90 protein-coding genes and 3 pseudogenes (2 of these 93 only partly in view) are annotated in these 115,343 nt (G+C 61.3%); 43 read left to right on the top strand and 50 right to left on the bottom strand.

Annotated features, from left to right (window positions below; translation table 11 throughout):
* The 11 genes from BFQ01_RS27040 to BFQ01_RS26990 all read right to left on the bottom strand — a co-directional run.
* Positions 1–215, bottom strand: partial view of an LLM class flavin-dependent oxidoreductase gene (locus tag BFQ01_RS27040; RefSeq protein WP_065927665.1) — the 5' portion only. 1,159 nt of this gene lie to the left of the window's left edge; 215 of the gene's 1,374 nt are visible here — the first part of the coding sequence; it begins with the start codon at positions 213–215; its stop codon lies beyond the left edge, outside the window.
* A 115-nt stretch (positions 216–330) separates the two neighbouring features.
* The gene (gene pnuC, locus BFQ01_RS27035; protein ID WP_065927664.1) at positions 331–924 is read right to left on the bottom strand and encodes a nicotinamide riboside transporter PnuC; all 594 of its coding nucleotides are present in this window, start codon (positions 922–924) and stop codon (positions 331–333) included.
* Between the two features lie 87 nt (positions 925–1,011).
* Positions 1,012–3,159, bottom strand: coding sequence for a TonB-dependent siderophore receptor (locus tag BFQ01_RS27030; RefSeq protein WP_065927663.1), 2,148 nt, complete (start codon positions 3,157–3,159; stop codon positions 1,012–1,014).
* A 127-nt stretch (positions 3,160–3,286) separates the two neighbouring features.
* Positions 3,287–4,159, bottom strand: coding sequence for a sulfurtransferase (locus BFQ01_RS27025; protein ID WP_065927662.1), 873 nt, complete (start codon positions 4,157–4,159; stop codon positions 3,287–3,289).
* Positions 4,156–5,268, bottom strand: coding sequence for a phosphotransferase (locus BFQ01_RS27020; protein WP_065927661.1), 1,113 nt, complete (start codon positions 5,266–5,268; stop codon positions 4,156–4,158). Before BFQ01_RS27020 ends, BFQ01_RS27025 begins: the two co-directional genes overlap by 4 nt.
* Positions 5,265–6,185 (bottom strand): ABC transporter substrate-binding protein, encoded by a 921-nt coding sequence (locus BFQ01_RS27015; protein ID WP_065927660.1) that lies wholly within the window; start codon positions 6,183–6,185, stop codon positions 5,265–5,267. Before BFQ01_RS27015 ends, BFQ01_RS27020 begins: the two co-directional genes overlap by 4 nt.
* A 128-nt stretch (positions 6,186–6,313) precedes the next feature.
* Positions 6,314–7,636 (bottom strand): amidohydrolase, encoded by a 1,323-nt coding sequence (locus BFQ01_RS27010; protein WP_065927659.1) that lies wholly within the window; start codon positions 7,634–7,636, stop codon positions 6,314–6,316.
* Between the two features lie 9 nt (positions 7,637–7,645).
* On the bottom strand, positions 7,646–8,830 hold the full coding sequence (locus tag BFQ01_RS27005) for an acyl-CoA dehydrogenase family protein (protein ID WP_065927658.1): 1,185 nt from the start codon (positions 8,828–8,830) through the stop codon (positions 7,646–7,648).
* Positions 8,831–8,850: 20 nt separating this feature from the next.
* Positions 8,851–10,164: an MFS transporter gene (locus BFQ01_RS27000; RefSeq protein ID WP_065927657.1), complete on the bottom strand. Its 1,314-nt coding sequence runs from the start codon at positions 10,162–10,164 to the stop codon at positions 8,851–8,853.
* The gene (locus BFQ01_RS26995; protein ID WP_065927656.1) at positions 10,164–12,689 is read right to left on the bottom strand and encodes a TonB-dependent receptor plug domain-containing protein; all 2,526 of its coding nucleotides are present in this window, start codon (positions 12,687–12,689) and stop codon (positions 10,164–10,166) included. The genes BFQ01_RS27000 and BFQ01_RS26995 overlap by 1 nt, the downstream gene beginning before the upstream one ends.
* 105 nt (positions 12,690–12,794) lie before the next feature.
* Positions 12,795–13,496 (bottom strand): enoyl-CoA hydratase/isomerase family protein, encoded by a 702-nt coding sequence (locus BFQ01_RS26990; RefSeq protein WP_065927655.1) that lies wholly within the window; start codon positions 13,494–13,496, stop codon positions 12,795–12,797.
* Between the two features lie 148 nt (positions 13,497–13,644).
* Here BFQ01_RS26990 and BFQ01_RS26985 point away from each other — a divergent pair, with 148 nt between their 5' ends.
* Positions 13,645–14,667, top strand: a complete 1,023-nt coding sequence (locus tag BFQ01_RS26985; protein WP_065927654.1) for an alcohol dehydrogenase catalytic domain-containing protein — start codon at positions 13,645–13,647, stop codon at positions 14,665–14,667.
* A 2-nt stretch (positions 14,668–14,669) separates the two neighbouring features.
* Positions 14,670–16,148, top strand: a complete 1,479-nt coding sequence (locus tag BFQ01_RS26980) for a class I adenylate-forming enzyme family protein (protein WP_065927653.1) — start codon at positions 14,670–14,672, stop codon at positions 16,146–16,148.
* On the opposite strand, the gene BFQ01_RS26975 is transcribed toward BFQ01_RS26980, so the two are convergent.
* The 14 genes from BFQ01_RS26975 to BFQ01_RS26910 all read right to left on the bottom strand — a co-directional run bounded on the left by BFQ01_RS26975 (position 16,145) and on the right by BFQ01_RS26910 (position 34,829).
* Positions 16,145–16,927, bottom strand: a complete 783-nt coding sequence (locus BFQ01_RS26975; protein WP_065927795.1) for an IclR family transcriptional regulator — start codon at positions 16,925–16,927, stop codon at positions 16,145–16,147. The genes BFQ01_RS26980 and BFQ01_RS26975 overlap by 4 nt on opposite strands.
* Positions 16,928–17,029: 102 nt before the next feature.
* The gene (locus BFQ01_RS26970; RefSeq protein ID WP_065927652.1) at positions 17,030–17,863 is read right to left on the bottom strand and encodes a CmcJ/NvfI family oxidoreductase; all 834 of its coding nucleotides are present in this window, start codon (positions 17,861–17,863) and stop codon (positions 17,030–17,032) included.
* Between the two features lie 14 nt (positions 17,864–17,877).
* Entirely contained in the window at positions 17,878–18,606 is a 729-nt protein-coding gene (locus BFQ01_RS26965) for an SDR family NAD(P)-dependent oxidoreductase (RefSeq protein ID WP_065927651.1), read from the bottom strand.
* Positions 18,607–18,743: 137 nt separating this feature from the next.
* Positions 18,744–19,523: an ABC transporter ATP-binding protein gene (locus BFQ01_RS26960; RefSeq protein WP_065927650.1), complete on the bottom strand. Its 780-nt coding sequence runs from the start codon at positions 19,521–19,523 to the stop codon at positions 18,744–18,746.
* A gap of 11 nt (positions 19,524–19,534) precedes the next feature.
* A complete protein-coding gene (locus tag BFQ01_RS26955; RefSeq protein WP_065927649.1) occupies positions 19,535–20,296 on the bottom strand; it encodes an ABC transporter permease in 762 nt (253 codons plus the stop codon).
* A gap of 9 nt (positions 20,297–20,305) precedes the next feature.
* Positions 20,306–21,067 carry an ABC transporter permease gene (locus BFQ01_RS26950; RefSeq protein ID WP_065927648.1) on the bottom strand — a complete coding sequence of 254 codons (762 nt, stop codon included), beginning with the start codon at positions 21,065–21,067 and terminating at the stop codon, positions 20,306–20,308.
* 170 nt (positions 21,068–21,237) lie between these two features.
* Positions 21,238–23,703: a TonB-dependent receptor plug domain-containing protein gene (locus BFQ01_RS26945; protein WP_065927647.1), complete on the bottom strand. Its 2,466-nt coding sequence runs from the start codon at positions 23,701–23,703 to the stop codon at positions 21,238–21,240.
* 68 nt (positions 23,704–23,771) lie between these two features.
* Positions 23,772–26,012, bottom strand: coding sequence for a TonB-dependent receptor (locus BFQ01_RS26940; RefSeq protein WP_065927646.1), 2,241 nt, complete (start codon positions 26,010–26,012; stop codon positions 23,772–23,774).
* A gap of 336 nt (positions 26,013–26,348) precedes the next feature.
* Positions 26,349–27,407: an ABC transporter substrate-binding protein gene (locus BFQ01_RS26935; RefSeq protein WP_065927645.1), complete on the bottom strand. Its 1,059-nt coding sequence runs from the start codon at positions 27,405–27,407 to the stop codon at positions 26,349–26,351.
* Between the two features lie 88 nt (positions 27,408–27,495).
* The gene (locus BFQ01_RS26930; RefSeq protein WP_065927644.1) at positions 27,496–28,569 is read right to left on the bottom strand and encodes an ABC transporter substrate-binding protein; all 1,074 of its coding nucleotides are present in this window, start codon (positions 28,567–28,569) and stop codon (positions 27,496–27,498) included.
* Positions 28,570–28,589: 20 nt separating this feature from the next.
* Complete coding sequence (locus BFQ01_RS26925; RefSeq protein WP_065927643.1) at positions 28,590–29,741, bottom strand: LLM class flavin-dependent oxidoreductase; 1,152 nt, start codon at positions 29,739–29,741, stop codon at positions 28,590–28,592.
* Positions 29,742–29,942: 201 nt separating this feature from the next.
* The gene (locus BFQ01_RS26920) at positions 29,943–31,781 is read right to left on the bottom strand and encodes an ABC transporter ATP-binding protein (protein ID WP_065927642.1); all 1,839 of its coding nucleotides are present in this window, start codon (positions 31,779–31,781) and stop codon (positions 29,943–29,945) included.
* Entirely contained in the window at positions 31,774–33,540 is a 1,767-nt protein-coding gene (locus tag BFQ01_RS26915) for an ABC transporter ATP-binding protein (RefSeq protein WP_065927641.1), read from the bottom strand. Before BFQ01_RS26915 ends, BFQ01_RS26920 begins: the two co-directional genes overlap by 8 nt.
* A gap of 56 nt (positions 33,541–33,596) precedes the next feature.
* Positions 33,597–34,829: an acyl-CoA dehydrogenase family protein gene (locus BFQ01_RS26910; protein ID WP_065927640.1), complete on the bottom strand. Its 1,233-nt coding sequence runs from the start codon at positions 34,827–34,829 to the stop codon at positions 33,597–33,599.
* 342 nt (positions 34,830–35,171) lie between these two features.
* Here BFQ01_RS26910 and BFQ01_RS26905 point away from each other — a divergent pair, with 342 nt between their 5' ends.
* Genes BFQ01_RS26905 through BFQ01_RS26875 form a run of 7 tightly spaced genes read left to right on the top strand, consistent with a single transcriptional unit; the run spans position 35,172 to position 43,400 of the window.
* The gene (locus BFQ01_RS26905) at positions 35,172–36,215 is read left to right on the top strand and encodes an ABC transporter substrate-binding protein (protein WP_065927639.1); all 1,044 of its coding nucleotides are present in this window, start codon (positions 35,172–35,174) and stop codon (positions 36,213–36,215) included.
* Positions 36,216–36,230: 15 nt separating this feature from the next.
* A complete protein-coding gene (locus tag BFQ01_RS26900; protein WP_065927638.1) occupies positions 36,231–36,959 on the top strand; it encodes a class II aldolase/adducin family protein in 729 nt (242 codons plus the stop codon).
* 46 nt (positions 36,960–37,005) lie between these two features.
* Entirely contained in the window at positions 37,006–38,193 is a 1,188-nt protein-coding gene (locus BFQ01_RS26895; RefSeq protein ID WP_065927637.1) for an LLM class flavin-dependent oxidoreductase, read from the top strand.
* A 3-nt stretch (positions 38,194–38,196) separates the two neighbouring features.
* The gene (locus BFQ01_RS26890; protein WP_065927636.1) at positions 38,197–39,753 is read left to right on the top strand and encodes an ABC transporter substrate-binding protein; all 1,557 of its coding nucleotides are present in this window, start codon (positions 38,197–38,199) and stop codon (positions 39,751–39,753) included.
* Positions 39,746–40,801, top strand: a complete 1,056-nt coding sequence (locus BFQ01_RS26885) for an ABC transporter permease (RefSeq protein WP_065927635.1) — start codon at positions 39,746–39,748, stop codon at positions 40,799–40,801. Before BFQ01_RS26890 ends, BFQ01_RS26885 begins: the two co-directional genes overlap by 8 nt.
* Positions 40,798–41,625 carry an ABC transporter permease gene (locus BFQ01_RS26880; protein ID WP_065927634.1) on the top strand — a complete coding sequence of 276 codons (828 nt, stop codon included), beginning with the start codon at positions 40,798–40,800 and terminating at the stop codon, positions 41,623–41,625. Before BFQ01_RS26885 ends, BFQ01_RS26880 begins: the two co-directional genes overlap by 4 nt.
* Positions 41,622–43,400, top strand: coding sequence for a dipeptide ABC transporter ATP-binding protein (locus BFQ01_RS26875; protein WP_065927633.1), 1,779 nt, complete (start codon positions 41,622–41,624; stop codon positions 43,398–43,400). The genes BFQ01_RS26880 and BFQ01_RS26875 overlap by 4 nt, the downstream gene beginning before the upstream one ends.
* A gap of 96 nt (positions 43,401–43,496) precedes the next feature.
* On the opposite strand, the gene BFQ01_RS26870 is transcribed toward BFQ01_RS26875, so the two are convergent.
* The 6 genes from BFQ01_RS26870 to BFQ01_RS26845 all read right to left on the bottom strand — a co-directional run bounded on the left by BFQ01_RS26870 (position 43,497) and on the right by BFQ01_RS26845 (position 52,381).
* Complete coding sequence (locus BFQ01_RS26870) at positions 43,497–44,582, bottom strand: LLM class flavin-dependent oxidoreductase (protein WP_065927632.1); 1,086 nt, start codon at positions 44,580–44,582, stop codon at positions 43,497–43,499.
* Positions 44,583–44,601: 19 nt separating this feature from the next.
* The gene (locus tag BFQ01_RS26865; RefSeq protein WP_065927631.1) at positions 44,602–47,163 is read right to left on the bottom strand and encodes a TonB-dependent receptor plug domain-containing protein; all 2,562 of its coding nucleotides are present in this window, start codon (positions 47,161–47,163) and stop codon (positions 44,602–44,604) included.
* Positions 47,164–47,283: 120 nt separating this feature from the next.
* A complete protein-coding gene (locus BFQ01_RS26860; RefSeq protein WP_065927630.1) occupies positions 47,284–48,840 on the bottom strand; it encodes an ABC transporter substrate-binding protein in 1,557 nt (518 codons plus the stop codon).
* A gap of 4 nt (positions 48,841–48,844) precedes the next feature.
* On the bottom strand, positions 48,845–50,050 hold the full coding sequence (locus BFQ01_RS26855; RefSeq protein WP_065927629.1) for an LLM class flavin-dependent oxidoreductase: 1,206 nt from the start codon (positions 50,048–50,050) through the stop codon (positions 48,845–48,847).
* A gap of 13 nt (positions 50,051–50,063) precedes the next feature.
* The gene (locus BFQ01_RS26850) at positions 50,064–51,290 is read right to left on the bottom strand and encodes an alpha/beta hydrolase family protein (RefSeq protein WP_065927628.1); all 1,227 of its coding nucleotides are present in this window, start codon (positions 51,288–51,290) and stop codon (positions 50,064–50,066) included.
* 14 nt (positions 51,291–51,304) lie between these two features.
* On the bottom strand, positions 51,305–52,381 hold the full coding sequence (locus BFQ01_RS26845; RefSeq protein ID WP_065927627.1) for an ABC transporter substrate-binding protein: 1,077 nt from the start codon (positions 52,379–52,381) through the stop codon (positions 51,305–51,307).
* Between the two features lie 348 nt (positions 52,382–52,729).
* Here BFQ01_RS26845 and BFQ01_RS26840 point away from each other — a divergent pair, with 348 nt between their 5' ends.
* Positions 52,730–53,797 (top strand): sigma-54 interaction domain-containing protein, encoded by a 1,068-nt coding sequence (locus BFQ01_RS26840; protein WP_065927626.1) that lies wholly within the window; start codon positions 52,730–52,732, stop codon positions 53,795–53,797.
* A 187-nt stretch (positions 53,798–53,984) separates the two neighbouring features.
* Positions 53,985–55,064, top strand: a complete 1,080-nt coding sequence (locus tag BFQ01_RS26835; protein ID WP_065927625.1) for a sigma-54 interaction domain-containing protein — start codon at positions 53,985–53,987, stop codon at positions 55,062–55,064.
* 7 nt (positions 55,065–55,071) lie between these two features.
* Here BFQ01_RS26835 and BFQ01_RS26830 read toward each other — a convergent pair whose 3' ends face one another.
* From BFQ01_RS26830 to BFQ01_RS26800, 7 genes are read right to left on the bottom strand one after another with little or no spacing between them, the layout of a single operon-like run.
* A complete protein-coding gene (locus tag BFQ01_RS26830) occupies positions 55,072–56,208 on the bottom strand; it encodes an LLM class flavin-dependent oxidoreductase (protein ID WP_065927624.1) in 1,137 nt (378 codons plus the stop codon).
* Entirely contained in the window at positions 56,201–57,178 is a 978-nt protein-coding gene (locus BFQ01_RS26825; RefSeq protein ID WP_065927623.1) for an LLM class flavin-dependent oxidoreductase, read from the bottom strand. Before BFQ01_RS26825 ends, BFQ01_RS26830 begins: the two co-directional genes overlap by 8 nt.
* A 16-nt stretch (positions 57,179–57,194) precedes the next feature.
* On the bottom strand, positions 57,195–58,172 hold the full coding sequence (locus BFQ01_RS26820) for an LLM class flavin-dependent oxidoreductase (RefSeq protein ID WP_065927622.1): 978 nt from the start codon (positions 58,170–58,172) through the stop codon (positions 57,195–57,197).
* Positions 58,169–59,149 (bottom strand): LLM class flavin-dependent oxidoreductase, encoded by a 981-nt coding sequence (locus BFQ01_RS26815; protein WP_065927621.1) that lies wholly within the window; start codon positions 59,147–59,149, stop codon positions 58,169–58,171. Before BFQ01_RS26815 ends, BFQ01_RS26820 begins: the two co-directional genes overlap by 4 nt.
* Positions 59,146–60,060, bottom strand: coding sequence for a 5'/3'-nucleotidase SurE (locus BFQ01_RS26810; protein WP_065927620.1), 915 nt, complete (start codon positions 60,058–60,060; stop codon positions 59,146–59,148). The genes BFQ01_RS26815 and BFQ01_RS26810 overlap by 4 nt, the downstream gene beginning before the upstream one ends.
* On the bottom strand, positions 60,057–61,391 hold the full coding sequence (locus tag BFQ01_RS26805) for an LLM class flavin-dependent oxidoreductase (protein WP_065927619.1): 1,335 nt from the start codon (positions 61,389–61,391) through the stop codon (positions 60,057–60,059). Before BFQ01_RS26805 ends, BFQ01_RS26810 begins: the two co-directional genes overlap by 4 nt.
* Positions 61,392–61,448: 57 nt before the next feature.
* On the bottom strand, positions 61,449–63,884 hold the full coding sequence (locus BFQ01_RS26800; RefSeq protein WP_065927618.1) for a TonB-dependent receptor plug domain-containing protein: 2,436 nt from the start codon (positions 63,882–63,884) through the stop codon (positions 61,449–61,451).
* A gap of 310 nt (positions 63,885–64,194) precedes the next feature.
* Between BFQ01_RS26800 and BFQ01_RS26795 the strand changes: the two genes are divergently transcribed.
* Positions 64,195–65,187 carry a P1 family peptidase gene (locus BFQ01_RS26795; RefSeq protein WP_065927617.1) on the top strand — a complete coding sequence of 331 codons (993 nt, stop codon included), beginning with the start codon at positions 64,195–64,197 and terminating at the stop codon, positions 65,185–65,187.
* 103 nt (positions 65,188–65,290) lie between these two features.
* Here the strand turns inward: BFQ01_RS26795 and BFQ01_RS26790 are convergent, their stop codons facing one another.
* Entirely contained in the window at positions 65,291–66,631 is a 1,341-nt protein-coding gene (locus tag BFQ01_RS26790; RefSeq protein ID WP_065927616.1) for a tetratricopeptide repeat protein, read from the bottom strand.
* A 316-nt stretch (positions 66,632–66,947) separates the two neighbouring features.
* Here BFQ01_RS26790 and BFQ01_RS26785 point away from each other — a divergent pair, with 316 nt between their 5' ends.
* From BFQ01_RS26785 to BFQ01_RS26765, 5 genes are read left to right on the top strand one after another with little or no spacing between them, the layout of a single operon-like run.
* The gene (locus tag BFQ01_RS26785; protein WP_065927615.1) at positions 66,948–68,531 is read left to right on the top strand and encodes an ABC transporter substrate-binding protein; all 1,584 of its coding nucleotides are present in this window, start codon (positions 66,948–66,950) and stop codon (positions 68,529–68,531) included.
* Complete coding sequence (locus BFQ01_RS26780) at positions 68,528–69,505, top strand: ABC transporter permease (protein ID WP_065927614.1); 978 nt, start codon at positions 68,528–68,530, stop codon at positions 69,503–69,505. The genes BFQ01_RS26785 and BFQ01_RS26780 overlap by 4 nt, the downstream gene beginning before the upstream one ends.
* The gene (locus BFQ01_RS26775) at positions 69,505–70,332 is read left to right on the top strand and encodes an ABC transporter permease (protein ID WP_065927613.1); all 828 of its coding nucleotides are present in this window, start codon (positions 69,505–69,507) and stop codon (positions 70,330–70,332) included. Before BFQ01_RS26780 ends, BFQ01_RS26775 begins: the two co-directional genes overlap by 1 nt.
* On the top strand, positions 70,329–71,975 hold the full coding sequence (locus BFQ01_RS26770) for a dipeptide ABC transporter ATP-binding protein (RefSeq protein WP_065927612.1): 1,647 nt from the start codon (positions 70,329–70,331) through the stop codon (positions 71,973–71,975). The genes BFQ01_RS26775 and BFQ01_RS26770 overlap by 4 nt, the downstream gene beginning before the upstream one ends.
* Entirely contained in the window at positions 71,968–72,843 is an 876-nt protein-coding gene (locus BFQ01_RS26765; RefSeq protein WP_065927611.1) for an alpha/beta fold hydrolase, read from the top strand. Before BFQ01_RS26770 ends, BFQ01_RS26765 begins: the two co-directional genes overlap by 8 nt.
* On the opposite strand, the pseudogene BFQ01_RS31955 reads toward BFQ01_RS26765, so the two are convergent.
* Positions 72,831–72,980, bottom strand: a pseudogene (locus BFQ01_RS31955) (XRE family transcriptional regulator); the annotation flags it as partial. The gene BFQ01_RS26765 and the pseudogene BFQ01_RS31955 sit on opposite strands and share 13 nt — an antisense overlap.
* 325 nt (positions 72,981–73,305) lie before the next feature.
* On the opposite strand from BFQ01_RS31955, the gene BFQ01_RS26760 reads away from it, so the two are divergent.
* The 7 genes and pseudogenes from BFQ01_RS26760 (at position 73,306) to BFQ01_RS32660 (ending at position 79,096) form a co-directional block, all read left to right on the top strand.
* Complete coding sequence (locus tag BFQ01_RS26760; RefSeq protein ID WP_065927794.1) at positions 73,306–75,372, top strand: ATP-binding cassette domain-containing protein; 2,067 nt, start codon at positions 73,306–73,308, stop codon at positions 75,370–75,372.
* A gap of 10 nt (positions 75,373–75,382) precedes the next feature.
* Entirely contained in the window at positions 75,383–76,432 is a 1,050-nt protein-coding gene (locus tag BFQ01_RS26755; protein ID WP_065927610.1) for an ABC transporter substrate-binding protein, read from the top strand.
* Positions 76,429–77,349 (top strand): homocysteine S-methyltransferase family protein, encoded by a 921-nt coding sequence (locus tag BFQ01_RS26750; protein WP_065927609.1) that lies wholly within the window; start codon positions 76,429–76,431, stop codon positions 77,347–77,349. The genes BFQ01_RS26755 and BFQ01_RS26750 overlap by 4 nt, the downstream gene beginning before the upstream one ends.
* A pseudogene (locus tag BFQ01_RS31950) lies at positions 77,346–77,528 on the top strand (peptide-methionine (S)-S-oxide reductase); the annotation flags it as partial. The gene BFQ01_RS26750 and the pseudogene BFQ01_RS31950, both read left to right, overlap by 4 nt.
* Before the next feature lie 504 nt (positions 77,529–78,032).
* Positions 78,033–78,203, top strand: a pseudogene (locus tag BFQ01_RS26745) (Arm DNA-binding domain-containing protein); the annotation flags it as partial.
* 110 nt (positions 78,204–78,313) lie between these two features.
* Positions 78,314–78,868 (top strand): hypothetical protein, encoded by a 555-nt coding sequence (locus tag BFQ01_RS26740; RefSeq protein WP_065927607.1) that lies wholly within the window; start codon positions 78,314–78,316, stop codon positions 78,866–78,868.
* Positions 78,869–78,931: 63 nt separating this feature from the next.
* Entirely contained in the window at positions 78,932–79,096 is a 165-nt protein-coding gene (locus tag BFQ01_RS32660) for a hypothetical protein (protein WP_176718766.1), read from the top strand.
* Positions 79,097–79,183: 87 nt separating this feature from the next.
* On the opposite strand, the gene BFQ01_RS26735 is transcribed toward BFQ01_RS32660, so the two are convergent.
* From BFQ01_RS26735 to BFQ01_RS26710, 6 genes are all read right to left on the bottom strand, one after another.
* Positions 79,184–79,687 (bottom strand): dihydrofolate reductase, encoded by a 504-nt coding sequence (locus BFQ01_RS26735; protein ID WP_083244946.1) that lies wholly within the window; start codon positions 79,685–79,687, stop codon positions 79,184–79,186.
* A 143-nt stretch (positions 79,688–79,830) separates the two neighbouring features.
* Entirely contained in the window at positions 79,831–81,357 is a 1,527-nt protein-coding gene (locus BFQ01_RS26730) for an IS66 family transposase (protein ID WP_065927606.1), read from the bottom strand.
* Positions 81,358–81,407: 50 nt separating this feature from the next.
* Positions 81,408–81,743, bottom strand: a complete 336-nt coding sequence (gene tnpB, locus BFQ01_RS33085; protein ID WP_065927605.1) for an IS66 family insertion sequence element accessory protein TnpB — start codon at positions 81,741–81,743, stop codon at positions 81,408–81,410.
* On the bottom strand, positions 81,740–82,057 hold the full coding sequence (locus BFQ01_RS26720; RefSeq protein ID WP_065927604.1) for an IS66-like element accessory protein TnpA: 318 nt from the start codon (positions 82,055–82,057) through the stop codon (positions 81,740–81,742). The genes tnpB and BFQ01_RS26720 overlap by 4 nt, the downstream gene beginning before the upstream one ends.
* Positions 82,058–82,464: 407 nt before the next feature.
* The gene (locus tag BFQ01_RS26715) at positions 82,465–83,733 is read right to left on the bottom strand and encodes a tyrosine-type recombinase/integrase (protein ID WP_065927603.1); all 1,269 of its coding nucleotides are present in this window, start codon (positions 83,731–83,733) and stop codon (positions 82,465–82,467) included.
* A gap of 153 nt (positions 83,734–83,886) precedes the next feature.
* Positions 83,887–84,801, bottom strand: a complete 915-nt coding sequence (locus tag BFQ01_RS26710) for a LysR substrate-binding domain-containing protein (RefSeq protein WP_065927602.1) — start codon at positions 84,799–84,801, stop codon at positions 83,887–83,889.
* Between the two features lie 268 nt (positions 84,802–85,069).
* Between BFQ01_RS26710 and BFQ01_RS26705 the strand changes: the two genes are divergently transcribed.
* The 4 genes from BFQ01_RS26705 to pgm all read left to right on the top strand — a co-directional run bounded on the left by BFQ01_RS26705 (position 85,070) and on the right by pgm (position 91,360).
* Complete coding sequence (locus BFQ01_RS26705; protein WP_065927601.1) at positions 85,070–86,092, top strand: zinc-dependent alcohol dehydrogenase family protein; 1,023 nt, start codon at positions 85,070–85,072, stop codon at positions 86,090–86,092.
* 705 nt (positions 86,093–86,797) lie between these two features.
* Positions 86,798–88,216, top strand: coding sequence for a hypothetical protein (locus BFQ01_RS26700; protein WP_065927600.1), 1,419 nt, complete (start codon positions 86,798–86,800; stop codon positions 88,214–88,216).
* Positions 88,213–89,619, top strand: coding sequence for an aminotransferase-like domain-containing protein (locus BFQ01_RS26695; RefSeq protein WP_065927599.1), 1,407 nt, complete (start codon positions 88,213–88,215; stop codon positions 89,617–89,619). The genes BFQ01_RS26700 and BFQ01_RS26695 overlap by 4 nt, the downstream gene beginning before the upstream one ends.
* 97 nt (positions 89,620–89,716) lie before the next feature.
* Positions 89,717–91,360 carry a phosphoglucomutase (alpha-D-glucose-1,6-bisphosphate-dependent) gene (pgm, locus tag BFQ01_RS26690; protein ID WP_065927598.1) on the top strand — a complete coding sequence of 548 codons (1,644 nt, stop codon included), beginning with the start codon at positions 89,717–89,719 and terminating at the stop codon, positions 91,358–91,360.
* A 230-nt stretch (positions 91,361–91,590) separates the two neighbouring features.
* On the opposite strand, the gene BFQ01_RS26685 is transcribed toward pgm, so the two are convergent.
* Positions 91,591–92,286 carry a pirin family protein gene (locus BFQ01_RS26685; RefSeq protein ID WP_065927597.1) on the bottom strand — a complete coding sequence of 232 codons (696 nt, stop codon included), beginning with the start codon at positions 92,284–92,286 and terminating at the stop codon, positions 91,591–91,593.
* Positions 92,287–92,505: 219 nt separating this feature from the next.
* Between BFQ01_RS26685 and BFQ01_RS26680 the strand changes: the two genes are divergently transcribed.
* On the top strand, positions 92,506–94,953 hold the full coding sequence (locus BFQ01_RS26680) for a UvrD-helicase domain-containing protein (protein WP_065927596.1): 2,448 nt from the start codon (positions 92,506–92,508) through the stop codon (positions 94,951–94,953).
* Between the two features lie 81 nt (positions 94,954–95,034).
* On the opposite strand, the gene BFQ01_RS26675 is transcribed toward BFQ01_RS26680, so the two are convergent.
* Positions 95,035–95,307, bottom strand: coding sequence for a DUF1652 domain-containing protein (locus BFQ01_RS26675; protein WP_027605770.1), 273 nt, complete (start codon positions 95,305–95,307; stop codon positions 95,035–95,037).
* A 257-nt stretch (positions 95,308–95,564) separates the two neighbouring features.
* Between BFQ01_RS26675 and BFQ01_RS26670 the strand changes: the two genes are divergently transcribed.
* The 4 genes from BFQ01_RS26670 to BFQ01_RS26655 are packed head-to-tail and all read left to right on the top strand — an operon-like array spanning position 95,565 to position 99,338.
* The gene (locus BFQ01_RS26670; RefSeq protein WP_065927595.1) at positions 95,565–96,374 is read left to right on the top strand and encodes a helix-turn-helix transcriptional regulator; all 810 of its coding nucleotides are present in this window, start codon (positions 95,565–95,567) and stop codon (positions 96,372–96,374) included.
* A 48-nt stretch (positions 96,375–96,422) separates the two neighbouring features.
* Complete coding sequence (locus BFQ01_RS26665) at positions 96,423–97,829, top strand: NAD(P)/FAD-dependent oxidoreductase (RefSeq protein ID WP_065927594.1); 1,407 nt, start codon at positions 96,423–96,425, stop codon at positions 97,827–97,829.
* A 27-nt stretch (positions 97,830–97,856) separates the two neighbouring features.
* Complete coding sequence (locus tag BFQ01_RS26660; protein WP_065927593.1) at positions 97,857–98,198, top strand: cupin domain-containing protein; 342 nt, start codon at positions 97,857–97,859, stop codon at positions 98,196–98,198.
* A 60-nt stretch (positions 98,199–98,258) separates the two neighbouring features.
* On the top strand, positions 98,259–99,338 hold the full coding sequence (locus tag BFQ01_RS26655; protein WP_065927592.1) for a polyamine ABC transporter substrate-binding protein: 1,080 nt from the start codon (positions 98,259–98,261) through the stop codon (positions 99,336–99,338).
* 294 nt (positions 99,339–99,632) lie between these two features.
* On the opposite strand, the gene BFQ01_RS26650 is transcribed toward BFQ01_RS26655, so the two are convergent.
* Entirely contained in the window at positions 99,633–100,418 is a 786-nt protein-coding gene (locus BFQ01_RS26650) for a helix-turn-helix transcriptional regulator (protein ID WP_065927591.1), read from the bottom strand.
* A gap of 200 nt (positions 100,419–100,618) precedes the next feature.
* Here BFQ01_RS26650 and BFQ01_RS26645 point away from each other — a divergent pair, with 200 nt between their 5' ends.
* The 8 genes from BFQ01_RS26645 to BFQ01_RS26610 all read left to right on the top strand — a co-directional run bounded on the left by BFQ01_RS26645 (position 100,619) and on the right by BFQ01_RS26610 (position 111,341).
* On the top strand, positions 100,619–101,983 hold the full coding sequence (locus BFQ01_RS26645) for an APC family permease (RefSeq protein WP_065927590.1): 1,365 nt from the start codon (positions 100,619–100,621) through the stop codon (positions 101,981–101,983).
* A gap of 9 nt (positions 101,984–101,992) precedes the next feature.
* On the top strand, positions 101,993–103,096 hold the full coding sequence (locus BFQ01_RS26640; protein WP_065927589.1) for a DmpA family aminopeptidase: 1,104 nt from the start codon (positions 101,993–101,995) through the stop codon (positions 103,094–103,096).
* A gap of 367 nt (positions 103,097–103,463) precedes the next feature.
* Positions 103,464–104,897 carry a serralysin family metalloprotease gene (locus BFQ01_RS26635; RefSeq protein ID WP_065927588.1) on the top strand — a complete coding sequence of 478 codons (1,434 nt, stop codon included), beginning with the start codon at positions 103,464–103,466 and terminating at the stop codon, positions 104,895–104,897.
* Between the two features lie 49 nt (positions 104,898–104,946).
* On the top strand, positions 104,947–105,315 hold the full coding sequence (locus BFQ01_RS26630) for an AprI/Inh family metalloprotease inhibitor (protein ID WP_027605779.1): 369 nt from the start codon (positions 104,947–104,949) through the stop codon (positions 105,313–105,315).
* A 103-nt stretch (positions 105,316–105,418) separates the two neighbouring features.
* Positions 105,419–107,146: a type I secretion system permease/ATPase gene (locus BFQ01_RS26625; protein ID WP_065927587.1), complete on the top strand. Its 1,728-nt coding sequence runs from the start codon at positions 105,419–105,421 to the stop codon at positions 107,144–107,146.
* Between the two features lie 97 nt (positions 107,147–107,243).
* Positions 107,244–108,536: an HlyD family type I secretion periplasmic adaptor subunit gene (locus BFQ01_RS26620; RefSeq protein WP_065927586.1), complete on the top strand. Its 1,293-nt coding sequence runs from the start codon at positions 107,244–107,246 to the stop codon at positions 108,534–108,536.
* 2 nt (positions 108,537–108,538) lie between these two features.
* Positions 108,539–109,876, top strand: a complete 1,338-nt coding sequence (locus BFQ01_RS26615) for a TolC family outer membrane protein (protein ID WP_065927585.1) — start codon at positions 108,539–108,541, stop codon at positions 109,874–109,876.
* A gap of 40 nt (positions 109,877–109,916) precedes the next feature.
* Positions 109,917–111,341, top strand: a complete 1,425-nt coding sequence (locus BFQ01_RS26610; RefSeq protein ID WP_065927584.1) for a polyurethane esterase — start codon at positions 109,917–109,919, stop codon at positions 111,339–111,341.
* 55 nt (positions 111,342–111,396) lie between these two features.
* Here the strand turns inward: BFQ01_RS26610 and BFQ01_RS26605 are convergent, their stop codons facing one another.
* Positions 111,397–111,621 (bottom strand): YgdI/YgdR family lipoprotein, encoded by a 225-nt coding sequence (locus BFQ01_RS26605; protein WP_027605784.1) that lies wholly within the window; start codon positions 111,619–111,621, stop codon positions 111,397–111,399.
* A 185-nt stretch (positions 111,622–111,806) separates the two neighbouring features.
* Between BFQ01_RS26605 and BFQ01_RS26600 the strand changes: the two genes are divergently transcribed.
* Positions 111,807–113,456 carry a VRR-NUC domain-containing protein gene (locus BFQ01_RS26600; RefSeq protein WP_065927583.1) on the top strand — a complete coding sequence of 550 codons (1,650 nt, stop codon included), beginning with the start codon at positions 111,807–111,809 and terminating at the stop codon, positions 113,454–113,456.
* Positions 113,453–115,343 carry the 5' portion of an ATP-dependent DNA helicase gene (locus tag BFQ01_RS26595; RefSeq protein ID WP_065927582.1) on the top strand. 362 nt of this gene lie beyond the right edge of the window, so only the first 1,891 of its 2,253 coding nucleotides appear in the window; it begins with the start codon at positions 113,453–113,455; its stop codon lies off the right edge, out of view. Before BFQ01_RS26600 ends, BFQ01_RS26595 begins: the two co-directional genes overlap by 4 nt.

Genomic DNA, 115,343 nt, shown 5'->3' with positions numbered 1-115,343 from the left:
GAGCCGCCAAATACGTCGTAAAAGCCCAGCACATCGCCGAAGAACATCAGGTCCAGGTTAGCTTCATCCGCCGTGCGGGCCAGGTTCGACCAGTATTTGAGGGTGTTGATATTCAGCCGTTCATCCGCCGGGTGGGTCCACAGGCTGGGCGCGCCGCCGCAGCCGACACTGGCTTGTTCATAAAGGCCGAATAACAGCGGGGTGGGATCGGACATGGTGCTTCCTGCGGGCAAAAAGGTTGGGGGACACGCGGGGGGCGGGTCTGCTGCCTAAGAACAGCCGGGCGTTTGTTTATATTTAAACGTGATAAACGCTTTGTGTTTAATGATATTAAACGCTGTGAACCGACACTTTGGTTATATGCTCCTGCTGCTGCAGGTCACGTTGCCAGGCACGCAAACCGTAGGCGGCCAGCAGCACAAAACCGGCATACAGCGCAGCGGTCAGTTGCAGGTCCTTGTACAGGAACAAGCCCACATAGGCCGCGTCCAGCACGATCCACAGCCACCAACTGACCACGTACTTGCGCGCCGCCCATAGGCTGGCGACCAGGCTGAAGGCAGTGAGCAGCGAATCAAGCCAGGGCAGGGCGGCGTCGGTGAAGTGGTGCATCACCGTACCCAGAGCCACGGCTCCGATCATGCCCGCGAGCACGTGCCGCCACGCTTCCTGAAGCGGCAGGCGTTCCACCCGCACCTTGCCGGCGTTAACGCGGCCGGTGCTCCAGCGCCACCATCCATAGCCTTGCAGCACGGCAAAGACCAGTTGCAGGAGCATGTCCGAATACAGCTTCACATCGAAGAAGATCCAGGCATACAACAACACCGCGACCACGCTGACGGGCCAGCACCAGCGCACCCGTTGTGCGGTGAGCCAGACCCCGGCGATGTTGAAGAGTACGGCGACGATTTCGAGTGGCGACATAGGGTTCTCTCAAAAACCAATTTTCCAGGTGCAACGCCTGTTGCTTGAGCTGGCGCTTGCGTTGGTCGGCTAGGGTAACGCCCTGCCTCAAAAATTGACGGTGGCCGACAACCGCGCCGTGCGCGGCGCACCCAGGAACAGGTAGCCGTCGCCTGCGGATTCACCCACATCGCGCCAGTAGCGTTTGTCGAACAGGTTGTCGACAGTCAGGCGCAGCACAGTGGCGTAATCGCCCACCTTGGTGCTGTAGCGACCGCCGACATCGAACACCGCGTAGTCGTCGACCTTCACCGTGGCTTCGCGGTTGGCGTATTTGCTCGCGCTGTATTGCACCCCGCCGAGCAAGGCCAGGCCAGGGACGCCGGGAATGCTGTAGTCGCCGTGCAGGCTGGCGCGCAGCTTGGGCACGTTGATTGCCTGGTGGCCGTCGTAATCGTCGGTGCCGCTGCCACTGACCCGGGCGCGGATCGCTGCAACGCTGGCTGACACTTGCAGGTCGGACGTCACGTGGCCGTTGGCGGACAATTCGAGGCCCACATTTTTCTGCTTGCCTTGCTGCACGAAGGTGGTGGTGCCGTCGTCGTTCGGTCGGTTGTATTGCAAATCCTGGGTGATCTGGAACAGCGCCGCAGTCAGGCTCAGGCGCTGGAAGTCACGCTTGACCCCCACCTCCAGCTGGCGCGAGGTGGTCGGCGGCAGCACCTCGTCGGCGTTGCTGCTGAACCACGCGGCCTCGCCACCCAGGGACAGGCCCTTGCTGTAGCTGGCGTACAGCGAGGTGTCGGGGCGCGGTTTATAGATCAGCGCCACCTGGGGCAGGAACAGGCTGCGCTGGGTGTGCCGAGTGGTGGCGCCGGCCTGGTTGTAAGTCTCTTCATCGAGGCGTACCTGGCGCCCGCCGAGGATGGTTTGCCACTGCTCGTTGAAGCTGATGCGGTCGCTGGCGAACAGACCGTACTGGCGGCTGTCGAGGCGCCGGTAGGTGTGGCCAAGCGGGCCGTCGTAGGGTTCCAGTACCGGTGACGGCTGGTAGATATTGCCCTCGCCGATATACGCGTTGACCGACGTGCGCCGATCCACCAGGCGACGGAACGCGGTGGTGCCGAAGGTCAGGTCATGCTTGAGGAAACCGGTGTCGAATTGACCATTGAGCGCAGCCTGGGCCTCTTCGTTGCGGCGGGTGTCGTCCGGGCTGCGGTAGTCGGAGATGTCATAGTCGCCCTCGGCGCTGAAGTGGTTGGGCACAGCGGTATTGGCGCAACTGGCGGCACCGTAGCAACCCCAGGCGAAGGTGCTGTAGTCGTCGATCACCACGCGGCTGCGGGAGGCGCTGAAGCTGGCTTTCCAGGCGTCGTTGAAGCGGTATTCGAACAACCCGTCGAGGTTCAGGGAACGGATGCCCACCGGGTTCGACCAGCTCTGGTACGCCAGCAGGTCCTTGGGCGAAACGTGATGCGGCACGTCGGTGCCGCCGAGCAATTGATAGCCCGGCACCGAGCGCTGCTCGCGGTCCTGGTACTCGGCGTTGAGTTGCAGCAGGGCGTTGGGGCTGATGTTCCAGTCCAGCGCCAAGGAGGCGAAGTCGCGCTTGCCGTCGGCGTGGTCGACGTAGGAGCGAATGTCTTCGTGGGCCAGGTTGATGCGTACGCCCACCTGCTGCTCGGTGCCGAGCCAGCCACCGATGTCGGTGGCCAGGTAACGCTCGCCCTGTTCGTTGGTCGACACCGTCACCGAGCGCACATTTTCCGGGCGCTTGCTCACGTAGTTGACCAGTCCGCCGGGCTCGGAGACGCCACTTTGCAAACCGGCCAGGCCCTTGAGCACTTCCACTTGCTGCTTGTTCTCCAGCGCCACGTTCTGCTCGCCGGTGATGGTGCGACCGTTGATCTTGTAGCTGCTGGCCGGGTTGAGGGCGAAGCCACGGATCACGAAATTCTCGTAGTAGCCGACCGGCGCATAGCTGTCGCCCACCGAGGCGTCATTCTTCAACACCTCACTGAGCAGGCGTGCCTGCTGGTCTTTCAGGCGCGCTTCGGTGATCACGGCGACGGACGCCGGGGTGTCCAGCAACGGCGCGTTATCGAAGCCGGCCACGGCGGCTTTTTTTGCCTGATAGTCGGTGGTTTCCTGGCCGACGACGGTAACGGTGTCCAGCGTCGCATCCTGGGCATGGGCCGCCGCAGCGGCGAGGGTGATGCTCAGGGCGAGCAGCGTGTGAAGGTAAGGTGTAGCCATATAAAGAGCGCTCCAAAGGTCTGCCGGCCATTGCCGTACGCCTTTATCGGGCGCAAAGGGGCCCAGCGCTGCGCAACGGACGGGTTGCCAGTTCGTGATGAAAAAGCCGAATTCGCCGAAAGTGGCGTCAGGCCGGAGCTGCTCCGGTAGTCATTGGTAAACGTGCGTCGGCGGCCCATTCCTGCAAGGAGCCGTCGTAGATCGCGATGTCCTGGCGACCCAGCAGGGTCAGGGCCAGCGCGTTGGCAGCCGCGGAGATACCGCCGCCGCAATACAGGATCAAAGGGCCTTCGCTGTGCAGCAGCGTGGGGCCAATCGCCAGGGCCAGGGCATCCTTGGGCAGGTAGCGGCCGTGGGCGTCGAACAGCAGGCGGGCCGGCAGGTTAAGGCTGCCGGGGATATGCCCGCGTCGGGCGTAGCGGGTGGCAGCGGTACCTTCAAAAAGGGCCGCGCCGAGGGCGCAGATCAGTTGTCCCGGTGCGTTGCCAGCGACGATTGCTTCTACGCCGTCGCGGTCAATCCACAGCTCTGGGCGTGGGTTGATTGACCAGGGGTGCACAGGCGTTATCGGCTTGGCAGGGCCGCTGTGTTCTGGCAGACCGGCTTCACGCCAGGCGTTGAAACCGCCATCCAGCACCCTGGCGTCGATACCTGCTCCACGCAGCATCCACCACAACCGTGCGGCCCAGAAGCCGTCGGCACTGTCATAGATGACCACGGCTTTTTCCTCGCCTGCGCCAAGGTTTGCCAGGGCGTTCACCAGTGCCTCGGGGCGCGGCAGGGCAAAGCTGAAACTGGCCTGGGTGTCCGCCAGTTCAGTCAAGAGGTCGGCATGCCGCGAGCCTGGGATATGTGCCTGCAACCAGCCGTCGTAACCGCTATCGACGCGGTAATCGCCATCGAACTCGGGTGAGGGCAGCACGACGGTGGCATCCAGCACCACTACTCCAGGGTCGTCCAGATGCGCCTGCAGCCATTGGCGATCAACCAGAATACTCATACGGTTTTCCGTCGGATATGGCCGAGCAGACGTTGCCCTTGCAGCCCGGCAAACCAGCGCAAATGGCCCAGCAGATAGGTGTAGTACGCCACATCTGCACTGGCCGTGGAGCCCACCACATCCTGGTAATACGTCACTTCGGACAGCGCGAAATCTACATGCACCAACGGCAGCAAGGCGCTGAGGGTATGTAAATCCTTCGCGCCCAGTGGGCGCACCTGGTGATAACCGGTAAGCAGGGCATCGACGCTGTCGAGATCGGCGCGAGCCGCACCGCCAGTGTCCAGTTCCAGCCACGGTACGGCGTTGCGTTCGATGGCCGTGGCCAGGTCGAAGAGGGCGAAGGTGCGGTCGGCCAGGCCGAAATCCAGCACGCTCGAAACGCTACCGTCAGCATTCCATAACAGGTTGGAGGCGTGCCAGTCGTTGTGAGTCCACAACGGTGGTTGTTCACGTAGCAACGGGTGCAACGCGTTGTGCCACGGCAACAACAGTTCGCTGAGTTGGGCTCGCCAATCCTTGCCTGCCAGGTAAGGGCTGGCGATGTTGGCGATGGCTTCCAGGGGCGCAGACTGTTCGATCAGCCGTGCGTTGGCCAGAAGCACATGGGTCTGGCGTCGGGGCGCGTCGTGGTGTTCGGCGGCCTGATGCAAACGGGCCAACGCCTGGCCGGCGGCGAAGGCATGCTGAAGATTCTGGAACGGCGACCACGACAGCGCATCGCGGTACAGGTCCAGGCCCTCGGCAACGTGGTGCACTTCATAGGTCCACTCACCTTGCACCGTGGCCGTCGCGCCATGTCGATTCGGCACTACCGCCGCCACCGGGGCGCCCCGACGATGCAGGTGGGCGATCAGTTGATGTTCTTCTTGCAGCCACGCGGCTTGGCGCACCCGTTGGTGATGTCGTTTGACGAACAGCGTCGCGTTACCGGTGGTGATCAATCCGGCGGCGGAAAACGGCCGTGGGCTATGCCAATGCAGTCTATGCAGCGGACCCAGTTGCGGGTACTCCCGCAGCAGGTGTGCGATGTCGGTTTCGTGCAGGGCCGGCCAGTCGGCGGCAACCGGCTCCAGCCCCAGGCCGTGAGCGGTGCGTTGGGGGTTCATGCGCTCAACTCGGGCAGATAAGCGTTGCTGGTTGCGCCTTGCCACACCTGCGGATCGTCGAGCACCGCATGCTCGTGCAGCCATTCGGCGTAGGGTGCCAGCAGCGCCTGGCGTTGCTCACCCCAGCGGCCTTCATGCAGCCAGGTCGGGGCGATTTTATGCAGCGAGGCACTTAGCAATTCGGCCGGGAAATACGGCGTGGTGTGTTCGTAGGCGGCGAGGGCAATCGCCGGATCCTGCGCCACGGCCAGGTAACCGCGGGCGGTGGCCGCGAGGAAGTCACGCACCACTTCAGGTTTGTCGGCGAGGGTGCGTTCGTGGGTGCCGAGCAGGTAGCTGTGATAGGCCGGTGCGCCGATGTCGTCCACCGGCAACACCACGCGCCGCGCCGCTTCGATGGGACTGTGCATCAACGCTTCCCAGGCCCAGTAACCGCCAAAACTGGCGTCGGCGATACCTTCGGCGAGCTGCTCGGGGCGCAGTTCGCGCACACCGCTGTCCACCAGGATCACCGCGTCGAAGTCACCTCCGTCGCGGCTCACCAAGTGGCGCACCATGGCCAGGCCACGTGGTGTCGGGTTGAGGGCCAGGCGCTTGCCGACCAGGTCTCGCGGGCGACGGATGCCCGAATCGGTGAGGGTCTGGATCGACTCCAGGCCCGCATGGTTGATCGCCGCGATGCCTTGCAACGGTTGGCCCAAGGCACGGCGCACCAGCAGGCGGTTGCTGGGAAATACGCCAAAATCCGCCGCACCCGCCAGCAGGTGCTGCAGGGTGTCGCCACGGTAGGGGTCGTGCACCACCAATTCCACATCCAGGCCCAGCTCTTCATACCAGCCGCGCTCCCGCGCCAGGTACAAACCCGCCGAATTCGGCCAGGGATGGAAGTACTCGAGCATTACCTTTACCGACACCATCGCTTGCCACTCCAGTCCAACGTCTTTTGATGGAAGCGATTTATAAGGGAGTGATCTGGTATATACCAATATCCTTTGTTGCTATGGATATAACCGCAGCGCGCGGTCTGAATACGACGTTCTGGACCCTAGGGCGACAACCGAGGAGCGTCAATCATGTAGCTCAACGTCATCCGACTCAGTGCCCGGATCCCCACCGCCAGGCTCGGATCATCCACCTGGAAGCCCGGCGAATGGGTAGGCCATACGTTTTTGCCCTCCAGCGCAGGCGGTGTCACGCCCATACGCATGAAAATCCCTGGAACCTGGCGGGCGTATTCGGCGAAGTCATCGGCACCGTAAGTGCCATTGTCGATCCGCACCGGTGTGGTCGACACCTGTTGCAGCACCGGCATCAACTGGTCAACCAACGCAGTGTTGTTGTAGCCGGCGCGGTAACTCCCCGGCAGGTAGTCCACCTTGGCGGTGGCTCCCGAGGCTTCGGCGATGTGCTCGGCGGTGCGAGTCATGCGCTGCAACACGTCCTCACGCTGTTCATCGCTGACGGTGCGAATCGAACCTTCCAGGCGCACTTCGGCGGGGATGATGTTGTGGCGGTCACCGGCTTCGATACGGCCCACGGAAATCACCGGCGCCGGAAACAGGCTGAGGTTGGATTGGCGACTGGGAATGGTCTGCCAGGCCAGGATCACCTGGGCGGCGACGGGCACAGGGTCGATGCCGGTCCACGGGAAGGCCGCATGGGTCTGGCGGCCGATGATGCGCGCGACAAAGGTGTCGGCTGCCGCCGTGGTGCGTTGCCGGCTGAGCGTGAAAGTCCCCGCCGTACCCGCAGTTACGTGGATGCCGAAGATCACCGCCGGCGCGGGATTTTGCAGCGCGCCGTCCTTGATCATCAATTGCGCGCCGCCTTGTTCACCGAGCGGCGGCCCTTCTTCGGCCGGTTGGAAGATCAGCTTGAGGGTGCCCGGCAACTGCTCGCGATGGGCCGCCAACACCTCGGCAACCCCTAGCGCCATCGCCATATGCGCATCGTGACCGCAAGCGTGCATCACCCCGACGTCCTTGCCACGGCTGCGAAAGTCAGCGCCTTCATCTTTGCTGCGCACTGTCGACGCGAACGGCAGACCGGTTTCCTCGGTGAGCGGTAGCGCGTCCAGTTCGGCGCGAATCGCGACCACCGGGCCAGGTTTGCCACCACGCAAAATGTCAATGACACCGGTATGCGCGATGCCGGTCTGCACCTCCAGCCCCAGTTCCCGTAGGCGTTGGGCGATGCGCTCGGCGGTGTGGAACTCGCGATTGCCCAGCTCGGGTTGTTGGTGAATCGCGTGGCGCAGCTCTATCACGCCGGGCAATGCCTGGCTGATCTGCGCGTCCAGGTCGTCCCAAGGCTCGGCGGCCGACACGGAGCCGGACAGCAGCAGCAGGGAAATCGGTAGCTTCAACATATCCAGGGCTCAATAAGTAAACGCAATCGGCGGTGCTTTCGCGTTCAGCAAATAATCGCCAATTGCCTTGTACTTGTACGCCAGGGCGTCATGGGTGGTGTGGGTGCGTGCGTTACGCCAGTGGCGGTCGAAGTTGTAGCGCGACTGGGTGGTGGCTGCGCCGCCGACTTCATACAGGCGCTCGCACACGAAGAGGGCGGCGCGGGTTGAGGCGATCTTGGCTTCGGCCACGGCAATCGAGGACTTCACCAAAATGGCTTCCAGTTCCTCACCCTGCGCCAGCCCCTGCAACTGCGTGCGCGCGGCCAGGTCGACCGCCCCGGCGGCTTTCTCCACCAGCGCTTCGGCGCCATGGATGCGCGCGGCCAGATCGCCGAGGGTGTGCAGGATGTACGGGTCGTGGCGCGCCTGGTCCACGCCACTTTCGCGCACCGGTCGCGAGCCAGTGCGCGCCCACGCTACCGCGTCATCCAAGGCCGCCAGGCCGATGCCGACATCCAGGGCACAGTGGATCAGTTGCGCACTGGCGCCGACATAGTTGCGGCGTTGATACCACTGCGCCAACGGGATCACTTGCTCGGGGCGCACCGGCACATTGTCCAGCAGGGTACTGCCGCTGGCGGTGACGCGCTGGCCCATGCCGTCCCAGTCATCCAGCAGGGTGATCCCGGCGGTATCGGCGGGCAGCATCACGTAGACCGCGTTGCCGGCCTCGTCCACGGCCTGGATCTTCAGCAGGTCGGCAAACAGGCAACCGGTGCTGTAGAACTTGCTGCCATTGAGCACCAGTTGATCGCCGCGACGCTCCAGGCGCGTGTGGATTTCACCGCGAAAGGTGCCGCTGCGTTCGGCAATCGCGCCCGATGACAACTGGCGCTCGGCAAAGGCACCGAGGTACACGCGCTGCTGGTCGGGGTTGGCGATCAGGCGCAGGTGCTCGACCGTGGCGAAATGCGGAAACAGCGCCTGGGCCACGCTCGGATCGGCCTTGGCCAGGGTGATGAAAATCTGTGCCACCTGCAGTTGGCTGACGTCGCCGCCGCCCAGCTCAGTGGGGACCCGGGCGGCGCCCAGGCCGGATTCGCGGATCAGGTCGAGCTGCGCATAAGGCAGGATTCTGCCGGCGTCGCGGTCGGCGGCACCGGGTTGGATCTGCGCGGCGAGTTGGTGGGCGAGGGCAAGGTAATCGGTCATGGAAAGGTCCATCAAAGAGGTCAGGAAGCGTCGCGCAGAGCACTGCGCGGGACGCCGAGCAACAGGATCAAGGTGCCGCAGGCCACCAGCGCCGCCACGATATAAAGCGCCAGGCTGATGCTGCCGGTGGAGGTCTTGATCGCACCGATCATGATGGGCGTCAGCAGGCTGCTGATCTGCCCGCAGCAATTGACCAGCGCTAAACCTGCGGCCTTGGCGTGGTCCGACAGGTAATACGTGGGGATGGTCCAGAAGATCGCGGTGGCCACCAGGTACCCGCTGGTCATCAGCGTGAGTACGGCAATCGCCGAATACGGGCTGAATAGAAAGTTGGGCAGCACCAGCATTGCCAGCGCCGCCGTGAGGCCGCCCAGCGCGAAGTGCCAGCGCCGCTCCTGATTCACATCCGAATGGCGGCACGCCCACAGCATCACGCACACGCCGACTACATAGGGCAAAGCCGAGAGCAAGCCCAGTTGCCCAAGGTTGCTCACGCCCGAATCGCGAATGATCGACGGTGCCCAGATATTGGTGACGTTGCCGGTGCACATGATGGTCAGGCAGTACGCCAGGGTGATAAACCACACCTTGCGATCTTTCAGCGCTTCAATAAAACGCGTATGCCCACCAGGCTTGCGCTGCTGGCGTTCGTGGGCCAGGGCCTGTTCGATGGCGCGTTTTTCATCCGCGCTCAGCCACTTGGCTGATGCCGGTTTGTCGTCCAGCCAATACCAGGCGAACAACCCGGCGAGCACCGGCGGAATGCCGGTAATCACAAACAGCCATTGCCAGCCGGTAAATCCGCCGACACCGGCGAAGTGCCCCATGATGCTGGTCGACAGCGGCCCGCCGATAATCCCGCACACCGCAATCGCCATGATGAAGCGCGAGGTGATGCGCGCCCGATGGCTGGCCGGAAACCAGTAGGTGAGGTACAGGATCACCCCCGGAAAGAACCCGGCCTCGGCGGCGCCCAGCAATACCCGCAGCACATAAAACTGCGCCGGGGTCTGGGCAAACGCCGTGGCGATGGTCACCAGTCCCCACAGCACCATGATGCGCATCATGGTTTTTTTCGCGCCGATTTTTTCCAGCAGCAGGTTGCTCGGGATCTCGAACAGCAGGTATCCGATGGAGAACACCCCGACGATGATGCCGAACGTGGCGTCGCTGATGTTCAGGTCGGTCTTGAACTGCAAATGCGCAAAGCTGATGTTGACCCGGTCCAGCCAGTTGAGCACGAAGCACAGGAACAGGAACGGCATGATCCGCCACGCCAGTTTGCGATACAGGCGTTGGTCGAAGGTCGCCTGCGGGCGTTCGAAGTTCGTCATCACCAGCTCACGTCGACTTTAGCGAAGTAGTAGGCGCCTTCCAGGCCATAGGGCGAGTACCAGCTGTAGGTGGGGTTGTCGGTGGGGAAGAAGTAGAAGCGCTTGGCCTCGTCATTCAGTTGCTGGGGGCGCCGGTCGAAGATGTTTTCGCCGCCGACGGTGACTTTCACCGCGTCGCTCAACCAGTAACCCACGCTCAGGTCGGTGATGAATGCCGGGCGAATTTTTTCATCGCGACTGGCCGAAATCTGATTACGCCCGGTGACCTTGGAATAGCGGGTTTCCTTGAGATTCACCTCAAAATCCCCCAGTTGCCAGGCGGCATTCAGCGACGTGGTGTTTTTCGGGTAGGCCGAGGTCAGGTTGCCCTGGCGGTCACGGCCCATCACGCTGACGCCGGTGCCGGCCAGTGCTGCGGGCTCCTTGATCTTCTCGATGGTTTGCAGGCTCTGATTGCTGAGCAAGGTCCATTTGGTCTTGCCGTAGCGGCCCAGGTCATAGCGGTAGTCGGCCACCAGGTCGATGCCACGGGTGCGGGTATCGGCCAGGTTGCCGAAGTACGAGACGATCTGGTTCGGGTTCAGGCCCTGGGCGGCCAGCACGTTGGAGACCGCCGTGCCTTGCAGATTACTGGTCTGCAGGATGCGATCCTTGATGTCGATCTGGTACAGGTCGACCGTAATGTCCAGGTTCTCGGTCGGTGTGGCAACAAAGCCGAGGCTGTAGTTCATCGAGCGTTCAGGCTTGAGCTCCTTGGCGCCCAGGGCCTGGCCGGCGGCGTCGTTGACGGTGACGTAGCGCGTGGTGGCCTGCTCCAGTTGCCCGGTGAGCGGGCTGGTGCGCCAGGCGGTCAGCGACGACGAATAGAACTGCTGTTGCAGGGACGGCGCGCGGAAACCGTTGCTCACGGTGCCGCGCACGGCGAATTGCGGAGTGAAGGCATAACGGGTGGAGAACTTGCCGCTGCCGGTGTCGCCGAAATCACTGTAGTGCTCGAAACGCCCGGCCAGGCTCACGTCCCATTGGTCGGTCAGGCTTTGGCTGAAGTCGACGTAGCCTGCGGTGTTGGTGCGTGAGTAGTTGTGCGCGTCGGCCGGGGTGAAGCCCACCAGCCCAGGCGCGCCGGGGTTGGGGCGTTGGCCGGCGAGTGGGCTGCCGGCAGGGAACACGTAGCCGCCATCGGCATAAGAGGCGTATTCGCCGGCCTGGATCTCGAATCCATCGCGGCGGAACTCAAGGCCGGTCGACACGTTCAGCGGCTTGGCAAACAGCCCGGTATCGAACGCACGGGTCAGGTCGAGGTTATTGGTCCATTGGCTGGCGATCAGGTTGCCGCCGTCCATATCCTGAGGGCTGTTTGGTCCCAGGGACGGGTTCAGCGAACGTTCGTTGCGGGTGTTGGCGTTGTTGTAGCCGTAGCTGGTGCTCAGGTCCCAAGCCCAGCCCAGCAGGTCGTCGTTGCGCACGCCGAACACGCTTTGGAAGTCGTCTTCTTCGACCACGAAACGCGGCGAGAAACCGTCCGGGTACACCGAGACAATGTTCTGCGGCGAGTTGGCGGTGCGGTAGGTGCCCCAACTGGTGGAGTTGCGGTGGCTGAGGGTGGAGAACGAGTACAGCGTGTAGTCCTCGTTCAGCGGCAGTTCGGCGTTGTAGCCGAAGTTATAGGTTTGCGAACGGGGCTGTCCCAGTTGCTGGCGGTAGCGGCTTTCGCTGGTTTCGCGCGGATCGGGCTGGCCGTTCTGGCGGAAATAGATGCTGGTGCGGTCCGGCACGGCGCCGGCCACGTTGGAGCTTTCCTGGAGGCCGATATCGGCGCTGAGGCTGAAAAAGCCGTCATTGGGCAGCTCGAAGCCCTGGTTGATCTGGCCCTGGCCCCGCGCACCGAAATTACCCTTGCCGCCCACACGGTTGGCGTACTGCCCATAGAGGGCACTGCCGCTGCCGCCGGAGCTGTTGGTCTTGAGGATGATGTTGATCACCCCGGCAATCGCGTCCGAACCGTATTGCGCCGCCGCGCCGTCGCGCAGCACTTCCACGTGGTCCACCGCGGCGATGGGGATCAGGTCGAGGTCGGCGGGCGACTGGCCGCTTGAGGTGGCGGCGGTCTGCACAAAGATCAGCGACGTATTGTGGCGGCGCTTGCCGTTGACCAGCACCAGCACGTGGTTACCGCCCAGGCCGCGCAAAGTCGCGGACTTGACCGACAACCCGGTGCCGCCGGTAAACCCTGCAGCATTGGTATAGGACGGTACGCTGGCGGCCAGGGCGTCGCGCAGGTTCTGTTTACCGGAGCGGGCGAGGTCGTCGGCGCTGATCACATCGATCGGCGCCAGGCTCTTGGCCACGGTGCGACCGCTGTCCCGGGCACCGGTGACCACCACGGTTTGCAGGGCGGTGTCACTGGCCGCCGACGGTCGTGACGGGTTCTCTTCAGCGTGGGCTGTCGGTTGGGCGCACAGCCCGAGGATGCCGACAGTCAGCAGGCTGAGCCTGGGACGAAAGCGGGTGTAAGGGCGAGACATGGTGAGGCTCCAATGGTTAGGTGCCGCTTTCCATTCCTGATGGTGGGAGTTCCTGACAGTACTGGGGAGGCTTATGTGTTGGCTGTTTCTAGTTATGGGTTGAGGTCAACGCCCCAGCATCACGTCGTGGCGGGCCTGGTCGACCAGTGCCATCTGTCGTAGGAGACGGGCCTTGCGTTCGGCCAGCAGCAACGTCTTGGTCCACGCCACCGCCTTGCCGGCATGGCTGGCCAGGCGTGCGGCCAGTTCCAGCGCGCTGGCGTAGGCGTCGTCCACCACCTGGTTGACCAGGCCGATAGCCAGAGCCTCTTGGGCGTCGAATTTGCGCGCGCTGAGCATGATGTCCAGGGCCGCTGCTTCGCCTATCAGGCTGGGCAGGGTGATCGCACTGAAGCCGGACAACATGCCGTGCTGCACTTCGGGGAAGTGAAAGCGCGTGTCGTGCCGCGCAATACGGAAATCGCAATGAATCGCCAGGCTGATGCCCAGGCCCAGCGTGTGGCCGTGCAACGCGGCAATCACCGGCTTGATCAAATCGTTGCCGACGCCGGGCAGGGCACGGGCCAGGACTTCGCTGCTGACGGTCTCGCCGGTGGCCTCGATCTCCTTGAGGTCGGAACCGGCGCAAAACGCCCGCTCACCGGCGCCGCGCAGCACGATGGCGCGCACGGCGGTGTCGGCTTCGGCGCGTTGCCAGACCTCGGCCAACTCGTGCTTGGCCTGGCTGTCCAGCGCGTTGAGGCGCTCCTGGCGGTTGAGGGTGACCACCAGGATTCCTTCGCCAATGTTTTGATACTCGACTGTCATAGGGTGCTTTTTATCCGGTGTGAAAGAAAGACGCGATTGCCTCTTGAGGTCAGCGCCAAAGTGAGGAAAACTTAAAGGATGTGCACAATGCAAACAAGATGTTTGTTATATGAACATAATCTTATCGGGTCAAAAACGGTTATATAAAATGAAAGCCATAGTTCTAAAAGCCTTCGGCGGGCCGGAGCAATTGCAGGTCGAGGAAGTGCCGACCCCACAGGCAGGCGCGGGTGAAGTGTTGGTTAAAGTCGCCGCTGCCGGGGTTTGCCATCACGATCTGCTGCATCGTGCCGGGCACTTGCCGGGGGCTCATACGGGCGTGGTGCTGGGCCATGAAGTGGCGGGGGAAGTGGTTGAGGTCGGCGCCGGCGTGCATCACCTGGCGGTCGGTGCCAGGGTTGTGGTTTATCAACGTCGTTTTTGTGGCCAGTGCCGTGACTGCCTGCGCGGCCGCCAGGATTTGTGCCGCGCCCTCGGCTTGCCATCAGTGGATACCGAAGGCGCCTACGCCGAATACCTGCGAGTGCCGGCAATTTCCGCCATCGAACTGCCCGACGGGCTCGATTACATCCAGGCCGCCTTGGCCTCATGCCCCATCGGCACCAGCGTTCGCGCCCTGCACGGCGAGGCGGCGCTGAGGCCCGGCGAAAGTGTGTTGATCAACGGCGCCAGCGGCGGCCTGGGCGCGCACCAGATTCAATTGGCCAAAGCCTTCGGCGCACGGGTCATCGCCGTGACCGGCAGTGCAGATAAGCGTGATTTTCTCCATCGCCTGGGTGCCGACGACGTCATCGTCAGCAGCGGCAGCTACAGCGCCGAGGTGTGGAAACTCACGGGCAAACGCGGTGTGGACGTGGCCATGGAAAACCTTGGCAGCATCCTCGAAGACACCCTGCGTAGCATGGCCCTCGGTGGTCGCGTGGTGGTATTGGGTAACGTCGCGCCTGCCAGCGTGCCGGTCAACCCCGGCCTGTTGATTGGCCGTCGCCTACGGGTGCAGGGCTCGGGCAGTGCCACATTGGAAGAGGTGCGCCTGGCGCTGGCACTGATCAAGGGCGGGCAGGTCAAGCCGTTGATTGACCGTGTGCTGCCGTTTCACCAGGTGGCCGAGGCCCACGCACTGCTGGAATCGCGCCAGGTCAGCGGGCGCATTGTGTTGAGCGGGTGGTAAGCATGGACATCAGCACGCTGCTCAGCCAGGCGGCCTTTAAATGGCCGGACCACATCGCACTGCACGAACCGGCGAGTGCACGCACCCTGACGTTTGCCGAATTGGACCGCGCCCTCAGCGGCGTCGGCCAAGCCTTGGATCAATTGCAAATCCCGCTCGGTGCGCGGGTGGCGTTACTGGCCGACGCCAGTATCGACTACCTGCTGGCCGACTACGGCTGCATGGCCACCGGGCGAGTGCGCGTGCCGTTGGACCCGGCCCTGGCGCTTGAAGAATTGCTTGCTCAGCTACAGGACGCGGGCGCTGTCTTGCTGCTGTTTTCCGAGCAATACGCCGGTGTGGCGCAAGGTTTGGGCATCCGTTGCCTGCCGCTGCAAGCCGTGACCGACTCCAAGCCCGTCGACATCCTTCCACGCCCGGCGCAATCACCCCAGGCGCTGGCCTCGCTCAACTACACCGGCGGCACCACCGGCACGCCCAAGGCCGTGATGCACCAGCATGCCAGCCTGTGTGCGGTGTTGCAGAACATCGTCATGGGGCGGGGCGCCGTGGTTGGAGATGTACTGCTCAACGTCCGCCCGTTATGGCCGATTGCAGCGGTGGCGGTGTTTGCCCATTTGCTCAGCGGCGGCCAAGTGGTGTTGGGCGGGCGCCTCGACGGCAAGGCCTTCATCGCTCAGCTCACGGAGTACCGGGTGGCGTTCAGCTCCCTGGTGCCGACGCAATTACTGCGCCTGTTGCGCGAAACCGGCACTGCAGCGGCCGATCTGCCGGCATTCAAGAGCCTCGATGTCGGCGCTGCCGCGTTGACCGGCGAAGTGCTGGAAGGCTCGTGCAGCCTGTTCAGTGAACGCATCGGCGTGCTCTATGGCATGACCGAGGCGCCCTGGAGTTGCTACCTCTCGCCCGCGCAAATGGCGGCGGTGCGGGCGGCCGGCGACAGCGGCGAAGGCGTGGTCGGCCGACCGTTGTTCAGCGCCGCGATCCGCATCGATCAACCGGACGCAAATGGCGTCGGCGAAATCCTGCTCGGCGGCCCGCAATTGATGAGCGGCTACTGGCAGCTGGAAGCACTCAGCAGTACGACTCTGGACAACGGCTGGCTGCGCAGCGGTGACCTCGGACGCGTTGGCGCCGATGGGCTGCTGCGTGTGCTGGGGCGTTGCAAGGACATCATCCGCAGCGGCGGCAAGTCCGTGCAGCCCGGTGAAGTCGAACAGAACCTGCTGAGCCACCCCGGTGTGCAGGACGCCCACGTGTTTGGCTTGGCGGATCTGGAATGGGGTGAGCAAGTCTGCGCAGCCGTGGTAGTGGACGGCTCGCAAGACCTGTCGGCGCAGCAATTGATGGACCACTGCCGCGCCGGCTTGTCGCGCTACAAGGTGCCGCGCCATGTCTACTTCATCAACGAACTGCCGCGCTCGCACTACGGCAAGGTGCAGAAAAATCGCCTGCTCGCCGCACTGGGCCTCAAGCCCTAAAGGTTGCCCAACTGCGCCGCGATACCTTCACAGGCGCGGCGCACATGGCTGGCCAGGGACGAGGCAGGGTGGGTTTCGTCTTCCATCTCCAGCCCGGCAACCACGACCGCGCCGATGGCTTGGCCGGCTTCCACGCGAATCGGAAACGCCACCGACGACAACCCTGGCTTGAACTCGCCATGGCCAAACGCAAAGTCCTGCTGGCTGCGGATCAACTCCAACGCCGGCCGTACCTTGGCATGCCGCGCTTCGCCGAGGATCGCCTGTGCTGCCGCTTCGGTGTAAGTGGCGAGCACCGCGCGTCCGCTGGGGCTGCCGTCGATGGGGAATTGGTCGGCGAGGTCGACAATCACGTTGAGCGGCGTGGTCGGCGTCCACATGCGCTCGATCAACACCACCTGGTCACCCACCGGCACCGACAGCGACACAATCGCCTGGCGTTCGCCGATCACCCGTTGCAGTTCAATCGCGTAGGGCAGGGCGATCTTGCGCAGGTTCAGCCGGTTCAGGTACGCCGCCGAATAGATCAGGCACTCCGGGCCAATGCGGTAGGTGCCGGCCTGGGACTCGATCAGGCTCCAGTGGGTGAGGGTCTTGAGCAAGCGGTGAATGGTGGTGCGGTCGATACCGGTCAGTCGCGCCAGGTCCAGCGCGCTGGCGCCATGCTTGAGGCCCGACAAGGTGCGCAACAGTACGATCGAACGGTCGATAACCTGAACGCGCCCACCGGCGTTTTCCTTACTGCTGGTGGGCGGGGGAGGAGTTGAAGAAATATCCATGGTGGCAGCGGCTTCCGAAATCATTTTGTTCGGCAAGCGCGGATCGCAGGCTTGGCCGGTGACCAAGGTTAGCCGCGATCCGTTGCTGGGTGAAGCCTTGATTTACGCGTCGAAGAACACCAGTGCGCGCAATTCGATACTGCGCCGTGGCGGCGCGTCCTTTGGCGTGGTGGGGTCATCAAACGCGGTGTGTGCACTCAGCCTGGCTACATCCCGCCGCGAATCGTGGATCTTCAACAGCAAGGCCTCGTCTGGTCGCAACTGCGGGTAGTAATACCAGCGGTGCGCCGGGTTGGCCTTGACCGAAAACGTTTCGCCAACCTTGTCGCGATACACCAGGTCGCTGGGCAATAAATCGCTATCGACCATGCTGCGCGCATCGCACAAGGCAAGGGGCGTGCTCAGGACTGTCGCGCCGATAGGGCGCCACACATTGATGATCGCAAAGCGCTTGAGCAGGCGCTGTTCGGCTTCGTCCGGGCCGAGGTGGTCGCTCACACGGCGAATCGCCGAGCGTTCGGTCTGGTCGTTGTGCACGTAGCGTACCGGCTCGCGCAGGCCACGCGCCTCACGGCCAGGGTCATCGACGCGAATGGTATGGTCGAAAATCACCACCTTCACCGCGCCGGTCTGCTGTTTGAGCAAGGCTTCGGTTTCCGGGTAGTAGTGCAGGCGCACTTGTTCGTCATCCTCCAGGTTCGCAACGGCACTGGTGTGATCGACCTTTTCGAAGCCTTGGCGGTTGATATTCGCCGGTTCGTCGAGCAACCGGGCGTTATGAATGGTCACCTGGGTCGGGTCCAGCACGCCGCTGCGCAGGGCCTCGCCGTCTGGTGGCGGGTAGGTGTAGTTCACCGGGCGCTGGCCGGTGTCCTGCAGGTAATTGAGCACGCCGAGCACGGATGTGGGGGCGAGTTGAGTCTGATGGGTTCCCATAAAAAACCTCCAGGTCAGAACGGTTCCTTGAACGGCCGCAGGTCCAACTCCTGGGTCCAGGCGCTGCGCGGTTGGGTGTGCAGGTACCAATAGGCGTCGGCGATATCGTCGAGCTTCAACGCGCCGTCTTCACCCAGCTTGTCCAGGTAGTCCGGTGCGCGGCTTTTCACGCGTTCGCCGTCGATGGAACCGTCGATGACCACATGGGCGACATGTACATTTTTCGGCCCGAATTCCCGGGCAAACGACTGCGCCACCGAGCGCAACCCGGCTTTGCCTGCCGCAAACGCGGTGTATGGCGGCTTGCCGCGCAATGACGCGGTGGCGCCGGTAAACAACAGGCTGCCGCCGCCATTGGCAAGCAGCGCGCGGGTGGCCTCGCGGGCGAACAGAAAGCCGCCCAGTGTGGAAGCGCGCCAGGTTTGCTCGAACAGTTGCGCACTCAGTTCCAGGGCCGGTGCGGACACCGAGTTGCCCACATTGAAAATCGCCGCCTTGAGCGTGCCGAGCTGATTCACCTGGGCGATGGCCGCAAGCACTTCGGCCTCGATGCCTGAGTCGGCGACAAGCGCATTCGCCTTGCCCCCAGTGGCTTCTATATCAGCGACCACGGCCTGCAATTTGTCCAGGCTCCGGCCGCTGACCGCCACGCGGTAACCCTCACGGGCAAAGCGTCGCGCCAATGCAGCGCCAAGCCCCGCGACCGCGCCCACTCCGGCAATCCACACCACTGACTCAGCCATTCGCCACATCCTCCAGGAGATACGTGGGTAACAATCTACCCATCGCCGGGCGCTAGGAATAAGAACATCGACAGCTAAGGTTATGCTCGCATTCTCAGACGTACGGGATCGGAAGGTGCGGCCTGTGAGCGATAGGTTCAATGCCCTACCAATTCTTCCAGCAACTGCTCCTTGTACCCCTGTAGCACTGATGATGTCCGGTCCCTCGGATGGGGCAGGTCTACCCGGATTTCATGTTTGATCCGGCCCGGATGCGCGTCCATCACGATCACTCGATCCCCCAGGTATAACGCCTCTTCAATGTCATGGGTGACCATAATCACCGTGCAACGCTGCTGTACCCAGATGCGTTGCAGCTCGCGCTGCAGGTGCACGCGGGTCAAGGCATCGAGGGCGCCCAGCGGTTCATCCAGTAGCAACACCTTGGGTTTGTTGATCAGCGCCCTGGCGATCGCGGCGCGCTGCGCCATGCCGCCGGAGAGCTGATGGGGGTAGGCATTTTCAAATCCTTCAAGGTTTACCAGCGTGATGTGTTCAGCTACCTGACGGTCTTTCTCCACCTGGGGCAGCTTGTGGTTTTTCAGGGCCAGGGCGATGTTCTGGCTGACGGTCATCCAGGGGAACAGGCGATGGTCCTGGAACACGATGCCGCGTTCCAGGCTGGTGGCGGCGATACGCTTGCCGTCCAGCAAAATATCGCCTCCGTATTCGGCTTCCAGGCCGACAATGAGTCGCAGCAAAGTGGATTTTCCGCAGCCGCTGGCGCCGACAATGCTGACAAACTCGCCAGGATGCACGTCGAGCTGGATGTCGTGCAACACCGACAGTGAACGGCCTTCGATCTGGTATGTCTTGTTCAGGCCGCGAATCTGCAGTGCACCGGTTTGCAGGTATAGCGGGGAAGCGATTGCGTTCATATCAGGGCCTTTCAACGGAGGTTGCGCCAGCGCAACAGGTGGCGGCTCAGCAGGGTGAATAACAGGGTCATCAGGTAGCCGAGCAAGCCGATGCACAGCACGCTGAGCACGATCACTTCCATGCGCGAGCCGGCCTCTGCGTTCATCATCAGATTGCCCAGGCCCGCTCCGGAGGACAGGAACAATTCACTGCCTATCGCGGTGACCCAGGCGAATGCCAGCGCGTGCAGCACGCCGGTGGCGATACTCGGCAACGTCGCCGGCAGCAGCACCTGGGTGAATTGCTGAACAGGGGTGAGCACCAGCACCTGGCCAACTTCCCGGTAACGGCGCTCCACGTGGCTGAAACCCTGGTAGGTGTTCAGTACCATCGGGTAGAACGCGGCAAGGGTGACGATCAGCACTTTGGAGAACTCGCCGTTGCCGAACCACATCGCAATCAGCGGGATCCAGCCAAGCATCGGCACCTGACGAATCGAGTGGAACAGCGGGCCGATCAAACGGTTGGATACGCTGGACAGTGCCATCAGCACCCCCAGCATCACGCCGAACACAATGCCCAGTAGCAAGCCACTGCTGGTGCGCGCCAGGCTTGCCAGCAGGTTGACCAGTAGTTCGCCGTTGCCGAGCATTTCCAACAACGCCGAGCCGATTGCCGATAACGGCACGAAGGCATAGGCCCCGGCAGCGTCCTGGCGTGAGGCGTATTCCCAGGCGAGCACCAGCAGCAGTGGCAGCAGCAGTCCTCGGGATTTTTTCAGTAAGGGCAGCATGTGAGGCTCCTAGCGGGTCTGCCAGCGAAACAGGCGCTGTTCGATACGGCGAAAGGCATAGTCGAGGGCAAACCCAATCACCCCGGTCACCACTACACCGACCATCACCACATCGATGCGCAGCATCTGCCGGGCCATCTCGATCATCTGCCCCAGCCCACTGTCGGCCGCCAGCAACTCAGTGGCCACCAGCACCACCCATGCACGGGTCAAGCTGATGCGAAAGCCGGTGATGATCGGCGGCGCGGCGGCGGGCAGAGCCACCAGGCGCACAAAGGTCGGCCAGCGCAAGCGGTACACGTCGGCCACTTCGAAGTAACTGCGCGGAATGCCGCGTACCCCTTCTCCTGCGGCGAGTGCCACCGGGAAGAACGCGGTTTTGGCGACGATAATGATCTTGAAGGTTTCATCAATGCCGAACAGCAGCACGAACATCGGTATCAACGCGATGCTGGGGATCTGGCGCAGGGTGTGGAACAGCGGCCCGCAGTACACCTCGACGTTCTTGGACAAGGCCATCAGCACGCCGAAGGCCAAGCCACACAGTGAACCAATGCCAAAGCCCAGGCCGAGCCGCGACAAGCTATTACCCAGGTGTTCGAGCAATTCGCCGCTGGCCAGCAGTTCTTCGAAGGTGTGCAGCACCTGGGCCGGTGGTACTAGCAGGTTGCGCGGGAAAATCCCGAGATGGGCCACCCACGTCCAGACGGCGAGCAAAGCCAGGGGCGAGATCAGCCAGGTGAGAGCGGTGAACAATCGATGGGTGCGCATGGCAAGTCTTTTTCAGCGAAGTACAACGTGTCCATCGCAAAACATGTGCCAAAACCCAACCCATCTGTAGGAGCCCGGCTTGCCGGCGATGAGGCCCGTAAGATCAGCTCATGGCAAACGGGCAATTGGTGATGGGGTGCTGCTGGGGCAGCACCCATTCAGCAGCCGCCTCAGAAGTCGTAGCTCACGCTGGTGTAATAAAACGCCCCCTGTGCGCCTTCCGGGCTGGTGATGGAGTATTTCGGTACCCCATACAACTGCGCACCATCGGATTTGTCAGGGTGGGTATCGAACAGATTGATCGCACCCACCGAGACTTTTACGCCCTTGTGGAAGGTATACGACAGGTCGAGATCGGTCACCCATTGCGGGCTGTAGGTTTGATCCAGGCTGGGATTGGTGGCATTGAGGCTTTTCCATTCGCCATAGCGGCGCTGGGCCACGGTCAGGCCCCAGTTTTCATACAGCCAGTTGGCGCTCAGGGTCAGCTTGGTGTCCGGCGTGCCTTCCTCGATCAGGCCCTGTGTGTTGCGCCCGACAATCTGCGAACCCTTGATATTGCCCACATCGCGCAAGCCAGTGATGGTGGTGTCGGTCTTGGCAAAGCCGCCGCTCAGGTTCAGGCGACCCCACTGCTGCAGGTCCCACTGGTAATTGCCGGTCAACTCGATACCGTCGGTGCGGGTGTCGGCGACGTTGGTGTAGAACGCCGCGCTCTGGATATTGGCGTAGGGTGTACCGGCGAAGATCGGCGTGACCACGCTGGCGGGCAACTGGTCGGAAAGGGTGATGCGGTTGTCGATGTTGATGCGGTACGCGTCCACCGTGACCGAGGCATTTTCCAGTGGGCGCCAGACCAGGCCCAGGGAATAGTTGGTCGACTCCTCCGGCTTGAGCGCCTTGCCGCCAAGCGCCTGGGCTTCCGGGCTGTTGGCGCGCAACGTACGTTGTTGCACCTCGACGAAGTTGCCGCTGCCCGGTGGTTGCTCTACCACCTGCACACTGAACGAGGACATGCCGCTCTGCACCAACGAAGGCGCGCGATACCCGGTGCTCGCAGTGGCCCGTGCGGCGATCTGTGGAGTGAAGTCGTAGCGCAGGGACAGTTTGCCGTTGGTGGTGTCGCCAAAGTCCGAATAGTGCTCAGTACGCACCGCCACGCCGGCCTGGAATTTCTCGGTAACCTGGCCCTCGACGTCAATGTAGGCGCCCAGTACCTTGCGATCCAGCGAGGCAGCATCTACCTGGGTGATGCCTGAGTAATAACCTGGAATTCGGCGCCCGGTGATCGGGTCGGCCGTGTTGAACAGCGGGCCGTTCTGCCAGCCCGCCGCTTCACCCGCGCTCAGTTGATAGTTTTCCTTGCGCCAGGCCAGCCCGGCGGAGAGTGTCAGCGGCTTGAACAACAGGTCGGTGGGAAAGTCGCGCACCCAGTCCAGGGTCAAGTTGGTCTGGTCGTTTTCGCGCTCTCCGGTGTAGATCTTCGATGGGCTATTGGTGCCGTAGCTGGGGTTGATCGCATTGCGGTCGGTGGATTTAAGGGTGTTATTACCATGGTTGAGCGCCAGGTCGAATTTGCCCAGACGCTCGTTCTCCCAGCGCAGCCCGCCGGTCACCGCATAATCCTCCAGGCCGTAGCGGGTGATCGGCAAGCGGCCGTCCGGGTAGCGCGCCAACGCGTTACTGCCGTAGTTGTTACGCAAGGTGGTAGGCGGGTCGAAGAAACCTTCGGCGTCGGTGTTCTTGTGGGAGTAGGTGGCGAAGCCGTAGGCGGTCAGGCTCTCGCCGATGCCGACCTCGCTGTTGGCCACGAAGTTGTACTGGTCCGAGACATTGCCTGCACCCCAACGCCAGGTGCGGTAGCGGTTATTCTGCTCGCGGGGCGTGTTAACACTGGTATCTCCGGGGTAAAAGATCCGGTTGTCGGGGTTCGTGTCGCTGGCCGGGTCCTGGCTGCCGGCGTCGAAGCTCAAGGTCAGGAAGCCGTCGTTGGGCAGCGTGAAACCCTTCCAGCCGTTGAGCTTACGCTGCAGGCCATCGCCTTTGTCATAGCCGCCAAAGCGATAGCCCAGATTGCCGCCGTCGTCGTTTTCCTTGAGCACAATGTTGATTACCCCCGCGATGGCGTCGGAGCCATATTGGGCTGCGGCGCCGTCGCGCAGGATCTCTACGCGCTGGATCGCACTCAACGGAATCAGGCTCAAGTCCACCGCCGCCGCGCCACGCCCATTCACCAGGCTCTGACGGGTGATATTCGCGCTGCTGTGACGGCGCTTGCCGTTGACCAGCACCAGCACTTGGTCCGACGCCAAGCCACGCAGCGAAGCGCCCTGGGCGATGGAGCCGCCGAAGGCTCCTTGAGGTGATTGTGGGAAGTTGAACGACGGCGACAAGGCGGTGAGGGCGCCGGACAGATCGGTGGCGCCGGTTTGCTGCAATTGCTCGCCAGACAGTACGTCGACGGGTGCTGCGCTTTGCAGGGCGGTCAAGTCGCTGCGGCGGGTGCCTAGTACCACTACGGTGTCCAGGCGATCGTTTTTTGCAGTTGGCTGCGTATCGTCTGCCGCAAATACAGGCACGGCAAGGCTGCCCATGACCAGCGCAATGGCGCCGGCCAACGGAGTGCGTTGGAACATAAAAAGGTCCTTTCAGAATGTAGGAGCCCGGCTTGCCGGCTCCTACAGGGAGTGGAGGTGTGGTTGGGTTAGAAGCGGCTGGTCACGCTAAGGCCTACGGTGCGAGGGTCGCCGTAGGTGATCACGTACTGGCCCAAGCCACCGTTCGGCCGGCCATGGACTTGGTAGCGGCGGTCGGTGAGGTTGTTGACGAAGCCGGTGACGCTGAGTTTTTCGTCGGTGCTGTACCAGGTCAGGCGACTGTTGGCCAAGGTGTAGTGAGGCTGGCTCAGGTCCTTGTCGGCGCTACTCTGGCGGTCGGCGAGGAAGTATTCCTTGTCGCGGAAACTCACATCCGCCCCCGCCACCAGCTTGCCGCCGATTTCCAGTGGGATGGTGTAGTCGCCGCCCAAGGACACCACATTACGCGGCGAGCGCACGAAGCTGTTGCCGCTATAGTCGCCGGTGACTGCGCCGGTGGTGGGGTTGGTGTTTTTGAAATCGGTGTATTCGCTGTCCAGGAACGAGATCGCTGCGCGCAGGTGCAAGTAGTCGGTGGGTTGGCCTTCCAGTTCCAGCTCGGCACCTTTGACCTTACCCTTGGCGCCGTTGGTCAAGGCGGTTGTCAGTACTCCGTTGTTAACCGTCAGCAGGTTCACCTGAATGTCCGAATAGTCGTAGTAGAAGATATTCGCGTTGGCGGTCAGGCGATGGTTGAACCACTCGGACTTCACGCCGAACTCATAGGCGTCGAGTTGTTCCGGGTCTACCGTGGTCAGTTGCGACAGGCTGGTGGACAACCCGGTGTTGAAACCGCCGGAACGGAAGCCATGGGCGTAGCGGAAAAACACGCGCACGTTGTCGTTGATGCGGTATTCCGGGGTCAGGTCGTAGGTCCAGGCTTCCCAGGTTTTATCCTCCTGGCGATTGCCGTTGCTGCCGGCGGCGGCTAGCGGGATCAATGGGCCGTTGGCGGTGGCGCGGGTCAACTGGGTCAGGCTGAGGTCGATGTCTTTCTTTTCCTGGGTCCAGCGCAGGCCACCGGTCACGCTGAAGTTGTCGGTGAAGTCGTAGGTCAGGTTGCCGAATAGCGCGTAGCTGTCAGTCTTATGGTCGTAGCTCAGGTCACGAAAATCCGTGGCGCCCCCAATCTGGTTCGAACCTGTGCCGTTGGGGGTCGGGCCGGGCTGGATAAAACGCCCGGCGGTGCTATCCAGATCTTCGTGGAAATAGTGCGCACCGGCCAGCCAGCGCAGGGTTTCCTGCTGGGGCGAGGCCAGGCGGATTTCCTGGGAATACTGAGCGTATTTGTTGTCTGCGGTGGAGGTCCCGTTGACCTCGTACGGCGTGTAGTCGCCGTCACTGCTGGACTGGCCGCGAATATAGTCATAGGCGCTGATGGACGTGAGGGTGTAGTCGCCCAGGTGCCAGTTGAGGGTCAGCGAAGTACCGTCGTGATTGAGCTTGGAATCGTCTTTCACATTGAGCTCGATATCGCGCCCGGCCGGCCGCTGGTAGCCCACGTTGTAATAGCGGCCCAGGGTCAGCGCACCGTTGGCGCCATCGCCCTTGAACTGGCGGCTGTGGATCTTCCACAGCGCGTCCAGGTCGTCGTTGAGCTGGGCGAAGAACTGCAGGCGCACGGCCTTTTTGTTCACGTCACCGTAGGTGTGATCGTCCACCAGGTTCTTCTGGAAACCGTCGCGCTCTTCGGAGTACAGCGAGATCCGCGCGGCGAGTTTCTCATCCACCAGGGCACCGCCGAGGGCGCCGCTGAGGATGCGTTCGTTCTTGCTGCCAAAGCCGATGGTGCCGAAACCGTCGGTGTCGAACGTCGGTTTCTTCGAGATGATATTTACCGCGCCGGCCGTGGTGTTCTTGCCGTAGAGCGTGCCCTGTGGCCCGCGCAGGATCTCGATGCGCTCCAGGTCCCACAGCGGGCCGCCACCGGCAATCGGTGCATTCAGGTACACGTCATCGGCATAAATGCCTACGGGGTAAACCGTGGCCGCACCAGTGTCGCCAGTGCCCAGCCCGCGGATGTACCAGCGCGGGCGACCGTCGCCGTCGGGGTTCTTGGCCGAGGCGTTGGGAATGAAGGTGGTGATGTCGCCCATGTTACGTAGGCCATCGGCGACGATGCTGGTGCCCTGGACCGCCGATACCGCCACCGGAACCTCTTGAAGGGTTTGCTCGCGGTGTTGCGCGGTGACGGTCACGGTCTTGAGTGACGGCTCGGTCTTGCTGGCGTCGTCTTCAGCGGCGTGCGTGCTGCCGGCGACGAGCAAAGCGAGCCAAAGGCCCTTGGTGATCGGATTGATTTTATGCATTGCAGTCTCCCCCGGAAAATATGTCCTTAAGGGGGGTAGAGCAGAGATCGTGCCAAGAGGATTTCAGTGTTGATACATGATCGTAAACTACTGATTTTAATTATAAAAAATATATATAAAGCTGAGTTTTATAACGCTTTCAAGAGGCGTGAAAACGACCTGCGGAGGATTCAGCAGAAAGTGCGCGCAGGGTGCTGCTGGAGCAGCAGGGAAAGTGTTGCCAGGCCAACACAGCTGGCACTGATCACACATTAATTGTAGGAGCCCGGCTTGCCGGCGATGGCGTTTTCACGGCTGCCATCGCCAGCAAGCCGGGCTCCTACAGGTAGGGTAGGGCTAAACAGCGACGCGCGAAGTGGAACCAATGACTTTTTCCAGCACGCTGAAGTCGATCCAGTCGCGCACATCGAAGCGGCGCGGGATGAAGTTCCAGCGGAACAGGAAGTCGGTGAAATCCTGCAACGCATCGATCGAGCGCGAGTCCAGCGTGGTCCGCAGTCGACGGTGCGCATCTTCACCATAGGCGGCCGTGACCCAGTATTCGCTGGTATTGAGTTCTTTGGCGAGAAAGCGCCGGGTTTCATCCGGGTTGGCCCAGGCCCATTGTTCGGTGCGCAGCACGGTATCGACGATTTTCACGCTGGCATCGAAATGCTCTTGCAGCAGGTTGATATCCACGGTGAGGGTGCGCGGCGTGCCGTTGTTGCTGCGGATCAACGGGTCCGGGTGCGAGCCGGTGTCTACCACGACATGCAAACCGAACTCATTGGCTAAGTGCACAGCGTGGGCGCCCTTGAGAAAGATCGCGTCGATATCGCCGCGCAGCAGGCCGATCAGTTCATTGTTGCGCCGGCTGAAGCGGCTGACCCCCAGTCCGATTTCGGGGCCATACACATAGGAGGTCTGGTGATCGCTGTAGGTCCCGCCATAGGGGTAGTCCACCAGCTCCACGTCCGACACGTTCAAACCTTCGAGTTTGAGCGCGTTTTCCAGGCCACGCAGGGCCTGGGCACGCGTGAAGTCGATCTGTACGTTGGCCCACTTGGGCAGACCGAAACGGCGGTTTTTCAGGTCGCGTACGTTCTTAACACCGCTCTCTGCGGTGGTCAGGATCAACTGCACCTCGTCGCTCCATGACAAGCCCAGTACGCGGGTTTCGACACCACTGGCGTAGGCCCAGATCGCCGGGATATTGCCACCGTGACGCACCGAATTCTGCAGGTGATGGTCATAGTGGGCTTCGCGCACTTCCCGCTCGGTGGATTCGCGCAACGATTGGATATTGGTGCCAAAGGGTAGGAAGGCTTCGGCCAGTCGCCCGGACTGCACCGCGATGCCAAGCCCGGTGGGGACCGGGCTGTGGGTATACCAGAGAGTATCGAGTGGTTTGCTCATAAAATTCTTCGTTCAAATCCATGAAATGTTCGCACATTGCAGGAGCCCGGCTTGCTGGCGATGGCGCCCGTGAATGATGCAGTAATCATTAGGAGGCCATCGCTGGCAACCCAGCTCCTGCAGGGTTGGCGTTGTCGTTGAGCACAGTGTTCAACGGCCGTGCATCGATCCATTCACGCACATCGAAGCGCTGTGGAATAAAGCGCCAACGGTGCAAAAAGTTGGTGAAGTCCTGCAGGGCATCAATCGCCTGTTCATCCAGCTCGGTACGCAGGCGCAGGTGCGCGTCGTGGCCATAGGCGGCTGTCACCCAATACTCGCTGCTGTTGGTTTCCCGCGCCAGGTAACGGCGGGTGTCTTCCGGGTGGGTATGGGCCCACTGTTCGGCGCGCAGCACCGCGTCGAGGATGCCAGTGGCCACGTCAAAATGGTTCTCCAGCAGGTTCAGGTCTACCGCCAGCGTGCGTGGGGTGCCGTTGTTGCTGCGGATCAGTGGGTCGGGGTGGGCGCCTGTATCGATCACGATATGCAGGCCGAAATCATGGGCGTGCTGGGCGGCGCTGGCGCCCTTGAGGAAAATTGCATCCACCTCGCCGCGCAGCAGGCCGATCAGTTCCAGGTTGCGCGCGCTGACCTGGGTGTTAACCGGCGTGCCGGCTACATTGCGCACGGCGCTGTCACTGAAGGTACCGCCGTAGCGGAAGTTGACAAGCTTCACATCGCCGACTTTTAAGCCTTCCAGCGACAGCGCGTTTTCCAGGCCGCGCAGGGCCTGGGCGCGGGTGAAGTCGATTTGAACGCCGGCCCAGTCCGGCAAGCCGAAGGTGCGGCCGTTGAGGTCCTTGACGGTCTTGATGCCGCTGTCCGGGCGGGTCAGGATCAGTTGCACTTCATCCGCCCAGGACAAGCCGATCACCCGGGTTTCGCGGCCTTGGGCGCGGGCCCAGATCGCCGGGATATTGCCGCCATGGCGCACCGAGTTCTGCAAGGTGTGGTCGAAGTGCGACTCGCGCACGGCCTTGTCATTCGATTCGCGCAGGGACTGCACCTCGGTGCCCAAGGCGCCGACGGTGTCTTGCAACCAGCCCTTTTGTACGGCGATGCCCAGCCCGGTTGGCACAGGACAACGGGTATACCAGAGAGTGTCGAGGGGTTGTGTCATCAGAGGTTCTCCCCCAGCGCTTAGGCGCTGGCTTTCAAAGGTTGGATCGCCGGGCGTTGGTGCACCAGCGGCAATACTTCCTGGCCAATGCGCAAGGCTTCCTCAAGGTGCGGGTTGCCGGCAAGGATAAAGGTCGAGAAGCCAGCGTCGCGGTATTCCACCAGGCGCTCGGCGATGTTTTCGTGGCTGCCCACCAGGCCGACGGTGGGTCCCGGCTTGGCCTTGGCGAAACCAGCCCAGAGGTTGGGGCCGATGGTCAGGTCGTCGAAGCGGTCGACGTTCTGGTGATAGGCGGTCTGCCGCGCGCCGCCGACTGAATCCGAACCGCTGGTAAAACCTTTGGCAACCATACTGGTCTTGCCTTCGAGTTTGTCGAATTGGCGTCGCAGGTCTTTCCAGGCCAGCTCTTCGGTCTCACGGGCGAACAGGTCGACCCGCAGGCCGAAACGTACCGTGCGCCCTTGTTTGTCAGCCAACTCGCGTACGCGCTCGATATGCGGCTTGAGCTTGTCGATGGGCTCGGCCCAATTCAGGTACACGTCGGCGTGTTTGGCGGCAACGCCCAACGCAGCATCGGAGAATCCGGAGAAATAAACTCCTGGCTTGCGCTCATGACGCAGGCCGGTGGGCAGGGCACCGTTTTCCAGTTGGTAGATCTCACCGTCGTAGGAGAATTTTTCGTTCTTCCACAGGCCCTGGATGATGTCCAGGAATTCGCCGGTGCGCTTGTAGCGCAGGTCATGTTCGAGGAAATCACCATTGGCGCGCTGGCTCGCGGGGTTACCTCCGGTGATGATGTTCCACTCCAGGCGGCCACGGCTGAGGTTCTGCAGAATCGCGGCTTGCTGCGCGGCGTAGGCGGGCAGGGTCCAGGTGGCTTGGAAGGCGATCAGGAACTTGATGCGCCGGGTTTCGCGGGCCAGCGCTGCAGCGGCGATCCAGGGCTCGGGGCCAGTGGGCAGCAGGGCGCCTTCAAAACCTGCAAGTTCGGCGGCCTTGGCCACTTGGGCGATGTAGTCGATGTAGGTGAAGTCATCTGGCTCGCCGTTGGGTAATCGCCCCGGGGCGATATTGCCAGGCCGGTAGTCGGGGTTGCCACGGTTGTGTTTGTCGGTGGTCAGTTGCGGACCGTCGGTGCCCAACGGCAGGCGCCAGAAAAATTCAGTGCTCATGGGTGCTCCTGATTTGAGTCGTGCAAGGGGCGCAGACCTGATGCGCAAGGTCTGTGCAACGTGCATGCCATGGGCGCTTCGGCCAGTGGCTACGGGGGCAACCGCACTTCAGAAGGAGAGGGCTGCTGCTGTAGCAGCAGCCTCCCAGCAACCAATGCTGGACGCGCAACATATGCTTTCAGGGGGCCGGCAAGCCGGCTTCTACAGGGCGATGGCGTCAGGTTGATGGGCGCTGCGCAGGTAGGTGTGGTACAGCGCTGCGTAGGGCCCGACCTGTCCGATCAATTGCTGGTGTGGCCCCAGTTCCACCACTTGGCCGTGGCGTACCACGGCAATCCGGTCGGCATCCCGAATTGTTGCCAGGCGGTGGGCGATGATGATTGCCGTGCGCCCCTCACACAGGCGTCGCAAGGCCCGTTGGATACGCCGTTCGGTATGAATATCGACCGCCGACGTCGCCTCATCCAGAACCAGCACCGCCGGGTCCGCCAGGTACGCGCGCACCAGGCACACCAGTTGCCGCTGGCCATGGCTCAGATGAGCCCCCAGCGGCCCTACTTCAGTGTGGTATTGATGGGGCAGGCGTTCCAGAACTTCATCGGCGCCCAGTTCACGGGCAGCGGCGACCAGCGTTGCATCATCGGCATGGGGCGCGGCCAGGCGCAGGTTGTCGAGGATGCTGCCGCTGAACAGTACATTGTCCTGCAACACCACGCCCACATGGCGACGCAAGGTGTGTTGCGCCAGGTCGCGCACATTGATGCCGTCGAGTCGCACGGCGCCGGCTTGGACTTCGTAGAAGCGTGTCAGCAGTTGCACCAAGGTACTTTTGCCGTGGCCGGACGGGCCGACGATCGCCAGCACTTCTCCGGCTGGAATATGCAGGCTCAAGCCTTTGATTACGGGCGCCTGACCATAATCGAACTCCACTTGGTCAAACTGCACTTCTCCACGGGCGCGCTCCAATGCGCGGGGGGTAGCGCTGTCGACGATCTGCGGGCGCGTGTCAAGCAACAGGAAGATCCGCTGGGCCGACGCCGAACCCGTGGCGTAGCGTTCAAACAGGTCCGACAGCTCCTGCAATGGCCCCAGGAACAGAAACACGTAGAACAGGCTTTCTGCCACCTGGCCGACACTGACTTCACCCGCCGCCAACCCATACGCACCCACCAGCAATAACAGCGCGATGCCTGCTGAACTGAGCAGTGCGGTAAACGGTGCAAACCACGACGAGCGCAAACTGCCGCGAATCAGCGCATGGTTGAAATCATCCAGCAGCACGCGATAGCGCTGCAGGTTCGGCGCCTCCTGGGCGCACTGTTGCAGCAAGCGCGCACCGCTGACACTTTCCACCAAGTGCGCAGTAAAGCGGCTGCGGTTCTCCGCGACCTTGGCCCAGTTGCGCTGGGAAATACGCTTGAAGCTCCATGTCGCGAGCACCAGCAATGGCACCGTCGACACCAGGCTGAGGAAGAACCGTGGGTCGATGCGCCAGAGCATTACCGAGGCCAGGCCGCAGCGCAGCACGGCGCCCAGCAACTCCGGCGGACCCTGGATCACCAGCGGTTCGAGGGCGTCGACATCGCGGTCGACCCGGGAAATGATGCGCCCTGCACGGGTCAGGTCGAAGTAGCTCACGCTTAGGTTCTGCACATGGGCAAACACCTGCACGCGCAAGGCATTCAACACGCGGATCGCCGCGCCGCCGGCAACAAACTGCGAGACGCCGGCCAGCAGGAAACGCGCCAGCCAACTTGTCGCCAGGCCCAGGCCTAGCCATAGCACCAGGTTTTCCTCCAGCAGCCAGTGATCGGCTTGCCGGATCAGCCCTCGGTCCAGCAGCTCGCGTACAAACCAGGGCCGCAGGAACACGGTGAACACCAGTAGGATCTCAATGCCGATAACAGCCGCAATCTGCCGACGGATCGGTCGCAGCAACGGCAGCAAGCGCTTGAACATGCCACGATCGAGGACCTTTTTCGCCAGCATTTCTTCGATTTCGATATCGCTCAAGGCTTTGCCTGGCAGCGGGTTAGCCATTGTCTACCCCCAGCAGGTCGCGGTAGTGCGCATTGGTTGATTGCAGTTCAGCATGGGTGCCTTGGGCGGTGATCCTGCCGTCGTCCAGCATCAGCACGCGGTCGGCCAGCAGGATGGTCGAGAGCTTGCTGGAGATCACCAGCACCGTGGTGCCGCGCAGGTGTCCAAGGTTGTGCAGCACCTGGCGCTCGCTGATGGCGTCGAGGGCGCTGGTGGCGTCGTCCAGGCACAGGATGTCGGGTTTTCCGAGCAGCGCGCGGGCCAGGCACAGGCGTTGGCGCTGGCCGCCGGATAAGGTCACCCCCCTATCGCCGAGAGGGGTTTCAAGGCCCAGGGGCAGGCGCTGCAGGACATCTTCAGCAGCGGCTTGATGCAACGCTTCGCGCAGTTCTTCGTCAGTGGCATTAGGCGCGGTCAGGCGCAGGTTGGCCGCCAGGCTGCCGGCAAACAGGAAACTCTCCTGGGGTACCACATGCACTCGCTGACGCAGCGGGCCCAGTTGCAGGTTACGGATGTCATGCCAGCCGTCGTTGTCCGAACCGAGCAACAGGCGCCCGGCGGTTACATCGGTCAGGCGTGGCAGTAAGCTGGCGAGCAGGCTCTTACCGGTACCAGTTGCGCCCACCAGCGCGACGATTTCACCCGGCTGCAATGTCAGCGAACAGCCGTGCAAAATGTCGCGGCCACCACCGGGCGCGGTCACGCTGACCTGTTCCAGCTTCAGTCCCAGCGAGCTGGCGGGTAGGGTGGCAGCACCGCTGCGGATCGCGGCCGGAGCGTCCAGCAGTTGCCAGATGCGTTCGGCACTGGCGCGAGCATCGGCGAAGGTCTGCATCACCCGGCCAATGCCTTCGATACGAAACACCAGGGTGGTGGCGATCAGCAGCGAAGTGACCAATTCGCCGATGCCCAGTTGACCGGTCGCCACCAGGTGCGCGCCGTATACCAGGATCCACACGTGACCCAGCGCCACTACCGCCTGGGGCAGCGGAATACGTGAGCTGGAATAAGCCAGGGCTTGGCGCGCCAACGCAGCAAACACCGCCACCTGATCGGCAAAGCCCTGGATACGCCGCTGCTCCAGGGCGAACGACTTGATCACCCGCACGCCGCCAATGCCTTCGCTCAGGTCTTGGTTGACCCGGTCATAGGCGCTGCCGACCGCGTGATCCAGGCTCACCAGCTGTTCGGTCTGGCGCACGAAAATCGCCAAGCCGGTCACCGTCAGCAACAGCGGCACCAACCCCAGCAGAGGGTTGTACCAGCTCAGCAGGCCAACCGTGGCCAGCACCACCAGTGGTGTCTCTACCAACTGCCGCCAGAAGGTGATCAACGCGTCGCGCACTTTGTCGGCATCACGGGTGGTGCGGGTGATCATTTCACCCATGCCGTGCTGCCAGTGATAGCCCAGGTGCAGGCTTTGCACCTGGGCCAGGATGCGTTCGCGCAGGCGCGTCAGCAGTTCCTGGCTGATCACCAGCGACAACACGCTGGCGATGTATTGCAGCACGCCACGGCCCAGGGCCACGGCCAGCATCAGGCCCAGCCAGTACCAGCCAAGGCCGGCATCCAGGCTGCCGTCGCCGAGGCGTACCACGGCACGCCCGGCGCTCACGTCATTGACTGCATGGCCGATCAGCCATTGCTGCCAGACCAGGCCTAGGTTGATGGCCACGTACAGCGCCGCCACCAGGGTGAATCGCCAGGGCATTTCCCTATAGATCGCCAGGCTGCGTAGAAGAGGGTGTCGTTCGATCATGAAAAGCTCATTGGCATAAACGGCGTGTAAGGGCACACACAAAACCCTACGGTGATTTATTTGCGTGTAGCGCCTTGGGTTTCCTTGGCGTTGAGGATCGCGGTGTATTCGCCGGGGTCCACGCCATTGAGGTAGTAGTTGCCCACATGGTGCAGGCGCCAGCGGATCGGGTCGTGGGTGGTGTGCACCCGGGCATTGCGCCAGAAGCGGTCGAGGTTCCATTTGCTCAGCGATGAACTGGCCCCCAGCAGCGAGAAGATATCGCTGGAGATCTTCAGCGAGGCGCTGTCCGAATGGGCACGGGCAGTGGCCACCGAAAGGATCAGCTCGTCTTGCAGCTCTTTGTTTTCCAGGTCTTGCTCATGGTGGTCAAATATCCGTGCCGCATCGCGCAGCAGGGATTCAGCGGCGCGCAGGGCCACGGCGTATTCGCCAATCTGTTTGATGATGTGCGGCTCCTCATTGGCATGGTCTACGCCGCTTTCTACCCAAGGCCGAGCGTTGTGCTTGAGGTAGTCGACGGCCGCCGACAACGCGCCGGCCGCGATGCCCGTATCAATGGCCGCGTGAAGGATCTGCGGGAAGGTCAACCCCGTACGTTTCATTGGGCCCTTGCGGCGTGAAACAAAATCCTCATCCAGCACGATATTATCGAAGTTCACCGTGCCACTCACCGAGTTGTTCTGGCCGAAGGCGTCCCAGTCGTCCACCAGGGTCAGGCCTGGCGTGTTGCGGTTGAGCAGTACGCCGGCACCGCCGTCATCCGAGGCGGCCGTGAGGGAGATCCATTCGGCCAGGTAAGAGCCCGTGGAGTAAAACTTGCTGCCATTGAGTACCAGGGCGCCGTCCTCGCGGCGTTCGACGCGGGTCTTGAGGGCGAACTTGTTCTTGCCGCCTACCTCGGCCAGGGCGTTGCCGAAACGCTTGCCAGCCAGGACATCGCTGACCAGCCGATCGCGTACTGCATCCGGGTAACCGTTGAAAATCCCGCGCAGCATCACATTGTGGATTTGCAGCAGTTGCCCGACGCCGCCGTCGGCCACCGAAATGATGCGCACGGTTTCGACGATGGTCTGCACCGATGCGCCCAGGCCGCCGAAGGCCTTAGGTACACCGATGGCGGTGATGCCGCTTTCGGACAGCAATTGCGCCTGGCGCCAGGGCAGTTGGCCATTTTGCTGGGTGTCGGCGGCAATGCTGGCGATCTCCACGGCGATTTCTCTGGCGGCGTCGATGGCCTCGGTTTCGCTGTGCAGGTGGCGGGCGGGCGCCTGTTCATACGTTGTCATTCATTCATCCTTTGGTTTGCCCCGTTCCTTTATGGCTGTGCGTCATCGTTGACGAACATCGCCGGCAAGCCGGCTCCTGCGGGGAGGTTGGTGTTGGGAGGGCTTGAGCAAGTTCTGCGCCAACGAGCAAACCCCTGCTGTACGGGGGAGGGGGGTGTGCCGGTTTGCTGCTGGGGAAGCAGCGTCGTGAAACGGCTGCTGGAAGAGCAGCAGTGCTGTTGGCAGGCCAGCAGTCGCGTTTGGATGTTTGTTTCGATGCCCTTGTAAACCGGGGCTTTGAGCGATTGGCACGCCCTCTGCAATACCCCCTTCACTGACTTGCCCAATTTAATGGAGCTGCCCATGACCCTTTCCGCTGTCCTGCCCACGCCTGAGCTTGAGCAGATCTGGTTTACCCGTTGCCCGGTGCCGACTGCGTCCGGCATCGCCTACAAGCTGGGCTGGTTGAGCGAGGAGTTCGCCCCCGACGGCCTGCCGGTGTCCACCTTGCAGGAGGCGCGTCAGTTGGGCCGGCACCACTATGATCACGATTTGCCGGGGCTGTTTCGCGAAGGCGGCAACGTCCCTGCATTGGCCGCACGTGCTGCGGGTGCGCCGAGCCGCTTGATCGGGCTGACCTGGATCGAGGAATGGCAGACCATCCTGGTCCGCCCGGACTCCGGCATCACCCGTCCCGCAGACCTCAAAGGCAAGCGCCTGGCCCTGCCGGCCTGGGGTGAAAACCGTCCCGGCAGCATCGCTCGCGCCATGAGCCTGCATGGTTATAAGGGCGCATTGAGCCTGGCCGAACTGGGGTTTGATGATGTGGAGCTGGTGGAAGTGGCATTGCAGGACCAGGAACAAGCGCCTGACCCGCAGCAAGGTTTGCAGCGCTTGTGGTCCGGCCTGGATTACCTGGTGCGTGGAGAGGTGGATGCGGTTTACGTCAAGGGCGCTTCGGCGGCCGACGCCGCACGCCGCCTGGGGCTGGTGGTGGGGATCGACTTGGACCTGATCGCTGAGCCGCGCTACCGCATCAACAACGGCACGCCGCGTCCGATCACCGTTCACCAGAGCCTGCTGGACAACCACTTTGATCTGGTGGTGCGCTTTCTTGCGCAAACCCTCAGCGCCGCCGATTGGGCGGCCAACAACCGCGACAGCCTGAACGCCATTCTAGAAGAAGAAACTCGTGCCGGCAGTGCCGGTGTGGCCGAGGCTTATCGCGGTGATTTCCACACCACCCTGGCGCCGGATTTGTCTGCCCAGCGCCTGGAATTCCTCGATATCCAGAAAGATTTCCTCTACCTGCACGGCTTCCTGGAGCGCGATTTTGCCATCGCCGACTGGGTCGACCCGCGCCCCCTGCAAGCTGCCCATGAACTGTTGGCCAAGCGCCGCGCCTGAATCCGGAGAATCCCCATGACTGCCATTGCCCACACACAACCGATCAGCCAGGAACTGCAAACCTTTATCGACAAGGTCCTGCTGGAAGCTGAAGAAGCCTTCACCGTGTTCCGTGAAACAAACACCATCACCGCCGCTGGGACCGTCGGCTTTATCGAGCGCGTACCTGGCCAGGAACTGTTGGTATCGGTGAACTACGCAGGCCCGTGGAACTACCGCAAGCCGCTGCAAGCCACGGTTACCGACTTTGCCGGCAACGTGGTTTTTGGCAAGGGCAAGGGCGGCCTGGGGCGCTACACCAAGCTGTTCCAGCAACACCCGGATGTGACCACCGTGTCCCACGTGCACTCGCCGTACCTGGGCGCCTGGGCCCAGACCCACCGCACCTTGCCATTCCATTACGTGCCGGTGCAGCGCTACCAGTTGGCCCGTGAGCTGCCGGTGTATATCGACCGTCGCCAACAGGAAGTGGACTTTATCCTCGACAAGATCGCCGAGAACCCCTTCAACCTGGCGATCCTGGAGGCCAATGGCGGCTCCACCGTGTGGGGCAAGCAAGGCCTGCGCGCCACCGCAGAATTCATCCTGTTGCTGGAGGAGGGCGCACAACTGCAATTGCTTGCCGATGCGCTCGGTGGCTCACGGGCCTACGGGCCGGGCGTGTTGACCCAGCAATGGAAAATGAGCGGCCTGTTCGAACAAGCCACGGCACTGGGCCTGGTCCCGGCCATCGACCGCCGCTAACGCCTTACCAGCTCCCACAGGGTTCTCTATTTCAAGGATGTTTTTTATGGCTGTAAAAATTCTTTGGTACTTGACCACGCCCGATGGCCCGTACCCATGGGAGCCGGAAGGCCGTTGGAACACTGATTTCCAGCACCTCAAGCAGCTCGCCGTGGCCAGTGATCGCCTGGGCTACTACGGTTCGCTGCTCGGTTCCAGCCCCAATGAAAGCCTGGCGGTGGCCGCGTCGTTGATCGACGCCACCCAGCGCCTGCGTTTTCTGGTGGCGCAGCACCCGGGCGAGTTATCGCCAGCGGTGTTGGCCAAGTGGGCGCTGACCTTCGACCAGTTCTCCAATGGCCGTCTGCTGTTCAACGTGGTCAATGGCAATGACGCGGGCCTGGCGACACTTGGGGTGCACTACCCGCATGACGAGCGGTACGCCTTCAGCCTGGAATACTGGCGGGCGTTCCAGGGCTTCTATGCCGGCGACACGCGAGGCTATGACGGTGAGTACATCAAGCTCGCGCCGCGTTCGCCGGGCGCAGCCAACCATCCACTGGGCGGCTGGCATCCGCCTTACCAGAAGCCGGGCATCCCGTTGTGGGGCGCCGGAACCTCAGGGCCCGGCGTCGAGCATTCGGTGCAATTGCTCGACGTGTATCTGAGCTTCGCCAACACTCCGCCAAAACTCGGCGACAAGTTTCGCAAAGTCGCCGCTGAAGCGGCGAAGATCGGTCGCGAACTGACCTTCGGCACACGCCTGCAAATCATCGTGCGCGAGACCGAGGAAGAAGCCTGGGCCCACGCCGAAAGACTCCTGCAACGCACCTCGCTGCAAACTGCGCGCAACGCCATCGAGCGCCAGTTGCCGGCCGGTGTGAGCCTGGAAGATTTCCACAGCGACGACCCACAGACCCAGCGTAACGTCGAGACCATTCGCGCCGGGCGTTTGCCGACCGCGCGTGAGCTGGAGATCTATCCTAACGTATGGCTTGGCCCGAGCCTGTTCGGCTTCAATATCCTCGGGCCGGCCGCTGGTACCTACTTGGTGGGCAGCGCGGAACAGGTCGCCGAGCGCATCCGCGAATACGAAGCCCAGGGCACTTCCTCGTTCATTCTGTCTGGCTTCCCGCTGATCGATGAAGCGCACCGCGTGGCCGACCTGCTGTTCCCGCTGCTGGACCTGGACCACGGCTTTGAAGCGCCGCGTCTGGGTGTCAGCCAAAAGTCGCCGCAGCGCCAAGAGGCTTGAACCATGAGTGATGGATTTTCTCGCCGGGTGTTTCTCGGCAACAGCTTGGCCATCGGCGGTGGTTTGCTGTTGGGCGGCTGCGACAGCGGCACGACGACTCAGGGTGCCGCCGTACTGAGCGGTAAGCCCGTCAGCGGTGGGCGCCTGCGCATTGGCATTATCGATGGCGATCAGTCTGGCAACCTGGATGCCCATAAACCGGTGGGCGGCGGGATCATTCGTGGCTGGGCGCTGTACAGCAAGTTCTGGGAATGGAACACCGATGTCAGCACACGCCTGGCCCTGGCCGAGTTCGCCGAACCGAATGCCGATGCGAGTGCCTGGACCATCCGCATCAAGCCGGACCTGGAGTTTCACCATGGCAAGACCATCGGCGCTGACGACATGCTGTTTTCGTTGTTGCGCCTTACCGATCCCAAGCTGGCATCGCCGTTTGCCGGCCTGGTCGGTGCCATTGATCGCAATGCCTTACGCAAGCTGGATGAGCGCACCATCGAAATCCGCTTCAAGCAAGGCCAGAGCTTCTTCCCTCTGGATGAAACCCTGATCAGCTTTGGCGGCATCGTCCCCACCGACTATGACCCCATCACCAATCCGGTAGGTGCCGGCCCTTATAGGCTCAAGCGTTTCGTACCCGGCCAGCGCTCGTTGTACACGCGGTTTGAGAATTACTACAAACCCGGCCAGCCTTATGCCGATGAGCTGGAAATCATCGAGTTCAAGGACCAGGTCTCCCGTGTTGCTGCGTTGCGCGCCGGACAGATCGATGTGGCCAGCGGTGTGCAGGCCGAGCACAGTGCGTTGCTCAAGGCCGACTCACGCTTGTCGTTGTGCGTGTCGCCAAGCACTTCGTTTACCGGTTTCAATCTCAACCTGGCCAAGCCGCCCTTCGATGATGTGCGGGTGCGCCAGGCGTTTCGCTTGCTGGCGGATCGGCAAGAGCTGGTGGACCGGGGCCTTAACGGTTTCGGTCGCATTGCCAATGACCTGTATTCACCTCACGATCCCACCTACAACCATGCGATTGCCCAGCGGCCGTATGATCTGGAGCAGGCCCGCTCGCTGCTGCGTCAGGCCGGGCAGACGGATTTGCGCGTGGAACTGACCACCACGCCTGGGCCCGGTGTGAACGCCGCGCTGGTGTTTGCCCAGCAAGCGAAAAAGGCCGGTGTCGAGATACGCGTGACCCAAGTGGATGGCGCTGTGTTCAACGGCCCGCAGCGTGAGCAGTGGCAAGTGTCGCCGGGTTCTACGCCGGCCCGGGGTTTCCTGGCCTCGGCACTGCACAACGACGCGCCGTTGGCGATCTACAACCGCAGCAACTTCCATGACCCGCGTTTTGATGACCTCTACCGTGAGGCCCTTGCGCAGCCAGAGCTGGAGTTGCGTAAAGGCCTGGTACACGAGGCCCAGCAGATTCAACACGAGCGCGGCGGATTGCTGATTTGGGGCTTCAACGATGTGCTGGACGCCGCCTCGGTCAAGGTCGGCGGTTTGGCGCCAGAGCAGACCACCTTCGCTTCCTGGCGTTTTGACGAACTGTGGTTGAAGCATGCTTGAGCCTGCCAATCCTCCACGCACGCCTGCTTGGTTGTCATGGTTTATCGGGCGCCTGGGTTACGGCCTGCTGACGGCCTGGGTTATCAGCCTGGTGGTGTTCATCGCCACCCAGGCCCTGCCATCCGACCCCGCGCGGGTGATCCTCGGCCCGGACGCGCCGCTGGAAAGCATCCTTACCCTGCAACACCAGTTGGGGCTCGACCAGCCAATCCTGTGGCAATACCTGCGCTGGCTCGGCAGCGTCTTGTGCGGGGACCTCGGGATTTCCCTGGACTCCAACGCGCCGGTCAGCCATATCCTGTGGGGGCGTTTTGGCTACACACTGGCGTTGCTGGTCGGGGTGATTACCGTGGTAGTACCTGGCGCACTGGCCCTTGGCGTGGCCCTGGCATTGCGGCGCGACAGCTGGCTGGATCGTTGGAGCCTGTCGTTGCTGATCTTTCTAAAAGCCACGCCGGGGTTTCTGTTGGCGATTGGCCTGGTATTGCTGTTTTCCATGCCGCACATGGATTTCTTACCTGCGGTATCGATCCTGGACCCCGACCTGTCGCTGCTGCGCCAACTCAAGTCCCTGGTATTGCCGATAATCGCCTTGAGCCTCACTGCATTGCCGTACCTCACGCGCATGGTAAGGGCCGCTGTGATCGAGGCGCAGGAGTCCGATTACGTGATTGCCGCCAGGCTACGCGGCATTGCGCAGCGGCGGATTGTCTGGTGCCACACGTTGCCCAATGCGCTGGTACCGGCGATCCAGGGTGTGGCGCTGACCTTGCGTACGTTGATCGGAGGCGCCGTGCTGGCGGAAGTTATCTTCAGCTATCCCGGTATCGGCACCGCGCTGAACGCCGCGATCCAGATGCGCGACCTGCCGATGATCCAGGCGATTGTGCTGGTGATCACCCTCGCGGTGGTGCTGATCAACCTACTGGCCGACCTATTGACCGTGCTGCTTACACCCAAGCTGCGCACCGCACGGCGGGTGACCCTGATTCAACGCAACCGGAGGGGAATAACCCCGTGGTGGCGCCGCTCCCGAGGTGATGCATGAGTGCCCGTCGATGGTTGGCCGAACCACAAACACGTAAGGGGGCATTGATCACTCTGCTGGTGGTGGGCGTGGCGCTGTTCGGGCCTTGGTTGGCACCTCACGGGTCGACGGACATGGTCGGTCCTGTCTACGGCGCGCCTGCAGGTGATGCGTGGCTGGGGTATGACTTCCTGGGGCATGACGTGCTGTCGCGGTTGCTCAGTGGTGGTTTGTCGGTGCTGTGGATGTCGGTCGCAGCCGCCAGTATTGCACTGGCGGCGGGCACTACATTGGGGTTGCTGGCGGGGTTGTCGCGTCGGCGCCTGGATCAGTTTATTACCTGGTCGGCGGATGTGTCCCTGGCGTTTCCCGACCTGATTCTGGTGCTGCTGATTGTGTCCATGTTGGGGCGCGCACCGTGGTTGATCGTGCTGACAGTCTCCATCGCCTTTATACCGGGCGTTATACGTTTAGCGCGGGCGAGTGCGGTAGCAGTTGCAGGTCAGGAGTTCGTTGAAGCGGCGCAAATGATGGGCTATTCGCGACGCCGAATTCTGTTCAAGGAGATCCTGCCGAACATCCTCACACCGCTGCTGGTGCATTTCGGCAACATGCTGACCTGGGGCGTGGGCATGTTGTCGGGCCTGAGTTTTCTTGGCTACGGCGTGGCGCCACCCACCGCTGACTGGGGGCTGATGATCAATGAAAACCAGGCCGGCCTGCTGGTGCAACCCTGGGCCGTATTGGCTCCGGCGGTGCTGATCGGTGTGTTTGCCTACGGCACCAATATTTTGGCTGAAGGCATCGGCCGCAGCAGCGCAAGGCTGGGAGACAAACAATCATGAATGCGATGACCGAAATCGACGCCGGGGTGTTGCAGGTCCGCGACCTGCGGGTGGAATTGCCGGGGCAGGTGGATGTGGTGTCGGGCATCTCGTTCGGCCTGGCTGCCGGGGAAATTCTCGGTTTGGTGGGTGAGTCGGGCTCGGGCAAGACCACCTTGGCGACTGCGTTGCTGGCACATGCCCGGCGCGGTGCACGGATTGTCGGCGGGCAGGCGCACGTAGGTGACCAGGCATTGTTGAGCCTGGAAGGCGAAGCCTTGCGCCGTGCCCGTGGCAGCCTGATCGGTTATGTCGCCCAGGACCCGGCCACCGCGCTCAATCCGGCACTGCGCATCGGCCACCTGTTGCGTGAAACCCTGGCGGCGCATCCTTCTGGGCTTGACCGCGAGGCGCAACAGCAGCGCATCATCGAGACCCTGCGTGACGTCGGATTGCCGGACGATCACGGGTTTCTACGGCGTTTTTCCCATCAACTATCCGGCGGCCAACAGCAACGGGTGATGCTGGCGCTGGCTTTTGTGCTACGCCCGCGCCTGATCGTGCTGGACGAGCCGACCACTGCGCTGGACGTCAGCACCCAGGCGCATATCCTCGCCACGCTGCGTCGGCTGTGCAAAAGCCAGGGCGTAGCGGCGGTGTATGTGTCCCACGACCTGGCGGTGATCAAGGACCTGGTGGACCGGGTGATGGTGATGTACGCCGGGCGCATCGTTGAAACGGCGACGCGGGATGAGTTGTTCAGTCGACCGTCCCATCCCTATACCCGAGGGTTGCTGGCGGCGATTCCGGATGTGGCGGGACGGCGCGAATTGAAGGCGATTGCCGGGCATGCACCGGCGCCGGGGCGTAGGCCCCAGGGGTGCAGTTTCGGGCCGCGTTGTGAGCGGTTTACGGCTGGGTGCGCGGTGGTTGAGCCGGTATTGCAGATGAACGCGGCCGGTCGTGGGGTGGCTTGCCTGGCGCCTCACGATCAGGCGTTACAGCTCAAGGCGCTGGAGCCAATTGCTGCCTTGAAGGGGCGGGTAGAGCTGCCACTGTTGTCGGTCAGTGGCTTGAACGTCGCCTATGACCGGCAGGTGTTGTTCGATGTCTCGTTGCAGGTGCAACCGGGTGAATGCCTGGCGATTGTGGGGGAGTCGGGCTCGGGCAAGACCAGCCTGGCGCGGGCTATTGCTGGCCTTGGGGAGAATGTCGAAGGTGCACTGGACTACGCCGGCCGGCATTTACCGTTGCACGCCCGCCAGCGCGATGCAGGCCTGCGCCACCAGATTCAATACATCTTCCAGAATCCATATCGCGCGTTGAACCCACGGCAAACCGTGTACCAGACTCTGAGCGCGCCACTGGCGCATTTCTTCGGCGTGCAAGGGGCGCCAGCACGGGAACGAGTGGAAGCCGTGCTCAAGCGTGTGTCACTGCCGGAATCAGTCGCCGGCCTCTATCCCCACAGCCTGTCAGGTGGTGAACGCCAGCGAGTGGCTATCGCCCGTGCGCTGTTGTGCGAGCCCAGGTTGCTGATCTGCGATGAAATCACCTCGGCATTGGACGTATCGGTACAGGCGTCGATCCTGGACCTGCTGCGTCAGCTACAGCGTGAAGGTTTGACGATGTTATTCGTCACCCACGACCTGGGCGTGGTGCGCGCGATTGCCGATCGGGTGCTGGTGTTGAAGGTCGGAAGGGTGGTGGAGCAGGGGGCTGTTGATGATGTTTTGGATCAACCACAGGCGGCATATACGCGCACGTTGCTGGAGCATTCGCCATCGTTGGGGTGAATGGCTCCGCTGCACAGTGATCGCCGGCAATCAGGCCCCTACAGGTACACAAAGCCCTTGTAGGAGCCGCCTTGACGGCGATGGCATCCGCCGTCGTTAAGCAATTTTCGCCTTGCGCCGCAACGCCTCTTCACGCACTGCGGGGATAATCCACCGCCCATAATCCACGGTGTCGTACAGCGGGTCATAACCGCGATTCAAGAACGTGGTAACGCCCAGGTCCACATAATCCAACAGCGCCTGCGCCACCGTTTCCGGCGTACCCACCAGCGCGGTGGTATCGCCATAAGCGCCCACTGCTGTCGCCGTCGGCATCCACAGCGCGCGATCATGACGATCACCCAGCGCCGCCGCGGCTAACAGACGTTCGGAGCCGGTGCCCTTGATCCGCTTCTGCCACGGACTGCCCGCCGCAAACTGTGGATTGGCCTTGATCTGCTCCAGGATATGCTCGGCGCGTTGCCAGGCTAATTCCTCTGTTGCCCCCAAAATCAGCCGCACCGACAAACTGACCCGTGGCGCTTCAACACCCGCTATTAATGCTGCCGCCTTCAGCTTGGCAATTTGCTCAGCCACGCCGCTTAACGGCTCGCCCCACAGCGCATACAGGTCCGCATGCTTCACCGCGATCTGATAGGCAATGTCGGAAGAGCCGCCAAACGAGATTGGAATATGCGGCTGTTGCAACGGTTTGACCGGTGAAAACGCACCCTTGATGTTGAAGTACTCACCTTCGAAATCGAACGGCTCTTCGGCCGTCCAGGTGCGTCGCACAATCTCCAGATATTCATCGGTGCGCCTGTAGCGTTCGGTCTTGTCCAGCAGAAAGTCGCCTTCCTGTGGCTCGGCGGTAATGCCGGTAATCGCGTGCAAGCGAATGCGCCCGCCGCCAGTGGTATGGTCCAGCGTGGCAAACGAGCGGGCAGCGACGGTCGGCGCGGTGAGGCCGGGGCGATGGGCGATCATGAAGCCCAATCGCTCAGTGTGCGCCGCCGCATACGCGGCAATTTGCAGGCTGTCGGCACTGCCGGGGCCGCTGGCGATCAGCACACGGTCGAAGCCTGCATGCTCATGGGCGCGGGCATGGTGACGGATAAAGTCGAGGTCGAAATCCGGGCTGCGAACGCCACGGGTTTCGGACCACTGGCGAGGGAAAATCATGCCGACAAATTCGATAGACATAACGTGCTCCTGGTGCGGATCAGAATTGATAGTCGACCTGGGCCAACAAGGTGCGGCCAGGCATGGGTTGCAAAAAAGTGTTGGTGGAACCGGCCAGTCCGCTGACGAAGTTCAGTTCATTGGTCAGGTTGAGCACCCGTAACGTGGTGCTCCATTGCGGTTGGCGGTAGTACACGGCGAGATCGAGGTTGTATTCGTTCGGGATCTTTACGGTCTTGCTGAGGTTCAGGTACCAACTGCTGGTCCACCAGCCTGACAGTTCGGCGCCAAAGCCTGAGTCGAAGCGGTAGTCGACATACCCGCTGGCGGTGTATTCAGGAATCTGAACCGCATCGTAACGCCCGGACGGCCGCTGGTTGAGGCTATTGTTATCGCCGAACACTGTGCCGTTGTCGGGAATGAACCCCGCTGAGGCAAATCCGGCCTGGGAAGTGAACTCGTTATAGGCGTTGAGTTTGGACAGGTTCAGACCACTGCGAAGGTGGTCGTCCGGTTGATAGCGCACGGTGGCTTCCACACCCTTGATCATCAGTCGCGCGATGTTGTTATTGCTGTCAGGTGCCTGGTCGCGGGCTTGCTTGAACGCCGCCAGCGTCATGAACAGCTGGTTGGGCACTGCTTCGACCTTTACCCCGACTTCATGCAGCACGCTCAGGCTCTGGAACGCCAGCGGGTTGAGCTGGTTGGCGCCACTGCCGCTGCCCCAGCCAAGGCCGTTGGAAAAGAACCCGGTGTTGACCGCCAACGAGCGGTCGAAGGTGTAGTACAGCGTGGTGTTCTCAGTCGGTTTTACATACGGGCTGACCTGGAAAGCAAACAGCCGGTAATTGTCGCTGTCCTTACGCCGGTTGCCACCGGCGAGTACGAACGGGTTGTCGATCTCTGCCTCGATCCAGCTGCGGCTGGCGCCAATATTCAAGCCGAAATACTCGCCGTACTTGAGGTTGTGCTGGCTGAACAGGGTCTTGGTGGTCCATGTGCTTTCAGCGGTGTAGGGCGCCACGGATTCGGCGTACAGGCCGTGCCCAGCTGTGTACATTGGCGGCAGGTTCAACCAGCCGTAGTAGTTGGAGTATTGCGGCACGCCGGGTTGGCCGATCCAAGCGCCGTTGCCGCCGGCAGGGTTGCTGCCGTCGAGGCCGAGTAAGTCACCAGGGTTTTTGCCGGAGGGGTCCTGGGTCAGGTCATAGGCATTGATGGTCGAGCCAAAGCTGTTGTTCGCAGCAATCGACTGGTTGAATTCGCGGCGGTAGATCAGCCCGGTGTTGCTGTCATCGCGCAGGGTCCAGCGGCCCAGCTGGGTCTCGTTGCGCGAGCGGAACTCGAAGCGGTTATCGAAAATGTTGTCTTTCGATTGCACTTGGAATGCGCCCACGGCATCGGTGATGTCCTTGGAGCGTTCATAAAAAGTGCTGTTGGCCACGGTGATAGTCGGCGACAGGTCCGCCTCGATACGCAGTTGCGTGGTGAAGCGCCGCGAGCTGCTTTCGTCCTCTTTGCGCTGCCCGGTCTGTGATGACAGCGACTGCTCGCCATTGCCCGTCAGCGTCGGGTCATACACCCAGCCACGCAGGCTGCCGGGGTTGGCCTGGGTATTCGGTGAGGCGGTCTGGAAGCTGCCGTCGACCACACTGTATTGGCCCTGGGTGTTGCGTTGGCGTTTTACCCAACCGAGTGTTGGCGCATCAGCGGCGCCCGAAGCCAGCACCGGCGACCACAGGCTAGTGCCGTTCTGGATAATCGGCGTGGCGCGCCCGGCGTAGTATTTGCCGTTGTCCACCAGGTCCTGGGTAGCGCGGTTCCAGCCGTGGGTGATGTTGTAGTCGTAGTAATTGTCGTAGCTGGCGTTCCAGTCGACCCGCACGTTCTCGTTGCGCCAGGCCAACGCGCCATAGAAGGCGTCAAAATTGTTCTCGACATTGTCATAGAAGTCCTCCTGGCGCTGCTTGGTGATGCTCACGCGGTAGGCCAGGTTGTCACTCAGAGGCCCGGTGTTGTCGATGCTGAATTTGTTGGAACTGCGTGAGGTGCCGTCCGGAACCCACGAACCCAGTTCGCCGCTGAGTTTGGTCTTGAACGCGTTGAAGTCGGGTTTCTTGCTCAGGTAGTTGACGTAGCCGCCGCTGCCGGATACCGAGCCGTAGGTCACCGAGGACGGGCCGGCAACGATGTCCGCACCTTCATAGGCGTTGAAGTTGGCGGGGTGGCGCACGGCGTAACCACGCTGGCCGTCCTGGAAAATCTCCGAACCCTGGCCACGAAACTGCGGTGCGATACCCGCGTTTTGCCCGCCGCCCCGAGTGATGCCGGGCGCATATTTGACCAGGTCGTCGGCGCTATGGATCGCGCCGCTCGCCAATTGCTCGGCGTTGATTTGCACCACGGAGCGCGGCGTGTCCAGCACTTTGGTTTCCGTGCCACCGTACACTGAGGTCGGCGGGCGGGTGGGCAGTGCGTCGTCATCCGACTTGCTGGCACTTGCCTGCACGGTCACGGTTTGCAGTTGGGTATCGGTGGCAAAAGCCTGCAGCGGCAGGGTGACTGCCAGCAGCAGGGGTAAACGCAAGGCGATAGCGTGCATGGCAGAAATGACTCCTGTCGAAAATTGTTATCAATGTGATGCCCCGTAGGCGTCCCGTTGATCGGCGCAAGGCTTGAGGCCTCATCGCCGGAAAACCGGGCTCCTACGAGGAATGAGGTGTCAGGCCGTGTCTTTGAGCCAGAGCTTTTCAAAACGCCAGGTGCTGAACAGCGACTCTTCTGCCTGGGCCCCACCGACGCGCGTGGAAACGCTGTCCAGAAGGTCGGCATACCCCCAGATCAACATGCCGCCGCGTTCGTACTGGATCTGCTGCACCTGATGCACCAGAACCTTGCGTTTTTCCAGGTCGGGCTGGGCCATGGCGGCGAGGAGCAGTTCGCTGAATTGCGCGTCGTTGAAGTGGGTCTTGTTGGATACCGCAAAGGGTGCGTCGGTGTGGATTGCACTGGCGAGGAACGGTGCACCGATGCTGCCCCCGGTGCTCAGGGTCCAATCGTTTTTCAGCGGGCCCTGGAAAGTGGCGAGGTCTACTTGCTTGACCTTAAGGGTGACGCCGATGCGCTTGGCCTGCTCAGCCAGCACTAATGCTGAACTCAAGCCTGGGCCCGGGGTGGTGATCAGTTCCACCTCTAGGTTTTCCTGGCCGGCGTCCTTGAGCAATTGCGCTGCGCGCTGAGGGGCATACGGTCGCGGGCCAAGGCTGTGGTTGAAGGTGGGGTCACTGGGCGCATACAAATCATTGGCCACTCGGCCCTGGCCATTCAGTGCGCGACGTACCAGTTCTTCGCGGTCGGCCAGCAAGCGAAACGCCTCGCGCACCCGCGGGTCGTTGAAGGGCGGCTTGTCCAGATTCATATCGAAGGACAGCCAGTTGCCGGTCACCGATTTGATGACCTTCAACCTAGGGTCCTTCTCCAGGATCGGCAGCTGTTCGGTGGGCATCGAGTTGGCCATGTCGATCTGCCCGGCGCGCAGTGCGGCGAGGCGTGAGACCTGATCCTTGAAATCGATGATTTCCAGCTCGTCGGCGTACGGCTTACCCTCCTTGTAGTAATTCTCGAAACGCGTGAACAGCGAGCGCTGGCCGGGGGTGAAACTTTTCAGTTTGTAGGGGCCGGCGCCCACCGGATTGGTGACCGGGTGGTAATCCACCGGCACGATACCGCCGAAGTTGACCCAGGTTTCGGCCAGCGGCATATAGCTGCGGCCGTCGTGAAAGTTCAGGCGCACGGTGCGGTTGTCGAGTTTGACCAGGTTGTCGCGGTCTACCCAGTGCAACAGTGCCGCATACGGCGAAGCCAGTTGCGGATCGGTGAGACGGCGGATCGAGAACATCAGGTCGTCGGCATCAATGGTCTTGCCGTTGTGGAACTCCAGGCCCGGACGCAAGCGCAGGGTCCAGGTGCTGGCATCCGCGTTGGGCTCGGCAAACTCTGCCAGTGCCAAGCGCGGCTGCATTTGCTCATCCCACTCCCACAACTTGCTATACAGCGCAAAGCCGCGAACGATGCCGCTACCCACCGGTTTATGCGCGTCCAGATTGCCGCTCTGGTTGCCGTCGAGAATCCCCAAGCGCAGGCGGCCGCCGTAGCGTGGCTGGTCGCTGCCGGTGGCGGCAGCCGGTGCGTCATTCGGGCCGCAACCCGCCAGCAGCAGAGCGCCGCCGGCGGTCGCGCTGTAGCCGAGAAAGTCTCGACGGCTCAGCAGTAAGGTCATGGTTTCAGGCTCCGCCGTTGGCCGAGTGCAGTTCGCGCACCGGCTCCAGCGGACGGCTCAACACCGAGCGCTCGCTGCGAAAGTGCGGCAGGATATGCTCGCCGAGTCGGTAGGCTTCTTCCAGGTGCGGATAGCCGGCGAGGAAGAACAGGTCGATGCCGAGGTTGTTGTATTCGCGAATCCGCGCCACCACGTTTTCATAACTGCCAACCAGCGCGCAGCCCGGTGGGATGCCGATATAGCCCAAGCCTGACCACACGTTCGGGTGGATAAAAAAGTCTTCGAAACCCTGCGCCTCGTTTTTCTCGGCAAAACCGTGCTCGTAGCTCAGTTTGCGTGCGGTGCGCAGCCCGGCGTGGGCGGCCACGGCCTTGACCGCGCCACGGGCGATACCTTCGTCGAAGAAACGCTTGGCTTCAGTGCGTGCCAGTTCTTCGGTTTCGCGGGTGATCACATCAATCGACAGACCAAAGCGAATATCGGTGCGCCCCCATTTCAACGCACGTTGGCGCAGGTCTGCGATCAGTGCGGTGATTTCATCCGGGTGCTCGGCACGCATCAAGTAGAAATCCGCGTGCTTGGCGGCGAACTCCCGTGCAGCGATGGATGAGCCAGCCGTGCAGATAAGTGGCAACTGCGCCTTTTTCAGCGGCGCGCGCAAGCCCCCACCGTCGGCCTTGTAGAACTTGCCATCGTAGTGAAATGACTCGTTGTGCCAATAGCCCTTGACCACGTCCATGAATTCGGTGGCGCGCTCGTAGCGTGCATCGTGGTCGCTGTAGTCGCCGACCTGGCGCTGGATCACGTCCGAGCCACCGTTGATGATGTTCCATACCAGGCGGTTGCCGGTGGCGCGTTGGTAGGTCGCCGCCTGCTGCACGGCCACCCATGGGGTGTAGTGGTAGGGCTGGAACGCGGTGACGAATTGCAGGATGCGTGTCTCGCGGGCCAGCAGTGAGCACACCGTCCACGGTTCTTCGCCGCTGGGCGCGTTGACCATCAACACACCGCCGAACTTATTGATCTCGGCGGCCTTGGCGATCTGGCCCAGGTAGTCGATGTAAGTGAAGTGGTCGCCCACGCTGAACCCGGACACCGCCCCGGTGCTGTCGGGACCGCCCCGATGCCAGTCGCCACGGTTACGTGGGTCGCCCGGCAGGAACTGGGTTTCGCCGTGCAGCGGCAGGCGAGTAAAAAATTCGATACTCATGCAAGCCTCCTGCTTACTGTGCGGTTGGGGCGCAGATCGAGGTGATCGGCTGGTCGCTGATGACTTTGTGGGCGAACGGGATCGAGTCCTGGAGCGAGGCATTGACCGTCGCGCTGTGGCCCAGGCCTTTGTACAGGTGGCCTTCGACTACGGAACCGGCGTTGCAGGCGTCCTGCATCAGCTTGACCTGGGTCGCGGCGGCTGGGGTGACGTCTTCGGCACCGGTACCGATGAACACCGGTTTGGACGTTTTCAGGGTGGGGTAGGCGACTTGCGCGAGCCACGGCGCGAGCTGTTTGCCTTTGTAATCTTTCTTGGTGTTGGCAATGCTCAGGCCCAGGCCCTCCACGTCGCCTTCCAGAGCGAACAGGCAGCTGGTGCGAGCCTGTTCGAAGATCGGCAGCGCCTTATCGGTGTAGAAGTCCGCCGGGTTGATGCTCGGGTCGTATTGCTGGGCTGCGAGCAAGGTGTAGAAGCCGTAGGCCAGGGTCGGGTCGACTTTATTGCGCACTTCCTCGCTGGGGTTTTTCGCGTAGTCGAGGGTGTAGATCACGCCCGTGCCGATGCTGCCCTTGACGCCAAGGTCCGGGGCGTAAGTGGCGGCATAGGCCGCAGCGGCAAACGCGCCGGCCCCGCCTTGGGACTGGCCGACGATCAATACCTTGTCAGCCAACCCCGGTACGCCTGCAACTACGGCCTTGGCGGCGTCGAGGATGCCGTAGGCGGCCATGCGGCTGTTCAGCAACGGGTGACCGCCGGGTACGCCGAGCCCTTGGTAGTCGGTGGCGACCACCGCAAACCCTTCTGCCAGCCAGCGGTTGAGGTACGCCACATCGCGGTAGGAGCGACCTTGCCAGGACGGTGCACACACATCTGCGACGCCAACTGTGCCATGGCCCCAGCTTGCGACCGGCCAACCGCCGGCCGGCGGTGTGCCCTTGGGCAGGAATAACGCGCCGGAAACCACTACTGGGGTTTTATTATCGATGCCATCGGTGGAGGTGTAGAGGATGCGTTGGGCGCTGGCGGCGTTTGCCAGGCTGATGGTCTTGTCCAGCGGTTCGCTGCGCAACAGCTTGCCCGGGATGGCCGGAATGGCTTTTTCCCAGGTGTAGAACGCCGAGACGCGGCCATCACCTTGCAGTGGGTCCGGTTTTGGGGCGTATACGTCAGCGGCGAACGCGCTCATGGACAAGGCCAGTACGCTCAGACCGAAGGCGAAAGAATGCGGCAGTTTCATTATCAATTTCCCTATCAAGGATTGGTGCTGACCTGACCACGCAGGGCCGGCCAGTAGTCAGTGAGTTTCAGGTCGATCAAAGCCTGGTTGGTAAAGCCGGTAGCCAGTGATGGGCCGATGTCATAAGTGTCGCGAATCAGGTGGTTGGCCAGGGCGTAGGTGGTGAGGGCCTGGTAGTGGGCCTTGAGTTGTGCATCGCTTTTCGGTGCCCAGCGTTCCTTCCAGGCCACCGGGTCGTTTTGGTCGTCGCGGCGCAGCACGCTTTCAGCGGTACCGGCGCGAGAGGACAGCTGGTAATAGGCATCCTGGTTTTGCGGTTGAGAAATCCACCACGCGGCCTTGACCCAGGCGGTCGCCAGCAATTGGGTGATGTCTGGATGCTGCTGTACGAAAGACTCGGTGCCCCATAGGTCGGAGATCAGGCGCCAGTCATTGCTGCCCTGTTTGGTCGACCAGATGATCTTGCCCACGCCTTTGTCTTCCAGGGCATAGGCCTCGCTGAGCAACACGGCTGCATCGACCTTACCGGCAGACACCGCTGCCGCGCCGACCTGCGGGTTGAGGTTGGCGATCTTGAAGTCATCGAGCTTCAGGCCCTTGCTGGCGAGGAAGTTGCTGAATGCGAACTCCCAAGGCCGGCCACGGTGCAGGGCCAGGCGTTTGCCCTTGAGGTCTTCGATGGTTTTGGCGCTGGAGCCTTCGGGCACCACCAGGTAAATGTTGTTACCACTGCCGCCGGGCACGATCAGCTTGCCCCGCACACCGCCGGCACCGGCGATCACTGAGGGCAGGTCCCCGCGTACGGCGAAGTCCAGGCTGTTGTTGCTGAACCCTTCGTTGATCTGCGGGCCGGCGCCGGCGTGGGGTAGGGCGATCCATTCGAGTTTCACCCCGCGCTCGCGCAGTTGGGCCTCCAGCCAACCGTCTTCGATCACGCGGCCGGCGATCCCCCCAAACACCGGCTTGCCACCTTGGGTGTAGGCGACGATAGCGATTTTTACCGAGGCCGGGGCAGCCGACTCGGCGAGCGCCGCGCTGCTTGCCAGTAGGCCGAACAGAGCGATGAGGCTTCTGTGCCAGAAATTTCTCATGAGGTTTCTCCCTACCTGAATTCAAAACCCTTTGTAGTAGGCGCGGGCTTGCCGGCTCCTACAGGGGATCGTGTTGGGAGGGAGAGAGCAGATTGCATGCCAGCAGCTGGAAAAATCGCTCTAGGCCGCGTGCTGCATGGGCTGCAGCGTTTGAGGTAGCAATGGCCTGTCTGATCTGCTGCTGGTGGACGAGCACGTGGGTGCTGGCCGGTTGCTGCTCCAGCAGCAGTGGTAGGTCATGTTGTTGGTATATGCGATACGGGAATATATAAATATTAATTTATAATTAAATGGTCTAGAAAACTTCATGCACTATTGAGCACGCGCTTTTACTGCCAGGAACGCACCATGTCGCTGATCACTCATCCTAATCCTCGCGAATTGACCAAGTCGGTGCGTGCCACCGTGCTGGTCTTCAAGGACCCGCGCTCCCAGGAATTACTGGCACGTATTGAGCGTCTGGCACCCAGCGAAGCCAATACCTTGATCATTGGCGAGACCGGGACCGGCAAGGAGTTGGTCGCACGGCATATCCATCATCTGAGCCGTCGCGGACGTGAACCTTTCGTGGCGGTGAACTGCGGCGCGTTTGCCGAGACCCTTGTGGAAAGCGAGTTGTTCGGCCACGAGAAAGGCGCGTTCACCGGCGCTACCACCCAGAAGGCCGGTTGGTTTGAAGCCGCCAACGGCGGCACGCTGTTTCTCGATGAGATCGGTGATCTGCCGTTGAACATGCAGGTGAAGTTGCTACGCGTTTTGCAGGAGCGCGAAGTGGTGCGCCTGGGCTCGCGGACACCGATCCCGATCAATGTGCGGCTGGTGGCCGCCACTAACGTTAACCTTGCCGATGCCGTCGTGGCAGGTAACTTCCGCGAAGACTTGTTCTACCGTCTGCACGTCGCCACCATTCGACTGCCGCCTCTGCGCGAGCGGCCGGGCGATATCCTGCCCCTGGCGGAATTTTTTCTTGAAGAGCATTGCCAACGACTGGGGTACAATCGCGCCACGTTGAGCATCGATGCTGAGCGAAAGCTGTTGGAACATAGCTGGCCGGGCAATATCCGCGAGCTCGAAAACGCCATTCATCACGCCTTGCTGGTGTGCCGCAACCAGTTGGTGCAGCCGCCGGATCTGCATCTGGTGGACATGCGATCCTCGGGTATTCGTCAGGAAGAGGCTACCCATACTCCAGCTGCCCTCAGCGGTCCCGTGGACTTGGAAACGGCCCTCAATGCGTTATTCGAACAGAATATTCCCGACCTTTACGAGCATATTGAAGAGACGATCTTTCGTGCTGCTTACCGATACTGCCATGGCAACCAATTGCAGACTGGGCGCCTGCTCAATATCAGTCGCAACATTGTTCGGGCACGACTGGAAAAGATTGGTGAGTTGGGAGCGTCAGCGAGAATTTAACTGATATATCCGCAACTAGAGCAATGGCCGTTTTTGATCGTTCATGCGAGTAGGCGATTGGTTGTACCTGACGCGTCAGTCGCTATGGTGCAAGGTTATATCCTCATATGTTTTTAATATTTCTTGTTATATGGCGCGAGCAGTAAAGTGCTGTTAATTCCTTCATGGCCGCCATTGGAAATTGTCTATGAACATCCCGCGCGGACACCCCAGCCCGATTTTGACATTGCCTCAGGGCGATAAAGATCCTCTTTCAATCCGAGCCAAAGCGCTGGTATTTGCCGACCCCCGGTCTCGGCAGTTGCTGGAGTATCTGCAGCGGGTGGCGCCCAGTGACGTGCCAGTGTTGATCAATGGAGAGACGGGCACCGGTAAGGAGTTGGTGGCGCGCTACATCCATTCGAGCAGTGGCCGCACTGGCGCTTTTATTGCGGTCAACTGCGGTGCGATCAGTGAGACCCTGGCTGAAAGCGAGTTTTTTGGCCACGAGGCCGGGTCCTTCTCAGGCGCTGTCGGCCGGCGAGCTGGCTGGTTTGAGGAGGCGGATGGAGGGACGCTGTTTCTCGATGAGATCGGTGATCTGCCGCTGCCTTTGCAAGTTAAATTGCTGCGTGTTCTACAGGAGCAGGAGGTGGTTCGGGTCGGCTCGCGCAAACCGATCAAGATCAACATTCGATTGGTGACGGCGACCAACGTCAACTTGGAACAGGCCATTGAAGCCGGCAATTTCCGGCTCGATCTGTTCTATCGAATAAACGTCGCCCAAGTAGAAGTTTTGCCGTTAAGGGCACGTCCCTTGGACATTCTGCCGTTGGTGGAACACTTCAGGAAACTCTACAGCGCCCGCCTTAAAATCAATGAGCCTATGCTTTCGGAGTCGGCTACTCAGGCGCTGCTCGATTATCCCTGGCCGGGGAATATCCGAGAGCTCGAGAACGTTGTTCACTTGGCTTTACTGGTGGCCGGCGACAGACCGGTTCGCCCCGAGCACTTGAAGTTCTCGGCAGGCATTAGTGCATTGCAAGGCGCAAGTTCCAACGGGGTGCAAAAGCTTCCTCAGGAAGTGCTTCGCGAACAGTTTTTGCGATTGTTCGATGTGCCAGGTGATTCGCTCTTGCACGATATTGAGGAGTTGATGGTGCGCGAGGCTTTTGCCTACTGCGGTTTCAACCAGTTACGCACCGCGCAACTGCTGGGTATTACCCGCAACGCCATGCGCACCTTACTGGTCAATCACGGCATGCTCAAAGGCCGAGCAAAACCCTGATCTGCGTTCAACCTTGTTTGACCTGGCTGGGTGGGTTACCTATACGGCGCAGCTGAGGCAGCAACTGCGCGCCCAGGTGAATCGCTTCCTCCAAATGGGGAAAACCCGACAGAATAAAACTGTCCACCCCCAACTGGTGGTACTCCTCGATTCGCTCTGCCACCTGCGCATAACTGCCGACCAACGCTGTTCCTGCGCCGCCGCGTACCAAACCTACCCCGGCCCAGAGATTGGCTGACACCTCAAGTTCCCGAGCGCCGCGCCCACGGCCCTGCATCAACTGCGTCTGCCTGCTTTGCCCCACCGACTCATACGCCGCCATCTGCCGTTGTGCATGCTCAATGGTGTCCGTCGGGATTTCTTCCAGCAGCCGTTCCACGTGGGCCCAGGCCGCGTCGTCAGTGACAGCGGCGAACACGTGCAAACGCAGACCGAAGCGCAGCGTACGGCCTTGGGCGGCCGCCAGGTCACGCATGCGTTGGATGCGTTCGGCGATCATCGCTGGCGGTTCGCACCACATCAGATAAGTTTGCCCATGGGCCGCACCGACACGCTCGGCGGCTTCGGAGGCGCCGCCAAAGTAAATCGGCGGTACTCGTGCGCCTGGCGCAATCGGTGTTTGAATGCTGCTGCGGTAGTAACGTCCCTGATGCGCAGGCGGTTGGGCTGCCCACACGGCTTGGAACACCTGCAGAAATTCTGCGGTGCGTGCGTAACGTTCATCGTGTTCGAGAAAATCCCCGAGGGAACGCTGTTCAAAACGGCTGGAGCCGGTCACCACATGCAACGCCAGGCGGTTCTCGCTGAGCAGTTGCAACGTCGCCGCGCGGTGGGCGGTATAGGCTGGCAGCTCGGTGCCCGGTCGCAGCGTCAGGAGGAATTTCAGGCGGCGCACTTCTTGGGCCAGCACCGCAGTGATCAGCCATGGGTCTTCAAACCCGGCAGCGGTGGGCACCATGATGCCGTCGAAACCGGCCTGCTCGGTGGCGCGCACAATCTGGCGCAGGTAGTCCAGCGTCGGTGCACGCTCGCCTTGCTGGAACAACCCGGCCTTTGGCAAGCCGCTGCTGGTGAGGTGACGGCCATCGCCATTGGTGGGTAAAAACCAGTCCAGTTGGATCGGTGGGCGTACATCATCAGTCATGGTGCAGGCGCTCCTTGCGCAAACCCTGTTGGAAAAGCAACGGTAAAACCTGTTCGCCAAAGCGCAGCACTTCGCTGACTGACGGCCCGCCCTCCAGAATCAGGTGATTCAAGCCAATTCCGTGCAGTTCTTGCAGGCGTGTGGCGACTTGTTGCGGGGTGCCCACCAGGATCAGCGGTTGGCCGGCTTCCCGTTGCAGCAGGTTGGGATGCACTTCCCACTGGCGTAGCGGGTGGCGTGCTCGGGGCAGGGTGGCCAGGGCTTCCTCGGGCAATTGAGGAACCGATAATAAAGTGGCGGCGGTCTCCCAGGCGAGGTCTTCGCTGTCGCCGAGGATCAAGCCAAACGTGCAGGCAAACTCGAGCGTAGGTTGGATCTGCCGCCAGCGCTGTATCTCCTGGGCCAGTCGTAATGGGTGGCCAGGCGCTAACAGGCAGGTCCGCGCATGTGCCGCCACCAACGCATGGCTCTGGGTGTCGTCCAGTAGCAACGATGGGGCGGGTATTTTGCGGCGGGTGAAGCCGGCGTTCTCCAGTTGGAAATAACGGCCCTGATAGTCGAACCCTTCGGTGTTGGACGCCAGCAGGTGTTGCAGCAGTTCCAGATATTCGCCAATGCGTTCGCTGCGTTGGTCGCGGTTGAGCCACTCCCCAAAGGCAATGTGTTCGCTATTGGGTAAATGTAGCCGTACACGGTGGCCGCTGATCGACTGCAGGCTTTGCAGGGTAGTGGCCAGCGCGGCTGGCAGCATCACTTCCGGCGGCACACTCACCGACAACTGCACGTTGCGTGTATGCGCGCACAAGGCTGCCGCCACGCCGAGGCTGTCGGCACATAACGCGCCGCCGGGAATCCAAAGGCCATCGAGCCCGGCGTATTCCACGGCCTGGGCCAATTGAACCCATTGTCCCGGCCGTGCCGCCCAGTCAGGGGTACACAGGGGCATCAACCAGCTGAATTCCAGGGGCATGTATAAGCTCCGTTATTCATCGTTTTTTCCAACCCAAGGCCGGGGCGATGTCCCGGGCCAGGATTTCCAAGCGTGTGAGAATTTGTGCCTGGGTCGAGCTTTCCGCCTGAACCACAGCAATCATGTAGTCAGCATAAGGCAGCAGCGACGGGTCCTGTTGCAAGCTTTCGATCACTTCATCGGGATGGCCGTGGTGCACGTTCATCAAGCGCAGGTGTTCCTGCAAATCCACGGCTTCGTCGATCAGGCCCTCACGTTGCAAGCGCGGGATATGCCGCTCGATATCCACCGACAGTTCGGCCTGGGCGCTGGCGCGGTCGATGGCGGGGAAAATGGCACGAACCACGCCAATACGCGGTGCGCGGTCACTGCGCGACCAGGCTTGCAGGTAGGCATCCGCCAAAGGCTTTTGCACGGTGAGCGGATCATGGGTGGCGGTGCCCAGCAGCAGTCCATTGCCTTGTCGGGCGGTATAGACCGCGCCGTCAGTGCTGCCGTGGGAATGCCAAAGGCGTTCGCCCAGACCGAGTGCAGGCGGTTGCAACGTTAATTCGCCGGTCAGCGGTTTACCTTCCAGAAGGCGCTGCAAACGTTGCTGGCGCTCGGCAAAATCCGCCTGGCGCCGGCTTGGGTCGCGGTCAAAAGCGCTGAAGTTATCGAGGTTGGCGCCACCACTGCCCAGGCCCAATTGCACCCGCCCGCTGCTCAGAGCATCCAGCACACTGGCGTCTTCGGCCAGGCGGATCGGGTCTTCGAATGGCAACACAATCACCCCGGTGCCCAGTTCGATATGCCGCGTGCGTTCGGCAACGGCCGCCAGCAGCACCAAGGGTGAAGGAAGACGACCAAAGCCATTGCTCAAGTGGTGCTGGGCAATCCAGCCACCGTCGAAGCCAAGGGCTTCAGCCACTTCGAATTGTTCGATCAGGTCGCGGTAGACCTGCTGCGGGTCATCGCCAAAAGCGTGGCTGAGGAAACCCAATTTGAAAGTCATGAGGGGGCTCCTGTGGGCTGCCAGCCCAGTGCTGGTGCGATGTGTTGGCGGATGACCTCCAGCGCACGGATAGCCTCGCGCAGCGGCGTGCTGGTGGTTTGTACTTGCAGGATCAGTTGGTCGTGGGCTGTCAATGGCGGGCCTTGCTGCAATTGCTCGATGATCTGCTCCAGCGGGCCGTGCAACACGCCGAGGCGCTTGAGGGTGGTGTCGAAGTCAGCGTCCAGCGTGTCGTTGAGTACGCCGATGTTTTGCTGGCGTTGCACATAGGCCTGGATATCGCGGCGTGTGGCGTCGTCCGGTGCTGGGAGCAAGGCCTGCACCCGTGCGACGCGGGCGGGCGTGCCGTTGTCGCCGGTCCAGGCGTTGCGGTAGCGGTTCACCAGTTCAACACCGGCTTGGGCAGGCAAATGCGGATTGGGTGCCATGATCAGGCCGTGGCCACGCTCGGCTACCAGTTCCACCCGCGAGGTGGCTTCCCACACACGCTGGCTCAAACCGTTGGTGCGTGGCAGGAGGCGGGAACCGCTGTCGGTCAGCGGCGCGTTGCCAAATGCATTGAGCAGCTGTTGAAGGTGCTGCTCGTAGTCACGATGCCGTGTTTCATGCTCGCGGCCGAAGGCGAGGAAGGTCTCAGGATCAAAACCCGCACCGAGCCCCAGTTCCAGTCGGCCGTTGCACAGCAAGTCCAGCACGGCGGCGTCTTCCGCCAGGCGCAGCGGCGCCTCCTGGGGTAATACGATAATTCCGGTGCCGAGGCTGATATGCCGTGTCTGCTGGGCGACGGCCGCCAACAATACCAACGGCGACGGCAAGCGCCCATTTTCACTGGCGAAGTGGTGCTGCGCTAACCAGCCACTGTCAAAGCCCAGCGCTTCGGCAACCTTGAACAGTTCCAGGGTGTCGCGGTAGACCTTGGGATCAGCACTCGGGCTATAGACCCGGCTCAGAAACCCGAGGGAAAAGCCTGCACTCATGGTTTCACCTCATGGGCCAACTGCTTTTGCAGTGCTGGCCCTGCGCTGACGGATTCCGGCAGGCCACTGAACGGGCTGATGGTCAGGTAGCCTTTGTTCAGCCACACCGCTTCATCGTTCTGTTGCGCAGCGGTAGCGGCGGGGCTGTATTGGAAGCCGATGCCGGGTTTGCCGGGCAGGTTGAACTGCTTGAGATCATCGGTGTACAGCGCCTCAAAACCCACATAGCTGCCGACGCGGGTCAGTTTGACGCCTTTTATCTGCGTATCCTTGGGCAAGTTGATATTCAAGCCCAGGCCCGGCGGTAGCAGCGCGCCATCGGGTTGGCGGTGCTGGTCGAGGGCATGCACCAGTTTTGCTACCAGTTGGGCGGCGCGCTGCGGGTCTTTCTCCTCCAGATCAGTACTCACCGCCAATGCCGGAATGCCCGACTGCAACGCCACGCTGGCGGTATTGAAGGTGCCGGAGGCCATATTGATCGCGCCGAGGTTATTGCCAGGGTTGGGGCCGACGATCACCAGGTCGGGATGTGGCACGACTTTGTTCAGGCCCATCAGCAGTGCCATCACCGGCGTGCCGCTGATTTCGATCTGTACTGCTTTGCCGGCGCACTCGGTGCTCTGGCATATGCCGTTGTCGGTGGTGCTGATGTAGTAGCTGTCGGGGTAAGCGGGGTCGGTATCGTGTCCAACACTCACTTCGCGACCGAAGAAGAACGAACCGCCTCGCGCGCTCTGATCACTCTGGGGCGCGGCGATTTTCACGTTATGGCCCTGGGCTTTCAGCACGGTGTAGAGTGCGCGAATGTTCGGATGCTGATAGCCGTCGTCATTGCTCAGCAAGATGTTCAAGGCGAAGGCTTTGGGGGCGATCAAGCTGGCGAAGGCGAGCATCCAGGCGCTGCGTTTCATGCCCTCTCTCCCGTAAAGCGGTTGTCCGGGCGCGGCAGGCCGAGGTTTTCGCGCAGGGTGGCGCCCTCGTATTCCTGGCGAAACAGCCCACGCGCCTGCAGCAACGGAATCACCTGATCGACGAACACGTCGATGGCGCCAGGGAAGTACGGGAAGAACACATTGAAGCCATCGCATGCCCGCGCCTGGAACCATGCCTCAAAGTGATCGGCAACGTCCTCGGCTGTGCCTATCACCGGGTTGCCTCCGGCCAGGCGCAAGTACAGCTGGCGGATGCTCAGGTTCTCCGTGCGCGCCAATTCCAGCACCTTATCCCGACGACTGCCGCGCTGGCCCACGGGGGTTTCCGGCAATGGGCCGTCGAGGTCATGGCCGGAGAGGTCGATGTCATCGCCCAAGGTGTCGGCCAGCAGGCGCAGGCCCAGCACCGGGTCGATCAGCGCCTGGAACTCTTCGAACAGCACCTTGGCGTGTTCACGGGTATCGGCAATAAACGGTGTGACGCCGGGTAGGATTTTGACGTGATCCGGGTCGCGGCCGAGGGCAGCGGCGCGTGCCTTGATGTCCTGGTAGAACGCCTGGGCGCCTTCCAGGTTATGCGAGTGGGCGAAGATCAGTTCGGCAACCCGGGCGGCGAGTTGTTTGCCCGGCTCCGATGCCCCGGCCTGCACCAGTACCGGGTGGCCCTGGGGCGGGCGGGCCACGTTGAGCGGGCCGCGTACGGCAAAGTGCTTGCCGCGATGGTTGAGGGTGTGCAATTTAGCCGGGTCGAAATACTCGCCACTGGCTTTGTCGCGAGTAAAGGCGTCGTCGTCCCAGCTGTCCCACAGATCCTTGACCACGTCATGGAACTCTTCGGCACGCTGGTAGCGGTCGCCATGGTCGACGTGGTTTTCGCGGCCGAAATTCCACGCTTCATCCGAGACTACCGAGGTCACCAGGTTCCAGGCGGCGCGTCCCTTGGACAGGTGGTCCAGGGACGCGAATTTGCGCGCGATATGGTACGGCTCGTTGTAGGTGGTGGTCGCGGTGGCGATCAGGCCGATCTTGTGTGTGACGGCCGCCAGGGCCGACATCAACGTCAGCGGTTCGAAGTGTTCGGCGCGGGCCGTACGGCTCAGCGCATCGTGATGGTGGCCCCACAAGGCGACCACATCGGCAATAAACAATGCATCGAATTTGCCGCGCTCGGCGGTCTGCGCAATGTGTTTGAAATGCTCGAAATCCAGGCTGGCATCGGCTTGGGCCAACGGGTGGCGCCAGGCGGCGACGTGGTGGCCGCTGTTGGCGAGGAAGGCCCCCAGTTTGAGTTTGTCGGTGCGGCGGGTCATGAACAGGCTCCCATCAGAGGCAGGTGCGGAGCGGGTGAACCGGCTCCGCAGGCTGGCTTAAAAGTTGTACGTCACGCCGGTGTACCAGTAGCCGCCGGTGGTGCCGTAGGGCGAGAAGTTGCCATAGGGAAAGCCGCCCGAGCTGCTGGCCAGGTCAGTGCGTTCCGGGTACTTGTTGAACAGGTTGTTGGCGCCTGCATTCAGAGTGATCGCCGGAGTCAGGTGGTAGTCGATGTTCAGGTCGGTGATCCACGCTGGCGAGAACGTGCGGTCGAAGGATTCGGCGGTGCCGTACTGGGTGTACTCGCCGTAGCGGGTCAGGTTGAGGCCGATCTCGAACTTGTCGACGGTCCAAGTGGCGCCCAGCAGCAATTTGGATTGCGGCAAACCGTACTTGAGGTTGCCCTGGCGCTGACGGTCATAACCACCGGTTGGGCCGAGGGCTTGTTGGGCCACGCTGGAGGCGTGGATGTCGTCGATCTGCGTGGTGTTCCAGTTGAAGCCCAAGGTGTAGCGCAGGTTGCCGTAGGCACCGATGCTCTGGCGGTAGTCTCCGACGAGGTCGACGCCACGGGTGGTGGTATCGAGGGCGTTAGTGAAATAGGTCACCGCCTGGTTTGGGTTGAGACCCGCTGCTGCAAGGATTGCGCTGATTTGCGGTGTGCCGCCCAGGTAGCCGGTTTGCGCGATGCGGTCCTTGATTTTAATCTGGTAGGCATCAAGGGTGATGCTGGTGGCGTCCGTCGGTTGCAGGGTCAGGCCCAGGCTGAAGTTGGTGGACTTCTCAGGTTTGAGAGTCTCGGCACCGAGTGCCTTGGCAACATCGGAGTTGACCGCAACGTTACGGTAGTCGAACAGCTGGCCGTTCACGCTGGTTTGCGAGGTGGAGCTGTAAATCTGCTGGGCCAGCGAAGGCGCACGGAAACCGGTGCTGAAGGTGCCGCGTACTGCCAGGATCGGGGTGAGCTGGTAGCGGGTGGAGAACTTGCCGTTAGTCGTGGTGCCCGAGCCATCGTTGTAGTGCTCGTAGCGACCGGCCAGGTCGACGTGCCATTTATCGGTGAAGTCCTGGCCGATCTCACCATACCCGGCGAGGCTGGTGCGGCCTTTTTGCGCAGCATCCTGCGGGGTGGTACCGGCACCGGAGATGGTGCCCGGTGCGATCAGGCCACCGCTGGCTCCGGTGGTGAAAGGGCCGCTGGCGTAGGAGGCGAAGTCACCCTTGCCGATCTTGTAGTTCTCGTAGCGTTGCTCCAGGCCCCAGGAAATCTGCGTGGGTTTGTGCAGGCCGAGGTCAAATGCGCGGGTCAGATCGAGGTTGTTGGTCCATTGGCTGAAGGTCTTGACACCGGTGTCCACCGAGGTCGGCGAGTCCGGGCCGTAGCTCAGGTTGTAGGTGTGACGCAGGGTCGCTTCGGCATGGTCCTGGCCATAGGTGCTGGACAGGTCATAGTCCCAGCCGGCGAGTTCGCCCTTGCCGCCAAACGCTACCTGGAAGTCATTTTCGATAAAACGCAGGGTGTCTTCGATGCCTTCGGGGAAGGGGGTGCGGATGCCATCGAAGCTGGCGGGCTGGTGGAAAGCCAGCGGTTTTTCCGAGTTGCGGCGGGTGTAGGTGGAGAATGAGTAGAGCGTGAGGGCATCGTCCACCGGCAGCTCGGCGTTGTAGCCGAAACTGAAGTTGCGTGCCTCGGGCAGGCCGGTGCCGTAGTAGGTGTGTTGCAGGCTGGTGTTGCCGGCCGAGTCGGTATATGGCGCGTTGTCGGAGCGGTCGGAGATCTTCTGTTTCTTCACGTCCAGGGCGAGGTTGATAAAGCCGTCGTTGGGCAGCGCCAGGCCGACATTGCCGGTTTGGCGCGCGGTTTCGCCGTCGCCGGTTTCATAGTTCTGGCCGTAGCTTGTGGACAGGCTGCCGCCGTGGTCGGTCTGCTTGAGCACGATGTTGACCACGCCGCCAATCGCATCCGAACCATACTGGGCCGAGGCGCCGTCACGGAGCACTTCGACATGATCCACCAGAGCGGTGGGGATCATGTCCAAGTCCACCGGTTGCGAGCCGGAGTTGAGGTAGGTGCCGTTATTGAGCAGCGCGCTGTTGTGGCGACGCTTGCCGTTGACCAGTACCAGCACCTGGTCGCCATTGAGGCCACGCAGGCTGATCGGGCGCACCACCGACGTTGAGCCGAAGCCTGACGATGCTGGCTGATTGAGGGATGGCAGTACCTTGCTCAGAGCGCGGGTGAGGTCGCCTTGCCCGGTGGCCAGCAGTTGCTTGGAGGAGATCACGTCCACGGGTGACGGGCTCTCGGCCAGGGTGCGCGCCTGGCCACGGTTGCCGATCACCACAACGGTGTCCAAGGGGTTATCGCTGGCCGGCGCGTCGGCGGCAAGAGTCAGGCTGCTGTAGCTGGCGGCTTCGTACAGGGCAATAAACAACAACGTGTGGGCGAAGGCCTTACTGGGTCGGCGACCTGTGGCGCGTGATGCGTTCATGATGGGAAATACTCCAGTGGTTTAAGGTGTTGGGCCTTGATAGAGGACGGCTTGTTGAGTTCAAGCTCTGGTGGGAAGGCTGGAGAGCAAGGGCTGTGCCATCTGTTAAAAGTGTTTAAAAACATAGGCTTATTCGGTAGTGAACGGGGGTTTTGGTGTTTTTTTAACAGGCCGAAGGGCAGGGTGTTGGTTTTTGTGCAGGGGCTTTCATCGACAACCCGGTATTGAGCCGTAAGGCTTGGGTGGTTGTGCTTGGCACACGACTTGCTCTTCCCACGCGACACCCTGAACCCAAGGAAGCTATTTCTGTATGCCTAGACCCGGCCCGCGCAATGCCCTCACCGATATCCCAGGCCTCACGGTCGGCCACGCCACGGACTTGCGCGTCGACACCGGCGTCACAGTGATTCGCCCCAATGGTTTCTGGACCGCCAGCATCGACATTCGCGGCGGTGGCCCTGGCGGGCGCGAAACGGCTGCGCTTGAGCCGGAAAACATGGTCGGCCAGCTCCATGCCCTGGTATTTGCCGGCGGCTCGGTCTTCGGCCTGGGGGCGGCGGATGCGGTGGCGGCGAAACTGTCCCACGACCAAGTGGGCCTGCACCTCAAACCCGGCGCTCCAGCTATTCCCATCGTGCCCGCAGCGGTGTTGCATGACCTGGCCAACGGCGGCGACAAAGACTGGGGGTTGGAACCGCCTTACCAACGCTTGGGCTTCGAGGCGCTAGCCAATGCAGGTGAGGACTTTGAGTTGGGCTCGGTGGGTGCCGGTCGTGGCGCCATGGCCGGGGTGCTGAAAGGTGGGCTGGGTACCGCTTCCCTGAATCTGGGAAATGGCTTGATCGTCGCTGCATTGGTGGTCGCCAACCCAATAGGCTCGGTGTACATGCCCGACGGCCAGACCTTCTGGGCGTGGCCCTGGGAAGTGGCGGGGGAGTTCGGTGGACAGCGTCCTGAAGCCGAGATGGACTGCAGCGACCCGATGCCGGAGTTGTCACGCCTGGATTCGATGGGCCGCCTGCAAGCCGGGGCCAACACGACGCTGGTGGTGGTCGCCAGTACCGCTCGGCTCACTGTGGCTGAGTGCAAGCGCGTGGCGATCATGGCTCAGGACGGGATTGCCCGTGCGGTGCGTCCGGCGCATTTGCCGTTTGATGGGGACACTGTATTTGCCTTGGCGTCGGCGGCGGTTGAGTTGAGCGATGGCCCACGGCGGCAGGTAGAGATTGGTTGTATTGGCTCGGCGGCTGCGGATTGCGTGGCGCGGGCGATCGCCAGAGGGGTGTTCAGTGCCAGGGGCTAACCACTCTCCACTGTAGGAACCGGTTCGCCGGCGATGGCGGCGGCTCAGCTTGCACCTGTGTCAACTGACAGACCGCTAACGCCGACAAGCCGGCTCCTGCTGCTTAGGTGAAACGTGATAGGCGCGTCTGTGCCTTTGCCGCCAGCTCCGGCAACTTCAACGCCTCATACACCCGTATCAAACTCCGATTCGTCGGCACATCCCACCCGTCATACCGGCGCCGCAATTCCAGTGTCTGCTGCGCACCCAACCAATCCCCGGCCTTCACGCGTGCATCCAGCTCCACCAGGGCAAACAGATCGCGCTGTGCGTGGCTGCCACCAATCTCATTCAGCCGGGGAAGGGCGATCGTCAGTTGCGCCAGCGACTGTTGCCAGTCCCCGCGTGCATGGGCCAATAAGCCCTTCGCCAACGGCAGGGTCACTTCGCCCCATACCGGCCGTGCGTCGAAGCTGTACTGGCGCAGCGCCGCCAGCAACCTATCCGCCTCCGGCTTGCCCGCCCGGGCCAGGCCATACAGGTACTGCACGCTCAGGAACGGCTGTACCGTATCGCAGACCCGGCGTTGCAGGTACGGTGCCAGCGCCTGCCAGCGCTCGCCCACATCGATGCCGGCCAGTTCCAATCGCGCGAGCAAGGACACGGCGCCGACCTGGTCCTGGGAGTATTCCGGGAGGATGCCCCACACGTGTTGGTCGTAAATCTCCAGCACGCGCTGATCCTCACCCCGCGCCAGGTAGAACAACGCCAGGTGCCACCAGTTGTGGGTGTACATGAACGAGTTCAAACCGTCCCAGTGATGGGTCACGCTTTCCAGGAATACCGTGCCTTCCTCGATACGTCCCTGGGTCAGCATCACATGGGCCAGGGCGTGCTGAGCCCAAGGCTCCGAGGGTTGCAGGCGCAAGGCTTGCAGCGCGCTGGCTTCGGCTTGTTCAAGCAGGTGGCATTGCTCGTAGGCGAAGGCCAGCAGGCCGTGGCTGTGGGCAATATCGGGTGCGCCAGTGGTGGCCTTTAGGCCGATGCGCAACAGGGCGGGCCAGTTGCCGCGGTTGAATTCCAGGTACTGGTTGAGCTTGGCGGCAAACAGGTCGCGGGGGTAGCGGTCGAGCAGGTTTTCGCTCAAATGCAGGACCTGATCGAGGTCGTCCTTGATCCAGGCTTGCAGCACGCCAAGGTACAGCTGGGCGCGCGGGTGAGCGGCGTGCGCCGCACGTTGGCGGTATTTTTCCGCGAGTGCCGGGCCCTCGGGCGACTCGATGAACATCAGCAGCAAGCCGGCAAACGCATTGGCCAGCGCGGAGTCGGGATCGGCATCGGCGGTGGCAAGGATGCGTTCGGCACGGGGCTGGTAGCCGAGGAAGCCGCCTATGAAGTCGTCCAGCCCTTGGAGGGTGGTGGGGTCGGTGGTGTCGATGGGGTTGCCCAGGTAATCCAGTGACATGGTGGCGAGGCTCGTTTATTCAGATGGCAGTTGCAGGGGCAAACCTCGTGCCATCGACCAGCGATGGACCCCTGTGGGAGGGGGCTTGCCCCGATAGCGGCGGGTCAGTTGGCGCATTCATTGATGACCCACCGCTATCGCAGGCAAGCCCTCTCCCACATTTGAAATGCTTTGCTGCTGCTTTTTGCACACTCAGGCGCAGCTCTGTGGTTTTTTCATCAGCGCGACCACCGCCCACCCCAGCAATACCCGCCCAACCGCCCATGGCACAACGCTTGCAAAACCCTCGTTATATTGTTCAATTCGAGGAGACTCCATGCGCTCATTCTCTTTCCGCCGTGCCCTCACGTCCGTGGCACTGTGCACCACGTTGCTGGCCGGCCAGGCTCACGCGCAACCCCAGGAGGGCGGGGTGCTCAACCTGGTGGCCCAGCCGGAGCCGCCCTCGCTGATGCACGGCGTAGTCAGCCATGTGTCGACCCAATACGTGAGCGGCAAGGTGCTCCAGGGCCTGCTCACCTTCGACACACACCTTGCGCCCAAACCGGTATTGGCCAAAGCCTGGACTATCTCCCCTGACGGCCTCACCTATACCTTCGACTTGCAGGACGGCGTGCACTGGCACGACGGTCCAGCGTTCACCGCCGATGACGTGGTGTTCAGCTTCCAGACCTTCTACCCCGAGGTGGACAAGCGCCTTGGCGGTATCATCACCGAGTACGTCGAGAGCATCACCGCCAAAGGTCCGCTGCAGGTGGTCTTTCACCTGAAGAAACCTTTTGCACCGTTGCTTTCGGCCTTGGGCAGCGGCTTGCGTCCGGTGGTACCGAAGCACCTTTACGAGAACACCGACTTTCGTAACAACCCCTATAACCTAAAACCGGTGGGTACCGGGCCGTTTGTGTTCGTCGAGTGGAAACGAGGCGCCTATATCAAGCTGGCCAAGAACCCCAACTACTGGAAAAAGGGCCTGCCGCACCTCGACAGCATCATCTTCCACGTCATTCCTGATGCCTCTTCGCGTGCCGCCGCGTTCGAGCGTAACGACGTGCAAGTGTTGCGCAGCGGCGATGCGGATTACTCAGACCTTAAGCGCCTGACCGCCTTGCCCGATGTGCAGTCGTCGGAAAAGGGCTGGGAGTTGTATTCGGGTCTGGCCTTCCTGCAAATCAACACGCGCAAGCCACCGTTGAACAACCCCAAGGTGCGCCAGGCGATCCTGTATGCGCTGAACCGACAGTTCATCGTCGATAACATCTTCTTCGGCTCGGGCAAGGTCGCCCAGGGGCCGTTTGTGTCCAGCTCGCCTTACCACGATCCCCAGTTGCCGCAGTACGCCTATGACGTGAAAAAGGCCAAAGCGCTGATTGCCGAATCCGGCGTGGATGTCGGCGCGGTGCGCATTCGCCTGCTCAATGGCGAGAAGGGGGGGGCCTGGGAGCGCCTGGCCGAATACACCAAGCAGTCCTTGCAACCCCTGGGTTTCAAGGTGCAGGTGGTCACGTCCGACGCGGCGACCTGGTTCCAGCGCGTAAGCGACTGGGACTTCGACCTGACCTACAATTTTATCTTCCAGATCGGCGATCCCTACCTGACCAGCGCCTACCTGTTCCGCTCCGACTACATACTCAAAACCTCGCCGTTCGCCAACGTCAGCGGCTACAACAGCGCCGAGGCCGACGCCTTGTGGGCGAAAGTCGCCGATACCCCGGAAGACCCGGAGCGCAAACAGCTCTACAGCCAGCTGGAGAACGTGCTGAACACCGACCTGCCCATCGCACCGATCTTCGAAATGCGTTACCCGACGCTGTTTCACAAACAGGTGAAAAACCTGCTGCAGACCGCTACCAGCCTTAACGAGGACTACGAGAGCGTGTACCTCGAGGCCCTGGCACCATGAATGGCGTGTTGTATTTCAGCGGGCGGCTCGTCAAGGCGTTGCTGATGGTGGTGGCGGTGCTGGTGCTGAGTTTCCTGCTGATTCGGCTGGCGCCGGGCGATCCTGCATTGCTGTTGGCAGGAGAGGCGGGGGTGGACGATGTGCAGTTTATCGAGCAGCTGCGCCAGACCATGGGCCTGGATAAACCGCTGCTCCAGCAGTTGCTGATATACCTGGGCCATATCGCCCACCTGGACCTGGGTTATTCCTACCGAAACCAGACGTCGGTGTGGTCGCTGATTGCCGAACGGTTGCCGGCAACGCTGGCATTGATGGGCTCGGCCTTTGTGGTTTCTTCCGTGCTTGGCGTGACCTTGGGTGTGCTGGCGGCGCGGGCACGGCAGACGCGGCATTGGCTGGACGGCGTGATCTCCCACGGTGCCTTGTTGCTGTACGCGATGCCGCCGTTCTGGCTGGCGATGCTGATGATTTTGCTGTTTTCCGTAAGTCTGGATTGGTTGCCGGCGTTCGGTATGGAGACCGTGGGCCGGGACTTCTCGCTGCTGGATCGCCTGCGGCATCTGTTGTTGCCGTGCCTATCCCTGAGCGTGCTGTTTCTGGCCCTGTATATCCACCTCACCCGAGCCGCCGTGCTCGATGCTCTTGGTCAGGAATACGTGCGCACTGCTCACGCCAAAGGCCTGCATCCACGACGGATCCTGTATGTACATGTGTTGCGCAATGCACTGCTGCCGGTGGTGACTTTCGCTGGTTTGCAACTCGGCCAACTGGCCAGCGGTGCGTTACTGGTGGAGGTGGTGTACTCCTGGCCTGGCATTGGCCGCTTGATGTATGACTCATTGGCCCAGCGTGACTACGGTGTGTTGATGGGCGGCTTTCTGGTGATCTCGATTTTGGTGGTGGGCTTCAATGTGTTGACCGATGTGATTTGCCGTTTGCTCGACCCACGTATAGGCGCCGGAGGACAGGGCTGATGGCGGTGCTCACACGCTTTATTCACCAGCCGTCGGCGCTGGCTGGCGCGGTGTTTTTGCTGGTGTTAGCAGCACTAGCGACCGCCGCACCGTGGCTCACCAGTAGCTCGCCCTGGGAAATGAACACCCAGCCGATGCTCCCGCCGTTCCGCGATTCGGCGCACTGGCTGGGCAGCGATATGCTCGGCCGCGACCTCGGCAGCGGCTTGCTCTACGGCGCCCGTGTGTCCTTGGCCGTGGGGATGTTGACCAGTCTGGCGACCTTGCTGGTGGGGCTGCTCGTCGGCGCTGTCGCCGGTTATTTCGGTGGCTGGCTCGACGGCGTGCTGATGCGAATCGCCGAGTTCTTTCAGATCATTCCGCAGTTAGTGTTGGCGGTGATCCTGGTGGCGGTGCTGGAGCCGTCGCTGGGTTCCATCGTGCTGGCGATTTCGCTGGTGGCGTGGCCGGGCGTCGCGCGGCTGGTGCGCAGCGAATTCCTTACCCTGCGACAACGTGAGTTTGTGCAGGCGGCGCGGGTGCTGGGGCAGTCGCCGTTGGGCATCATTTGCCAACAAATCCTGCCGAATGCCTTGGCGCCGTTGTTGGTGACCATGACCTTTGTGATGGCCACTGCCGTTCTCACCGAAGCCGCGTTAGCGTTTCTCGGCCTGAGCGACCCTGAGGCCATGAGCTGGGGTTACATGATCAACGCGTCCCGTGGGCTGCTGCGGGATGCCTGGTGGATGAGTTTCTTGCCGGGGTTGGCGATTGTGCTGTGCGTGCTGGCGGTGAACCGGGTGGGCGAAGGCCTGCGCGTGGCCTTTGAACCGGGGAGGTCGCTATGACGTTGCTCAGTGTGGAAAACCTGCGTATCGCCTTGCCGGCCGGTGCCGACCGCAGTCACGCGCTGTATGACCTGTCGCTGCAATTGCGCAGCGGCGAATGCCTATGTGTAGTGGGCGAGTCCGGCTCGGGCAAGTCGATGTTGGCCAAGGCATTGTTGCGCCAGTTACCGACGCCGCTGAGTGTGGAAAGCGGGCGCCTGGTGTTTCGTGATGAAGACCTGGCGAAGTTCAGTGAAACCGCGATGCGCCAGCTGCGCGGGCGAGATATAAGCATGGTGTTCCAGGAGCCCATGAGCGCGCTGAACCCGCTGTTGCGCGTGGGTGAGCAGATCGATGAAACCCTGCGCGCCCACGGGGTGAAATCGGCCCAGGAGCGTCGCCGACGGGTTGTGGAGTTGCTGGGTTATGTCGGCCTGCCCGAGCCGGAACGCCTGCGCCTGGTCTATCCCTTTGAGCTCTCCGGTGGCCAGCGCCAGCGCGTGGTCATCGCCATGGCATTGGCGTTCGATCCCTCGCTGCTGATCGCCGACGAACCCACCTCGGCGTTGGACGTGACCACCCAGGCGCAGATCATCGATCTGTTACGCAAGATTCAACAGGACAAGGGCATGGCGTTGTTGTTCATCACCCATGATTTCGCCGTGGTCGAGGCCATTGCCGACCGCGTGCTGGTGCTGGAAAAAGGCCAACTGGTGGAGCAGGGCGGCGCCCATCAAGTATTGCGCAAACCTCAGGCGCTTTATACCCAGCAACTGTTGGCAGCGGTCTCGGCGCAACCGCGGGTCCCGCGCACGACGGTGGACGGGAGTGTGGTGCTCAAGGCCGAGCAACTCAATAAAATGTTTCGCAGCAACAGCGGTTGGTGGCGCAAGCGTGCCACCCAGGCCCTGGCGCAGGTTCAGTTGACCCTGCGCGAGGGTGAAACCCTCGGCATTGTTGGGGAGTCAGGCTCGGGGAAATCCACTCTGGGGCGTTGCCTTGTTCGGCTGCTACGGGCTGACAGTGGTCAAATTCAATGGCTGGGCCAGGATGTAACGGCGCTGTCCGAAGGGCGTTTGCGAGCATTGCGCAGCGATGTGCAGATGATTTTCCAGGACCCGTTTGCCTCGCTCAATCCGCGCCAGACCGTCGGTCGTATCGTCATGACCGGCCCGCTGGTACAGGGGCACTCAAAGGCCGAGGCCGAGCGGCGCACGCGCTCATTTTTGGCGTTGGTTGGGCTACCCGCCACGGCGTTCGAGCGCTATCCCCATGAGTTCTCCGGTGGCCAGCGCCAACGTATCGGTATCGCCCGTGCCTTGGCTGTGGAGCCGAAAATACTCATCGCGGACGAATGCGTTTCCGCTCTGGATGCGCTGATCCAGGTACAGATTCTCGAGTTGCTTGAAGACCTGCAACGTCGGCTCAAGCTGAGCATTGTGTTCATCACCCACGATTTGCGAGTGGCCGCCAGACTGTGTGATCGCATTGCCGTGATGCAGGGCGGGCATGTGGTGGAGCAGGGGGAAGCGGCAACGCTACTGGTCCATCCGCAACACGCTTATACCCAGACCTTATTGCGTGGTTTCTCCAGAACCGTCCTCCCTTCGACAGTCACTCCTCAAAACCTTGAATTCAAAGAGGCTTGTCCCACTCATGGCTGATTTACACGCATTTTCTGATTTACCTCTGGTGCGGGGCGAGCGCGTGGAAATCCGTCCAGGACGGTACCTGAGCATCGCTTATCAACTAGGCACGCATCAGGCAGATACAGTCTTGTTCTTCGGGCATGGTGGTGGTGGTCACAAGGATCAATGGCGCGACTTATGGCAGTCGTTGTCCGATCAGGGATACAGCCTGGTGGCGTGGGACCTGTTGGGGCACGGCGATAGTGAAAAGCCGCGCCAGCCGCAGGCCTATGCCTGGTCGGAACTGGTGGCAGATCAGCTGGAAATACTGAGCCGCTACGCTGCACGTCGGAATATCCTGGTTGCACATTCCTTTGGTACCGGACTGGGGTTGAGTGCCTTGCTGGAGCTTCCACGCAGGTTGCCGCAGGTGACCATAGATGGCGCCCTGTTGCTAGGCACACAACTGCATCGCCCGTTGAGCCGTGGTGGTCTGATGTCTCTGCCTGCCTGGGTGTTGGAGCTGCTGCGGCCGTTGCTGGCCAAGGGCTTTCGTCAGCGTGCGTGGCACTCCGCAGCCGATCCCCGGCTGGTGGCCTACGAGGAAAACCTGACCCGTCGCAATCGTCTGTATGTGTTCAAGTCTCTACTGCAAAACGCCCAATGGCCCGACGCCGATGCCCTGGCCCGACTGAGGTTGCCGACTTATGTCTTAGCGGGCGACAGCGACGGGCTGACTCCCTCCAGTGGGGGTGAAGCGCTCGCCCGACAGCTGCCGACGGGTAGCTTTGAGGTGTTGGAGCGGTGTGGTCATCAATTGATGTTGGAGCGGCCTGCACAGGTGCTGGCGGCGTTCCAGAGGCTGATGAAAAAACTTGATCAGCGTCCAGGCTCGTCCGGTTGAGCTGGCTTCAGTTGGTAAAGCGCGCAGCTGATAAATGCACCGTTGGCGCTGACCAGGTGTTTGCTCCGGCCCACCGACAGCACGGCCACGCCTTCGAAAGCCCAATGCTCGAGAAAGGCGGTCTCCGACACTTTTATAACCATAAATTAATATTTTGTATTTATTGATGCATTTTAGTTATTTTGATTTTAATAATCAGACACAGATAGCCGGCGCGAGAAGGCTTAAGTTAATTCCAAAAAGATATTTATTTGTTGTTTTTAAGATCGATTAGCTTTATGTCTCTGGAAAGCGTTGCGCTCCCTGCGCGGCGCCTTTTTTTTGCTTCAGGCTACGGTATTCGGATCATGGCCTGAGGCTCAGCCAATTTTCTACTCTGGGGCGAGCGCGTTGCCCGCATCCAGGGGGCGTTTGCCCGGAGCTCCTGTGACACTTATTCAAACCTCTTTGGCAACTGCCCGGATCGACTCATCTCAACAGCGTGCGCAACCCTCCAGCGATCACGCCAATGAGGCCGACGTTGTGCTTGAGTTGCGAGACGTCACCAAAGCCTATCTGCGCAAAGGTTCGTCAGTGCTGCCGGCCGTCAGCAATGTCAGTTTGAAGGTGCGGCGCGGTGAAGTTCTGTGCCTGATGGGCACATCAGGAAGCGGGAAATCCACGCTGCTGCGGCATATCAATCGCTTGATTGAGCCCTCGAGTGGCGAGGTCTTGATCGAAGGGCAGACCATCAGCGGTTTGAGCCACAAAGCCTTGCGCGACTTGAGATCGCGCCGCATCGGGATGGTGTTTCAGCATTTTGGCCTGTTGCCCCATCGTACGGTGCTGGACAACGTCGCGCTGCCCCTCGAGTTGCGTGGTGAACCCGAGTCGATTCGTCATGCGGCGGCTATTGTGCAGTTGCAGGCGGTAGGTCTGGAGGGGTGGGGCGAACATTATCCCCATGAGTTGTCCGGTGGCATGCAGCAACGGGTTGGCCTGGCACGCGCATTGGTGACTGATCCGGACATTCTACTGATGGACGAGCCGTTCAGTGCGCTGGATCCGACCATTCGACGCGATCTGCAACGTCATTTCCTGGCACTGGTGCGTGAGCGCGGTATCAGCACATTGCTGGTCACGCATGACCCGGCCGAAGCCATACGCCTTGCTGACCGCATCGCAGTGCTGCGCCGAGGACGGCTGGTGCAATTGGGCACGCCCAAACAGTTGCTCGAGCATCCGGTTGACGCCGAAGTTGCGGACTTTTTCCGGGACTTCAATCCAACCCATACACCCCTTCACAGCGTCGACAGCGTTGGCCTTCAGCCCCCCGAAACCGCTCCTCGTGGGCCGCACGTCCACCCCGGCTTGCGCGGGTGGCAGGCATTGTTGCTGGGGCCTGCAGCGCTTGCTGCGCGAGGCAAGGGCGGTTTGTTTTGGCTCGGCTTCGCAGTTGAGCTCGCAGCGCTGGCGGCATTGGCCCAGGGCATTGCCAGTTCATCATGGCTGGCGATTCTGGCGGCGGTGATGGTGTTCGCGGCCAGTCGTTTCACAGCGTTCTCGTTGAGCCGCCAGCCTGTGCTGCGCAACGTATCGGGTTGGGGGCTGCCTTTGGCTGTGCTGATGGTCAGTCAGGCATTGGTGATCTGGCGCGTCGTCACACCTGACGCCACCGGTGTGCTGCTGCAGTTCCCGGCCAATCGCCAGGCCTTGCTGCTGGCGGCACAGAGCATTGATGAATTCATTGGCTGGTCGCAGGTGACGTTCGAGGGGGCATTCGTCGGCGTGATCGTTGCCGTTCGCACCGTCATCGAAGGCATTGAAAACCTGCTAGGTTGGTTGCCATGGCCGGTTTCGGCACTGGCGCTGGTGTTTCTGGCGTGGCGTTCAGCTGGCCTGGCGCTGGCACTGACCAGCAGCGCAGCCTTGTTGTACATCGGTCTGTTTGGCTTTTGGGAGCGAACCATTGCCACGCTGGCGCTGGTCGGTTCTTCGGTACCGATTGCCCTGGTCATTGGCGTACCCACAGGCATCCTGCTGGCGAAGCGTCCGCTTGTACGGCGGGTGATTACGCCCCTGCTGGACATCATGCAGACCCTGCCGACGTTTGTGTACCTGATTCCTGCCGTGGCCTTTTTTTCTGTCGGCAAGACCCCCGCCGTGATCGCGACCGTGATTTTCGCCCTGGCGCCGATGATTCGTCTGACGTCGCTGGGTATCCAGGAAGTTGCGAAGGATGCTGTCGAAGCGGCGGTGGCACACGGTGCCAGTCCTTGGCAAACCCTGATCAAGGTGCAGCTGCCGTTGGCTCGCCGCTCGCTGTTATTGGGGATCAACCAGACCATCGTCATGAGCTTGTCGATGGTGGTGGTTGCTGCCCTGATCGGCGCCGGCGGCCTGGGTTATGACGTGATGACGGCGCTGCGCAACATCAAGGGCGGCGAAGGCGTGCTCGCCGGCGTGGCGATCGTCCTGTGTGCACTGATCCCTGACCGAATCAGTCAATCGAGCTTGCGCAAGCAAGACCACACCGGCACAACTAACTGAGAGATTTATCGTGAAGACACATCTGTCGCGTACCTTCGGTGCGGCCGCATTACTGGCCTCCTTGATTCTCCCGGCCACCGTCTTCGCCAAGGACAAAATTGTCATTGGCGAGCAGAACTGGACGGGGGCTATCGCCATTCAACACATCCTTGGTGAGGTAATCAAAAGCCGACTGGATGGCGATGTGTCGTATCTGGCCGGGGATGTCGCGGTGCTGTTCAGCGCCGCCGCCAAAGGCGACGGCTCGGTCGACGTACTGACCGATATCTGGCTGCCTAACCAGTCGGCTGCCTGGGCTAAATACGTCACGGGCGGCACCCGGTCATTGGTGCCGAACACTCATCCGTATGCGGGGGAACAAGGGTTTTATATTCCCGGTTATTTGCAGGACAAGTATGGGGTCAAATCCATCTACGACCTGAAAAAACCTGAAGTGGCCAAGCTCTTTGAGCCACTGGGTGGCGGTAAGGCGGAGTTGCTGGTGGGGCCGGCGGGCTGGGAGTCGACTTACATCGGCCAGATCAAGGCCAAGGATTACGGGTTTGCCGATAAATTCGAGTCGGTGTCCACCGAGGCCTCGGTGACCTACGCCAAACTCGCCTCGGCTTACAAGGCGCAACGTGGCGTGGTGTTCTATGCCTACACCCCTGACTGGATCTTTTCGGCCTTTGACCTGCGTCGCCTGGAAGAGCCGGCATTCGACGGTTACGCCCAGGACAACAAAAAAGATGACCCGCTGTACAAGGCTGATGGTTGCTGGAAATTCATCAGTCCGACCGTCGACCCGGACTGGCTGAACAAGAGTCAGATCACCTGCGCCTTCCCGGATGCCAAGGTGCATGTCCTGGCGTCCGCTGCCTTGCAGAAACGCGCACCGAAAATTGCCGAGTTTCTGCGTAATGTCGCGATCGAACCTGCGCAACTCAATGAGCTGATCCTGAAGATCGAAAAGGAAAAACAGCCAGCGGACGTCGCGGCCAAGGCGTGGGTACAGGCGAACAGTGCCACGGTTGATCAATGGCTCGCCGCCTCGGCGCCGAAAGTGAGCGCGATCCAATGAGCCAGGCGTCCTTGCGTTTGCTCGATGGCGGCATGGGCCGCGAATTGCAGCGTATCGGGGCACCGTTTCGCCAGCCGGAATGGTCGGCCCTCGCGTTGATCGAGGCGCCTGACTATGTGCTGCAGGCTCATCAGGCATTTATTGAGGCCGGTGCGCGAATCGTCACCACTAACAGCTACGCGGTGGTGCCGTTTCACATCGGCGATGAGCGCTTTGCCGAGCAGGGCCGTGCGCTGGCCGAACGGGCCGGACGCCTGGCTCGTCAGGCGGCGGCCGGTAGCACCGAACCGGTCACGGTGGCCGGGTCGTTGCCGCCGGCGCTTGGGTCTTATCGACCTGACTTGTTTGATCATCAACGTTCGGTCGTGATCCATCGCGAGCTCATCGCCGGATTGCAGGCGCACGTTGATGTGTGGCTGGCGGAAACCCAGAGTTCCATCGCTGAAGTCCGGGCAGTCGTCGAGGCGCTTGGCGCAGAATCGAAACCGCTTTGGCTGTCGTTCACGCTGCTTGATGAAGCCGGCGAGCCACCGCGATTGCGTTCCTCGGAGTCAGTCGACCAGGCGGTACACGTAGCGGTCGAATTGGGGGCGAGGGCGGTGCTGTTCAATTGCAGCCAGCCGGAAGTCATGGCAGCGGCGCTGGCGGTGGCGGGGGATGTCCTTCTGCGCCTCGATCAAAGCATCGAGCTGGGGGTTTACGCAAACGCGTTTCCGCCTGTCAGCACAGAGGCAAAGGCCAACAGCACGCTGCTGGAGATTCGCCGCGACCTGGGCCCTGAATCCTACCTGTACTGGTCCAGAACCTGGGTAGCGGCGGGTGCCAGTATTGTCGGTGGATGCTGCGGTATCGGGCCTGAACATATTGCGCAGTTGCATGCGCATCTGCTGCCAAACGAAGCGGTTGTCAGCGCATGACTGATTTTCGCCAAGACGTGATTGTTGAGCAGGCGACGTTCGGTGCCGGCTGTTTTTGGGGGGCTGAAGCGGCATTCAGATCGTTGCCGGGCGTGCTCGACACGCGGGTGATTCCCTACCGCTGTCTGATCGAACATTTCTGGACACTGCACGATCCAACCTCACTTGATCGCCAGGGCGCGGATGTTGAATCGCCCTTGCCCTCGTAGACATTTTTCGGCGTCAAGGTGAGGCTCTTTCGAAGGTCTAAGGACTTACACCACCGGCTTGATGATCCGTCGTCCGATTGGCTATGGGTAGAATCCAGGAGCCTTGCTTAGACTTACCCCTTTTTCCGCTCTTGAAACACCCCAAAAACAAGTCCAGAATTGAGTCTTTTCCTGCTTCGGAAAGAAAATAAAACCCTTATTTTTCAATGGGTCGGCCGCCAGATGCGAGTCTCGTTTCCCGCTCCATATTGTGATCTACAGACTTCCATTGGCGTCTGTAGGTATTTGAAAAGAGGAGCTTCGGCTCCTTTTTTCGTTCCAGCAAACGCCACGAAAATCCACCAACAGCCAGCGTTTTTGAGGCCAGAATTGAGGCTAAGGAGTACGGGTGGCGCCGGTTCCGGGTTGTTGCTGGGGTTGGATCGGGATGACCAGCAGCATCGAGCCCAAGTCTCACGACTTAGGCGTTTGATGATGGCACTCTCTGATTTGGCCGTGCGGCAAGCCAAGGCCGCCGAGAAAACCTACAGCATCCCCGAAACTGACGGCCTAGGCCTGGTGGTCACACCCACCGGTGGCAAATCGTGGCATCTGCGCTACTACTGGCTCGGCAAGCAAAAGCGCATCTCCTTGGGCACTTATCCGACACGCTGCGGCTATGAACAACATCCTGAGCAAGTGAGTAGGCATGTAAGCTAGGCTGTTCGCACGACAGGCCGTCGGTATTCGACGGCCTGAAAACAAAGGCGCTATCAATGTCGAAGCATTTGCTGTTGGGCTGGACCCGTTCCTTGTGCGTGCTTGCTGTCTTGAGCGGCGCGGCCACCATGGCAGTTGCTGCCCCGCCTGAAGAAACCGCTACGGCGGCATCGGACACGCAATCGGTGTCCTTGGTAGGCGGCAAGTTGAAGTTCGTGCTGAAAGGCGTCGAGGCCCGTACCTTGAACAGCGAGAACGGCGGCACGATGTACTTCGATCCGAAAAGCGAGCGGGCCATTATCGTTACCGAAGGTCCGGCGCCGACTGCGGGCACCACCCCGGACGCTGCGTTTCGCCTTGCCGTGGATACCGTGAAGGAAAAGCAGCAGGCCGCGTCACCCAACTTTCGCATGACTAGCGAGAAGACCATACAGGTGAACGGCTTGAAGATGTACCGCCTGGACGGCACCGACGATTTCAACGGCCTGAAACTACTGATGGCCTCGTTGATGACGATGAACGATCAGAAGATCACCATCATCGAAGTGATGTCCAGCGTAAACGACCCGGCCGGCCATACCGCTGCGTTGAAGAACATTCTGGGCAAGTAAATCGCAGGTTTCCGGATAGTAGGCTGTCGGCTCCCGACGGTCTGTCCATCACAAGGAGCCCGCATGATCTCGTGCGCAGACCTTGCCCAACTCGGTGTCGTGCTCCCCGACCCGCCCGCGCCGCGCGGCGATTATGTACCCGACGTGGTGCACCGCGGGGTGGTCTACGTCAGTGGCCGACTGTTGCGCGGTAAGCGTCCGGTCAAGTCACCTTCCCAATGCTTTTGATAGCCAAAGGGCGCTTCGAAAGTGCCCTTCCAGGGCCTTACACGCATTTACCGAAGTTTTAGACTGCACAGTGATGACCATAGCTATTCAACGTCGAACGTAATCTACCCATTCGTATCGCAAGCCGTTGTGTTCTCTGACACCATGGCGCGAGACCTCGGTGAACGCATTCTCGAATTCTGGAAACTTAGTATCACCCTCATGATCGTCATGGAAGAGAGTGAGGTAAAGCCGATCTACCCTATGGATAACTTGGCTATAAATCTCAGACCCTCCACCAATATGAATCTCCTCAGGGTTGTCCTGCGCCGCACACTCAAGTGCCGAATCCAGTGATCGACAAACAATCGCATCATCTCTCCTAAAGGTGGGGTCGCGAGATAGCACGATATTGGGGCGTTTCGTGAGCGCCTGGCCACTTAATACGATGATCGATTCGAAAGTTTTTCGGCCCATGATCACGGGCTTTCCAATCGTCTTTTCGGCGAATCGCTGAAGGTCATCAGGAACGACGCGCAACAGGCCCCGGCGTTTGCCAATCGAACGGTTTTGCGCCCCCATGCCTGCCACCAATGCGATAGGTATTTGCAATGTGCATCCTCCATGAAGTGGTTGTTGAGTAACCGATGATGTTTCTCTGGGGCGAGAATATGGGAGCGGTTAACGTTGGTATAAGATTTGTTACGCATAACCTTAGGAACAATGTAAGCATCCGCCGAACACGCGTTGCGTAGTTAAACGGGCGCCCACCTATGCGGAAGCAACGCTGTAATCTCACTCGCCCGCTGCGTCGGCAGCCGCGTCAGCACATCTTTGAGATAGGCATACGGATCATGCCCATTTATGCGCGCCGACTGGATCAAACTCATGATCGCAGCTGCCCGCTTGCCGCTGCGAAGCGACCCGGCGAACAGCCAGTTCGAGCGCCCAAGTACCCACGGCCGGATCAAGTTCTCGATCTGGTTGTTGTCGATAGGCACAGCACCATCTTCCAGGTAGCGCGTCAGTGCTACCCAGCGTTTAAGGCTGTAATCCAGGGCCTTGGCCGTAGCTGAGCCCTCGGGCACAAGTTCGCGTTGGGCCAGCATCCACTCATGCAGTTTTTCAGCTATGGGCACCGCCGTTTCCTGGCGTAATCGCCAACGGTCTTCGTCGCTCATTTCCTTGGTGTGTCGCTCGACTTCGTACAGCCCGCCAATCGAGTGAAGCGCCTGCTCCGCCAACTGGCTTTTATTCGCGACGTGCAGGTCGAAGAACTTGCGGCGCGCGTGGGCCATGCAGCCGATTTCGGTGATGCCCAGCTCGAAGCTTGCCTTGAAGCCGGCGAAGTCGTCACAGACCAGCTTGCCGTTCCACGTGCCCAGGAAGTTACGCGCATGTTCGCCGGCACGGCTGGGGCTGAAGTCGTAGACCACGGCCTTGAGTGCCGAGAATGGCGTGCTGCTGTAGGCCCAGACGTAAGCGCGGTGGGTTTTCTTCTCTCCTGGAGCCAGCATTTGTACCGGTGTTTCATCGGCGTGGACTACGCGCTGGGCCAGCACTGCTTCGCGCAGCGCATCGACCAGCGGCTGAAGCTGCACGCCGGTTTGCCCCACCCACTGCGCCAGTGTCGAGCGCGGGATGGCCAGGCCCGCACGGCCGAAGATCTTTTCCTGTCGATAGAGCGGCAGGTGGTCGACGAACTTCGCCACCATCACATGCGCCAGCAGCCCGGCAGTGGGGATGCCCTTGTCGATCACCTGCGGCGGCACCGGGGCCTGGATCAGTGTTTCGCACTGCCGACAGGCCCATTTCCCACGAACGTGCTGCTCAACCGTGAACACGCCCGGCGTGTAATCCAGTTTCTCGCTGACGTCTTCACCGATGCGCTGAAGCTGGCAGCCGCACGCGCACTGAGTGTTGTCCGGCTCGTGATGGATCACAGTGCGTGGGAACTGCGGTGGCAACGGCGCACGCTTGGGTTGCTGGCGTGGCTCTGCCTGCGCGGATGCGGGATGAAGTGCTTTTAACTCGGCCTCAATGGCTTCGAGGTCGGTATTGAGCAGGTCATCGAGAAAGCTGCCTTGCGCCGGGCTGATCTGCTCACTGCGCTTAGCGAACTTGTGCCGCTTGAGAATGGCGATTTCGTGAGTGAGCTGCTCTATGATCGTCTCATCACGATGGATCTTTCTGCCCATGGTGTCGACCTTGGACATCAACTGCGCAGCCAGCGCGCGCAGTTGTTCAGGGGGCATTTGGTCGAGATCGGGCAAGGAAGTCATGCCGTGGATTTTACCAAAGCAGTCCTCCGGTCACAGCTAAAAGCCAGGTATTAGAGCAATGTAATTGCGCCGCCTGCACCTACTCGCTGCCAAGGCAATCCAAGTACCAGCGCCTGGAGTTGTTCGGGGTCGAGTTCGACCTCCGCGCCACGATGGATGCCCGGCCAATGAAACTTGCCCTGATTCAAGCGTCGCGCCGCTAGCCAAATACCAACGCCGTCATGCACCTGCACCTTCATGCGGTTGGCCCGGCGGTTGGCAAAGAGGTAGGCGCAGTGCGGCTTAGCCGCACCGAACACGGCAACCACCCGGGCCAGTGCAGTGTCAGTGCCGGCCCGCATGTCCATGGGCTGGGTGGCGAGCCAGATGGAGTCGATACGAATCATTGGGCCAGGCCACGAATAAAACACGCGCAGCCGTCCGGATCTGAGGCTGGCCATTTTACGGTGACGGATTTATCGCCCAGAGCCAGTGAGATGATCACCGTCTCTTCTGTTGCGCGCTTGGGTGCAGCTTGTACGGGGATGAAGGCCGGCAGAGTTGCGGGTGATTGATCCCGGTAAATCGGTAGCCACTTGCGGATCACGTTGGCGTTGATGCCGTAATGGATGGCTACGCTGGAAATCGTCGCTCCAGGTTGCAGGCATTCCTGGACGACCTGGGCTTTGAATAGTTTGGGGTAAGAGCTGCGTTGGCGCATGGAAATCCTGGCGATAAGGGTGATCGCGTCCGCTTTAAATACGCGGACACCATCGCCCTAAATACTGGAGTTCGGTAGGTGTGTTCGCCATCCGCTTACGTTGCGCGAAGGCAATCTCACGATCACCGGTCCGGTGACATCCGCCACCTCACAAGACGACCTCAAGCGTGCCGGCCGTGCATGCGCGCACCGAGCGCGATCGATCAAGCCCTCGGGCTGGAAAATGTGGAGGCACAGGGGAAGGCGTACGTTCCATAGGATTAGCGCAATATAAAACTCAATAAATAGCTTTGCCTGCACGCGCTGTAGCATTTGATTCCTCCACATTGAAGTCTCCTTAGTCAGACGATAGGAATTGATGCATGCCTCGTTTCCCACTCCATCTCCTAATTCCTTGCGCTGCATCCTCAATCTGAGGTCACGTGCGCAGCGTTTTGCCGCAACTGGTCTAAGTAGTTCGCCCATTGTTGAGCCGCCTCCCGGCGTTGCGCTAGTAATTGCGCGCGGGCATACACAGCCCCCAACGCACCTGGCATTCGGTGGGATAAAGACAGTTCAAGCACGATAGGATCTATACCCAAATGCTCATGGGCAATGGTCCGGTAGGTGGCGCGAAAGCCGTGGGCTGTGATGTCGTACTCCGGCCAGATACGCTGAAAGGACTTGAGCATGGAGGTCGGGTTTATAGGACGTCCCGGATAGACCGGCGAGACGAACACCCAGCCTTTGCCTTCTTCATCCACCACGCGGGTTTTATGTAGCTCGCGTAACTGAACCAAGGCTTGCTCAGGCAACGGCACGATGTGCTTGCTCTTATCCAGATGCTTGGTCTTGCTCATCACATAGCGCCAATCGGCGCCCACCAAGTCGACGTCTTCCCAGCGCATCCGCACCAGTTCGCCTGGGCGGACCGGCAACATGACCAGCAGACGCATTGCGGCGGCAACGCTGCCGTCGTTGCAGTCATCAAGGCGTATAAGAAACCTGCCCAGGTCGGCTGGCCTTTCGATTGCCGGGTTGCTGGTCACGACATGGCGGATCTTCAACTCCTCAATGTTGCTAAGCGCCACATTACGTTCCACCCATCCGCGCCCCTCGGCAAAGCCCAGGACGGCACGGATGATAGTACGCACGCGCCGGGCCATGGCCATGGTGCGCTGACGGCGCAACGACGTAATAATCGTGGTGATGTGCTCCAGCTTGATCTCGCTGACCGGTTTTTTACCAATCGCGGGAAAGATGTGGTTGTTCAGCGCTCCGCTAAACCCCGAGATGGATTTGGTCACCAGTTCGGCTGACTTGAATGCCAACCATTGTTTGGCTACGTACTCAAATGTGCGCTCCTCGTTGAGGAGCTGCGCCTCGATTTTGGCGGTCTTGGCCTTGAGCGGCGCGGTGTGGTTTGCCACGTCGCGGCGTGCGCTGCGGGCAATGTCGCGTGCCTCCTTGAGACCAATGTCAGGGTAAGCGCCGATGGAGAAGCGGTTTTCCTTGCCATGCAGCCGATACTTCAAGCGCCAGAACTTGGAAGGGGATTTGCCGACCTTGCTAGACGCCCTCACCTCCAAGTAGAGACCAGGAACTTCGCCGTCAGCGTGTTTGCCGGGTTCGGTCAGCGAGCGGATCAACGCATCGCTCAGTTTTCGTTTGAAAACAACCGCATTATCTGGGGACATCGGTGGGGGCATCCTTTTTAAGGAACCGAAATTTGCCCCCAATTATGCCCCCACGAGCTCTGGAATCCAGTGGATTTAGACAGACGGATATAGACTAATTATGTCATTAAGGTGCTGTTATTAAACGATTTTATGGAATTTAGCGGAATTCCATTACAGGCTATCGGGGTCCCCAAAGAACATCTGAATCCGCGACCTCAACCACCGCTCCCCCGGATCATTGTCCTGCGACCCACGCCACGCCATGTGCAATTCGAACGTGCGCACCGGCAATGGCGGTTCTTCTGCACGCAAGCCTCCCGCGGCCGTCAGTGCTTCGGCCGCGTAGTCCGGCACGATGGCAACAATGTCGGTGCCTGCCAGCAACGTCCCCAGGCCGTTGAACTGCGGTACTGCGAGCACCACATGGCGCTTGCGGTCGAGCTTTTCCAACTCTTCATCGATAAACCCGCTCAAGTCGCCGGCGAACGACACCAGGGCGTGGGGGCGGGCGCAGAAGTCGTCGAGGCTCAGGGCGCCCGGCACGCTGTCGGCGCGCAGCAGTTTCGGCAGGCTGCGGCGCAGTACTTTGCGCTTGGCGTTGGCCGGCAGGTCGGCGGTGTAGCTGACGCCGATGGAAATTTCGCCGGAGGCGAGCAGGCCGGGCATCAGGATGTAGTTGACGCGGCGCACCACCAGTACGATGCCGGGGGCTTCGGCGCGCAGACGTTTGAGCAGTTGGGGCAGCAGGGCGAATTCGACGTCGTCGGACAGGCCGATGCGGAACACCGCGGTGCTGGTGGCCGGGTCGAACTCGGCGGCGCGGCTGACGGCGGTGGAAATCGAGTCCAGGGCCGGGGAGAGCAGGGCGAAGATTTCCACGGCGCGGGCCGAGGGTTCCATGGTGCGCCCGGTGCGTACGAACAACGGGTCATCGAACAGCCCGCGCAAGCGCGATAACGCTGCGCTGATGGCCGGCTGGCCAAGGAACAATTTCTCGGCAGCGCGGGTCACACTGCGCTCATGCATCAAGGTTTCGAATACGATCAAGAGGTTAAGGTCGACACGACGCAGGTCGTTACGGTTCATCTTGTGTCCTGGAAGAGTCAGCTTTACTTGACGAGAGCGGCCATATAAGAGCCCTGAAGGTCCATTCAGACGCGTGACCGGTATGAATCTTACGGGGAAAGGCTGGTACTCTGCACCGGCTAATTGAGTTTTCCTACGATACTTGAGGTCTATTCCTCAGATGCGGAATCAATGACAGACATGTCGACTATTAACGGCGACCGGTGGTCTTAGCCGGAAAGCCCAGATAGAGTTCATGGCAATAGAGGTTACTTTGACGAGGTTTGCGATGTCCCGCACGATCCGTTTTCACAAGTTTGGTCCGGCCGAGGTGCTCAAGTGCGAAGAGCATGCAGCCGCGCAGCCCGCACCGGGCGAAGTGCAGGTCCGTGTCGAGGCGATTGGCATCAGCTGGTATGACATTTTGTGGCGCCAGAACCTGGCGTCTTCCCACGCACGCCTTCCATCCGGCCTTGGCCATGAGATGGCCGGGGTGGTCGTAGCCTTGGGCGAGGGCGTGGATGACTTGGCAGTGGGCGATAAGGTGGCCAGTTTTCCGGCCGAGAGCCCCAATGATTACCCGGTGTATGGCGAGCAGATCGTCCTGCCCCGTTCGGCCCTGACCCGCTATCCGGACGTCTTGAGCCCCATCGAAGCCAGCGTGCACTACACGCCGCTGCTGGTCGCCTACTTTGCGTATGTGGACCTGGCACGGGTCAAACCCGGGCAGTTTGCCCTGGTGACCGACGCCAGCCACTGTGCCGGCCCTTCGTTTGTGCAACTGGGCAAGGCCCTGGGTGTGCGGGTGATTGCCGCCACCAAGGACAGCGCTGAGCGCGAGTACCTGCTTTCTCTGGGCGCAGAAAAAGTCATTGTCACCGAGGAACAGGACCTGCTGATGCAAATCAACAAGTTCACCGACAACCGCGGTGTCGACGTGGTGTTCGATGGCTTGGGTGGCCCGCAGATGTCGTTGCTCGGTGATGTGCTGGCGCCCCGTGGCAGCCTGGTGCTGTATGGCTTGCAGGGCGGTAACCAGACACCGTTCCCGGCGTGCGCGGCGTTCCAGAAGAACATTCAGTTCTTCGTGCACTGTATCGGCAACTTCACCGGCAAGCCGGAGCTGGGCATCATCCAGGATCAGGTGGCGTTGCAGCGTGCGTTGCGTGACATCAACCAACTGACCGCCGATCGTGTGCTCGTGCCCCTGAAAACCACGGTGTTTCCGTTCAATCAGTTTGTCGAAGCCCACCGTTACATGGATGAATGCCCGTGCCGCGAGCGGGTTGCTTTGCAGGTTGCGGCTGTTTGAGCTGTAGGAGTATTCGTAAATGAGTACTCCGACGCCTGAGTGAATGGGGCAAATGCGCCATTTGACAGGGCTTAACCCGCCCGCTCCAGAAGCTGCCGACCTGGTACTTTCAGCCCACAAATCCGGCCCTCTCTCCCTGACGCCGCCCTGAATCCCAGTGCGGCGTCGTTGCATGTGCACCTTTTACGCGACATCGGTTGTTCATCTGAACTGGTTTTCGGCCCGCTTCTGTATCTATTAATCATTATTCCAACACTGATAATTGCGCCTTCACTTTCATCTCAAGGACTGAGCAATGATTGAATCCATGACTCGGCTGCTGATAGTTGCTCGAACTATCGACGCGGCCCACAGGTGTACTCAGCAAGACAGGTACTTTCATAAAGCGTACCGGCCATGCAAATGGAAAAGTTGTTTGAGCCTATTGTCGGACACTTCTTTAAAAGGCTGGTTAAAAACGCGTAGGACCTTGTCGGAAGCCTCCTAAGGCTAACCTTTTAGAAATTTTTACCAATATTTTCATTAGGTTATGCGCTTGTACGGGTAAAAAATGCTTCCCGGCAATCCCTGTCGTTTTGTTGCGTGGTGCTAGTGTCTAATCATCGGCGCACAATGCGAGGCGCGATTTTCCTACACGCAAAATAGGTCAAGCAAACACTGTCAGCAGTTGCTTGAAACTGATATTTCAACTCGGGTAGTAGAACTATGAGCACTATTCACGAACAGGCTATGAATCATGTTTACCAGCAAGTTCTGCAACGTCTGATCGGGCACTTCACTCGCGCGGGACGTACCGCTCTCCAGTTACTGGTCCAGCGAATCATTGTCGCGGCAGGCGGGATGGAGCAGGTGGGGGATTTCAAGGTACTGGTGGCCCACGGTGGCGGTGAAGTCAGCAGCTATACCCTGGCGCTGCTCCGAGCGGCTCAACTGACCATTGCCGGTCGCGCGCCACGTACCTTTCAACTGAGGGTCGCGACGCTACGGCACGCGGGCATGACCGAGGGGCAGCTCGATACCCTGAATCGCGGCTACGGCCGGCTGTTTCTCCACGATGACCCGCGTGTCGAGTTGTTGATGGTGGAAAACCAGGAGGTACAACCCTTCAATCACCAGCGTCCGGTCTCAGCGATCGGGCGAAAGATCAGCCAGCGCAATATGTTGATGGTGGGCCATGTGAGTGCCGGGGACTGCCGCGCCACCCTGTGCAACGACACTTACCTGGCCGTCGGTGATTTTTACCAGCGTGTCACCACGTGCAATGGCGGCGTCCATGCGCTGGTCAGTGGTGACTCCCCGCGTAGGCAGAGTCAGTTTCTCGCCTGGCTCAAGAAAACCGCCCAGGGCGCAGGCGTCCATGTTCCCAAGGGCCATCCGCTGTCGCTCAACGCGTTGTTCGCCCACATGGACGAGTGGAGCACCGGTTATTTCCAGGATGTGTTCGGTGAGCATTACGTGGCCAGTGATAACCCCAGCACGGCGGGGCATCGTCACTTGGCCTACATCGGCATCGCCGACCTGCTGGAAGATGTCGACATCGCGTCGACCTCCCTGCTGACCGAGTTCATGGCCTACGCTCCCGATCCACTGGGCTTTCACTTCAGCCATCCGGCCTATTCCAATCCGTTGCTGATGGCTCATCTACGTGGGTTGCAGGCCGAATGCCTGCGTGCGCTGGATTATGAGGAAGGCGTCGAAGGTTTTGTCCAGCAGGCCGCCGCGTACATGCGCCGTCTGCGCATGCCCGACGACTTGCTCGTTCAGGCCGGGACCCGCGAAGGGCGCATGCTCTGGAGTACCTACGCCCAGGAGTTCTTCGGCTTGGATGAGACCCAACTGACCTGCCTGCTGTTTTCACCCTTTGTTCATCACGGAGAGCGACTGGAAGGTTATCTGCGCCAATGTCACCCGGGCATGCTGGTGGCGTTGCCTGAGTTGCACAAAGTCCTCCAGGGCAACGGTTCCGCCGAAATGCTGCAGCAGTGGGTAACGGACACCAGCGGTTTGCCGATGCCCTTGTTGCAGCACCTGTACCGCAAACGGCCGCTGGCCAGAGAAAACGGCATGTGTCGCGCCGCTGCGGCCCAGGGCGCCGCGCAGGCCGTGCCATTGTTCGGGCGATGACGCTGCGCGGCGAGCGTCAGGCGGATTTCGCGTATCAGGCGGTCTATCGCTACATGATCAGCCTGATCAACGAGGTCAGTACCGACACCCGGGTAAAACTGCCGTCGTTACGGCAGTTGGCCGGACGCCTGAACGTGTCCATTTCGACGATCCAGTACGCCTATGCGCTGCTGGAGAAGGAGGGCAGGGTGTATTCGGTGGCCAAATCCGGCTATTACGCCTGGCCGATGTCGGCAAACCCGCTGGCGTGGGCCGGCGGGGGCCTGCTTGATCGCCTCTACGCGGCGGCCCGGCGCCCCGGCATGCTGGTACTCAGTGGTGACGAGCCGGCATTGCTGGGCTCCCTGGATGAAACACTGCTGCGGCTCGAGCGGGAACTGGTGCGCCAGTACCCGTCGCATTTGCAGCCCTGGTCCCAGCCCTGCGGTGTATGGGAATTACGCGCAGCCCTGGCCGCGCGCTATACCTCGTCGCCCACGCGCTGCTGGCATGCCGACGACGTGTACATCGGCGCCGACCTGCGCGGCGTGTTGGACATCCTGATCGAAGTGCTGGGCCTGCGGGGCACCACCGTGATTGTCGAGTCGCCCTGCGACTGGTTGATCCTGCGCCTGTTGCAGGACGCCGGGGTGCGCATCATCGAGTTGCCCTGGACGCTGGAGGGCCGCCTGGATCGAACTGTGCTGGGGAAGCTGTTGCGTGATGAGCCTGTGCATCTGGTGTTGCTCTCGTCTTCCGTCAGCCTGCCCAGCGGGGTGGCCATGTCAATCGACGAGCGTCTCGACGTGGCACACCTGCTGGAGCAGTCCGGTTGTTGGTTGCTTGAAAACGACACCTTTGGCGAGCTGGGTTTTGAAGCCCCCCACACCGCATTGCGTGAACGGGTGAACCCTGAGCGGCTGATCGTGTTTTCTTCGTTCGAGAAAGTGCTCGGCTCGGAAGCCCCCTACGGCTACCTGCTGTGCCGGCGCATGAGCAATGAGTTGCAGCGTCAGTTCCTGCTGCGCTCATTCCGTTTATCGTCGATCCGTCAGCGCGCGATTGCCCGTTTGTACCAAAGCGGGCGGATTGACCAGCACCTGCACACGCTGCGCCAACGCTTGAGCGAGCAGGCGGCGCACATGAGCCAGCGTCTGGAACAGCACTTGGGCGACCAGGTGACTTATCGGATGCCGGCCGCCGGTGCCGCGTTCTGGCTGGCCTCCACCCGTGCCGTAGACATGCGCCAGGCATTTCAGCGCCTGCTGGCACGGCAAGTGGTGATCGCCCCCGGGGAGCTGTTCAGTGTCAGTGGCTTGCACCAGCAGCACCTGCGCGTGAGTCACACCTTCCACGGGCAGCCCAATCTGGATATTGCCCTGGAAGCATTGAGCGACGCGTTGCGCCAGGCGCAGACTGGGTGAAATTTCTCTTAACGATGTAGGATCGATACCATCGCGCAGCAGTCCAACTCTCAGTAAACTGGCATTTTTTCCGAATCCTTCTATCCGAGGTTTATGCATGACAATCAGTCCTTTTGCGGGCAAGCCGGCGCCGGCCCAGTTGCTGGTGGATATCCCGCGACTGGTCACGGCCTATTACACCGGCCAGCCTGATGCAGCGATCTCTACCCAGCGCGTAGCCTTTGGTACCTCCGGGCACCGTGGCAGCTCGTTCGAACTGAGCTTCAACGAATGGCATGTGCTTGCCATCAGCCAGGCCATCTGCCTGTATCGCGAAGCCCAAGGCATCAACGGCCCGCTGTTCGTTGGCCTGGATACCCATGCACTGTCGACCCCGGCCGGTGCAAGCGCGCTGGAAGTGTTGGCCGCCAATGGTGTGCACGTGATGCTCGCCGAAGGCGATGAATACACGCCAACCCCGGCAATTTCCCACGCCATCATCTGCTACAACCGTGGCCGTACCAGCGGCCTGGCCGACGGCATCGTTATCACGCCGTCCCACAACCCGCCGCAAAGTGGTGGCTACAAGTACAACCCGCCCAACGGCGGCCCGGCCGATACCCACGTCACCAAGTGGATCGAAGCCAAGGCCAACGAGCTGCTGGCCAATAAACTGGCGGGGGTCAAGCGCATCACCCATGCCCAGGCGCTCAAGGCCGACACCACCCATCGCCATGACTACCTCAACAGCTACGTGGCCGACCTGATCAACGTGATCGACATGGACGCCATCCGCAGCGCCGGCCTGCGCCTGGGCGTGGACCCGCTGGGCGGAGCAGGGGTGCGCTACTGGTCGGCGATTGCCGAGCACTATCGACTGAACCTGGAGGTGGTGAACACTGAAGTCGACGCCACGTTCCGCTTCATGAGCGTCGACTGGGACGGCCAGATCCGCATGGACCCGTCCTCCAGCTACGCCATGCAAGGCCTGATCGGTCTCAAGGAACGCTTCGACGTGGCCTTCGCCTGCGACCCGGACCACGACCGTCATGGCATCGTGACCCCGTCCGGCGGCCTGTTGGCGCCGAACAACTACCTGGCGGTGTCCATCGACTACCTGTTCCAGAACCGTCCAGACTGGCGCGCCGATGCGGCCGTGGGCAAGACCGTGGTCAGCAGCGGCCTGATCGATCGCGTGGCCGCGCGCATCGGTCGTCGTCTCTATGAAGTGCCTGTGGGCTTCAAGTGGTTTGCCGATGGCCTGTTCGAGGGTTCATTGGGCTTTGGCGGCGAAGAAAGCGCCGGGGCGTCGTTCCTGCGCAAGGATGGCACGGTGTGGAGCACCGACAAGGACGGCCTGATCCCGGCCTTGCTGGCGGCGGAAATGACCTCGCGCAAAGGCCAGGACCCGAGCCAGATCTACCGTGGTCTCACCGATGCCTTGGGCGAGCCGTTCGCCATTCGTGTCGACGCCAAGGCCACCCCGGCGCAAAAAGCCTTGCTGGGCAAGCTGTCGCCGCAACAGGTGACTTCCACCGAGCTTGCAGGCGAAAGCATCCAGCAGATCCTCAGCCATGCGCCAGGCAATAACCAGGCGATCGGCGGGTTGAAGGTGATGACCGAAAACGGCTGGTTCGCCGCGCGGCCGTCGGGTACCGAGGACATCTATAAGATCTACGCCGAGAGCTTCATTGGCGAGGACCACCTCAAGCAGCTGGTGGAAGAGGCGCAGGTGCTGGTAGACGGCGCTATCTCGGAATAACCCCGCAAAACCAATATGGGAGGGGGCAAGCTTTAATGCCAGTCAGTTAAGGCTTTTTGTAGGAGCGAGCTTGCTCGCGAAAAACTCACAGGCGCCGCTTTCATTCAGGAAGCACGCGTTATCGTTGACGTTTTTCGCGAGCAAGCTCGCTCCTACAGGAGGCGATGTACGCTTAACTGACTGGCATTAGGGCAAGCCTCTCCCATAGTTTATTGGGTCAAAGCGTTGGATCAGGCCAGATCGACCAACACGATCTCACTGCCTTCAACCGCCGTCACCCGCAACACCTGCTCATTCTCAACCGCTACACCGTCTCGAGCGTGCGCACGCAAGCCGTTGACCTCAATCACGCCGGTCGCCGGTACCAGATAAGCCCGACGCCCAATGTCCAAGCGGTATTCCGCGCTTTCCCCGGCTTTCAGGTTCGCCGCTACCAGGCGTGCATCCGCGCGGATGCGCAGGCTCTCGCTGTCACCGGCCTTGCCACTGGCCAGGGTCACAAACCCTTCGCGATCACCTTTCGGAAACGGCTTGGCGCCCCAGGAGGGTGGCAGGCCGGCCTCGTTCGGGATGATCCAGATCTGGAAGATCTTGGTCGGCGTGGCTTCCAGGTTGTACTCGCTGTGGGCGATCCCCGTGCCTGCGCTCATCACCTGCACATCACCGGCCTCGGTGCGGCCCTTGTTGCCCAGGTTGTCGGCGTGGCTGATGGCGCCTTCACGCACATAGGTAATGATCTCCATGTCGCGATGGGCGTGCTGCGGGAAGCCGGTGCCGGGGGCGATGATATCGTCGTTCCAGACCCGCAGGTTGCCCCAATGCATACGCTCGGGGTCGTGGTATTCGGCAAATGAAAAGTGGTGATGGGCGTCAAGCCAGCCATGGTGGGCGCCGCCCAGGGCGTTGAAAGGTCGAAGTTCAAGCATGATCGTCTCCTGTTGATGGCGCCTATGATCCGTGAGCCCATGATCGAAAAAAAGCGTAAAAAATGCCTGATTCCTATTGGTTAATTAGATTGATTGCTGGCGTTTTGACTTTCACTTCATCGCCTAACTGCATGACGGTAAAGCAATTGGCTGGAACTGAGCGCCGATTCCGGCGACCATGGTGCCCTTGTCAAAACCCAGCTCATCGCAGGAGTCCGCGTGCCGCAACACAAGCCTGATCTGCCCCCCGAACTGCGCCCATTGGCGGAAATGCCGCTGCTCAAACGCCTTGCCGCACGCCTGTTTGGCCATGGCCTGACACGTTTGCGCGCACAGCATCGGTTTTCCTGGTTGCACGGGCAGGCCGATGGTTTTCGCAGTGGTCACGAGGCCGGCGTGGAGTATGGCTATCGCGAGGGCAAGGCCGATGGCCTCGAGGAAGGCCGACAAGTCCTGTTGATCCGCGACTTCCGTCCCGATGAGCACCGCGCGCCCGGCGTCGATGACAGCCTGTTCGACGATTGGCGGCTACCCTTGACCGCCGACGTGAAGAAACGCATCAAGGCTGATGTGGCCCGGTTGCTGCCGGCCCATGCCCAGCCGAGCGCGGCGCAATGGAAGATGATCTTCAGCGATACGCCGTCAACCTCGGTGATCGCCGGGGCCGGCGCGGGTAAATCCACCTCGCTGGTGCTGCGTATTTTGCTGCTCACCCATTACCTGGGGTTCGAATTGAGCTCGATGACCGTGGTGACCTTCACCCGCGAGTCGCGCAAAGACTTCATCAACAAGCTCATGGACATTCTCACCCTGTGGGGCCAACCCATTGATATGAAAGAAGCCCAGGCGGTGGTACGCACCTTTCACTCGCGCATCCTGCCGATGGTCCGCAGCCTGCCGGGTTTTGAACGCCTGCAGGCGTTTGAAAACCTCAGTGCCGGTTTCGAAGACGCTGACAGCAACCCGTTCGACTTGCGCATCAGCGACGCCCAGCGCCAGCAGATGAATGCCTGCTACCACCAGTTGCAGGGGCGACATGCACGGTTTCGTGAACTGATTGCGCCACTGGCACGCCAGGGCCTGCAACTGCGCGAACTGGAGCGCGATCATCCGGATGTACAAAAGCGCATAGCGGTGACCGAACTGGCGGCCAAGCGCGATGAAGAACTCTGCGATGTGATCGAGGACCTGTGGTTTCGTGCCGGCGCCTGGCCGATCAAGGGGATTGAGCCCAGTCGCCAGCGCTTCGAAATCAATGGCGCGCAGTTCCATTGCCACGGCTATATCCCGGCGCTGGATGCGTGGGTAGTGCTGGGCTTCGACGCCAGGGAAAACCCCCAGGTCAGCCGGCCGAATTCGAAGCTGTCGGTCCGTGCAGAGTGGGCGGTAAAGCGCACCTTGTTTCAAGCTTTCTGTCGTAAGCCATTGATATGGATGGATAGTTATGATGCATCAAAGCGTCTTTTAAGCAGCCTCGCCGGGGATGCCAGCGCGGGTCCCGGCTTTGATTACAAGGTCAAGGGTGAGCTGGCGTCGGCGCCGCTGCTGGACAGTTTCGTGATGGCCGCCGGCTTTATCGAGAACCTGGGGCTGGACGTGCCGACTGCCGTCGGCCAGATGAGCTTCGCCAAGGACGACCCGGACCGCTTCTTCTTCGAAGCTCTGAGCATCTTCTGGAAAGCCTTGGAAGACCACCTTCTCGACCAATCACCGCCGATCATGACCTATAACCGCATGTTCTCGCTGTTCGGCGAGAACACCCCGGAAAATCTCAAGCTCCTCAGCGATCCGCTGCTGCGGCCAATGTCGCACCTGATGATCGACGAATTCCAGGACGTATCGCCCCAGATCGTTTCGTGGATACGCGCGAGCCTGCGGGAAATCCGCAGTCGTGGGCCGGCGATGCATGTGGGCCGTGGTGCGCAACGTTCGTCCTTGCTGTGCGTGGGCGATGACTGGCAGTCGATCTACGGCTGGCGCGGCAGTTCGCCCAAGTACTTCATGGAATTCAACCAGCAATTCCCGGCGCCGAGCACTACCCGCGTCATGCTCGGCGAGAACTACCGCAGCCATCAGCACATCATCGACGCCGCCGAACATATCGTGCGCGCCGCACCGGCCATCCCGGGGAAAAAGGCCAAGGCCAGCGGCACGCCAAAAGCCTTGGTGCCGGTCACGGTATTGGAGCGGGACGATGCGGCGTTGGGGCGGCAACTGCTGGAGCATTATCAACGGGGCGATTCGATATTAATGCTGTATCGAAAAAGTAGCGATAAGTTACTGATTCAAGAGCATATTCATTCGATTGTTAATGTTGATTCTAGCTTGCCCGCAGCGACGCGCAGGTTGAAGCAGCTGACGTACCACAGCGCCAAGGGCCTGCAGGCGGATGCGGTGTTCCTGCTCGGTGATTGCCAGCATGTGACCAGCTCGCCCTACAAGAACCAGGTCTACCGCATGGCGGGCCTGGGCAAGGACGGGGACAGCGAACCCTACGACACTGCGCAAAAGGACGAAGTGCTGCGCCTGGCCTACGTCGGGATTACCCGGGCCGTGAGCCATTGCTACTGGTATGTGGAAAAAACCGAGGGCCAGGCGGTGAATGTGCCCAAAGCCTCGGAGCGGGTCGACGGCAGGAAAGCGTTTTTCGACGATCAGCGCCATTAGTAGGGGACAAATGCGATTCCAACGTGGGAGGAGGCTTGCCCCCTCCCACAGTTGAGCTTCTTTCTGCTGGCTGGACCGGAATCAGGCCCTCAGCGACAACGGCGGCACAAACGATTCCAACTCATCCTCCACCGCCTCGATAATCCGCTCCACATCGGCAGCATTCATCACGGTGGCGCAGGGGATGCCGGCGATGGCAATCAGCGTCTCGCCGCTGGCCCGGTCGAACAGGCGGGCGACCATACTGCCGGGCGCATCCATGCTGCCCTCGAAGCCCATCGGATGAAAATGCCAGCGCATCAGCTGGCAGGCGTTGGGGAATGTCACTTTGTTCATGTTGCCCACCTTGTTCATTGAGCGCTTCCTTTAGCTCGCGGCAGGGGGCCAGGACCGTCACTGGTCGTGGCGTCGTAGAAGCTAAAAATAGCATTCGTTCGCAAGTACAAGGTGACTTTTTCTGCCCCGTTCGGCGGTTGTCAGCCATTCACTTGATGTGGGTCATCTCTTACTCACGATTGGGCACAATGCCACTAATGCGAAGTTCCAATTGGCCATTGTCGGCAGTGGCAAAATTCGGCAATCTCCGAGGTTTACCCGCCTCAGAGCCTTCCATGCCCGACATCGCGCCAGACGATGATTGCCATAACACCCACGCCACGCGTGAGCTGGTGTTGCGCCACCACCTGTGCTGGCGTCATCGCGACCTTGACGGCGTGATGTCCTACTACCACCCGGACATCCAGTACCACGACTTTTTCCAGAACCGTGTGGTCGGTTACGCCGAACTGCGCGAGTACCTGCAAGCCAGCATGCCCCGCGAAGCCGACGAAGCCATTGAACATACCGACCGCATCCGTGCCGATGGCGACACGGCATTCATCCAGTACCGCATCACCTTGCGCGGCGGTCAGGGGCTGGTGTCATTCCGTACCAGCGAGGCCATCACCGTCCGCGATGGGTTGATCTGGCGCGTCAACGAGTACGCGTCATTGGTGCATGAACAACCCTCCCAGGCCCAGCGCCCCAGCGTCAGCCGCCTGGGCCTGTCACCCCAGCAATTGGGGCATATGGCCAATGACTTGCAGCAGTACTTCGAGTGCAGGCAGCCTTATCTGGACCCGGAACTGGACCTGCAGCGTGTCGCCAAGGAGTGTGGCTACAGCCGCAATCAGATTTCCTACCTGCTCAACCAGGTGCTGGGGCAAAGCTTCTACCGCTACGTCAACCAGGCTCGGCTCCAGCACCTGCTGGCCGCACTGGATACCGCGCAACCACCGATCAAGGTCGACGACCTGGCCTTCGCCGCCGGTTTCAATTCGTTGTCGGCGTTCTACAGCGCCTTCCGCCAGCACACCGGCCAGTCGCCCAAGGCCTACGTCAAACAAATTTCCCTGCGTGCACGCGCGCAAGACAGCGAATAACCCGGAGTTCTAGGATCCCCCCATCGAAACGTGGTTGGGGAACTTGGCATGCCGGCATGGCGCACTATCAGTTTATGGATGGACCAACTGGACGACCCGCTGTCGGCGCGGCCGGCCCTTGAGCATGACCTGGACGTCAACGTGGCCATTATCGGCGCCGGTTACACCGGGCTGTGGACCGCCTACTACCTGAAACGCCAGGCGCCTGAGTTGAAGATCGCGATTATCGAGGCGCAAACCGCTGGCTTCGGCGCCTCGGGCCGTAACGGCGGCTGGCTGATGGGCAATCTGCTGGGCGAAGACCGCCTGCTGGCCGGCCTTGCGCCTGAACAGCGCCGCGCCTCCTTCGACCTGCTGCATGGCATTCCCGACGAAGTGGCCCAAGTGCTGGCCAGGGAAGGCATCGACTGCGACTACCGCAAGGGCGGCGCGCTGTACTGCGCCGCACGCTACCCCGAGCAGGAAGGCAGCCTGCGCGCTTACCTGGACAAGCTCTACGCCCAAGGCCTGACCGAAGCCGACTATCGCTGGCTGAGCCCTCGACAGTTGGCTGAACAGATCCGCATCGCCAAGCCCTATGGCGGTATCCATGCCCCCCATGTCGCCACGATCAACCCGGCCAAGCTGGTGCGCGGTCTTGCGCGGGTGTTGGAGAGCATGGGCGTGACGATCTATGAAAACACGCCGGTGACCCACTGGCAGTCCGGTACTGTGCGCACCGCCAAGGCCCGTGTACGCGCTGCCTGGGTGGTGCCGGCTGTCGAGGGTTATGCGAATACCTTGCCGCCCCTCGGCCGATACCAGTTGCCGGTGCAAAGCCTGATCGTTGCCACCGAACCGCTGCCCGCCGGCACCTGGGATGAAATCGGCCTGAGCCATGGCCAGGCCTTTGGCGAAAGCAGCCGCCAGGTCACCTATGGCCAGCGTACGGTGGATAACCGCCTGGTGTTCGGCGCCCGCGGTGGTTACCAGTTCGCCGGCAAATTGCGCCACAACTTTGATTTGACTGACAGCGAAGTGGCACTGCGCCGCTACCTGTTCGGCGAACTCTTCCCACAGCTGAAAAAGGTGCGGATTACCCATTCCTGGGGTGGCAACCTCGGCATGTCGCGCCGTTTCCGCCCGCACATGCTCTGCGATCACAAGACCGGCATCGCCCTGGCCGGTGGTTACGGCGGGGAGGGCGTCGGTGCCACCAACCTGGGCGGCCGCACCCTGGCCGACCTGATCCTCAGTCGCGACACACCGCTTATCCACCAACCCTGGGTGATCCGTGAGCGTGGCCTGCACGCGCTCAAGGCCTGGGAGCCGGAGCCATGCCGCTGGCTTGGCTACAACGCGATCATTCGCAGTTTTGTCCATGAAGACCAGGTGCTGGCCAACCCCAACACAGCACCTTGGCGCCGCAAGCTGGCGATCGGCATAGCCGGGTTCATGGAAGGTTTCATGCATTGAGCCGTTTCACCTACACGAGAAAACCCCATGAGCATCACTCAATTCAAAGACGCGCTGCATGCCCAACTGCCGGACTCATCACCGGTGGCCGTGCCCCTGGGCGAGCCGATCGCCGTGGCCTCGACCTTGAGCGTTGAACGCAGCGACGGCGTCGAGACCGGTATCTGGGAATGCACCCCGGGCCGCTGGCGTCGGCAGATCACATCCCAGGAGTTCTGCCACTTTATCCAGGGTCGCTGCACCTTCACCCCTGACAACGGTGAAATCGTTCACATACAAGCCGGTGACGCACTGATGTTGCCGGCCAACAGCACTGGTATCTGGGACATCCAGGCAACCGTGCGCAAAACCTACGTACTGATTTTGTAACGCTTTGATCCTTGATCGCCTGCCATAAAAACAGCCCTAAAATCGCCAGGAAATCGAACCATGAAAGCCATTGCCCTGTTGCCCTTGATGTGGGTGGCCGCTATCAGCCAAGCCGCTGAGACGGTGAAGATCTACAACTGGTCCAGCTATATCGCGCCGGACACCACGAAGAATTTCCAGAAACAAACCGGCATCGGTTTCAGCTACGACGTGTATGACAGTAACGAAACCCTCGACGGCAAGCTGATGACGGGTAACTCCGGCTACGACGTGGTGTTTCCGTCCAACCACTTCATGGCACGGCAGATCCAGGGCGGCGCCCTGAAGAAGCTCGACAAGAGTCAGTTGCCCAACTGGAAAAACCTCAACCCCGTACTGCTCAAGGCCCTGGAAAACAACGACCCGGGTAATGCCCATGGCTTCCCGTACCTGTGGGGCAGTACCGGCATCGGCTATAACATCGACAAGGTCAAGGCGGTACTGGGGGAAAACGCACCGGTGGATTCCTGGGACCTGATCTTCAAGCCCGAGTACATGGAAAAGCTCAGCAAGTGCGGGGTAGCGATCCTCGACAACGGCCCGGAATTGCTGCCCATCGCCCTCAACTACCTGGGGCTGCCGTCCCACAGTAAAAAACCCGAAGACTACAAAAAGGCCGAGGCGCTGCTGATGAAAGTGCGCCCCTATGTGGCGTACTTCCACTCCTCGAAATACACCGGCGACCTGGCCAATGGCGACATCTGCGTGGCGGTCGGTTTCTCCGGCGACGTACTGCAAGCCGAAAGCCGCGCCAAGGAGGCCAAGAATGGGGTGAAGATCGGCTATCAGATTCCCAAGGAAGGCGCCGCCATCTGGTTCGACATGGTGGCCATGCCCGCCGATGCCCCCGATGAAAAGGCCGGCTACGCGTTCATGAACTACCTGCTGGAGCCCCAGGTGATGGCGGACATCACCAACTCCGTGCACTACGCCAACGGCAACCGTGCAGCGGATAGCCTGGTAGACCCTGAGATCAAGGCGGACACCAAGATCTACCCCAGCGACGAAATGATGGGCAAGTTATTCGCGCTGGAGGCGATGCCGCTGAACATCGACCGGATTCGCACGCGGGTGTGGAACACCATTCGAATGGGCCGCTGAAGAAGTCTGATGTGGGGGGAGGGCGAGCCCCCCATTAATCTGAGTCTTGCATAAACAATTTCAGGCGACCGCATTCTTGTGGTGAGCGGGCTTGTCCCGCGCTGGGGTGCGAAGCGCCCCTGATGAAGGCGAATGCGGTGTATCAGGTATTCCTCTGCGCCTGGTTTTGGGGCTGCTGCGCAGCCCGACGCGGTACAAGCCCGCTCACCACAGGGGTCCCAGTTTTCTGCGTGACAGCGCTAGGTCGAAGAGATTGTGGGACCTCCCACACTTGGTTTGAGTACACCCTGGGCTTCACGGGTTTTCCAGGTCATGCCCCAACGACTGGATAAACAACGAAAACAGTTCCGGCTGTGACGAGATGTCCAGCTTCGCGTACAGATGCCGGCGGTGCACCTTTACCGTGTCCGGCGAGATATGCAGGCGCTCGGCCATGGCCTTGGACGAGAATCCGCGCAGTACCAGGCGGGCGATTTCCAGTTCGCGGTCCGAGAGCACACCGCAACCGAATTGGCTCAGTGCATCCCGGATCTGGCTGTCCATGGCCGGCGCGCGCCGGGTGCTTTGTTGCCAGTGCTGCTGCATCAACGGCAGCACCCAGGCGGCCAGCGTCGTCAGCAACCCGGTCTCCTCAACGCTGAATCGCCGCTGCATGCCCAGTGACAGCGACAACGTCCCCGCGCCCGGCAACTGCAGGATCAATTGCACCTCGTCTTCCAGCACGTTGTCGTGGAAGTAGCTGAGGAAATACTCGCTCTGGCGAAAATGGTCCGGCGCCACTTCCTCAAGCCGGTACACGCCGCTGGCATACCCCTCGCGACACGCCTGGAAAAACGGATCGAGCAAATACAGGCCATTGAGGTACACCAGCATCGACGCCGGCTTGCTGCTCGGCTGGGCGTCGTACTCTTCCAGTGCCTGGGGCGCACCATCCACGGGATAGAAGATCGCCAGCGCGTTATCGAAGGGTACGCATTGGTGCAACAACAGCACCAGCTGTTTCCAGAAACGCTCGGTGCCGATGTGCGCAACAGTGCGGCCCAGGCCGGCGTGCATGCCGACTTCACGAAACAGGCTCATGTAGCAAGCTCCCGCCAACAAAAGATCGCCCCAAGGGTTCGGCTTTTGCCGGGTGCCGTCAAGGGGAGTACGCCAATAGGGGAATTGGCTGGCATAAACCCCACGGTTACCTTTGGCATCATTCAGCGGGAAACATATCCCGCCACTTTCAGACCTTTCGTTTCTGCCTCACACCAAGAACAACGACAGAGGATAACGATATGAGCACTTCCCCCACGCCCGACGGCGTGCTGAAACCCACCCTGAGCGTCTTCGATGTGGTGGCCATTACCGTTTCGGCTGTGACCCCCGCCAGTTCCGTTTTCGTGATCGCGCCCTTTGCCATCCAGCAGGCTGGCAGCGGCGTGTTCCTGGCGTTCGTGATGGCAGGGCTGCTCGCGCTGATGTTCGCGTTTTGCTACGCCGAACTGGGCCGCGCCCATAACAGCGCCGGTGGCGAGTATGTGTATGCCAAGCGCGTGTTCGGCGGCATGGCCGGCTACGCGACGTTCCTGACCGTATTGGTGATGCTGCTGTTTATCCCGCCGGTATTGGCCACCGGTGCCGCAACCTACCTCAACAATGCTTTGGGTACCAGATTCGACGCGCAAACCGTGGCCCTGGTGATCGTGGTGTGCAGCTACGCCCTGGGTATCCTCAATATCAAGCTCAACGCCTGGATCACCGGGGCCTGCCTGCTGCTGGAAGTCGCGGCGTTGCTGGTGATCGTGTGCATCGGCTTCGGTAACCCGGTGCAGCCGGCCAGCGTGCTGTTTCAACCCCAGATCGTCGAAAACGGTGTGTTGCACCTGGCGCCCTGGGCCCTGGTGATCGGCGCGGTAGGCATTGGCCTGTTTTCCTACAACGGTTACGGCCCCGCCGTGTTGCTGGCCGAAGACATGAAATGCGGGGGCAAGGGCGTACACAAGGCGGTGCTGTGGTCCCTGGGCCTGGTGGTGGTGATCGAGCTGGTGCCGATCACGGCGCTGCTGATCGGCGCGCCGTCACTGAGTGCGATGATCAGCAGCCCGGACCCCATCGGCTACCTGCTCACCAGCCATGGCAATGAAACCCTGTCGCGCCTGGTCAGCGCGGGCATCTTCCTGTCGGTGTTCAACGCCATCGTCGCCATCGTTATCCAGATTGGCCGCGTGGTGTTCAGCAGCGGGCGCGATGCATTGTGGACGCCTACCATCAACAAGCTGTTTACCCGCATTCATCCGCGCTGGGATTCACCCTGGCTGGCCACGCTGTTCCTGGCGATCCCGTCGGCGTTGCTGAGCTTCAGCTCCAACCTGACCGACCTCACCTCGTTCAGCGTATTGCTGATCATATTGGTGTACCTGGTGGTGGCGTTGAGCGCGCTGATGAGCCGCGTGCTGCTGCGCGACCGCGAGCATCCCTATCGCATGCCGCTGTGGCCGCTGCCGGCGTTGCTGGCTGCACTGGGCGCGGGTTACTTGCTGGTGACCTTGATCTACGCGGCGTCAGTACGCGACATCATGATCATCATCGGCTTGCTGGCCCTGTCGGTGATTCTGTATTGCATCAGTGGCCGGTCGAGTCCGGCCTTTCAAAAATTGTAAGGAGTGGTTATGCGTGCACGTCAATTGGGCATCACGCTGGGGCTGGGCACACCCGGCGAGTTGAATGCCATCACCGACGTTCCCGGGGTTCGGGTCGGTCACTGTACGCTCAAGACCCGCGTCGACGGTAAACAGGTGCGCACTGGCGTCAGCGTGGTCCAGCCCCGCGCCGGGGAAGCGCGGTTGCAGCCATGCTTTGCCGGGTATCACGTGCTGAACGGCAATGGCGACGCCACTGGCCTGGAATGGATCAGCGAGGCGGGCCTGTTGACCACGCCGCTGGCCATCACCAACACCCACAGCATCGGCATCGTGCGCGACACCTTGATTGCCCTGGAGCACAAGCGCCTGGCGGACCCGGCGGTGTACTGGTGCATGCCGGTGGTGATGGAAACCTACGACGGCCTGCTCAACGATATCTGGGGCCAGCACGTCACCCCCGAGCATGTGCGCCAGGCGCTGGACAGCGCCGAACGCGGCCCCGTGCAAGAAGGCGCGGTGGGCGGTGGGACGGGGATGATCTGCCATGAATTCAAGGGCGGTATCGGCAGCGCCTCGCGCCGTTTGCCGGCAGAGCAGGGCGGTTGGACTGTCGGCGTGCTGGTCCAGGCCAACCATGGCAAGCGCCAGGAACTGCGGGTCGACGGCTATCCGGTGGGCCGCCGCTTGATGGACCTGCCGTCACCCTTTGCCGAACGAGGCACGCCGGGCATGGGCTCGATCGTGGTGATCATCGCCACGGATGCGCCCCTGCTGCCGCACCAATGCCAGCGCCTGGCACAACGCGCGTCTATAGGCATCGCGCGCACCGGCGGTGGCACCGAGGATTCCAGCGGCGACCTGTTCCTGGCCTTCGCCACTGGCAACCAGGAACTGCCGCCAGCGGACTACGCGCGCAAGGGCCTGCCGTTGAGCAGCACCTTGCAGATGGTGAATAACGATCATATATCCCCGCTGTTCAGCGCTGCGGCGGAGGCGGTGGAGGAGGCGATCATCAACGCAATCCTGGCGGGCGAAGACATGGTGACCGACGACGGCGTACAGGTTCCGGGCTTGAAAGGCGAAACGTTGATACGGGCATTGCACGACACGGGCTGGCGCGCGTCCCGATAAGGGAGGGCCAGCGCCGATATATAAATATAAACAGTGGCTGTTTAATGTCGCCAATGACACCGTGACAATACAATGGATCCAATTATCAAGTGCGCCGTTCAACTTGAGTGGCTTTAGCGCTATTTAATATTTAAATAACCCTCCGCTGTCTTTTGTCGGACAACAGCAACGTTGCCCAACAGATACGGCGCCTAACTTGGAATGCATGTTTGTTGCCCGATTTTCATGCTGGAAAAGATGTAGACGAAAGATTTCAAGTTGTGTCAGTTTCGTGACGCCTTCAAAAGAGGCGAGTGATAGGACGATCTCGCCCACGGGATTCCTATCGACCCAAGACTGATGCATTTGCAAACAAGGAAGTACGTTTATGTCAAAAGCAAAAGACAAGGCTATCGTGTCGGCGGCGCAAGCCAGCACCGCTTACTCGCAAATCGATAGCTTCAGCCATCTGTATGACCGTGGCGGCAATCTCACGATCAATGGCAAACCCTCCTACACCGTTGACCAGGCGGCCACCCAGCTGCTGCGCGACGGCGCCGCGTACCGGGACTTTGACGGCAACGGCAAGATCGACCTGACCTACACCTTCCTGACCTCGGCGTCCTCGAGCACCATGAACAAACATGGTATCTCGGGCTTCAGCCAGTTCAACGCCCAGCAGAAAGCACAGGCCGCCCTGGCCATGCAATCCTGGTCGGACGTGGCCAACGTCACCTTCACCGAGAAAGCCACCGGCGGTGACGGCCACATGACATTCGGCAACTACAGCAGCGGCCAGGACGGCGCGGCAGCCTTCGCCTACCTGCCCGGCACCGGTGCAGGCTACGACGGCACCTCGTGGTACCTGACCAACAACAGCTACACGCCGAACAAGACCCCGGACCTGAACAACTATGGCCGGCAGACCCTGACCCACGAAATCGGGCATACCCTGGGCCTGGCTCACCCTGGCGACTACAACGCCGGCGAAGGCGCCCCGACCTACAACGACGCGACCTATGGACAGGACACGCGCGGCTACAGCCTCATGAGTTACTGGAGCGAGAGCAACACCAACCAGAACTTCAGTAAAGGCGGGGTAGAAGCCTATGCCTCTGGCCCGCTGATCGACGACATCGCCGCGATCCAGAAGCTCTACGGTGCCAACTACAACACCCGCGCCGGCGACACCACCTACGGGTTCAACTCCAACACCGGGCGTGATTTCCTCAGCGCCACGTCCAACGCCGACAAGCTGGTGTTCTCGGTCTGGGACGGTGGCGGCAATGACACCCTGGACTTCTCCGGCTTCACCCAGAACCAGAAGATCAACCTCAATGAGGCCTCGTTCTCCGACGTTGGCGGCCTGGTCGGCAACGTCTCCATCGCCAAGGGCGTGACCGTCGAGAACGCGTTCGGCGGTGCGGGCAATGACCTGATCATCGGCAACAACGCGGCCAACGTGATCAAGGGTGGGGCCGGCAACGACCTCATCTACGGTGGCGGCGGCGCGGATCAACTGTGGGGCGGCGCGGGCAACGACACGTTTGTGTTCGGCGCCAGTTCCGATTCCAAGCCAGGGGCGGCGGACAAGATCTTTGACTTCACCTCGGGCTCCGACAAGATCGACCTCAGCGGCATCACCAAAGGGGCCGGCCTGACCTTCGTCAATGCCTTTACCGGGCATGCCGGCGATGCGGTATTGACCTACGCGGCAGGCACCAACCTGGGCACCCTGGCCGTCGACTTCTCCGGGCACGGCGTGGCGGATTTCCTCGTCACCACCGTCGGCCAGGCAGCGGTCAGCGACATCGTGGCATGATGCACGGGCGCGGCGCGCAAGCGCCGCGTCTCCAGGCTGGAGCGTACAGATGCAGCGTTTTTACAATGTGATCGCCTGCGTATTGCAGGTGATGTTCGTGTCGGCAGGAGCCCACGCAATGGCGAGCAGTCTTGTTTTACCCACCAGCGCCCAGCTGGCCGGGCATTGGCAGTTGCACCAGCAGGATCAGGTGTGTGCACTGGACCTGCTCGAGCAGGCCAATGCTTTGGGCGGCGATGTGGCCTGCGTGGCGCAGTGGCTGGGGGACAAGCCCCTGACCTGGTCGCCCACACCCGACGGTATCTGGCTGTTCAATGCCGAAGGCAGCGGGATCACCCATTTGAATCGTCAGAAAGACGGCGAGTATCAGGCGCGGACGAAGTCCGGCACCGTGGTTGAATTAAAACGAGTGCCTTAGTTGTTGTTATAAGCCTATAACTCGATTTCATTAGTTGAGCGGCCTCTATCGCGGAGGACGGCAAACTTATGCGCGTAATTTGATTCAAGGAAGATCAGAACCTATGGCCAGGCCCCATGCGGTTGCGCCTTTATTCAAGGCGCTGGGTGAATACAAGAGCATCTTGATCAGCGTCGGTTGTTTTACCGCGCTGATTAACCTGTTGATGCTGGTGCCGTCGATCTACATGCTGCAAGTGTATGACCGTGTGCTCTCCTCGCAGAATGAAACCACCCTGGTGATGTTGACCCTGATGGTGGTGGGCTTCTTTGCGTTTATTGGCCTGCTCGAGGTCATCCGCAGTTTTATCGTGATCCGCATCGGCAGCCAGTTGGAGCGGCGTTTCAACTTGCGCGTGTACAAGGCTGCGTTCGAACGCAACCTGCAACGCGGCCAGGGGCATGCCGGGCAATCCCTGGGTGACTTGACCCATATCCGCCAATTCATCACCGGGCCGGCGCTGTTTGCGTTCTTCGATGCGCCGTGGTTTCCCATCTATCTGTTGGTGATTTTCCTCTTCAACGTCTGGCTCGGGGTGTTGGCCACCGCCGGCGCAGTGCTGTTGATCGGCCTTGCGTGCCTCAACGAATACCTGACCAAGAAACCCTTGGGCGAGGCCAGTGGCTTCTCCCAGCAGTCGACGCAGCTGGCCACCAGCCATTTACACAACGCCGAAACCATCCAGGCCATGGGCATGCTCGGCGCGTTGCGCCACCGCTGGTTTGCTGTGCATTCGCAGTTCCTGGGTTTGCAGAACAGAGCCAGTGATACCGGGTCGGTGATCACCTCGTTGAGCAAATCCCTGCGCCTGTGCCTGCAATCCCTGGTGCTGGGTCTGGGCGCGCTGCTGGTGATCAAGGGCGACATGACCGCCGGGATGATGATCGCGGGCTCGATCCTGATGGGCCGTGTACTCAGCCCCATCGACCAGTTGATTGCGGTCTGGAAGCAATGGAGTTCGGCCAAGCTGGCCTACCAGCGGCTGGACGAATTGCTGCGCGAGTTTCCGCCGGAAGTGGAGCAGATGAAATTGCCCGCACCCCAGGGCCAGGTCAGCTTCGAACAGGTCAGCGCGGGGCCGCCCGGGCGGCGCATGCCCACCCTGCATCAGGTCAGCTTCAGCCTCGGCGCCGGCGAAGTGCTCGGCGTGCTTGGCGCCTCGGGCTCCGGCAAATCCACCCTGGCCCGTGTGTTGGTGGGCGTGTGGCCGACCCTGGCCGGCACCGTGCGCCTGGACGGTGCGGACATTCACCGCTGGGACCGCGACGACCTCGGCCCGTACATCGGCTATCTGCCCCAGGACATTGAACTGTTCAGTGGCAGCATCGCCGACAACATCGCACGTTTTCGCGAGGCCGACCCCGAGCGGGTGGTGCGGGCTGCGCAGCAAGCCGGCGTGCATGAATTGATCCTGCGCCTGCCCCACGGTTATGACACGGTCCTCGGCGATAACGGCGGTGGTCTGTCCGGCGGCCAGAAACAACGCGTAGCTCTGGCACGTGCGCTGTACGGCGGGCCGCGCTTGATCGTCCTGGACGAGCCCAACTCCAACCTCGACACCGTCGGCGAAGCCGCGCTGGCCAGCGCCATTGTCCAGATGAAGGCCCAGGGCAGCAGTGTGGTGCTGGTGACCCATCGTTCTTCGGCCTTGGCCCAGGCCGATAAATTGCTGGTGCTCAACGAAGGGCGTTTGCAGGCATTCGGGCCGAGCCAGGACGTGCTGCGGGCGTTGTCCGGCCACCGTGACCAAGCGCCCCAAGGTAGGAGCGAGCTTGCTCGCGAAGGGCGTTAACGATGATGCGCCCTGATTGGATACACGCGGTGACGCTGAGTTTTTCGCGAGCAAGCTCGCTCCTACAGGTTTTGCGTCAAGCAGTAAGGATGTCAGCATGATTCATGAACAACACGACGCCCGATTTTTCGTACGCATGGGCTGGCTGCTGACCGTGGTCGGTGCCGGTGGCTTTTTCCTCTGGGCCAGCCTGGCGCCCCTGGACCAGGGCATCCCGGTGCAGGGCACGGTGGTGGTGTCGGGCAAACGCAAGGCGGTGCAAACCTTCAGCCCCGGCGTGGTCAGTCGGATCCTGGTCAAGGAGGGTGAGCTGGTGAAGCAAGGCCAGCCGCTGTTCCGTCTCGACCAGACCCAGAATCAGGCCGACGTGCAGTCCCTGCAGGCCCAGTACCGCATGGCCTGGGCCAGCGTCGCGCGGTGGCAGAGCGAGCGCGACAATCAATCCGCTATCACCTTTCCCGCCGAGCTGAGCAGCAACCCCGATCCCGCACTGGCGTTGGTCCTGGAAGGCCAGCGCCAATTGTTCAGCAGCCGTCGCGAAGCCTTTGCCCGTGAACAGGCAGGCATCCGCGCGAATATCGAGGGCGCCACCGCACAGCTCAACGGCATGCGCCGCGCCCGCAGCGACCTGACCGCCCAGGCCCAGTCCCTGCGCGACCAACTCAGCAACCTGCAACCCCTGGCCGACAACGGCTATATCCCGCGCAACCGGCTGATGGAGTACCAACGCCAGCTGTCCCAGGTGCAACAGGACCTGGCGCAGAACACCGGAGAGAGCGGCCGGGTGGAGCAGGGCATCCTTGAATCGCGCCTGAAATTGCAGCAGCACAGCGAGGAATACCAGAAGGACGTGCGCAGCCAATTGGCCGACGCGCAATTGCGCAGCCTGACCCTCGAGCAGCAACTCACCTCGGCCGGCTTCGATCTGCAACACAGCGAGATCAACGCACCGGCTGACGGCATTGCGGTCAACCTCAGCGTGCACACCGAAGGCGCCGTGGTGCGTGCCGGTGAAACCCTGTTGGAAATCGTGCCCCAGGGCACGCGCCTGGAAGTGGAAGGGCATTTGCCGGTGCACCTGGTGGACAAGGTCGGCACGCACCTGCCGGTGGATATCCTGTTCACCGCCTTCAACCAGAGCCGCACCCCGCGTGTGCCGGGGGAGGTCAGCCTGATTTCCGCCGACCAGATGCTCGACGAAAAAACCGGCGCGCCGTATTACGTATTGCGCACCACCGTCAGCGAGGCAGCACTGGAGACACTCCACGGCCTGGTCATCAAGCCGGGCATGCCCGCCGAGATGTTTGTGCGCACCGGCGAGCGTTCGTTGCTCAATTACCTGTTCAAGCCGCTGCTCGACCGCGCCGGCTCCGCGTTGACCGAGGAATGAGCATGAAAGCTGTGTTCATCGCCTTGCTGTTTACCTGCATTAACGCCCAGGCCGCCATGGGCCCGTTCGATGTATACGAACAGGCCTTGCGTAACGATCCGGTGTTTCTCGGTGCGATCAAGGAGCGCGACGCCGGCCTGGAAAACCGCACCATCGGCCGCGCAGGCTTGCTGCCCAAGCTGTCGTATAACTACAACAAGGGCCGCAACAACTCCCAGGCCACCTTGCCCGACGGCCGCGGCGGCAATTACCACGACGACCGCAACTACAACAGCTACGGCTCGACCTTCAGCCTGCAACAGCCGCTGTTCGACTATGAGGCCTACGCCAACTACCGCAAGGGCGTGGCCCAGGCGCTGTTCGCCGATGAAAGCTTTCGCGACAAGAGCCAGGCGCTGCTGGTGCGGGTGCTGAGCTATTACACCCAGGCGCTGTTTGCCCAGGACCAGATCGACATCGCACGGGCCAAGAAGAAGGCCTTCGAGCAGCAGTTCCAGCAGAACCGGCACCTGTTCCAGCAGGGCGAGGGCACCCGCACCGATATCCTCGAAGCCGAGTCGCGCTATGAGCTGGCCACCGCCGAAGAGATCCAGGCGCTGGACGAGCAGGACGCCTCGCTTAGAGAACTGGGTGCGCTGATCGGTGTGCAAAGCGTCAACATCGACGACCTCGCCCCGTTGAACGAAGGTTTCGCCGCGTTCACCCTGACCCCGGCCAACTACGACACCTGGCATGAACTGGCGATCAGCAACAACCCCACGCTGGCGTCCCAGCGCCAGGCCCTGGAAGTCGCGCGTTATGAAGTGGAGCGTAACCGCGCCGGACACCTGCCCAAGGTCACTGCGTACGCCAGTTCGCGCCAGCAGGAGTCCGACAGCGGCAACACCTACAACCAGCGCTACGACACCAACACCATCGGCGTCGAAGTGAGCCTGCCGTTGTATGCCGGTGGCGGCATCTCCGCGTCCACCCGCCAGGCCAGTCGCGCCATGGAACAGGCCGAGTACGAGCTGGAAGGCAAGACCCGCGAGACCCTGATCGAACTGCGTCGGCAGTTCAGCGCGTGCCTGTCTGGCGTGAGCAAACTGCGCGCTTACCAAAAGGCCCTGACCTCCGCAGAAGCACTGGTGCTGTCGACCCAGCAGAGCATCCTCGGTGGCGAGCGGGTCAACCTCGATGCGCTGAACGCCGAACAACAGCTCTACAGCACGCGGCGCGACCTGGCCCAGGCGCGTTACGACTACCTGATGGCCTGGACCAAATTGCACTACTACGCCGGCAACCTGCGCGACACCGACCTGGCCAAGGTGGATGAGGCGTTCGGGCCGGCACCGCATTAATTGGCTTTCTCGACAATTCCAACAACAGAGAGGCAATACCATGGGTGTGTTCGACTATAAAAACCTCGGAGCCGAGGGCTCCAAAGCGTTGTTCGCCGATGCCATGGCGATCACGCTGTACTCCTATCACAACCTGGATAACGGCTTTGCCGTGGGCTACCAGCACAACGGCCTGGGGCTCGGTTTGCCCGCCACGCTGGTCGCTGCACTGCTGGGCAGTACGGATTCCCAGGGCGTGATTCCCGGCATTCCCTGGAACCCGGATTCGGAGAAAGCCGCCTTGGAGGCCGTGCAACAAGCCGGTTGGACGCCCATCAGCGCAAGCACCCTGGGCTATACCGGCAAGGTCGACGCCCGAGGCACGTTCTTCGGCGAAAAAGCCGGCTACACCACAGCCCAGGTCGAGGTGCTGGGCAAGTACGATGAAGCCGGCAAGCTGCTGGAAATCGGTATCGGTTTTCGCGGTACGTCGGGCCCTCGGGAAACGCTGGTCAGCGACTCCATTGGCGATCTGGTCAGCGATCTGCTCGCAGCGTTGGGCCCCAAGGATTACGCGAAGAACTATGCCGGTGAAGCCTTTGGCGGCCTGCTCAAGAACGTCGCCGACTACGCCAGTGCCCACGGCCTCAGCGGCCACGACGTAGTGGTCAGCGGCCATAGCCTGGGCGGCCTGGCGGTCAACAGCATGGCCGACTTGAGCAGCAGCAAATGGGCGGGTTTCTACCAGGACGCCAACTACCTGGCCTACGCCTCGCCGACCCAGAGCGCTGGCGACAAGGTGCTTAATATCGGCTACGAAAACGACCCGGTATTCCGTGCGCTGGACGGATCATCCTTCAATTGGTCATCGTTGGGCGTGCATGACAAACCCCATGAATCAACCACCGACAATATCGTCAGCTTTAACGACCACTACGCTTCGACGCTGTGGAATGTGCTGCCGTTTTCCATCACCAACCTGCCGACCTGGATCTCCCATTTGCCTACGGGTTATGGCGATGGGATGACGCGCATCCTCGAGTCCGGGTTCTATGGGCAGATGAGCCGCGACTCGACGATTATCGTCGCCAACCTGTCCGACCCGGCACGCGCCACCACCTGGGTGCAGGACCTCAACCGCAATGCCGAACCGCACAAGGGCGATACCTACATCATTGGCAGTGACGGCAATGACCTGATCCAGGGCGGCAAGGGCGCGGACTTTATCGAGGGCGGCAAGGGCAATGACACGATCCGCGACAGCAGCGGGCATAACACCTTTTTGTTCAGCGGGCAGTTTGGCCAGGACCGGATTATCGGCTATCAAGCGACGGACAAGCTGGTGTTCAGGGACGTTGAGGGGAGTGCGGATTACCGTGATCACGCCAAGGTCGTGGGCGGGGATACGGTGATCAGTTTTGGCGCGGATTCGGTGACGTTGGTGGGGGTGGTTGGCTTGTCGGGGGAGGGGATTGTGATCGGTTAAAACGGTGGGAGGGGCAAGCCCTCTCCCACATTTGATCAGTGCGGGCCGCTGGAAATCAGTCTTCCTTGCGCACCGTGGCCACATCGTCGGCTTTGACGCGGATGCGCTTGCCGGCGATATCGGTGAACTCATAAAACCCGTCGGCCGTCTTGGTTTTTGGAGAGTCCTTGGTCAAATACTGCGTGCCATTTTGCAGTGTCACTACGGTTTGCGTCGCGCAACCGGCCAATACCAGAAAAGTGAGTGCAACCAGTGGCAGCCCCAAATTCTTCATGTTCATAACCCTTACCTTTAACCCTGAAAAATCCCACGCCAGGGACGCGGGCGACAAATGTTACGCCATCGACTCCCCATCTGATCATTTTTATGCAAAAAGTTGCGTGTGCCATTTATCTATTACCGATTGCAACACCGCATTTACGACGGCACTCTGTATGCATAACCAGTATTCGACCAATGCGTACCATGGCCAATCCCCTCGAAAACCCGCTCTATTACCTGCATAACTTCCGCCAGGTCCTGCATTGGCTGGGGCAACGCTATGCCGATCTGCTCGACCCTGACGAAAAGCATTTCATTCAGCAATTCGACAGGTTGCCGCAAGCCTCCCAGGCGCTGTTGGTGCGCATGGTGATGCGCAAGGGCGTGCATTTTCGCGCGGGCAAGCTGCACTACGTGGAGATCGGTTGCCCCCATGCCGCTGCCGCGCCTTTGCGGGAATTGGGATGGGTGGACGACAACCATCTTCTGGCATTTGAAGCATTATTCGCCTTGCTGCAAAAAGGCGAGATCCTCAGCACCTTCGCCCCCTGGATCGGCCAGCCCAAGGGCAAGAAGGTCGATTGGCTGGAAGGGTTGGCGGCGCAGTTCACCGACACGCGCCGTTTCGCCGACTGGTGCCCGGACCTGGCCGACACGCTGTACAGCCTCACCGTGATGGAGTTATGCGACCGCCTGCGGCTGATGTTCTTCGGCAACCTGCACCAGGACTGGTCCGAGTTTGTCCTCGCGGACCTGGGCATCTACACCTATGAAAAAGTCGAGTTCTGCGCCGAATCGCGGGGGTTGCGCAGCCGCGCCGACGTGCACGGTTTTCTATTCCTGCACCAATGCCAGCAGGCGTTTGAACGCGGTGAGGCGCTGGCGCAGGTGCTGGCTGAAGTGGCCACGCTGAACACCGACAACCCCTGGCTGGAAAAGCGCCGGGCCAAGCTGTTGTTCCAGCTCGGCCAGTATTGCGAGCGCGGTGCCGAGTTGGACCTGGCGCAGCAGATCTACCGCACCTGCGCCTACCCCGGCGCGCGCGCGCGGCTGATTCGCGTGCTGGAGCGCCAGGAGGATTACGCCCAGGCCATGGCCCTGGCAAGCATCGCGCAACAGGCACCGGAAAGTGCCGCCGAACAGCAACACCTGTTGCGCGTCATGCCCCGTCTGCGCCGCAAGCTCGGCGAACCCCGGCTGCCGACGCTCAAATCCCGTGAAGTCACACGCCTGGACCTGGAACTTGCGCTGCCGGAGCCGTTGATGTCGGTGGAATCCTGTGTCCAGGCCCACCTGAGCGCACCTGATGCACCGGTGCACTACGTCGAGAACGGCCTGATCAATTCGCTGTTCGGCCTGCTGTGCTGGGATGCGATCTTCGCACCACTGCCGGGTGCGTTTTTCCACCCGTTCCAGCGTGGGCCGGCGGACCTGCACAGCGAAGACTTCCACGCGCGCCGCGTCCCCCTGTTTGACGCGTGTTTTGCGCAACTACAGGACGGGCGCTACACAACCACCATCCGCCAACGCTACCTCGATAAGTGGGGGATCCAGTCGCCCTTTGTGTTCTGGAACCTGCTCAGTGAAGACCTGCTGGAACAAGCCTTGGCCTGCCTGCCCGCCGAACACCTGCGCTACTGGTTCGAACGGTTGCTGCTGGATATCCGCGCCAACCGCGCCGGCATGCCGGACCTGATCCAGTTCTGGCCGGCGCAGAAGACCTATCGCATGATCGAGGTCAAGGGCCCTGGCGACCGCCTGCAGGACAACCAGCTGCGTTGGCTGGAGTTCTGCGGTGAATACCAGATGCCCGTCACCGTCTGCTACGTACGCTGGGCGGAGCAACCCGCTTGAGCTACAGCGTAGCCGTGCGGGCGCTGTGCGAGTTCACCGCCAAGGTCGGCGACCTGGACCTGCGCTTTACCCCGTCGCCCAGCGCCCAGGAAGGTATAGCGGGCCATCGCACCGTTGCTTCGCGACGCAGCGCGCACTACCAGAACGAAGTGGCCCTCGAGGGCGACTACCAGCAACTGAAGGTGCGGGGCAGGGCAGACGGCTATGACCCGGACGCCAACCGCCTGGAAGAAGTGAAGACCTATCGAGGCGACCTGGCTGCCCAGCCCGCCAACCACCGGCAACTGCATTGGGCCCAGGCCAAGGTGTACGGCTGGTTGATGTGCCAGAAGCTTGGCCTCACGGATATCGACGTGGCGCTGGTGTATTTCGATATCGTCGGCGAAGGCGAAACCCTGCTCAATCAACGTTTCCAGGCGGACGAGCTGCAAGCGTTCTTCAATCAGCAATGTGCACTGTTTCTCGGCTGGGCCCGCCAGGAAATGCAGCACCGTGAAGCGCGCGACGTTGCGGCGCAGACCTTGGGTTTCCCCCATGCCGATTTTCGCCCCGGCCAACGCACTCTGGCCGAGTCGGTGTACAAGGCCGTCAGCACCGGCCGTTGCCTGATGGCCCAGGCCCCCACGGGCATCGGCAAGACCATCGGCACGATCTTCCCGCTGCTCAAGGCCCTGGCGCCCCAGCAACTGGACAAGGTGTTTTTCCTCACCGCCAAGACCCCCGGTCGCCAACTCGCCCTCGATGCAGCCAAGGTGCTGCATGCCAGCAGCGACCTGCCCCTGCGTGTTCTCGAGCTGGTGGCGCGGGACAAGGCCTGCGAGCACTTGGACAAGGCCTGTCACGGCGACGCCTGCCCCTTGGCCAAGGGCTTCTACGACCGTTTGCCCGCCGCCCGCCTTGCCGCGTCCAAGGTCCGCCTGCTCGACCAACACAACCTGCGCAATGTCGCCCTCGATCACAGGGTGTGCCCCTATTACCTGAGCCAGGAAATGGCACGCTGGGCCGACCTGGTGGTTGCCGACTACAACTACTATTTCGACTTCGGCGCCATGCTCTTCGGCCTGGCCCAACTCAACCAATGGCGCGCTGCCGTGCTGGTGGACGAAGCCCACAACCTGGTGGAACGTGCGCGCTCGATGTACAGCGCGAGCCTCGACCAGTACAGCCTGAAGATCCTGCGCGACACCGCGCCCGAGCCGCTGAAGAAACCCCTGCAGCGCCTCAACCGCGAATGGAACGCCCTGCACAAAGACCAGGTCGCGCCGTACCAAGCCTATGCCTCCAGGCCGGACAAACTGCTCCAGGCCCTGAACCTGTGCACCAGCGCCCTGGGTGATTACTTCAACGACCACCCCGAAGCCCTCAGCGGTGACCTGCAAGCCTTCTACTTCGAAGCGCTACAATTTACCAAGGTCGCCGAGCTGTTCAACGAGCACTTCATCTTCGACATCAGCAAGCGCCAGCTCGGCGGCAAACGCAGCAGCTCGACCCTGTGCCTGCGTAACGTGGTACCCGCCGAATTCATCCGGCCGCGCTTGACGGCGGCCCGCAGCAGCGTGTTGTTTTCCGCCACCTTGAGCCCTCGCCACTATTACGCCGACCTGCTGGGGCTGCCAGCGGACACGGCCTGGGTCGACGTGGAGTCGCCGTTCAAGGCCGAACAACTGCACGTGCGCATCGTCGGCGACATTTCCACCCGCTTCGTGCATCGCCAAGCCTCGCTGGCGCCGATTGTCGAGCTGATCGCCCGCCAGTTCGCCCGGCAACCGGGCAACTACCTGGCGTTTTTCTCAAGCTTTGATTACCTCCAACAGGTGGCGCAACTGCTCGCCGAAACACACCCGCAGATCCCGTTGTGGCACCAGTCGCGGGGCATGGCCGAGGCCG

This window comes from Pseudomonas sp. 8 R 14, from assembly GCF_900005955.1.
GTDB classification, from domain to species: Bacteria; Pseudomonadota; Gammaproteobacteria; order Pseudomonadales; family Pseudomonadaceae; genus Aquipseudomonas; species Aquipseudomonas marginalis.
Note: the sequence above shows the minus strand (reverse complement) of the source record. Positions and strands in the feature narration are given on the sequence as shown.

Coding starts and splice junctions, on each gene's coding strand:
- BFQ01_RS26875 (WP_065927633.1), top strand. CDS start 41,622: ATGAATGCGATGACCGAAATCGACGCCGGGGTGTTGCAGGTCCGCGAC.
- BFQ01_RS26830 (WP_065927624.1), bottom strand. CDS start 56,208: ATGACTGATGATGTACGCCCACCGATCCAACTGGACTGGTTTTTACCC.
- BFQ01_RS26940 (WP_065927646.1), bottom strand. CDS start 26,012: ATGCATAAAATCAATCCGATCACCAAGGGCCTTTGGCTCGCTTTGCTC.
- BFQ01_RS26820 (WP_065927622.1), bottom strand. CDS start 58,172: ATGACTTTCAAATTGGGTTTCCTCAGCCACGCTTTTGGCGATGACCCG.
- BFQ01_RS27025 (WP_065927662.1), bottom strand. CDS start 4,159: ATGAGTATTCTGGTTGATCGCCAATGGCTGCAGGCGCATCTGGACGAC.
- BFQ01_RS26715 (WP_065927603.1), bottom strand. CDS start 83,733: ATGTCCCCAGATAATGCGGTTGTTTTCAAACGAAAACTGAGCGATGCG.
- BFQ01_RS26645 (WP_065927590.1), top strand. CDS start 100,619: ATGAGCACTTCCCCCACGCCCGACGGCGTGCTGAAACCCACCCTGAGC.
- BFQ01_RS26915 (WP_065927641.1), bottom strand. CDS start 33,540: ATGATCGAACGACACCCTCTTCTACGCAGCCTGGCGATCTATAGGGAA.
- tnpB (WP_065927605.1), bottom strand. CDS start 81,743: ATGATTCGTATCGACTCCATCTGGCTCGCCACCCAGCCCATGGACATG.
- BFQ01_RS26620 (WP_065927586.1), top strand. CDS start 107,244: ATGATTCATGAACAACACGACGCCCGATTTTTCGTACGCATGGGCTGG.
- BFQ01_RS26615 (WP_065927585.1), top strand. CDS start 108,539: ATGAAAGCTGTGTTCATCGCCTTGCTGTTTACCTGCATTAACGCCCAG.
- BFQ01_RS26890 (WP_065927636.1), top strand. CDS start 38,197: ATGAGTGATGGATTTTCTCGCCGGGTGTTTCTCGGCAACAGCTTGGCC.
- BFQ01_RS26665 (WP_065927594.1), top strand. CDS start 96,423: ATGCCGGCATGGCGCACTATCAGTTTATGGATGGACCAACTGGACGAC.
- BFQ01_RS27030 (WP_065927663.1), bottom strand. CDS start 3,159: ATGGCTACACCTTACCTTCACACGCTGCTCGCCCTGAGCATCACCCTC.
- BFQ01_RS26855 (WP_065927629.1), bottom strand. CDS start 50,050: ATGAGTATCGAATTTTTTACTCGCCTGCCGCTGCACGGCGAAACCCAG.
- BFQ01_RS26605 (WP_027605784.1), bottom strand. CDS start 111,621: ATGAACATGAAGAATTTGGGGCTGCCACTGGTTGCACTCACTTTTCTG.
- BFQ01_RS26920 (WP_065927642.1), bottom strand. CDS start 31,781: ATGGCTAACCCGCTGCCAGGCAAAGCCTTGAGCGATATCGAAATCGAA.
- BFQ01_RS26630 (WP_027605779.1), top strand. CDS start 104,947: ATGCAGCGTTTTTACAATGTGATCGCCTGCGTATTGCAGGTGATGTTC.
- BFQ01_RS26660 (WP_065927593.1), top strand. CDS start 97,857: ATGAGCATCACTCAATTCAAAGACGCGCTGCATGCCCAACTGCCGGAC.
- BFQ01_RS26765 (WP_065927611.1), top strand. CDS start 71,968: ATGGCTGATTTACACGCATTTTCTGATTTACCTCTGGTGCGGGGCGAG.
- BFQ01_RS26730 (WP_065927606.1), bottom strand. CDS start 81,357: ATGACTTCCTTGCCCGATCTCGACCAAATGCCCCCTGAACAACTGCGC.
- BFQ01_RS26675 (WP_027605770.1), bottom strand. CDS start 95,307: ATGAACAAGGTGGGCAACATGAACAAAGTGACATTCCCCAACGCCTGC.
- BFQ01_RS26780 (WP_065927614.1), top strand. CDS start 68,528: ATGAATGGCGTGTTGTATTTCAGCGGGCGGCTCGTCAAGGCGTTGCTG.
- BFQ01_RS26960 (WP_065927650.1), bottom strand. CDS start 19,523: ATGAACGCAATCGCTTCCCCGCTATACCTGCAAACCGGTGCACTGCAG.
- BFQ01_RS26930 (WP_065927644.1), bottom strand. CDS start 28,569: ATGACACAACCCCTCGACACTCTCTGGTATACCCGTTGTCCTGTGCCA.
- BFQ01_RS26685 (WP_065927597.1), bottom strand. CDS start 92,286: ATGCTTGAACTTCGACCTTTCAACGCCCTGGGCGGCGCCCACCATGGC.
- BFQ01_RS26970 (WP_065927652.1), bottom strand. CDS start 17,863: ATGGGAACCCATCAGACTCAACTCGCCCCCACATCCGTGCTCGGCGTG.
- BFQ01_RS26910 (WP_065927640.1), bottom strand. CDS start 34,829: ATGACAACGTATGAACAGGCGCCCGCCCGCCACCTGCACAGCGAAACC.
- BFQ01_RS26600 (WP_065927583.1), top strand. CDS start 111,807: ATGGCCAATCCCCTCGAAAACCCGCTCTATTACCTGCATAACTTCCGC.
- BFQ01_RS26860 (WP_065927630.1), bottom strand. CDS start 48,840: ATGACCTTACTGCTGAGCCGTCGAGACTTTCTCGGCTACAGCGCGACC.
- BFQ01_RS26870 (WP_065927632.1), bottom strand. CDS start 44,582: ATGTCTATCGAATTTGTCGGCATGATTTTCCCTCGCCAGTGGTCCGAA.
- BFQ01_RS26670 (WP_065927595.1), top strand. CDS start 95,565: ATGCCCGACATCGCGCCAGACGATGATTGCCATAACACCCACGCCACG.
- BFQ01_RS32660 (WP_176718766.1), top strand. CDS start 78,932: ATGATCTCGTGCGCAGACCTTGCCCAACTCGGTGTCGTGCTCCCCGAC.
- BFQ01_RS26880 (WP_065927634.1), top strand. CDS start 40,798: ATGAGTGCCCGTCGATGGTTGGCCGAACCACAAACACGTAAGGGGGCA.
- BFQ01_RS26950 (WP_065927648.1), bottom strand. CDS start 21,067: ATGCGCACCCATCGATTGTTCACCGCTCTCACCTGGCTGATCTCGCCC.
- BFQ01_RS26705 (WP_065927601.1), top strand. CDS start 85,070: ATGTCCCGCACGATCCGTTTTCACAAGTTTGGTCCGGCCGAGGTGCTC.
- BFQ01_RS26835 (WP_065927625.1), top strand. CDS start 53,985: ATGAACATCCCGCGCGGACACCCCAGCCCGATTTTGACATTGCCTCAG.
- BFQ01_RS26980 (WP_065927653.1), top strand. CDS start 14,670: ATGGACATCAGCACGCTGCTCAGCCAGGCGGCCTTTAAATGGCCGGAC.
- BFQ01_RS26625 (WP_065927587.1), top strand. CDS start 105,419: ATGGCCAGGCCCCATGCGGTTGCGCCTTTATTCAAGGCGCTGGGTGAA.
- BFQ01_RS26995 (WP_065927656.1), bottom strand. CDS start 12,689: ATGTCTCGCCCTTACACCCGCTTTCGTCCCAGGCTCAGCCTGCTGACT.
- BFQ01_RS26700 (WP_065927600.1), top strand. CDS start 86,798: ATGAGCACTATTCACGAACAGGCTATGAATCATGTTTACCAGCAAGTT.
- BFQ01_RS26695 (WP_065927599.1), top strand. CDS start 88,213: ATGACGCTGCGCGGCGAGCGTCAGGCGGATTTCGCGTATCAGGCGGTC.
- BFQ01_RS26990 (WP_065927655.1), bottom strand. CDS start 13,496: ATGACAGTCGAGTATCAAAACATTGGCGAAGGAATCCTGGTGGTCACC.
- BFQ01_RS26815 (WP_065927621.1), bottom strand. CDS start 59,149: ATGAGTGCAGGCTTTTCCCTCGGGTTTCTGAGCCGGGTCTATAGCCCG.
- BFQ01_RS26905 (WP_065927639.1), top strand. CDS start 35,172: ATGACCCTTTCCGCTGTCCTGCCCACGCCTGAGCTTGAGCAGATCTGG.
- BFQ01_RS26710 (WP_065927602.1), bottom strand. CDS start 84,801: ATGAACCGTAACGACCTGCGTCGTGTCGACCTTAACCTCTTGATCGTA.
- BFQ01_RS26770 (WP_065927612.1), top strand. CDS start 70,329: ATGACGTTGCTCAGTGTGGAAAACCTGCGTATCGCCTTGCCGGCCGGT.
- BFQ01_RS26845 (WP_065927627.1), bottom strand. CDS start 52,381: ATGAGAAATTTCTGGCACAGAAGCCTCATCGCTCTGTTCGGCCTACTG.
- BFQ01_RS27010 (WP_065927659.1), bottom strand. CDS start 7,636: ATGTTGAAGCTACCGATTTCCCTGCTGCTGCTGTCCGGCTCCGTGTCG.
- BFQ01_RS26795 (WP_065927617.1), top strand. CDS start 64,195: ATGCCTAGACCCGGCCCGCGCAATGCCCTCACCGATATCCCAGGCCTC.
- BFQ01_RS26840 (WP_065927626.1), top strand. CDS start 52,730: ATGTCGCTGATCACTCATCCTAATCCTCGCGAATTGACCAAGTCGGTG.
- BFQ01_RS26965 (WP_065927651.1), bottom strand. CDS start 18,606: ATGGCTGAGTCAGTGGTGTGGATTGCCGGAGTGGGCGCGGTCGCGGGG.
- BFQ01_RS26825 (WP_065927623.1), bottom strand. CDS start 57,178: ATGCCCCTGGAATTCAGCTGGTTGATGCCCCTGTGTACCCCTGACTGG.
- BFQ01_RS26935 (WP_065927645.1), bottom strand. CDS start 27,407: ATGAGCAAACCACTCGATACTCTCTGGTATACCCACAGCCCGGTCCCC.
- BFQ01_RS26850 (WP_065927628.1), bottom strand. CDS start 51,290: ATGAAACTGCCGCATTCTTTCGCCTTCGGTCTGAGCGTACTGGCCTTG.
- BFQ01_RS26650 (WP_065927591.1), bottom strand. CDS start 100,418: ATGAGCCTGTTTCGTGAAGTCGGCATGCACGCCGGCCTGGGCCGCACT.
- BFQ01_RS26655 (WP_065927592.1), top strand. CDS start 98,259: ATGAAAGCCATTGCCCTGTTGCCCTTGATGTGGGTGGCCGCTATCAGC.
- BFQ01_RS26865 (WP_065927631.1), bottom strand. CDS start 47,163: ATGCACGCTATCGCCTTGCGTTTACCCCTGCTGCTGGCAGTCACCCTG.
- BFQ01_RS27020 (WP_065927661.1), bottom strand. CDS start 5,268: ATGAACCCCCAACGCACCGCTCACGGCCTGGGGCTGGAGCCGGTTGCC.
- pnuC (WP_065927664.1), bottom strand. CDS start 924: ATGTCGCCACTCGAAATCGTCGCCGTACTCTTCAACATCGCCGGGGTC.
- BFQ01_RS26790 (WP_065927616.1), bottom strand. CDS start 66,631: ATGTCACTGGATTACCTGGGCAACCCCATCGACACCACCGACCCCACC.
- BFQ01_RS26895 (WP_065927637.1), top strand. CDS start 37,006: ATGGCTGTAAAAATTCTTTGGTACTTGACCACGCCCGATGGCCCGTAC.
- BFQ01_RS26785 (WP_065927615.1), top strand. CDS start 66,948: ATGCGCTCATTCTCTTTCCGCCGTGCCCTCACGTCCGTGGCACTGTGC.
- pgm (WP_065927598.1), top strand. CDS start 89,717: ATGACAATCAGTCCTTTTGCGGGCAAGCCGGCGCCGGCCCAGTTGCTG.
- BFQ01_RS27005 (WP_065927658.1), bottom strand. CDS start 8,830: ATGACCGATTACCTTGCCCTCGCCCACCAACTCGCCGCGCAGATCCAA.
- BFQ01_RS26805 (WP_065927619.1), bottom strand. CDS start 61,391: ATGACCCGCCGCACCGACAAACTCAAACTGGGGGCCTTCCTCGCCAAC.
- BFQ01_RS26885 (WP_065927635.1), top strand. CDS start 39,746: ATGCTTGAGCCTGCCAATCCTCCACGCACGCCTGCTTGGTTGTCATGG.
- BFQ01_RS26610 (WP_065927584.1), top strand. CDS start 109,917: ATGGGTGTGTTCGACTATAAAAACCTCGGAGCCGAGGGCTCCAAAGCG.
- BFQ01_RS27015 (WP_065927660.1), bottom strand. CDS start 6,185: ATGGTGTCGGTAAAGGTAATGCTCGAGTACTTCCATCCCTGGCCGAAT.
- BFQ01_RS26740 (WP_065927607.1), top strand. CDS start 78,314: ATGTCGAAGCATTTGCTGTTGGGCTGGACCCGTTCCTTGTGCGTGCTT.
- BFQ01_RS26750 (WP_065927609.1), top strand. CDS start 76,429: ATGAGCCAGGCGTCCTTGCGTTTGCTCGATGGCGGCATGGGCCGCGAA.
- BFQ01_RS26975 (WP_065927795.1), bottom strand. CDS start 16,927: ATGGATATTTCTTCAACTCCTCCCCCGCCCACCAGCAGTAAGGAAAAC.
- BFQ01_RS26945 (WP_065927647.1), bottom strand. CDS start 23,703: ATGTTCCAACGCACTCCGTTGGCCGGCGCCATTGCGCTGGTCATGGGC.
- BFQ01_RS26775 (WP_065927613.1), top strand. CDS start 69,505: ATGGCGGTGCTCACACGCTTTATTCACCAGCCGTCGGCGCTGGCTGGC.
- BFQ01_RS26635 (WP_065927588.1), top strand. CDS start 103,464: ATGTCAAAAGCAAAAGACAAGGCTATCGTGTCGGCGGCGCAAGCCAGC.
- BFQ01_RS26985 (WP_065927654.1), top strand. CDS start 13,645: ATGAAAGCCATAGTTCTAAAAGCCTTCGGCGGGCCGGAGCAATTGCAG.
- BFQ01_RS27000 (WP_065927657.1), bottom strand. CDS start 10,164: ATGACGAACTTCGAACGCCCGCAGGCGACCTTCGACCAACGCCTGTAT.
- BFQ01_RS26810 (WP_065927620.1), bottom strand. CDS start 60,060: ATGAAACGCAGCGCCTGGATGCTCGCCTTCGCCAGCTTGATCGCCCCC.
- BFQ01_RS26955 (WP_065927649.1), bottom strand. CDS start 20,296: ATGCTGCCCTTACTGAAAAAATCCCGAGGACTGCTGCTGCCACTGCTG.
- BFQ01_RS26800 (WP_065927618.1), bottom strand. CDS start 63,884: ATGAACGCATCACGCGCCACAGGTCGCCGACCCAGTAAGGCCTTCGCC.
- BFQ01_RS26720 (WP_065927604.1), bottom strand. CDS start 82,057: ATGCGCCAACGCAGCTCTTACCCCAAACTATTCAAAGCCCAGGTCGTC.
- BFQ01_RS26900 (WP_065927638.1), top strand. CDS start 36,231: ATGACTGCCATTGCCCACACACAACCGATCAGCCAGGAACTGCAAACC.
- BFQ01_RS26640 (WP_065927589.1), top strand. CDS start 101,993: ATGCGTGCACGTCAATTGGGCATCACGCTGGGGCTGGGCACACCCGGC.
- BFQ01_RS26925 (WP_065927643.1), bottom strand. CDS start 29,741: ATGAGCACTGAATTTTTCTGGCGCCTGCCGTTGGGCACCGACGGTCCG.